This is a genomic window from Bacillus sp. ATD, from assembly GCF_050585765.1.
GTDB lineage: Bacteria > Bacillota > Bacilli > Bacillales > Bacillaceae > Bacillus > Bacillus stercoris.
The window spans coordinates 1-115,343 of sequence record NZ_JBOBQH010000007.1; the positions used below are offsets into that span (position 1 = coordinate 1).

General features: G+C 46.3%; 88 protein-coding genes and 9 pseudogenes (1 of these 97 running past the window's edge). 27 read left to right on the forward strand and 70 right to left on the reverse strand.

Features of this window, described 5'->3' with window-relative positions:
* The 4 genes from ACQXR1_RS15585 to ACQXR1_RS15600 all read right to left on the reverse strand — a co-directional run.
* The coding region (locus ACQXR1_RS15585) for an NTTRR-F1 domain (RefSeq protein WP_430772448.1) at nucleotides 1–1,218 on the reverse strand (1,218 nt) is incomplete at its 3' end.
* Between the two features lie 386 nt (nucleotides 1,219–1,604).
* Nucleotides 1,605–3,041 carry an anion permease gene (locus ACQXR1_RS15590; RefSeq protein WP_040083848.1) on the reverse strand — a complete coding sequence of 479 codons (1,437 nt, stop codon included), beginning with the start codon at nucleotides 3,039–3,041 and terminating at the stop codon, nucleotides 1,605–1,607.
* Between the two features lie 126 nt (nucleotides 3,042–3,167).
* A complete protein-coding gene (locus ACQXR1_RS15595; protein WP_095432195.1) occupies nucleotides 3,168–4,430 on the reverse strand; it encodes a pectate lyase in 1,263 nt (420 codons plus the stop codon).
* 195 nt (nucleotides 4,431–4,625) lie between these two features.
* Nucleotides 4,626–4,973: a general stress protein gene (locus ACQXR1_RS15600; RefSeq protein ID WP_014663177.1), complete on the reverse strand. Its 348-nt coding sequence runs from the start codon at nucleotides 4,971–4,973 to the stop codon at nucleotides 4,626–4,628.
* A 243-nt stretch (nucleotides 4,974–5,216) separates the two neighbouring features.
* Between ACQXR1_RS15600 and ACQXR1_RS15605 the strand changes: the two genes are divergently transcribed.
* The 6 genes from ACQXR1_RS15605 (at nucleotide 5,217) to ACQXR1_RS15630 (ending at nucleotide 10,650) form a co-directional block, all read left to right on the forward strand.
* Nucleotides 5,217–5,585 carry a DUF3212 family protein gene (locus ACQXR1_RS15605; protein ID WP_071578267.1) on the forward strand — a complete coding sequence of 123 codons (369 nt, stop codon included), beginning with the start codon at nucleotides 5,217–5,219 and terminating at the stop codon, nucleotides 5,583–5,585.
* Nucleotides 5,586–5,693: 108 nt separating this feature from the next.
* Nucleotides 5,694–6,641 (forward strand): Fe(3+)-citrate ABC transporter substrate-binding protein YfmC, encoded by a 948-nt coding sequence (yfmC, locus tag ACQXR1_RS15610; protein WP_430772449.1) that lies wholly within the window; start codon nucleotides 5,694–5,696, stop codon nucleotides 6,639–6,641.
* A 72-nt stretch (nucleotides 6,642–6,713) separates the two neighbouring features.
* Complete coding sequence (gene fecD / locus ACQXR1_RS15615; protein WP_040083854.1) at nucleotides 6,714–7,715, forward strand: Fe(3+) dicitrate ABC transporter permease FecD; 1,002 nt, start codon at nucleotides 6,714–6,716, stop codon at nucleotides 7,713–7,715.
* A complete protein-coding gene (gene yfmE / locus ACQXR1_RS15620; protein WP_040083856.1) occupies nucleotides 7,712–8,713 on the forward strand; it encodes a Fe(3+)-citrate ABC transporter permease YfmE in 1,002 nt (333 codons plus the stop codon). Before fecD ends, yfmE begins: the two co-directional genes overlap by 4 nt.
* A 12-nt stretch (nucleotides 8,714–8,725) precedes the next feature.
* Nucleotides 8,726–9,526 (forward strand): Fe(3+)-citrate ABC transporter ATP-binding protein YfmF, encoded by an 801-nt coding sequence (yfmF, locus tag ACQXR1_RS15625; protein ID WP_069839993.1) that lies wholly within the window; start codon nucleotides 8,726–8,728, stop codon nucleotides 9,524–9,526.
* A gap of 104 nt (nucleotides 9,527–9,630) precedes the next feature.
* Nucleotides 9,631–10,650 (forward strand): NADP-dependent oxidoreductase, encoded by a 1,020-nt coding sequence (locus tag ACQXR1_RS15630; RefSeq protein WP_430772450.1) that lies wholly within the window; start codon nucleotides 9,631–9,633, stop codon nucleotides 10,648–10,650.
* 47 nt (nucleotides 10,651–10,697) lie between these two features.
* Here ACQXR1_RS15630 and ACQXR1_RS15635 read toward each other — a convergent pair whose 3' ends face one another.
* Both ACQXR1_RS15635 and ACQXR1_RS15640 read right to left on the reverse strand, forming a co-directional pair.
* Nucleotides 10,698–11,144 (reverse strand): GNAT family N-acetyltransferase, encoded by a 447-nt coding sequence (locus ACQXR1_RS15635; protein WP_430772451.1) that lies wholly within the window; start codon nucleotides 11,142–11,144, stop codon nucleotides 10,698–10,700.
* Between the two features lie 69 nt (nucleotides 11,145–11,213).
* Nucleotides 11,214–12,344, reverse strand: a complete 1,131-nt coding sequence (locus tag ACQXR1_RS15640; protein ID WP_430772452.1) for a DEAD/DEAH box helicase — start codon at nucleotides 12,342–12,344, stop codon at nucleotides 11,214–11,216.
* Nucleotides 12,345–12,518: 174 nt separating this feature from the next.
* Between ACQXR1_RS15640 and ACQXR1_RS15645 the strand changes: the two genes are divergently transcribed.
* Nucleotides 12,519–14,075 (forward strand): ABC-F family ATP-binding cassette domain-containing protein, encoded by a 1,557-nt coding sequence (locus tag ACQXR1_RS15645; RefSeq protein ID WP_014663168.1) that lies wholly within the window; start codon nucleotides 12,519–12,521, stop codon nucleotides 14,073–14,075.
* A 119-nt stretch (nucleotides 14,076–14,194) separates the two neighbouring features.
* Here ACQXR1_RS15645 and ACQXR1_RS15650 read toward each other — a convergent pair.
* The 7 genes and pseudogenes from ACQXR1_RS15650 to yfmT all read right to left on the reverse strand — a co-directional run bounded on the left by ACQXR1_RS15650 (nucleotide 14,195) and on the right by yfmT (nucleotide 21,362).
* Nucleotides 14,195–14,345: pseudogene (locus ACQXR1_RS15650) on the reverse strand (hypothetical protein).
* A 289-nt stretch (nucleotides 14,346–14,634) separates the two neighbouring features.
* Nucleotides 14,635–15,825, reverse strand: coding sequence for an MFS transporter (locus ACQXR1_RS15655; protein WP_430772453.1), 1,191 nt, complete (start codon nucleotides 15,823–15,825; stop codon nucleotides 14,635–14,637).
* 65 nt (nucleotides 15,826–15,890) lie between these two features.
* Nucleotides 15,891–16,313 carry a MerR family transcriptional regulator gene (locus ACQXR1_RS15660; RefSeq protein ID WP_040083865.1) on the reverse strand — a complete coding sequence of 141 codons (423 nt, stop codon included), beginning with the start codon at nucleotides 16,311–16,313 and terminating at the stop codon, nucleotides 15,891–15,893.
* A 124-nt stretch (nucleotides 16,314–16,437) separates the two neighbouring features.
* Nucleotides 16,438–16,884 (reverse strand): YfmQ family protein, encoded by a 447-nt coding sequence (locus tag ACQXR1_RS15665; protein WP_040083867.1) that lies wholly within the window; start codon nucleotides 16,882–16,884, stop codon nucleotides 16,438–16,440.
* 122 nt (nucleotides 16,885–17,006) lie between these two features.
* Nucleotides 17,007–18,896 carry an ABC-F family ATP-binding cassette domain-containing protein gene (locus ACQXR1_RS15670; protein ID WP_430772454.1) on the reverse strand — a complete coding sequence of 630 codons (1,890 nt, stop codon included), beginning with the start codon at nucleotides 18,894–18,896 and terminating at the stop codon, nucleotides 17,007–17,009.
* A 134-nt stretch (nucleotides 18,897–19,030) separates the two neighbouring features.
* Nucleotides 19,031–19,396, reverse strand: a pseudogene (locus ACQXR1_RS15675) (methyl-accepting chemotaxis protein); the annotation flags it as partial.
* 508 nt (nucleotides 19,397–19,904) lie between these two features.
* Complete coding sequence (yfmT, locus tag ACQXR1_RS15680; protein ID WP_014663161.1) at nucleotides 19,905–21,362, reverse strand: benzaldehyde dehydrogenase; 1,458 nt, start codon at nucleotides 21,360–21,362, stop codon at nucleotides 19,905–19,907.
* Nucleotides 21,363–21,611: 249 nt separating this feature from the next.
* Here yfmT and ACQXR1_RS15685 point away from each other — a divergent pair, with 249 nt between their 5' ends.
* The 3 genes from ACQXR1_RS15685 (at nucleotide 21,612) to ACQXR1_RS15695 (ending at nucleotide 25,141) form a co-directional block, all read left to right on the forward strand.
* Nucleotides 21,612–22,997, forward strand: coding sequence for an amino acid permease (locus tag ACQXR1_RS15685; RefSeq protein ID WP_014663160.1), 1,386 nt, complete (start codon nucleotides 21,612–21,614; stop codon nucleotides 22,995–22,997).
* 96 nt (nucleotides 22,998–23,093) lie between these two features.
* The gene (locus tag ACQXR1_RS15690; RefSeq protein ID WP_430772455.1) at nucleotides 23,094–23,801 is read left to right on the forward strand and encodes a YjjG family noncanonical pyrimidine nucleotidase; all 708 of its coding nucleotides are present in this window, start codon (nucleotides 23,094–23,096) and stop codon (nucleotides 23,799–23,801) included.
* A 110-nt stretch (nucleotides 23,802–23,911) separates the two neighbouring features.
* Nucleotides 23,912–25,141 carry an MFS transporter gene (locus ACQXR1_RS15695; protein ID WP_069149148.1) on the forward strand — a complete coding sequence of 410 codons (1,230 nt, stop codon included), beginning with the start codon at nucleotides 23,912–23,914 and terminating at the stop codon, nucleotides 25,139–25,141.
* Nucleotides 25,142–25,168: 27 nt separating this feature from the next.
* On the opposite strand, the gene ACQXR1_RS15700 is transcribed toward ACQXR1_RS15695, so the two are convergent.
* The 7 genes from ACQXR1_RS15700 to cypD all read right to left on the reverse strand — a co-directional run bounded on the left by ACQXR1_RS15700 (nucleotide 25,169) and on the right by cypD (nucleotide 35,773).
* Entirely contained in the window at nucleotides 25,169–26,104 is a 936-nt protein-coding gene (locus ACQXR1_RS15700) for a hypothetical protein (protein ID WP_430772456.1), read from the reverse strand.
* Nucleotides 26,105–27,283 (reverse strand): glycosyltransferase family 2 protein, encoded by a 1,179-nt coding sequence (locus ACQXR1_RS15705; RefSeq protein WP_430772457.1) that lies wholly within the window; start codon nucleotides 27,281–27,283, stop codon nucleotides 26,105–26,107.
* Between the two features lie 28 nt (nucleotides 27,284–27,311).
* Nucleotides 27,312–28,223, reverse strand: a complete 912-nt coding sequence (locus ACQXR1_RS15710; RefSeq protein ID WP_326246711.1) for a putative nucleotide-diphospho-sugar transferase — start codon at nucleotides 28,221–28,223, stop codon at nucleotides 27,312–27,314.
* 23 nt (nucleotides 28,224–28,246) lie between these two features.
* Nucleotides 28,247–29,215, reverse strand: coding sequence for a GDP-mannose 4,6-dehydratase (locus ACQXR1_RS15715; RefSeq protein ID WP_014663153.1), 969 nt, complete (start codon nucleotides 29,213–29,215; stop codon nucleotides 28,247–28,249).
* 6 nt (nucleotides 29,216–29,221) lie between these two features.
* Nucleotides 29,222–29,986 carry a glucose-1-phosphate cytidylyltransferase gene (locus ACQXR1_RS15720; RefSeq protein ID WP_014663152.1) on the reverse strand — a complete coding sequence of 255 codons (765 nt, stop codon included), beginning with the start codon at nucleotides 29,984–29,986 and terminating at the stop codon, nucleotides 29,222–29,224.
* A gap of 236 nt (nucleotides 29,987–30,222) precedes the next feature.
* Nucleotides 30,223–32,142 (reverse strand): lipoteichoic acid synthase LtaS1, encoded by a 1,920-nt coding sequence (ltaS1, locus tag ACQXR1_RS15725; RefSeq protein WP_429767461.1) that lies wholly within the window; start codon nucleotides 32,140–32,142, stop codon nucleotides 30,223–30,225.
* A 445-nt stretch (nucleotides 32,143–32,587) separates the two neighbouring features.
* Complete coding sequence (cypD, locus tag ACQXR1_RS15730) at nucleotides 32,588–35,773, reverse strand: bifunctional P-450/NADPH--P450 reductase (RefSeq protein ID WP_430772458.1); 3,186 nt, start codon at nucleotides 35,771–35,773, stop codon at nucleotides 32,588–32,590.
* Nucleotides 35,774–35,922: 149 nt separating this feature from the next.
* Between cypD and ACQXR1_RS15735 the strand changes: the two genes are divergently transcribed.
* Nucleotides 35,923–36,996, forward strand: a complete 1,074-nt coding sequence (locus ACQXR1_RS15735; RefSeq protein WP_430772459.1) for a DUF3900 domain-containing protein — start codon at nucleotides 35,923–35,925, stop codon at nucleotides 36,994–36,996.
* 70 nt (nucleotides 36,997–37,066) lie between these two features.
* Here ACQXR1_RS15735 and ACQXR1_RS15740 read toward each other — a convergent pair whose 3' ends face one another.
* Nucleotides 37,067–38,536, reverse strand: coding sequence for an excalibur calcium-binding domain-containing protein (locus ACQXR1_RS15740; RefSeq protein ID WP_227099717.1), 1,470 nt, complete (start codon nucleotides 38,534–38,536; stop codon nucleotides 37,067–37,069).
* A gap of 203 nt (nucleotides 38,537–38,739) precedes the next feature.
* Nucleotides 38,740–38,928: pseudogene (locus ACQXR1_RS15745) on the reverse strand (oxidoreductase); the annotation flags it as partial.
* Here ACQXR1_RS15745 and ACQXR1_RS15750 point away from each other — a divergent pair.
* A pseudogene (locus ACQXR1_RS15750) lies at nucleotides 38,926–39,237 on the forward strand (MarR family transcriptional regulator); the annotation flags it as partial. The pseudogenes ACQXR1_RS15745 and ACQXR1_RS15750 sit on opposite strands and share 3 nt — an antisense overlap.
* A gap of 23 nt (nucleotides 39,238–39,260) precedes the next feature.
* On the opposite strand, the gene ACQXR1_RS15755 reads toward ACQXR1_RS15750, so the two are convergent.
* The 4 genes from ACQXR1_RS15755 to ACQXR1_RS15770 all read right to left on the reverse strand — a co-directional run bounded on the left by ACQXR1_RS15755 (nucleotide 39,261) and on the right by ACQXR1_RS15770 (nucleotide 42,201).
* Nucleotides 39,261–40,220 carry a DMT family transporter gene (locus tag ACQXR1_RS15755; protein WP_371326436.1) on the reverse strand — a complete coding sequence of 320 codons (960 nt, stop codon included), beginning with the start codon at nucleotides 40,218–40,220 and terminating at the stop codon, nucleotides 39,261–39,263.
* A gap of 32 nt (nucleotides 40,221–40,252) precedes the next feature.
* Nucleotides 40,253–40,897, reverse strand: a complete 645-nt coding sequence (locus ACQXR1_RS15760) for a Bax inhibitor-1/YccA family protein (RefSeq protein WP_014663145.1) — start codon at nucleotides 40,895–40,897, stop codon at nucleotides 40,253–40,255.
* 109 nt (nucleotides 40,898–41,006) lie between these two features.
* Nucleotides 41,007–41,174, reverse strand: coding sequence for a YezD family protein (locus tag ACQXR1_RS15765; RefSeq protein ID WP_430772460.1), 168 nt, complete (start codon nucleotides 41,172–41,174; stop codon nucleotides 41,007–41,009).
* Nucleotides 41,175–41,328: 154 nt separating this feature from the next.
* The gene (locus ACQXR1_RS15770; RefSeq protein ID WP_041521264.1) at nucleotides 41,329–42,201 is read right to left on the reverse strand and encodes an STAS domain-containing protein; all 873 of its coding nucleotides are present in this window, start codon (nucleotides 42,199–42,201) and stop codon (nucleotides 41,329–41,331) included.
* Nucleotides 42,202–42,397: 196 nt separating this feature from the next.
* Between ACQXR1_RS15770 and ACQXR1_RS15775 the strand changes: the two genes are divergently transcribed.
* From ACQXR1_RS15775 to hmoA, 3 genes are all read left to right on the forward strand, one after another.
* Nucleotides 42,398–42,892 carry a hypothetical protein gene (locus tag ACQXR1_RS15775; protein ID WP_040083887.1) on the forward strand — a complete coding sequence of 165 codons (495 nt, stop codon included), beginning with the start codon at nucleotides 42,398–42,400 and terminating at the stop codon, nucleotides 42,890–42,892.
* Nucleotides 42,893–42,988: 96 nt separating this feature from the next.
* Nucleotides 42,989–43,351: a VOC family protein gene (locus ACQXR1_RS15780; protein WP_024573448.1), complete on the forward strand. Its 363-nt coding sequence runs from the start codon at nucleotides 42,989–42,991 to the stop codon at nucleotides 43,349–43,351.
* Between the two features lie 100 nt (nucleotides 43,352–43,451).
* A complete protein-coding gene (gene hmoA / locus ACQXR1_RS15785) occupies nucleotides 43,452–43,778 on the forward strand; it encodes a heme-degrading oxygenase HmoA (RefSeq protein WP_040083993.1) in 327 nt (108 codons plus the stop codon).
* Nucleotides 43,779–43,815: 37 nt separating this feature from the next.
* Here the strand turns inward: hmoA and ACQXR1_RS15790 are convergent, their stop codons facing one another.
* The 33 genes and pseudogenes from ACQXR1_RS15790 to rapH all read right to left on the reverse strand — a co-directional run bounded on the left by ACQXR1_RS15790 (nucleotide 43,816) and on the right by rapH (nucleotide 77,919).
* Nucleotides 43,816–44,511 (reverse strand): DUF421 domain-containing protein, encoded by a 696-nt coding sequence (locus ACQXR1_RS15790; protein WP_014663138.1) that lies wholly within the window; start codon nucleotides 44,509–44,511, stop codon nucleotides 43,816–43,818.
* A 98-nt stretch (nucleotides 44,512–44,609) separates the two neighbouring features.
* Nucleotides 44,610–45,936 (reverse strand): annotated as a pseudogene (lplD, locus tag ACQXR1_RS15795) (alpha-galacturonidase LplD).
* Nucleotides 45,937–45,944: 8 nt separating this feature from the next.
* Complete coding sequence (locus ACQXR1_RS15800) at nucleotides 45,945–46,832, reverse strand: carbohydrate ABC transporter permease (protein ID WP_014663136.1); 888 nt, start codon at nucleotides 46,830–46,832, stop codon at nucleotides 45,945–45,947.
* A 13-nt stretch (nucleotides 46,833–46,845) separates the two neighbouring features.
* Nucleotides 46,846–47,802 (reverse strand): ABC transporter permease, encoded by a 957-nt coding sequence (locus ACQXR1_RS15805; protein WP_430772461.1) that lies wholly within the window; start codon nucleotides 47,800–47,802, stop codon nucleotides 46,846–46,848.
* A 54-nt stretch (nucleotides 47,803–47,856) separates the two neighbouring features.
* Nucleotides 47,857–49,365, reverse strand: coding sequence for an extracellular solute-binding protein (locus ACQXR1_RS15810; RefSeq protein WP_430772462.1), 1,509 nt, complete (start codon nucleotides 49,363–49,365; stop codon nucleotides 47,857–47,859).
* A gap of 122 nt (nucleotides 49,366–49,487) precedes the next feature.
* Nucleotides 49,488–52,061, reverse strand: coding sequence for a hypothetical protein (locus tag ACQXR1_RS15815; RefSeq protein ID WP_071580781.1), 2,574 nt, complete (start codon nucleotides 52,059–52,061; stop codon nucleotides 49,488–49,490).
* Nucleotides 52,062–52,104: 43 nt separating this feature from the next.
* The gene (yesZ, locus tag ACQXR1_RS15820; RefSeq protein WP_071584114.1) at nucleotides 52,105–54,099 is read right to left on the reverse strand and encodes a beta-galactosidase YesZ; all 1,995 of its coding nucleotides are present in this window, start codon (nucleotides 54,097–54,099) and stop codon (nucleotides 52,105–52,107) included.
* Nucleotides 54,100–54,104: 5 nt separating this feature from the next.
* Entirely contained in the window at nucleotides 54,105–54,758 is a 654-nt protein-coding gene (locus ACQXR1_RS15825; RefSeq protein WP_071582180.1) for a rhamnogalacturonan acetylesterase, read from the reverse strand.
* Between the two features lie 52 nt (nucleotides 54,759–54,810).
* Entirely contained in the window at nucleotides 54,811–56,649 is a 1,839-nt protein-coding gene (rhgX, locus tag ACQXR1_RS15830) for a rhamnogalacturonan exolyase (RefSeq protein WP_430772463.1), read from the reverse strand.
* 45 nt (nucleotides 56,650–56,694) lie between these two features.
* A complete protein-coding gene (gene rhgW, locus ACQXR1_RS15835; RefSeq protein ID WP_430772510.1) occupies nucleotides 56,695–58,557 on the reverse strand; it encodes a rhamnogalacturonan lyase in 1,863 nt (620 codons plus the stop codon).
* A 120-nt stretch (nucleotides 58,558–58,677) separates the two neighbouring features.
* Nucleotides 58,678–59,304 carry a YesL family protein gene (locus tag ACQXR1_RS15840; protein ID WP_430772464.1) on the reverse strand — a complete coding sequence of 209 codons (627 nt, stop codon included), beginning with the start codon at nucleotides 59,302–59,304 and terminating at the stop codon, nucleotides 58,678–58,680.
* On the reverse strand, nucleotides 59,301–59,963 hold the full coding sequence (locus ACQXR1_RS15845) for a YesU family protein (RefSeq protein ID WP_040083901.1): 663 nt from the start codon (nucleotides 59,961–59,963) through the stop codon (nucleotides 59,301–59,303). The genes ACQXR1_RS15840 and ACQXR1_RS15845 overlap by 4 nt, the downstream gene beginning before the upstream one ends.
* Entirely contained in the window at nucleotides 59,956–60,654 is a 699-nt protein-coding gene (gene rhgT, locus ACQXR1_RS15850; RefSeq protein ID WP_304592924.1) for a rhamnogalacturonan acetylesterase, read from the reverse strand. Before rhgT ends, ACQXR1_RS15845 begins: the two co-directional genes overlap by 8 nt.
* A 13-nt stretch (nucleotides 60,655–60,667) precedes the next feature.
* The gene (locus ACQXR1_RS15855) at nucleotides 60,668–62,953 is read right to left on the reverse strand and encodes a helix-turn-helix domain-containing protein (protein ID WP_430772465.1); all 2,286 of its coding nucleotides are present in this window, start codon (nucleotides 62,951–62,953) and stop codon (nucleotides 60,668–60,670) included.
* A gap of 23 nt (nucleotides 62,954–62,976) precedes the next feature.
* Entirely contained in the window at nucleotides 62,977–64,011 is a 1,035-nt protein-coding gene (gene yesR / locus ACQXR1_RS15860; RefSeq protein ID WP_430772466.1) for a rhamnogalacturonyl hydrolase YesR, read from the reverse strand.
* 15 nt (nucleotides 64,012–64,026) lie between these two features.
* Nucleotides 64,027–64,917 (reverse strand): carbohydrate ABC transporter permease, encoded by an 891-nt coding sequence (locus tag ACQXR1_RS15865; protein WP_282374058.1) that lies wholly within the window; start codon nucleotides 64,915–64,917, stop codon nucleotides 64,027–64,029.
* Nucleotides 64,918–64,920: 3 nt separating this feature from the next.
* Entirely contained in the window at nucleotides 64,921–65,850 is a 930-nt protein-coding gene (locus tag ACQXR1_RS15870) for a carbohydrate ABC transporter permease (RefSeq protein ID WP_082033060.1), read from the reverse strand.
* Complete coding sequence (locus tag ACQXR1_RS15875) at nucleotides 65,847–67,130, reverse strand: ABC transporter substrate-binding protein (RefSeq protein ID WP_227099733.1); 1,284 nt, start codon at nucleotides 67,128–67,130, stop codon at nucleotides 65,847–65,849. Before ACQXR1_RS15875 ends, ACQXR1_RS15870 begins: the two co-directional genes overlap by 4 nt.
* 103 nt (nucleotides 67,131–67,233) lie before the next feature.
* On the reverse strand, nucleotides 67,234–68,340 hold the full coding sequence (yesN, locus tag ACQXR1_RS15880; RefSeq protein WP_430772467.1) for a two-component system response regulator YesN: 1,107 nt from the start codon (nucleotides 68,338–68,340) through the stop codon (nucleotides 67,234–67,236).
* The gene (yesM, locus tag ACQXR1_RS15885; protein WP_430772468.1) at nucleotides 68,340–70,073 is read right to left on the reverse strand and encodes a two-component system sensor histidine kinase YesM; all 1,734 of its coding nucleotides are present in this window, start codon (nucleotides 70,071–70,073) and stop codon (nucleotides 68,340–68,342) included. The genes yesN and yesM overlap by 1 nt, the downstream gene beginning before the upstream one ends.
* On the reverse strand, nucleotides 70,070–70,693 hold the full coding sequence (locus tag ACQXR1_RS15890; protein WP_069840026.1) for a YesL family protein: 624 nt from the start codon (nucleotides 70,691–70,693) through the stop codon (nucleotides 70,070–70,072). Before ACQXR1_RS15890 ends, yesM begins: the two co-directional genes overlap by 4 nt.
* 120 nt (nucleotides 70,694–70,813) lie before the next feature.
* Nucleotides 70,814–71,118 (reverse strand): annotated as a pseudogene (locus ACQXR1_RS15895) (YesK-like family protein).
* Between the two features lie 22 nt (nucleotides 71,119–71,140).
* On the reverse strand, nucleotides 71,141–71,683 hold the full coding sequence (locus ACQXR1_RS15900) for a GNAT family N-acetyltransferase (RefSeq protein WP_326274298.1): 543 nt from the start codon (nucleotides 71,681–71,683) through the stop codon (nucleotides 71,141–71,143).
* 124 nt (nucleotides 71,684–71,807) lie between these two features.
* Nucleotides 71,808–72,377 (reverse strand): spore coat protein CotJC, encoded by a 570-nt coding sequence (cotJC, locus tag ACQXR1_RS15905; protein WP_014663115.1) that lies wholly within the window; start codon nucleotides 72,375–72,377, stop codon nucleotides 71,808–71,810.
* A gap of 14 nt (nucleotides 72,378–72,391) precedes the next feature.
* Nucleotides 72,392–72,655 carry a spore coat protein CotJB gene (cotJB, locus tag ACQXR1_RS15910; protein WP_014663114.1) on the reverse strand — a complete coding sequence of 88 codons (264 nt, stop codon included), beginning with the start codon at nucleotides 72,653–72,655 and terminating at the stop codon, nucleotides 72,392–72,394.
* Entirely contained in the window at nucleotides 72,639–72,887 is a 249-nt protein-coding gene (gene cotJA, locus ACQXR1_RS15915) for a spore coat-associated protein CotJA (protein ID WP_003219489.1), read from the reverse strand. Before cotJA ends, cotJB begins: the two co-directional genes overlap by 17 nt.
* A gap of 126 nt (nucleotides 72,888–73,013) precedes the next feature.
* Nucleotides 73,014–73,882: pseudogene (locus ACQXR1_RS15920) on the reverse strand (NmrA family NAD(P)-binding protein).
* Nucleotides 73,879–74,322: pseudogene (locus ACQXR1_RS15925) on the reverse strand (nuclear transport factor 2 family protein). Before ACQXR1_RS15925 ends, ACQXR1_RS15920 begins: the two co-directional pseudogenes overlap by 4 nt.
* Nucleotides 74,323–74,401: 79 nt before the next feature.
* Nucleotides 74,402–74,986, reverse strand: coding sequence for a TetR/AcrR family transcriptional regulator (locus ACQXR1_RS15930; protein ID WP_136654991.1), 585 nt, complete (start codon nucleotides 74,984–74,986; stop codon nucleotides 74,402–74,404).
* 114 nt (nucleotides 74,987–75,100) lie between these two features.
* Nucleotides 75,101–75,610, reverse strand: a complete 510-nt coding sequence (locus ACQXR1_RS15935) for a spore coat protein (protein ID WP_095432153.1) — start codon at nucleotides 75,608–75,610, stop codon at nucleotides 75,101–75,103.
* Between the two features lie 137 nt (nucleotides 75,611–75,747).
* Nucleotides 75,748–76,467, reverse strand: coding sequence for a YebC/PmpR family DNA-binding transcriptional regulator (locus tag ACQXR1_RS15940; RefSeq protein WP_003233863.1), 720 nt, complete (start codon nucleotides 76,465–76,467; stop codon nucleotides 75,748–75,750).
* A 158-nt stretch (nucleotides 76,468–76,625) separates the two neighbouring features.
* On the reverse strand, nucleotides 76,626–76,799 hold the full coding sequence (phrH, locus tag ACQXR1_RS15945) for a phosphatase RapH inhibitor PhrH (protein WP_014663108.1): 174 nt from the start codon (nucleotides 76,797–76,799) through the stop codon (nucleotides 76,626–76,628).
* Complete coding sequence (gene rapH / locus ACQXR1_RS15950) at nucleotides 76,789–77,919, reverse strand: response regulator aspartate phosphatase RapH (RefSeq protein WP_430772469.1); 1,131 nt, start codon at nucleotides 77,917–77,919, stop codon at nucleotides 76,789–76,791. Before rapH ends, phrH begins: the two co-directional genes overlap by 11 nt.
* Nucleotides 77,920–78,113: 194 nt before the next feature.
* On the opposite strand from rapH, the gene ACQXR1_RS15955 reads away from it, so the two are divergent.
* A complete protein-coding gene (locus ACQXR1_RS15955) occupies nucleotides 78,114–78,812 on the forward strand; it encodes a YetF domain-containing protein (RefSeq protein WP_014663105.1) in 699 nt (232 codons plus the stop codon).
* A 44-nt stretch (nucleotides 78,813–78,856) separates the two neighbouring features.
* Here the strand turns inward: ACQXR1_RS15955 and ACQXR1_RS15960 are convergent, their stop codons facing one another.
* Together ACQXR1_RS15960 and ACQXR1_RS15965 are read right to left on the reverse strand one after the other, a co-directional pair.
* Nucleotides 78,857–80,017, reverse strand: coding sequence for a lysozyme inhibitor LprI family protein (locus ACQXR1_RS15960; RefSeq protein WP_430772470.1), 1,161 nt, complete (start codon nucleotides 80,015–80,017; stop codon nucleotides 78,857–78,859).
* 108 nt (nucleotides 80,018–80,125) lie between these two features.
* The gene (locus ACQXR1_RS15965) at nucleotides 80,126–81,133 is read right to left on the reverse strand and encodes a hypothetical protein (RefSeq protein WP_430772471.1); all 1,008 of its coding nucleotides are present in this window, start codon (nucleotides 81,131–81,133) and stop codon (nucleotides 80,126–80,128) included.
* Between the two features lie 211 nt (nucleotides 81,134–81,344).
* Between ACQXR1_RS15965 and yeeF the strand changes: the two genes are divergently transcribed.
* The 7 genes from yeeF to ACQXR1_RS16000 all read left to right on the forward strand — a co-directional run bounded on the left by yeeF (nucleotide 81,345) and on the right by ACQXR1_RS16000 (nucleotide 86,883).
* Nucleotides 81,345–83,354: an LXG family T7SS effector deoxyribonuclease toxin YeeF gene (gene yeeF / locus ACQXR1_RS15970; protein WP_430772472.1), complete on the forward strand. Its 2,010-nt coding sequence runs from the start codon at nucleotides 81,345–81,347 to the stop codon at nucleotides 83,352–83,354.
* Between the two features lie 5 nt (nucleotides 83,355–83,359).
* On the forward strand, nucleotides 83,360–83,833 hold the full coding sequence (locus ACQXR1_RS15975; protein WP_032871739.1) for an antitoxin YezG family protein: 474 nt from the start codon (nucleotides 83,360–83,362) through the stop codon (nucleotides 83,831–83,833).
* The gene (locus ACQXR1_RS15980; RefSeq protein WP_430772473.1) at nucleotides 83,823–84,293 is read left to right on the forward strand and encodes an immunity protein YezG family protein; all 471 of its coding nucleotides are present in this window, start codon (nucleotides 83,823–83,825) and stop codon (nucleotides 84,291–84,293) included. Before ACQXR1_RS15975 ends, ACQXR1_RS15980 begins: the two co-directional genes overlap by 11 nt.
* A 78-nt stretch (nucleotides 84,294–84,371) precedes the next feature.
* On the forward strand, nucleotides 84,372–84,842 hold the full coding sequence (locus ACQXR1_RS15985) for an antitoxin YezG family protein (protein ID WP_430772474.1): 471 nt from the start codon (nucleotides 84,372–84,374) through the stop codon (nucleotides 84,840–84,842).
* A gap of 231 nt (nucleotides 84,843–85,073) precedes the next feature.
* A complete protein-coding gene (locus ACQXR1_RS15990) occupies nucleotides 85,074–85,379 on the forward strand; it encodes a hypothetical protein (RefSeq protein WP_430772475.1) in 306 nt (101 codons plus the stop codon).
* Between the two features lie 189 nt (nucleotides 85,380–85,568).
* Nucleotides 85,569–86,696, forward strand: a complete 1,128-nt coding sequence (locus ACQXR1_RS15995; protein WP_212130598.1) for a Rap family tetratricopeptide repeat protein — start codon at nucleotides 85,569–85,571, stop codon at nucleotides 86,694–86,696.
* Nucleotides 86,686–86,883 carry a hypothetical protein gene (locus ACQXR1_RS16000; RefSeq protein ID WP_003240078.1) on the forward strand — a complete coding sequence of 66 codons (198 nt, stop codon included), beginning with the start codon at nucleotides 86,686–86,688 and terminating at the stop codon, nucleotides 86,881–86,883. Before ACQXR1_RS15995 ends, ACQXR1_RS16000 begins: the two co-directional genes overlap by 11 nt.
* A gap of 465 nt (nucleotides 86,884–87,348) precedes the next feature.
* Here ACQXR1_RS16000 and rlmD read toward each other — a convergent pair whose 3' ends face one another.
* The 3 genes from rlmD to srfP form a co-directional block, all read right to left on the reverse strand.
* Nucleotides 87,349–88,734, reverse strand: a complete 1,386-nt coding sequence (rlmD, locus tag ACQXR1_RS16005; protein WP_326274312.1) for a 23S rRNA (uracil(1939)-C(5))-methyltransferase RlmD — start codon at nucleotides 88,732–88,734, stop codon at nucleotides 87,349–87,351.
* A 56-nt stretch (nucleotides 88,735–88,790) separates the two neighbouring features.
* The gene (locus tag ACQXR1_RS16010; protein WP_003233894.1) at nucleotides 88,791–89,702 is read right to left on the reverse strand and encodes a diacylglycerol kinase; all 912 of its coding nucleotides are present in this window, start codon (nucleotides 89,700–89,702) and stop codon (nucleotides 88,791–88,793) included.
* Between the two features lie 151 nt (nucleotides 89,703–89,853).
* Nucleotides 89,854–93,012, reverse strand: coding sequence for a surfactin resistance protein SrfP (gene srfP / locus ACQXR1_RS16015; RefSeq protein WP_172641200.1), 3,159 nt, complete (start codon nucleotides 93,010–93,012; stop codon nucleotides 89,854–89,856).
* Nucleotides 93,013–93,143: 131 nt separating this feature from the next.
* Between srfP and ACQXR1_RS16020 the strand changes: the two are divergent.
* Nucleotides 93,144–94,041, forward strand: a pseudogene (locus ACQXR1_RS16020) (TetR/AcrR family transcriptional regulator).
* Here the strand turns inward: ACQXR1_RS16020 and gatB are convergent.
* The 3 genes from gatB to gatC are packed head-to-tail and all read right to left on the reverse strand — an operon-like array spanning nucleotide 94,028 to nucleotide 97,235.
* Nucleotides 94,028–95,458: an Asp-tRNA(Asn)/Glu-tRNA(Gln) amidotransferase subunit GatB gene (gene gatB / locus ACQXR1_RS16025; RefSeq protein WP_003219444.1), complete on the reverse strand. Its 1,431-nt coding sequence runs from the start codon at nucleotides 95,456–95,458 to the stop codon at nucleotides 94,028–94,030. The pseudogene ACQXR1_RS16020 and the gene gatB overlap by 14 nt on opposite strands.
* Before the next feature lie 13 nt (nucleotides 95,459–95,471).
* Nucleotides 95,472–96,929, reverse strand: a complete 1,458-nt coding sequence (gene gatA / locus ACQXR1_RS16030; protein ID WP_003242878.1) for an Asp-tRNA(Asn)/Glu-tRNA(Gln) amidotransferase subunit GatA — start codon at nucleotides 96,927–96,929, stop codon at nucleotides 95,472–95,474.
* Between the two features lie 15 nt (nucleotides 96,930–96,944).
* A complete protein-coding gene (gene gatC, locus ACQXR1_RS16035) occupies nucleotides 96,945–97,235 on the reverse strand; it encodes an Asp-tRNA(Asn)/Glu-tRNA(Gln) amidotransferase subunit GatC (protein ID WP_003219442.1) in 291 nt (96 codons plus the stop codon).
* A 413-nt stretch (nucleotides 97,236–97,648) separates the two neighbouring features.
* On the opposite strand from gatC, the gene putP reads away from it, so the two are divergent.
* From putP to ACQXR1_RS16050, 3 genes are all read left to right on the forward strand, one after another.
* Nucleotides 97,649–99,127: a sodium/proline symporter PutP gene (gene putP, locus ACQXR1_RS16040; protein ID WP_014663094.1), complete on the forward strand. Its 1,479-nt coding sequence runs from the start codon at nucleotides 97,649–97,651 to the stop codon at nucleotides 99,125–99,127.
* Between the two features lie 106 nt (nucleotides 99,128–99,233).
* Nucleotides 99,234–99,932 carry an MgtC/SapB family protein gene (locus ACQXR1_RS16045; protein ID WP_082033062.1) on the forward strand — a complete coding sequence of 233 codons (699 nt, stop codon included), beginning with the start codon at nucleotides 99,234–99,236 and terminating at the stop codon, nucleotides 99,930–99,932.
* Nucleotides 99,933–100,043: 111 nt separating this feature from the next.
* Nucleotides 100,044–101,423: an alkaline phosphatase gene (locus tag ACQXR1_RS16050; protein ID WP_430772476.1), complete on the forward strand. Its 1,380-nt coding sequence runs from the start codon at nucleotides 100,044–100,046 to the stop codon at nucleotides 101,421–101,423.
* 70 nt (nucleotides 101,424–101,493) lie between these two features.
* Here ACQXR1_RS16050 and ACQXR1_RS16055 read toward each other — a convergent pair whose 3' ends face one another.
* The 3 genes in view from ACQXR1_RS16055 to ACQXR1_RS16065 are tightly spaced (at most 1 nt apart) and all read right to left on the reverse strand, a layout consistent with a single transcriptional unit that may run on beyond the window.
* Nucleotides 101,494–102,495 carry a phosphotransferase enzyme family protein gene (locus tag ACQXR1_RS16055; RefSeq protein ID WP_430772477.1) on the reverse strand — a complete coding sequence of 334 codons (1,002 nt, stop codon included), beginning with the start codon at nucleotides 102,493–102,495 and terminating at the stop codon, nucleotides 101,494–101,496.
* Nucleotides 102,488–108,916 carry an HAD-IIIC family phosphatase gene (locus ACQXR1_RS16060; RefSeq protein ID WP_430772478.1) on the reverse strand — a complete coding sequence of 2,143 codons (6,429 nt, stop codon included), beginning with the start codon at nucleotides 108,914–108,916 and terminating at the stop codon, nucleotides 102,488–102,490. The genes ACQXR1_RS16055 and ACQXR1_RS16060 overlap by 8 nt, the downstream gene beginning before the upstream one ends.
* Before the next feature lies 1 nt (nucleotide 108,917).
* Nucleotides 108,918–115,343, reverse strand: partial view of a beta-ketoacyl synthase N-terminal-like domain-containing protein gene (locus ACQXR1_RS16065; protein WP_430772479.1) — the 3' portion only. 1,128 nt of this gene lie beyond the right edge of the window; 6,426 of the gene's 7,554 nt are visible here — the last part of the coding sequence; its start codon lies off the right edge, out of view — the gene reads right to left on this strand; its stop codon occupies nucleotides 108,918–108,920.

Consider the following 115,343-nt stretch of genomic DNA (forward strand, 5'->3'; position numbering starts at 1 on the left):
CGTTGCTCCTGTTGATCCCGTTGCTCCGGTTGGTCCGGTGGCTCCGGTTGATCCCGTCGCACCTGTAGAACCCGTTGATCCGGTCGCTCCGGTTGGACCTGTTGGTCCCGTCGCTCCCGTTGATCCTGTCGCTCCTGTCGCTCCTGTCGCTCCTGTTGCTCCGGTTGATCCGGTTGGTCCCGTCGCTCCAGTGGCTCCTGTTGATCCGGTTTCTCCAGTTGGACCTGTCACTCCAGTGACTCCAGCTGATCCTGTCGCTCCTGTTTCTCCTGTTGGACCTGTCTCTCCCGTTGCTCCTGTTGGTCCTGTTGCTCCGGTTGGACCTGTTGCCCCAGTCGTTCCGGTTGGTCCCGTTTCTCCAGTCGTTCCGGTTGGTCCCGTTGATCCTGTCGCTCCGGTTGTTCCGGTTGATCCTGTTGCTCCTGTTGCTCCTGTTGCTCCCGTTGATCCTGTTGCTCCCGTTGATCCTGTTGATCCTGTTAATCCCGTTGCTCCGGTCGCTCCGGTTGGACCTGTTGGTCCGGTTTCTCCGGTTGATCCTGTTGGTCCTGTTGCTCCCGTCACTCCAGTTGCTCCCGTCACTCCGGTTTCTCCTGTTGGTCCGGTTGATCCCGTCGTTCCGGTTGGTCCCGTCGCTCCTGTTGGACCCGTTGCTCCTGTTGATCCCGTCGCTCCAGTCGTTCCGGTGGCCCCCGTTGATCCTGTCGCTCCTGTTACTCCCGTTTCTCCAGTTGGACCCATCGGGCCTGTTGGTCCAATCCCACCAACAGAATCTATTAAAGAAATATCATCAATCAATACAGATCCAAACGAAGCCTTACTAATAACAACTACAGCACTTACTGCCTCTACAGGTGTTTGTATTGTTCTATAGATTTCATTCCATGTATTTAAAGTGAGATTTGGCAAATTCCCGGCTGTAATAATAATCTCCTGTCCGCCTTCAATCTCTTCTCCTTCTCTGTTAACAAATAAAATTTGTATCGTTACTTGGGGACTTGGGTTATTCCCCATTCTTCCAAGTGAAACGATGAATGTAAGAGATTGTCCAGAAATAACAGGGATAATTTGGCCTAAAAAAGCATACGGCTGGCTGCTGATAAACTGCGCTGAATATCTTCCAGAGTGGGCAAAAGTATTGATTACAGACACATTTGCAGAGGCCCATCCCGTCAAATTGCCCGTTTCAAATCCTCCATTTACAATCACATCATTCACTCAACTTCATTCCCCGCTATCTTTAAATAGTTCCAGGTAGTATATGCAGGAAATACGCCATTCGTCTTTCACTTCGCTAAGCAAAATAAAAAAAGGTGATTGTCCTTACATCACCTTTTTTGCTTATATTATATATATTCTGTTGTGTCTAAAAACCCAGTGAGCTCCACATGCCGCTAGCCCCCAAAAGAAAGTCTGCAAAACGCCAGATATTTCTCACTGGATTATGGATTGCCCTGGTTTATCATATTTTTCAATCTATTTTCTCAGTTCGTTGCTTTTCCTTCTATCGGCTTTTCATATGCCGATTGCTATAGAAGATTCCTCCCACTATGATGTAATGTGGGGCAACACAAAAAAGGCAGACCGCGTCTGCCTTTTTCTTTCTACCATATTCCTAGTACTTTCCACCATAATCCGCCGATCACAAGCCATACGATGATATGAACAATCGACAGGATAAATCCGATGGACCACCATTTGCCTTGCGGGATGTAGCCTGCTCCGAAGAAGACCGGGGCCGCTCCAGAACCGTAGTGGGTCGTTGATCCAAACAGGTTGCTGAAGAACGCGAGACTCAACGCTGCTAAAAGCGGCGGTGCGCCCGCTGCCACGACGACAGCCAAAAATGCAGAATACATCGCACTAATGTGTGCTGTCGCACTCGCAAAGAAATAGTGTGAATAGAAATACACAACAATTAGGATTAAGAATGCTACAATCCAAGAGAATCCTGATACTGAGGATTTCATGGCGTTACTGAACCAAGACACCATGCCTAATTCATTCAGGAAGTTGGCCAGCATGACAAGCGCCGCAAACCAAGTGAGCGTATCCCAAGCGCCCTGTTCCTTTTTGATATCATCCCAAGTCAGAACCTGTGATAATAAGAGAACGGCCAAACCGATCAATGCGGTTGTGGTTGCGTCGATGTTGAAGCTGCCGCCAAAAATCCATAGCACAAGCACTAAAAGAAACACGATAACCATGGAAAGTTCTGATTTTTTGAACGGTCCCATTTCTTTCAGTTTCTCTGTTGCGATTTTCGCTGCATCCGGTGTTTCTTTGATTTCCGGCGGATACAGTTTGTAAATCACAAGCGGCGTGATGATTAAGCTTACAAGTCCCGGTACAATCGCGGCAATTGCCCAGCTTGTCCATGTTAAGTCCACCCCCGCGACATCATGGGCCAGCTTGGCAATCAGCGGGTTCGCCGCCATCGCTGTCAGGAACATAGCAGATGTGATCAGGTTCCCCTGAAAGCCGGTTTTTAATAAGAATGCACCGATTTTTCTCTCTGTTCCATTTGCCGGGCTTGATCCGAATGTTTCGGATAATGATCTGATAATAGGAAATATAATGCCTCCTGCACGCGCCGTATTACTTGGAATGGCAGGTGAAAGTATTAAATCACTGAACAGCAGTGAATAAGAAAGTCCAAGGGTTTTTTTCCCGAATTTCTGAACGAATACATACGAAATTCTCGCACCGAGCCCGGTTTTGATAAATCCCCGGGAAATAAAGAATGCGATCACGATAAGCCAAATGGTCTTATTCCCGAATCCGCTTAATGTATCCTCAATGGATAGTGTTCCAGTTAGTGCAGTAACCGCCAATGCAAAAATTGCAATTGCACCCATTGGCAAGGGCTTGGAGATAAAGCCGATAATTGTCGCGACAAAAATCGCAAACAAATGCCAAGCTTTAGGTTCAAGTCCGGACGGAGCGGGAATAAACCAGATGATTAGTCCCACAGCGACAGTAATAAGCAATGGAACAAGCTTTACTGCTGACTGTTTTCCTGCGTCTTTTTCTGAAGCCATAAATAGGTCTCCTCCTATATACTTGTTTTCCGATCCCCTTTTCCATTCTACTCCTTAACTAAGTTAATAAACATTTTAATTAATTAAAAAACACAAAGGTTAGCATCCTTTGTGTTTTTCACTTTCTTAATTTAATTTACCCGCTCCCGCTTGATTTATAACATTCGATTTCACATTAGCAGAAGCATCAATCGATCCATGCAGAGACGGCGTCCAGCCGACAGAAGAGCTCAGCCCGTTTGCAGCCGATGCGTTGATTTGTGCGCCGTTCAGCAATGTGCCTGAGTCATATAAAGCCGTTCCCCCGCTGAACACGCTGATCGTTTTAGCAGCTGACAGTCCCGGTACGTCAATGGCATTGTTTTGGGCATAGATTTTAGAAGACTTTCCGATTCCCCACGCGTAACTGAAAGGATAACTTGAAGAGCTTGTGCTTCCTTCATAATAATTGTTGTATACGTGCACTTGCCCGAAGCGGACTCTCGGCGCGCGCTGGACAATATTTTTATAGCGGTTATGATGCAGCGTAATTTTTAATTTGCCGTCATCAGAGGTTTTGCTGTCACTCGATCCGAAAATGGAGCTTTTATCATGATCGTGATAATAGTTGTAAGACATCGTGATATAGTTAGCACCGTTGGAAGCATCCGTTTGGCCGTCATGGTGCTGATATTTTCTTCCATAATACTTCGGTGATGTGCTGTCCGGACGCGAGCCGTCGTTAAACGTACAGTGATCGATCCAAATGTGCGTGCCGCCGTTTATCGTGATGTTGTCGTATTGTGAGTTCCAGTTCCCTGAGCTTCCGTCAGTCGGATCCCATTGCGGAAAATAGTCATAGGCATCCTGGAATTCAATGTTGCGGATAATGACGTTATCACTCTTGATTTGAAAATTTCCCCCCACGACTTTGGCGTTAGTCCCTGAACCGACGATCGTCGTGTTTGCAGGAATATCCACCATGACCCGTGCTTTTTGGTTTTTCTGAGAGCGTGCTCTCGCTTCTTCTTGTGTGCCCGACGGCTCTTTTTTGCCCCACGTGCTAGGATCATAGGCTTTCAAATATTTGTCCAAATCGTACTCCGGATCTTTATAGTCATTTAGGCCAAGCGGCTTCAGATTGTCATCCACGTTCATATCAATCGTTCCCTTGATATAAATGATTTTTGGTGTTGTGTTGGTATCCTTCCCTAATGCCGAGACAAGCTGGTTTCTGTTGCTGACGGTATACACATTTGAGGACGATGCTTTAGATCCGCCTGTCGTACCGGTTGAGTAGGCGCCCCAGCCATCATTTGATCCTAACGTCTGGTGGCCTAAATCAGCTGCGTTCGCGCCAGCTGGAGTCAACCCTAAAAACAGAGCCGTAGCTAACATCACTTTTTTCATTCACTATGTACCCCCATTTTCTGTTTTGTGAGATTTCATTCCAATTTCTCACAAAAATATAATAGCAAATGGAGGGACATCCAGAACCGAAAATGTTCCGCTATCTTATTGCGGCATTCTGCAGAAGATCCGCCGCAAAGACCGCAAAAAAAAACCAAAAGGCCGTCAATTGGCCCTTTGGTTTTTTCCCCTGCTTTATGCCCAAGCTTTCACTTTTTCGTTATCTGTCACAAAGAGAAGCACTTTTCCTTCATCTAAGCGTTTTTCAAATTGAGCGGCTTCATCTTCAGAAAAACCGATTTCGTGAATTTTATTGCGGAGCTCGTCTCCTTTTTTATTGAAGATATTTCCTACTGCGTGCTTCAAACCTGTTTCTTTGGCTCCGATCGTGTTGGCATTCGTGTTGTCTGCCAGGCGTTCCGTTCTGTCATCGTCGTGAGCTAAGACGTATACATCCTCTTTCGCCACACCCATTTGCTGTAATTCCTCTACATCCTTCATGAGCTGTTCGTCATTTGTATACTCTTTTACAACTGGTTTCATTTCGATATTCCTCCTTCTTGTTTTCTATATTTCTTTCATACCCGTTCGTCTGTACCTGAAACAGATTCCAGAACATTGAAGAGAAAAACAGGAAGAATGGTAGTAGCTATTTATTTTCCGTCCATGGTAAAGTGATAGGAACGGAGACTATTTTCAGAAAAGTCAAAATCAAAGAGAAGCCGCTGCACGGAGCACACGACCATGAATTGCTGCCTATATCCGTACGAGCAGGAGGTATGTCTAATGCAATACTTTTCACCAGAACAGCAATACAATGCTTGGATTGTAAGTGATTTAGTCAAACAGATTTTCCATAAGCGTGCCGGATGTTCACCAGGAATTCACGAGCTTGCAGTTTTTGCCGAGGAACATTTTGATATCGATATCGATTTTGTTTTCTCGATTATTATGAATATCGGCGATATTGAGTTTGCGCTTGCAGACGAAATCGAAAAGAAATTGTCCGGTTATCTCAACACTCTCCTCCCATACGTCACTGCTGATATGTTCGAAACCTCTAAAGCCAACGCCCATGCGTTTTTGTCTCGAAGACACGGTAACGCTGCATACCACTTATTTGTGTCTGATGATGCTTTCATGAGAAAGCAGTGAAAAAACGGATTTCTTTACTAAAAAAATATTGACATGGTAAGCCATGCTATTATAGTGTTACATGTGATAATGATTCTCATTACTAAATCTAATAAAAGGAAGAATGACATGCGCACCTATTCTAACAAGCTGATTGCCATCATGAGTGTTTTATTGCTCGCCTGCCTCATTGTATCCGGCTGTTCATCAAGCCAGAATAACAACGGAAGCAGCGAAAGCAAGTCTAAGGATTCCAGAGTGATCCATGACGAAGAAGGAAAAACGACAATAAGCGGCACACCTAAGCGGGTGGTTGTGCTTGAGCTTTCATTCTTGGATGCCGTTCACAATCTCGGCATGACGCCGGTGGGCATCGCCGATGACAACAAAAAAGATATGATTAAAAAGCTTGTCGGCAGCTCCATTGATTACACATCTGTAGGCACACGCAGCGAACCGAATCTTGAGGTCATCAGTTCCTTGAAGCCTGATTTAATCATCGCTGACGCTGAGCGCCATAAAAACATTTATAAACAGCTGAAACAAATCGCCCCGACGATTGAATTAAAAAGCCGTGAAGCGACATATGACGAAACAATCGACAGCTTTACAACCATTGCAAAAGCATTAAATAAAGAAGATGAAGGAAAAGAAAAGCTTGCCGAGCACAAAAAAGTCATCAACGGCCTGAAAGCGGAACTTCCAAAAGATGAAAACCGCAACATCGTTCTCGGGGTTGCAAGAGCGGATTCCTTCCAGCTTCATACATCATCATCCTATGACGGAGAAATCTTTAAAATGCTCGGCTTTACACACGCTGTGAAGTCAGATAACGCCTATCAAGAGGTCAGCCTCGAGCAATTGAGCAAAATCGATCCAGATATTTTGTTCATCTCAGCCAACGAAGGCAAGACCATTGTAGACGAATGGAAAACGAACCCGCTCTGGAAAAATCTCAAAGCAGTGAAAAATGGACAAGTCTATGATGCGGACCGTGACACTTGGACAAGATTCAGAGGCATCAAGTCTAGTGAAACAAGCGCCAAAGATGTGCTAAAAAAAGTGTATAATAAATAAGACAAATGAGAAGCGAGGGGAAATCCTTGCTTCTTCGTTTTTGCAACCAGACGCAGTAAGGAAGTGAGACTGTTGTATCATTCAGCCAAACGGCGCTCATCATCAAGACTGATGATGTTCATCATTGCACTGATCATTTTTATATTTGGGCTTGGGCTGAATCTTTCAGTAGGAGCCTCAGACATCGGCATCATAGATTCATTGAAATATCTTTTTGTATGGGACGGTTCAAAGGAACAGCTCATCATCTCTACTCTTCGCCTTCCCCGCACATTAATCGGCGTTTTTGTCGGCGCCAGCCTAGCTGTAGCAGGGGCGCTAATGCAGGCTATGACGAGAAACCCTCTGGCTTCACCCCAAATTTTCGGTGTGAATGCGGGTGCATCGCTTTTTGTCGTTGCTTCTCTCGTCATTCTGCCGGCATCGCCCTATTCTTCTGTTCTTTTCGCTTTTGCGGGTGCGGCGGCAGGCGGCGCGATTGTGTATATGATTGCCTCATCCGGCGGCATGACACCTGTCAAACTGGCGCTGTCAGGAATGGCCGTGCACTTATTCCTCTCCTCCATGACACAGGCCATCATTATTTTAAATGAGTCAGGTGAGGATGTTCTGTACTGGATGACAGGCGCAATCGACGGCAGCAACTGGCAGGACGTCTTGACCATCGCTCCGTTTTCTGTCATTGGCATCGGGCTTGCTCTCGTATTTTCCGGTTCTATTTCTGTTCTCGGTCTCGGAGACGAAACAGCAAAAGGGCTTGGACAAAATATGAACGGCATCCGGATTCTGATCAGTTTGATTATTTTAATCCTTTCCGGCGCTTCCGTAGCCGTCGCCGGGCCGATTGGCTTTGTCGGGCTGCTCGTCCCGCATATTGTCCGCAAGCTGATCGGAGAACATTATCAATACGTGCTTCCGTTTTCTGCACTGTTCGGTGCCATTTTGCTGGTGTACGCAGATGTTCTGGCCAGATGGATTGCATTTCCTTATGAATCACCGGTCGGCATTGTCACCGCGATTATCGGAACGCCGTTTTTCTTATATTTGGCAAGGAAAGGGCGACACTTGAAATGAAGAAAACAACCAGAAAACAAAAACGCCCCTTGCTGGCGATACTCATATTGGCCGTGATTTTGATCGTTCTGTCCGTCATCAGCATCGGAATCGGTGCATTATACATTTCACCTGAGGCGGTGGTGACGAATTTGCTGGGTCTGGATCATTCCTTTGAATTTATCATCCAGCAATATCGGCTTCCCCGCATTATCTTAGCGATTTTGGCCGGTGCAGGTCTTGCCGCTGCCGGAGCAATTTTACAGGGCGTGATCCGAAATCCGCTTGCTTCCCCGGACGTTGTCGGCATTTCAAAAGGGTCAGGACTTGCGGCGATGGCTGTGATTCTCATCTTTCCTGAGTCGCCGGTATACGTGCTTCCGTTCTCCGCATTTGCCGGAGCAGCCATTATTGCTGTACTATTGTTAATGATAGCCCGAAAAAAGAGCATTCAGCCCTCTTCACTGGCTTTATCAGGCATTGCCTTAGGCGCGGTCTGCCACGCCGGAATGCAATATATGATGGTCAAGTTTCCGGGCGACGTGAATGCTGCACTCATTTGGCTGACAGGCAGCCTCTGGGGAAGAAACTGGGAAGAAGTCAAGCTGCTTGCGCCATGGCTTTTGATTCTTTTTCCGATCGTCTGCATTCTCATACCGAAGCTGGATCTTATGTCACTCGGTGATGAGCTTGCGCAGGGTCTCGGAGAAAACGCAAACCGGCTGAGATTCATCCTGATTTTCACCGCGGTTGCGCTGGCGGGAAGCTGTGTAGCCGTCGTCGGCTCAATCGGTTTTATCGGCTTGCTTGCTCCGCATATTGCCAGACGGCTTGCCGGAGAAAAAGCTAAATATTTACTGCCTGCATCGGCATTGATTGGTGCTATTATATTATTAATTGCAGATACTCTAGGGCGCGGCCTCATGCCTCCGGTTGAAATACCTGCCGGAATACTGACAGCCGTGATTGGCGCGCCTTATTTCTTATATTTATTGAAATTCGAAGCGAGGAAACAGTAGGGAGAGGATACCATGGGAAAACTGGCTGCAGACCAGCTCACTCTTTCATATGACAGCACAGTGATTATTGACGGAGTCGACTTAAAGATAGAAGAAGGAAAAATCACTGCGCTCATCGGCGCCAATGGCTGCGGTAAATCAACAATCCTCAAATCGCTCGCCAGGCTAATGGCCCCGAAAAGCGGTACAGTGCTATTAGAAGGAAAAGACATCCACCGCCAGCCGTCAAAAGAAGTCGCAAAAAAACTGGCCATTCTTCCACAATCTCCTCAGGCTCCTGAAGGATTAACGGTAGAGGAATTATGCTATTTCGGCAGACATCCTCACAAAAAGCTGTTATCCAAGCATACCCAAGAGGATCACGACATGGTAGAGTGGGCGCTGAACGCAACGGGAATGATCGAGCTGAAGGAGCGGACGCTGGACGCCCTCTCAGGCGGCCAAAGACAAAGAGCTTGGATTTCCATGGCACTTGCGCAAGGAACCGATTTGCTTTTGCTTGATGAACCGACCACGTATTTAGACATCTCACATCAGATTGAAGTGCTTGAGCTGCTGAAAAAGCTGAACCGCGATCATGGCCGCACCATTGTCATGGTGCTTCATGATTTAAACCAAGCCGCTCAATATGCTGACTATCTGATCAGTGTGCTGGACGGTAAAATATATAATGCCGGAACGCCGGAAGATGTATTTACCCAGCCATTTTTCCGTGAAGTCTTCGGCTTGGAATGCTGCATCATGAGAAGCCCGATCGACCAGAAGCCAATGTGCTTGCCGACGGGACTGTGCCCGAAATTACGGGCGAAATGAAATGGAGAGGTAGATCCTCTCCTTTTTATTTTGCCAGCTTACCTTTTGTATTTCCTCTCCTGTCCATGTTACAGTGGTGTCAACCAAGTGATAGGAGGATGAAAATGACAGCATCTCAGCAGCAAATTCAATTAGCAAGACGTCCGCAAGGTGTTCCTGTTCATGAAGACTTTCGCTTTGAAACCGTTCCGGTTCCTGAACCGAAGCAAGGGGAAGTGCTTGTCAAAACGCTATATATATCGGTTGACCCCTATATGCGCGGCCGTATGCAGGATACGAAATCATATGTTGAGCCGTTCGCTTTAAATGAAGCGCTCTCTGGCGGGGTTATCGCTGAAGTTGTGTCAGACGGGAATCATCTGAAAAAAGGCAATATCGTCATCGGAAACCTCAGCTGGCAGGAATATTCCGCGGTAAGCGAGTCTGCCTTGCGAAAAATTGATACAAGCCTTGCTCCCGCTTCTGCCTATCTCGGCATTTTGGGGATGACCGGCTTAACGGCATACTTCGGATTGCTGGACATTGGGCGCCCGAAGGAAGGCGAAACTGTGGTTGTCTCCGGAGCTGCGGGAGCCGTCGGTTCAACAGTCGGGCAAATTGCCAAAATCAAAGGCGCGCGAGTTGTCGGTATCGCGGGCTCTGATGAAAAAATCGACTATTTAAAACAGAAGCTTCAGTTTGACGAAGCCATCAATTACAAAACAGCGGATGATATCCAAAAAGCGCTTCAAGGCGCTTGTCCTGACGGTGTCGATGTGTATTTTGACAATGTCGGCGGACCGATTTCAGACGCGGTCATGAATCTGCTCAATGAATTTGCCCGCATTCCGGTGTGCGGCGCCATTTCTTCCTATAACGCAGAAAGCGAAGCAGATGATATGGGCCCTCGTGTCCAATCAAAGCTGATTAAAACGAAGTCGCTGATGCAAGGCTTTATCGTCAGCGACTACTCCGATCGTTTTCCTGAGGGAGCAAAACAGCTGGCCGAATGGCTGAAGGCTGGTAAACTCCATTACGAGGAAACCATCATAGAAGGCTTCGAAAATATTCCTGACGCGTTTCTCGGCTTATTTAAGGGAGAAAATAAAGGAAAACAGCTGATCAAGGTCAGCGATCCGAGCTGAAGATGAAATCGGGAGGGCTTTTTGCCCTCCTTTTGTGTTTATTGAGGTCAGCTGCGAAAAATCAGCGTAAGAAAACCATCTTCATCTGGTTTCGTATCCTCCAAAATGAACCCTGCTGCCTGAAAGCAGGCTAAACTGATTCGATTGTCTTCTTCGATGCATGCCACCCATTCCCGCACTTTAGTAAAATCAGGTTCGGTCAGCAGCTTTTGTAATATCCGTTTTCCGTACCCTTGAAGCCGGCACAAAGGATTGACGATCAACCCAATATACGTCCGCTCCTCCCCGAACTCAATAACGGCCATTCCTGCCGGCAGCTGTCCATCATACGCCATGATGATGGTGTCGTGTTCATCTTTATTTACTCGTGCATACCACTCATCTAATGGCAGCATCCCATCCATTCTCCGTCTGGTATCCTCATTCTCGAACCAGTGTTCAAGGATTTTCAGCTCTGGCTCCTTCACTGCTTGAAACCTGTCTATTGAAACCATCTTCCCACCTCCACGTGAAATCTTTTCTATTATTTTACAACAAAAAAGAAGGGCTTTTCGCCCTTCTTTTTATTTTGTTTTCAGTTTTCCGCCTGCATACACAGCTTCACTCAGCTCAACACCAAGCTTCTTCGCCATTTTTTTCAGCTTTGATTCCTCCAATTTTGTCACAAGGCTCAGCACGTTGCCTTCTTTTCCGGCCCGGCCTGTTCGTCCTGATCTGTGGACATAGCCATCTTCATCAGGAATATCAGCATGAATCACGTATGGCAGGTTTTCTATGTCTAAGCCGCGTGCGGCAATGTCAGTCGCCAATAAAAGCGGGAACTCTCCGTCTTCGAATGCGGCAATGATTTTAGCCCGCTCCATTTTTTTCGCTTCGCTGTGCAAAACGCCGAGTTCAACGTGGTGATATGCCAGCTTTTCGGCATATACACTCAGGTTGCCGATATCTCTCACAAATACGAGCGCCTGCATGCCTTCAAGCCTTGACAGCTTTTGCAGCAGCTTTACTTTGTCACGCTGGTCGCAAATGAGATATTGATGCTTTACTTTCCCAGCTTCCGTCTTGCTTCGCTGCACCTTCAACACCTCAGGCTCTTGAGCCAATTCGCGGAGCACGTCCTCTGTTTCCTTTTTGAGCGTGGCAGAGAAACATAGAAGCTGGCGGTCTCTCAATGTTGTCTTAATGATTTGCTTAATCGTTTCGCGATGCTCCGGCAGGACGAGCTGATCCGTTTCATCAAGCACGATCGTTTTCACTTCATGCATTTTGAGTTTTTTTGCTTTAATCAGTTCAAATACCCTGCCCGGCGTGCCGACGATGATATGCGGGTGTTTTTTCAGCTTTTCAACCTGCTTCTTCACATTCGCCCCGCCGATTAAGGAAGCGGCGCGCAGCTCTGAGCCCGCTTTCCAATCCTGAATCACTTGAAAAATCTGCATGACCAGCTCACGCGAAGGCGCTAAAATGACTGCCTGCGGATGCTTCTGGTCCGGCTTGATCCGCTCCAAGACCGGCAACGCATACGCCAGCGTCTTTCCTGTGCCTGTCGGCGATTCCGCGATGACATCCTTTCCGTCCATGATCAGCTGGGCAGCCTGCTCCTGTACAGGAGTTGGCTTTTGAAAGCCGGAAGCCTGCCAATTCTCTTGTATAAATGATTGTGCATTATGTAAAAATGGCCAAGTTTGCGTCATTTTTGTTCTCCTCAATTCCTGAAATCTACTCCATAGTATCTCAAAACCTCGCCCGGAACGCAATTTTTCTTTTTCTTTCCTATACCTTTCAACATTCCGAATCCTCCTTTATAATCAAAAGGGTGAATATTACACGCCGATTGAGCGTGTTTGATAAACGATAGAGGTGTAAACATGAGTATTTTATCTGTAAAAGATTTAAGCCACGGCTTTGGTGACCGGGCCATTTTTAATAACGTTTCCTTCCGCCTGTTAAAAGGCGAGCACGTCGGGCTGATCGGCGCAAACGGTGAAGGAAAATCAACCTTCATGAATATTATTACCGGAAAGCTTGAACCTGATGAGGGAAAAGTCGAGTGGTCAAAAAATGTCCGTGTCGGCTATCTTGACCAGCATACCGTGCTTGAAAAAGGAAAATCCATTCGTGACGTCCTGAAAGACGCGTTCCATTATTTATTTGCGATGGAAGAGGAAATGAACGAGATTTACAACAAAATGGGCGAGGCTGATCCCGACGAGCTCGAGAAGCTACTTGAAGAAGTCGGCGTCATTCAAGACGCGCTGACAAACAATGATTTTTATGTTATTGATTCCAAAGTGGAAGAAATCGCTCGCGGCCTCGGCTTGAGTGATATCGGTTTAGAGCGCGATGTCACTGATCTAAGCGGCGGACAGCGCACAAAGGTTCTTCTCGCCAAGCTGCTTCTTGAAAAGCCGGAAATTCTGCTTCTCGATGAGCCGACCAACTATCTTGATGAACAGCATATTGAATGGCTGAAACGCTACCTGCAGGAATACGAGAACGCGTTCATCCTGATTTCCCACGATATTCCGTTCTTAAATAGCGTCATCAACCTGATTTATCACGTTGAAAATCAAGAGCTGACACGCTATGTCGGCGACTACCATCAGTTTATGGAAGTCTACGAGGTGAAGAAACAGCAGCTTGAAGCGGCCTACAAAAAGCAGCAGCAGGAAGTCGCAGAGCTGAAGGATTTCGTTGCCCGCAACAAAGCGCGTGTCAGCACGAGAAACATGGCGATGTCCCGCCAAAAGAAACTCGATAAGATGGATATGATCGAGCTTGCGGCAGAAAAGCCAAAGCCGGAATTCCATTTCAAGCCGGCGAGAACGTCAGGCAAGCTGATTTTCGAAACAAAGGATCTCGTGATAGGTTACGATTCCCCGCTGTCCCGTCCGCTCAACCTCCGCATGGAGCGCGGCCAAAAAATCGCCCTATACGGCGCAAACGGAATCGGAAAAACGACATTGCTGAAAAGTTTGCTTGGCGAGATCCAGCCGCTCGAAGGTTCGGTTGAACGCGGCGAGCACATCTATACCGGCTATTTCGAGCAAGAGGTCAAGGAAACAAACAACAATACGTGCATCGAAGAGGTATGGAGCGAATTCCCTTCATATACCCAGTATGAAATCCGTGCCGCACTGGCAAAATGCGGACTGACGACAAAGCATATCGAAAGCCGCGTCTCCGTATTAAGCGGAGGCGAAAAAGCCAAAGTCAGATTGTGCAAGCTGATCAATTCGGAAACAAACCTGTTAGTGCTCGATGAGCCGACAAATCACTTGGATGTCGATGCCAAGGAAGAGCTCAAGCGCGCCCTCAAAGAATACAAAGGCTCGATTCTGCTTATTTCCCACGAGCCAGAGTTTTATATGGATATCGCGACAGAAACATGGAACTGCGAGTCTTGGACGACGAAAGTGCTTTAATTTATAAAAAAACCCGCCTGCTGAAGGGCGGGTTTTTTACTGCCATTTTTTCTGAACGATTCTCAAAAGCTCTCTGTCTTTTAAAATGAGCTGCAATGGCGATGTGAATTCATCAAGTGTCAGCTCTCTTTTGGCAGACAGCTCAAAGTCTTCCTTATCAGCCCAAGCGGTAAACCATTCAACCGAAAAGCTGTTTTTCATGACGCTGTGTATGTATTGATAGAGCGTTTCTAAACATTTCTGATCATATTCGTCAGGCTTTGCCTTCATGGCAAACGTCCCCTCTACAGCATGAACCATCACTTGAAATGGCAATCGTAAATGAACGGACACATTCTCAGCTTCTACAAGATAAATCCCAGCCGCATCAATGCCTGACCGTAGCGGATGCCCTTTCCGCGAACGCCGTTCTTGCTGACCGAAAAAACCGGTTTCTAAAGGGGTTTTAGCTGTTAAGTAGTAAAATTGTGTCATAAAGACTATCCTTTCCTGCACCAATTCGATTATGATGCATTATAACGAATAAAAAGACACTGCATATGCGCAGTGTCTTTCGTTATTAATGCCCCGCCTTAATCCCGGCAAGATGTTTACGTCCCATGAGAAGGACAAGCATGCCGACAAAAACGACGATTCCGCCTACTGTATATGGTGTGCTTGCGGTGAAATGTTCTGACAGCATTCCCGCAATCCACGGAGCGAGTGCGCCGCCGATGAAGCGGACTGAGCTATAGGCTGAAGACGCGATTGAGCGTTCAACCGGCGCAGAACCCATCACAGCGGTTGTCATGATCGTATTCACCATACCGAGGACAGCACCAGCGACAACGATACATGTAATAATCAAAGTCTGATGGTCTGTCCAGATCCCCATAATGATGAGAATGACCGCAAAGGCGATAAAGAGAACGACGAGCGAACGCACTGTGCCCATCACTTTGTGCACAAGCGGCGCCGTAAAGACTGACGTAATCGCCAGCAGAAGGCCCCAGCCGAAGAAGACATATCCAAGACCATGTTCATCCAAATCCAGAACGAATGGAGAATAAGCAAGCAAAATAAAAAATCCAAAGTTGTATAAGAATGCCGATACGGCCATCGTTAAAAGGCCTTTATATTTGAGCGCCTTCATCGCATCAAACACACCGACGCGTTTCACTGGTTTCGGTAATTTTGGCAGCATGAAAGAAATTGCGATTAACGCAATAAACATCAGAACAGATACTCCGAAAAACGGTGCGCGCCATGAAATGCTTCCAAGCTCTCCGCCTGCAAGCGGCCCGACAGAAATCCCAAGACCGAGCGCAGCCTCATACAAAATAATCGCTTGGGCGCTTCCGCCGACTGACACGCCGACGATAACCGCAAGCGCTGTGGAGATAAATAAAGCATTACCTAATCCCCAGCCGCCGCGATAGCCGACTAACTGAGCAATTGAACTTGAGCTGCCGCCAAGCCCCGCAAACACAATAATAAAAATAAGTCCGAGAATTAATGTCCATTTCGCGCCGATGCGGCTGGAAATGGCTCCTGAGAAAAACATCATAAATCCGGTAACAAGCAAATAACTTGTAAACAAGAGTGATACTTCACTAGGTGAAGCATGTAATTGTGCGGCAATGGCCGGAAGAATTGGATCGACCAGCCCGATTCCCATAAAAGAAATCACACAGGCAAACGCGACAGCCCATACCGCTTTCGGCTGGCTGAGCAAGCCCGTTTTCTGATTCACTTGTTTTGTCTTATCCATTTGACCTGACCTCCATCTTTATTCCATTAAAAGAAACGCTACAAAAATAGCGTTTAACAAACTTTTCATTCGATTGATTGAATGCCACGTTCCGCTTTTTCTTTCATGCCCTGCAGATGTTCTTTAAAGCTTTGGAATGTGCGGATTTTCTCATCAATCAAACCCAGCTGGTGATTCAGGGTTTCCTGAATTTCCTCCAGTTTTTCTTTCCGTTCCTTAGGATCCAGTGACAACAAATACCCCTCTTTGTTTAACTCTAGCTGACGGCTGGTTTCCATGAAATGCTGAAGCTCCTGAAGGGAAAAACCGAGCACCTCTTTTGTGCTGATGACTTTCTCAAGCTCCTCCATATCATCCTCTGAATAAAGCCTTACACCGCCGTCTGTCCGTTTCGGCGCCGGAATCAAACCGATTTCTTCATAAAACCGGATGGTCCGCTTTGTCAGCCCGCTTCTTTTGGCCACTTGATCAATCTTCATCCATTCCAAGGTAAATCCCCCTTCGCCGTTTCTGTTACCATTATACACCTTTTGAACCTTAACGTAAACGTTAACTTTTAAAAAGCAATAAAAAAGACGAGCAGCATAAAGCACCCGTCTTTCACTTTCCTGTTTAAGCTAAACTTCCCGCCAGTGACAGAGACTCTTTTTGAAGGCTTTCTGAAAGCACTCGATACGCGATCACTTTCTTCTTGTACTGTTTTACGACGTCGATATGGTCATCGTAGCGGTATACAAACAGCCTCACATCATGTTTGCCTTTTTTCGTATCTATCACAAGCGGCGTGCCGCCGTTTTCCGGATATAAATAACGCTCTTCGTCACCTGGGTAAATATAATATTTCTCCAGGAAGACAGCTTCGTTAAATTGATCAATCACTTTCTGCTTCTCTGTACCCTCGAGACGTTTTCCGTCTAGAGAGAGGCTCGCATTTTCATCACTAAGCTTGGCGTGCACTTCAAATTTGCTGAGCAGCCATTCTATGACGCCTGTAGGAAGACAGGTTAATACGATTTTCACCAGACTCATGAGAATTAACATCACGATCGCCCATGTCATACTTCATCATCTCCGTTAGTTTTCCATGTGCCGCTGACACACAATTCCATCCTATCATAAGCAGGCCGATTCGTTTTTGTACATTATGTGAAAAAAAGCGCGGCCTGCTGCGGCCACGCTTTTTAGCTTTCCAGTTCTTCGATCATGAGGGACAATTCTGTCCAGCGGTCCATCGCAGCCTCAAGCTCTTCCGCCGTTTTCGCCTGCTCGGCCATCAGCTCTTGGATTTTGCCAAAATCACTGCCTGCTGCGGCGATGTCAGCTTCGAGCTGTTCATGTTTTTCTTCCAGCTGAGCAATTTTATCTTCGATGCCGTCCCATTCCAGCTGGTCTTTGTAAGAAAGCTTTTTCCGTTTTTTCTTTGGCTCGGCTTCAGCCGGTTTTGCTTCAGCAGCCGATTTTTCAGTTGTTTTTTTCGCTTTTGACTCTTCCATATAATCGCTGTAGGAGCCTTGGAAGCGGGTAATGACACCATTTCCTTCAAACACAATCAAACGGTCGACGACGCGGTCAAGGAAATAGCGGTCATGGGATACGGTAATGACGACGCCAGGGAATTGGTCGATGTAATCCTCAAGAACGCTTAATGTTTCAGTATCCAAATCGTTCGTCGGCTCATCGAGAAACAGGACATTCGGCTCCTGCATGAGAACCTGTAGCAAGTATAAACGGCGTTTTTCCCCGCCGGACAACTTGCGGATATACGTCTGCTGCATGGAACGCGGGAAGAGGAAACGCTCCAGCATTTGTTCAGCTGTAATGATATCGCCATCTACTGTTTTTACGACCTCCGCCGTTTCTTTTATATAGTCAATGACCTTTAACTCACCATTCATTTCACTATGATCCTGGGTATAGTAGCCGATTCTGACCGTCTGTCCGATCGTAATATCGCCTCCGTCCGGCGTGTGACGGCCGGCAAGGGTGTTTAACAGCGTTGTTTTCCCGATGCCGTTTGGCCCGATGATTCCGATCCGTTCACCCGGTATGACAAGTTCATTAAAACGGTCGACGAGCATGCGGCCGTCATAAGCGATCATGACGTTCTCCGCTTCAATGACCTGTTTGCCGAGACGGTGCGAGCCAATCGCAAAATCGAGTGAACCCGATGACTGAGGGCCTTTCTGCTCTTTAAGCGCTTCTACCCGGTCAATTCTCGCCTTTTGTTTTGTGGATCGGGCTTTCGCTCCTCGTCTGAGCCAAGCCAGTTCACGGCGCAGCAGGTTTTGCCGCTTCGTTTCCTTTTGCTCAGCCTGCGCTTCCCGTTCCGCTCGTTTTTCTAAAAACACTTCATAGTTGCCTTTATACGTGTAGAGGCTGCCTCGTTCTAGCTCATAAATGCGGTTCGTGACACGGTTTAAGAAATATCTATCGTGCGTGACCAGCATAACAGAGCCGGGATATTGGCTTAAATATCCTTCAAGCCACTCAATCGTTTCATTATCCAAATGGTTTGTCGGCTCGTCCAAAATGAGCAGATCAGCGGGCTGAATTAAGTTTTTGGCAATGGCTACCCGTTTTTTCTGGCCTCCTGAGAGCTCGTTGACCGGCTTTGTTACATCGTTGACACCCAGCTTAGTCAGTACGGTTTTTGCCAGGGTGTTTGCATCCCATGCGTTGTTCGCGTCCATTTTCGCCTGCGCTGCCAGCAGGTGTTTCTGGCGCTGTTCATTTTCGGGATCTTTCCCCAATTCATGCACCGCTTTTTCATATTCACGCAAGGTTTTCATCACAGCCGATTCACCGGAATAGATATGCTCCAGTACTGTTTGCCCCGCGGGCAGCTCAGGGTCTTGATGAAGAAATTCCACGTGCACGCTTCCGGATTTCGTAATTTCCCCTTCTTCGATAGATTCCAAGCCGGCAATCACTTTCAGCAGCGTTGATTTCCCTGTTCCATTCGGCCCGATTAATCCGATTCTCTCATTCTCTTCAATATGAAAGGAGATATGGTCGAATAATGTTTTATCTCCGTATGTTTTATAAAGATTTTCCGCTTTTAATATGCTCATGGTTCCTATCAATCCTCACGTAAGTTCATGTGTACATTTTAAATCAGCCGCTGGAATAAAACTAGTAAAACGTCAGACGAATTTCATGGAAATGCGGGATATGAAAAAGACCGGGGACGTTTGTCCCCGGTCTCTTACTCTTCCTCAAGCGCTTTTTCTGCCATTTTTGCAAGATGCTGCGCGCTTCCTGAAATCTCCTGCATCGTGGCGGAAATTTGTTCAACGGCAGCGGCTTGTCCGTCTGTATGCTGATTAATCGACTCAATGGATTCCTCCAGCCCTTTTAGCAGGCTGTGGATTTTTTTCGTAATCTGGTCAATTTGGCCGACATTTTCTTTTGAATGTGTCGCTAGCTTTCTGATCTCATCTGCGACGACAGAGAAACCTTTTCCGGACTCCCCCGCTCTTGCCGCTTCGATCGCGGCGTTCAAGCCAAGCAGATTGCTTTGGTCAGAAATGCCTTTAACAGTGACTGAAATATCGGCGATTTCACCGGCGCTTTCGCTTACTTTTTTCGCTTGAGAGGAAATGCCTGACATTTGAGTTGAAAACCCGTTAATTGAGTCAGAAATGTCGGAAATGGCCGCGGCCGTTTGTTCAACAACAGCCGATAAGCTTTCTGCCACATCATGCAGCTTTGATGACTCCTCAAGGCTCGTACCGAGGCCAACGCCTCCAATGACTCTTCCATTCTCGTCGTGGAGCGGGATGGCACGGGCGATCAACGGGAAGCCGAACAATTCTTTCGGAACCATGCTCGTTTTCTTCTGATTGCTGCGGATGGCATCTGTGATGATATCCCCTTCCTGCAGTGGATCACCGGCTTTTACGTTCAGCGAAAAGGTTTTGGCCGGTATGTTCACGAGCAGCTTTTCCGTATCATAAATGCCGATTGTAATATCATCCTGAACCAGGCTGTTTAAATAAGGGGCTACTTTGATAAATGCGTCCAGAATATCTGCCGTTTCTTTTTCCGTTTTTATGCTCAATTCCATTCACTCCTATTCATTAATAAGGGAAGCTGCGTTTTTCGTGCTGAACCGAGATCCATTTCAGCGTTGTAAATTCTTCAAGGCTCCACTCACCGTTCAAACGGCCGAGGCCTGATTGCTTTTCACCGCCAAAGGCTACATTCGGTTCATCATTAATGGTCGTGTCATTAACGTGAATCATGCCTGTTTCAATGCGTTTCGCAAAAGCTACGCCGCGCTCAAGATTTGACGTATGTACGGCACCGCTCAATCCAAACGGCGTTTCGTTTGCGATATCCACCGCTTCGTCTTCTGAATCAAACTTCATAAAGGAGACGACCGGCCCGAACAGCTCTTCCTTGGCAATGCTCATGAACGGTTTGACGTCTTTTAAGATCGTCGGTTCCACAATCGTCCCGTTAAATCCGCCAAGCTTCACCGGTACAGCGCCTTCTTCAATTGCTTGCTCAACAGACTTCATCAGCCCGTCCGTCTGTCTGCTGTTGATTAATGGCCCGATAATCGTATCAGGGTCCATTGGGTCGCCGACTTTCAGCGATTCCACTTTTGCCTGATAGAGCTCAAGGAACTTATCATAAATAGATGAATGGACAAGCACGCGATTGGCTGACATGCAAATTTGTCCTTGATGTGTAAATCGGCTGAACACCGCCGCGTTGACCGCATATTCTATATCTGCATCCTCAAGCACGATGAAGGCGCTATTCCCGCCAAGCTCAAGAAGCGGCTTTTTAAAATGCTTCATCGCAAGCTGCCCGATGTAGCTGCCGACTTTCGTAGAACCGGTAAATGAGATAATCCGCGGCACTGGATGCTCAACGAAGCTGTCTCCGATTTCAGCAATGTCTGTGACAACAACATTCAGCAGACCCTCTGGGATTCCCGCGTTCTCAAAAATTTTCGCAATCAGCGTTCCGCCGCATATTGGTGTTTCCTCATGCGGCTTTAACACAACGCCATTGCCGGCTCCGAGTGCAGGCGCCACTGATTTCATAGATAAAAAGAATGGGAAGTTAAATGGACTGATAACACCGACAACACCTGCCGGCACGCGATATAATCTGTTTTCCTTTCCGTCTATTGTGGACGGAAGAATTTTACCTTCCATGCGGACAGGGAACGTTGCCGCTTCTTTTATGATGTTTTTGACAAGACCGATTTCAAAGGCTGCTTTGAGCCTTGTTCCGCCAAGCTCTTCCATAATCAAATAAATGATGGCTTCTTCGTTTTCTTCGATATACGTGACGGCTTTTTCTAAAATGGATCTTTTTTCGAACGGATTGACCGCATCCCATTTTTTCTTCGCCAGCGCCGCTGCCCGGTACGCTTCATCTACATCGTCAGCAGTCGCTTTACGGAATGTTGTGAATGTTTTTTGAGTATAAGGATTTTTGTTTTCCAATACATTTGGGCTGCTGCCCTCCTGCCATTTCCCGCCGATATACTGTTTATTCAACTCTTCATATTGAAACATGGTCAGCATCTCCTTTATAACCGCAAATCAAAATATGGGCGAATCTATTTTTTCTATCGGTTCATCCTGCATAAAATTGAATATTAGATTAGTAAAAATTGCTATCCTATGATACGACAACGCTGTTTCGCTTCTATCGTTTAAAGCAGAAAAATATTTTATTGACTGCGTCAAATTTCGACAATATAATACAACAAGAACTGTATATAATGATTAGAATATTTTGAATATTTTCAGGAGGAACTTTTGATGAGTTCATTATTTAGAAAAAAACCGCTTGAAACATTGAGTGCGCAGAGCAAGTCAAAAAGCCTTGCCCGTACGTTAAGCGCATTTGATTTAACCTTGCTCGGTATAGGTTGTGTCATCGGTACAGGGATTTTTGTCATTACAGGAACAGTGGCAGCAACCGGTGCAGGTCCCGCCCTCATCATATCGTTTATTTTAGCAGGGCTCGCCTGTGCGCTGGCTGCATTCTGTTATGCTGAGTTTTCGTCTTCCATTCCGATTTCGGGAAGCGTGTACTCATACTCATACGTGACACTTGGAGAGCTGCTCGCCTTTTTAATCGGATGGGATCTCATGCTTGAATATGTCATTGCACTGTCGGCGGTTGCCACCGGCTGGTCTTCCTACTTTCAATCGCTGCTTGCCGGCTTTAATCTCCATCTTCCGGCTGCACTGACAGGAGCGCCGGGAAGCACGCCGGATGCCGTATTTAATCTTCCGGCTGCAGTGATCATTCTCCTCATCACTGCGATTGTCAGCAGAGGCGTCAAGGAAAGCACACGCTTTAACAACGTCATTGTACTGATGAAAATCGCGATCATTTTATTGTTCATTATTGTCGGCATCGGCTATGTGAAACCGGACAACTGGTCTCCTTTTATGCCATTTGGGATGAAAGGCGTCATTCTGAGCGCTGCCACTGTTTTCTTCGCGTACCTTGGGTTTGACGCGGTTTCTAACGCTTCAGAGGAAGTGAAAAATCCACAAAAAAACATGCCCGTCGGCATTATTTCAGCTCTAGCCGTCTGTACGGTTCTGTACATCGCGGTATCGCTTGTGCTGACAGGCATGATGCCTTATGCCAAATTGAATGTCGGAGATCCGGTGTCCTTCGCGCTGAAATTCGTCGGACAGGACGCTGTCGCCGGAATTATTTCTGTTGGTGCGATTATCGGGATTACGACGGTGATGCTCGCTTTGCTGTACGCTCAGGTCCGCTTGACATTTGCCATGAGCAGAGACGGCCTTCTGCCTGGCTTGTTCGCAAAGGTGCATCCGTCATTTAAAACGCCGTTTCGCAATACATGGCTGACAGGGATCGTTGCAGCGGGAATCGCCGGGTTTATTAACCTCGGAACGCTGGCTCATCTGGTGAACATGGGAACACTTGCCGCGTTTACGGTCATTTCCATTGCTGTCATTGTGTTAAGAAAGAAACATCCTGAAATCAAAGCGTCCTTCAGAGTGCCATTCGTTCCGGTTGTGCCGATTATCAGCGCAGGCATCTGCCTCTGGTTCATGTACAGCCTTCCCGGCGTCACATGGCTTTCATTTGTCATCTGGATCGCTGTCGGAACACTGGTTTACTTCCTATATTCGAGAAAACACAGTTTATTAAACAAATAATCTCTTTTTCAGCCGGCGCTGCCTCACTCATCCGCCGGCTTTTTCCTTTTTTTATGTGCTATACTTTGAGTACATATGAGAAGGGAAGACACACAGATGAAACAATACCGCACTTTATTATTTGATGTAGATGATACCATCCTTGATTTTAAAGCGGCAGAAGCTTTAGCCCTCCGTTTGCTGTTTGAAGATCAAAACATTCCTTTAACAAGTGACATGAAGTCGCAATATAAAGCCATCAATCAAGGTCTCTGGAGAGCCTTTGAAGAAGGAAAGATAACACGGGATGAAGTCGTGAATACGCGTTTTTCCGCTTTGCTCAAGGAGTACGGTTACGAGGCGGACGGCGCTTTGCTTGAGCAAAAATACCGCAGCTTTCTTGAAGAAGGACATCAGCTGATAGACGGTGCTTTTGCTCTCATCTCAAATTTGCAGCATCAGTTTGATTTGTACATCGTGACAAACGGCGTGTCTAACACACAATACAAGCGTCTCCGTGACTCAGGATTATTTCCGTTCTTCAAGGACATTTTCGTTTCTGAAGACACAGGCTTCCAAAAGCCGATGAAAGAATATTTCGATTACGTGTTTGAACGGATTCCCCAATTTTCAGCAGGGCACACATTAATCATTGGGGATTCATTGACTGCTGACATCAAAGGCGGCCAGCTCGCCGGGCTTGATACTTGCTGGATGAACCCTGAGATGAAGCCGAATGTTCCAGAGATCATCCCAACCTATGAGATTCGTAAGCTTGAAGAGCTATATCACATTTTGAATATCGAAAATACCGTCAGCTGCTAATCGGCTGACGGCGTTTCTTTCATAAAAGTCTTTTTTCCTCTTGATAAATTCTTCACCTTATGAATAATATGATGGTATGCTTTGGCTATATATGTAAGGAGGAGACTCAATTGGCTATCGCCGCCCCGTTAAAAGAAAAAACAGTTCAAAAACCCGGCACCACGGTGTATCCGATTTTGATTATTATCGGAATCTGCCATATGCTCAACGATTCGCTGCAAGCCGTGATTCCGGCCATGTTTCCTATTTTGGAACGCTCCATGAGCCTGACGTTTACACAGCTCGGCATCATCGCTTTCACATTAAACATGGTGTCATCCGTGATGCAGCCTGTCGTCGGCTGGTATACTGATAAACGGCCGCGGCCGTACGCGCTTCCAGTCGGTTTGACCGCCAGCATGCTTGGCATTTTGGGTCTTGCATTCGCCCCGTCATTCATCACGATCTTATGCTGTGTGTTTTTCATTGGATTAGGCTCAGCCATTTTCCATCCGGAGGGTTCTCGTGTGGCATATATGGCCGCCGGCACAAAACGCGGACTCGCCCAGTCGATTTATCAAGTGGGCGGAAACTCAGGCCAGGCGATGGCGCCGCTGATCACCGCGCTGATCCTTGTGCCGCTCGGGCAATTCGGCGCTGTTTGGTTCACGCTTGTCGCCGCGCTCGCTGTTATGTTTCTCATGTATATTGCGAAATGGTACGCCTCACGTCTTGGCAGTCTCGCCCAGAAATCAGGCAAGCAAAAGAAAACGGCTGAAAACACAGCCATCACCAAATCTGTTGTATCTGCTCTTATTATTATTATATTTCTCATTTTTGCGCGTTCCTGGTATACGAGTGCGATCGGCAACTTTTACACGTTTTACGCGATGGATACATATCACGTAAGCATTCAGCAGGCACAAAGCTATATTTTTGTCTTCTTGCTGTTTGGCGCGATCGGCACATTTCTCGGCGGCCCGCTTGCAGACCGTTTTGGAAAACGCTTCGTTATCCTCGGTTCGCTGTTATGCTCGGCGCCGCTGGCGATTTTGCTGCCATTTGCCGGCCCGGTTCTCGCCTATGGCGTGCTCGCATTGATTGGCGTGGTTCTGATGTCGAGCTTCTCCGTAACGGTTGTCTATGCACAGGAACTAGTTCCTGGAAAAATCGGCACAATGTCTGGGTTAACCGTCGGTCTTGCCTTCGGGATGGGCGCGATCGGCGCTGTGGCACTGGGCGCTCTGATTGATGCAGCGGGACTGACCCCGACGATGATCGCCATTGCCTTTCTGCCTGTTCTCGGCATCCTTGCCTTCCTATTGCCAAGTGACCAGAAGGTGAGAGAATGGCATAGCTAAAAAACCCTGCCCAGCGGCAGGGTTTTTTTAATCCAGCTGTATAAAATGAGTGTCAGGCACTGCATGCTTCGGGATAAATCCGTCCGCAAAGTCTGGAAACGCGGACTGTATTTCATCAATCCATTTTTTCAGATTTAATATATACGGCATATAAATCATCTCAATTGTCGCTTCATCTTCAATCCGGTAATACCAGCAAAGATTAAACTCTTTTTCTGTCACAAGTGTAAACCCGGAGAAATGATAAAAAATCAGCGGCGTTTCATCTATATACACGCGGCCGTCCTTTTGCCCGACCTTATAGTTTTCGATATTCCAAAGCGCTGTATTGGCTCCAATTGATTTGACAACATGCACACCCTTATACCGCGCCGGCCATTTCTCCACATATCTTTGATCGCCGTATGTCTTTCGTTCCGTATCCATTTCGACTGTGCAAAATGCAATACAGTCCTGTCTCCACTGCCATACCGCTTCATATGCTTCCTTTGTATTACCGGCACCGACAAAGCCTGTATTAAAGCGTCCGGTTCGCTCGTAGTAGGACATGAAGCGCGGCGAGTTACGATGATCAGTCAAATACAGAGACGCCGTTGGGTTTTCTGCAAAAATACGTGCCGGATCAGAAAAGAAAAATAGATCCGTATCCATATGGGCAAAGTATTCAGCGTCATCCCACTTGCTCATCACATGAAACAAAAAGGCGGGCTTTAACGTCCAGCAATATTCATGAAACGTTCTGTTGCTTTTTGCTTTCAGCAGCTCCGGGTCTTCCATTTCATGCAGCTGCACAAAGCTGACATGCTCCCATGGAACGTGCTGAAGCAATTCGTACGCTTTCTGGTCGACACACAGCACATATAAATGAAAATCATCGCAATGCTCATGGAGAGAATGAATCATGGGCATGAGCTTAAAGATATGTGTCCTTGACACTATCGTTGAAAAATGAAATGTACTCACTTATACCACATCCAATGATCTAAGATCCACGTGCAGCAAATCGTTGACAAGCGCATACAGTGCGTTGGCGAAATCGTTCACGCCTAGCTTTTTCTTCGCTTTTGGCAGAAGCTTGCGGACAGTTTGTAAATCAAAGCTTTCCGCCGTCACCCTTGGGGATTTCTTTCGCCAATCCGGATCAATATTGCGCTCTTTAACAACATGCAGAAGCTCAAGAAATAGATTCAGCAGCAGATCATATTTCTGAGATTCCAGCAGCTTTTGAATATCATCCATGATTCTGTTTGTCATGTCAGGCGGGAACGGCCCATTAAAAGCGAGATGAACGTCTAAGGAGCGGATATTGTTGTATTTATCGCACATATAGGCAATGTTTGCCCGAATATCGTCTACAGACTTACAATTGCTTGGATGCTCCTGATGAACACTGACAATATCGCGCCGAAGCCTGAAGGTCAATCCGGCCTGATGAAGCCTGATGCCGAGATCATAATCCTCAAACCCGTACCGCACAATGCCCTCATCAAATAAACCGAGATCAACGACATGCTTGCGTTTAACAGAGGAATTATTTGTGATAAAAAAGCGCCATGGCATATGATAGCCTTCCAGATCATCTCCGTACTCATCTAAAATCTGCTTGAGCACGTCAATAAAGTCGGTATTAAGGTCAAAGCTTTTATCAAGAAAGCTTCCGTTTTTAATGTCCTCTTCCTCCAGCAGCTTTTGTTTGTCTTTTTTCGGCATTTCATCTGTGAGCTTTGCGAGCTGTTCCTTATGTTCTTCTTCAAATCGTTCATAATAAAAACTGTAGATCCGCTTCCAAAACAACCCACACACGACGAGATTCTCTTCATTCTCATGGGCTTTAATATGCTTTGCCACAAGGTCCTTTGCCGCAAGCATATCGCTGTCATGAAAAATCAGGATATCTCCTCTGGCATTGCGCAGCGCCTGATTTCGACCGTACGCAATCCCCCTGTTTTCTTTAATCCGGGTAAAAATCAGCGGAAAATCCGCTTGAAATGATTCAAGCATTGAGAGCGTCCCGTCCTCAGAGCCATTGTCCGCTACAATGACTTCGAATTCTTCATCGCACTCCTGCTGGTTTAATGACAGAAGGCTGTTATAAAGACGCTCCTTTGAATTATATGCAGGAATAATAACGCTTGCTTTCACTTCATTTTCACTTCCTGTATTTACTCATTTATTTGTTGTCATCTTTTGAAGCAAAACCGTTAAATTCAGGGTCTAATGTTTTGATGTGCTCAATGATATGCGGCAGTGTCTCTTGATACAGTTCATGCACAAACGGCAGGTCTGTGCGGGTTGTTTCATGAATCTGTTTGATTTCATTGATGCCGACGATTCGGTATCCGCTGAAATGATAAAAAATCAGCGGACTGCCATCCTCCAGCACGATCCGGCCATCCTCCCACGAAAACGTATGCTGCCCATAATTCCAATGACCAATGTTCACGCCGGGTGTTGTAATATCACAAACATTCGGAAACAGCCCAGACATATAATCCAAATAGCCTTGGTCACCGAATTTTCCTTCACCCGGCGCATTTTTGCATTCCTCAAGACAGCGTTCCTTCCACCACTCCAAGCAGTCAGTGCCTGCATCATCATGCTTGAAGCTGATAAACCCGGAATTATATCTGCCTAAAAGACGCTGCAGCATGTCAATCTGATCTTTCTCAAAAGAAGGAATGACAATATCCCCCCGTGAAAGCAGCACCGAACAGTCCGGCTGGTTTTCAAAAATCGGCGATGGATCTGCGTAGAAAAAGAGATCCCCGTCAATGTATGTCACACGCTCCAGCTCGGGATTGCTGTTCAGCACAGCTTGCAGAAAGATCGGCTTCATCGTCCAGCAATACTCACTTTGATCTCTAGTTTCCTTCAGCTTTAGAAGCATTTCATTTTCAAGAGCGGCCACCGGCACAAGGTTCAGCTGCTTCATCTTCAGCTTCTGTAACACGCGGTGCGTATCTTCGTCCATGCACAGCGTAAAAATGGGACTGTCTTGGTCTACTCGCTCTAATGACTTAAATAAGGCGACTGCCTGATATAATCTTCCTTTTGATAAAACGGTGCAATACGCGCTGGCCACAGTCATGTTCACCTCGTTTCACATTACTTTTTGAAGAATTCCGTATACCACTCAATCGTTTTTTCAAGTCCTTCATCAATGGTGTAGGCCGGTGTCCAATTCAGCAGCTTTCTCGCTTTTTCCGCGGATAAATATTGATGTTTGATTTCATTGCTTCCCTGATTCAGCACCTTAGGTTTCAGATTACTGTTCATTTTCTTCAAAATTTTCTCTACCAGTTCAAGGACGGTCAGCTGGATCTCATTGCTGAAGTTAAAGGCCTCTCCGGCAAGATTGTTTTCTTCCATTTTTTCCGCAAGAAGCAAATAAGCCTGAACGGCATCTTCAATATAGAAGTAGTCCCGGACAAAGGTGCCATCGCTGCGGATTTCCGGCGCTTCCCCGTTCAGCACAAGCTGAATCGTCTGAGGAATGATGCGGTTGAAGTTTAAATCCCCGCCGCCGTATAAGTTTCCGCAGCGCGTAATACAGACCGGAAGCCCGTACGTGTGAAAATAGGTGTGGCTGATCAGATCTGCGCAGCTTTTTGAGACGTCGTACGGGTGCTTGCCCTGCAGCGGCATGTTTTCGTCGTATGGAAGGTTTTCTTGATCGCCGTAAGCTTTATCACTTGAAGCGACAATGACCCGTTTAATTAACGGATGCTTGCGGCAGGCTTCGAGAATATTCCATGTGCCGAGAATATTTGCTTCAAAGGTAGAAATCGGGTTGCGGTTTGCCACCCCGACAATCGCTTGTGCAGCGAGGTGAAAGACAGTGTCGATTTCATACTCTCCAAGCGCGCGTTCAATGACAGCCAAGTCTTCAAGAGAGCCCTGCACGATGTTCATTTTCTTGATATGGTCTCCCTGATACAGATTGGATTGGGGCACATGATCCCTGACAAGACCCGTCACGTTTGCACCCTGTTCGATCAGCTCTTTCACCAAATAGCTTCCTAAAAGACCTGTACACCCCGTAACAAATACGTTTTTATTTTTCCAGAAACTCAAATCGGTTCACCATACCTTCCATACTTGTTGTCCTTGATCCCACATCTTGTTGACTTCTAAGAGATTTTTATACGTATCGATGGCCGTCCAAAATCCATAATGGCGGTACACGGCAAGCTCTCCGTCTTTGGCAAGGTTCTTCAGCGGTTCATCTTCGAACATTGTGTTCCCGTCCTTCGGCAAATAATCGAAAACCTTGGGACTGAGAACGAAGAATCCGCCATTGATGATTCCGTCACTTGATGTCTTCTCAGAAAATGTTTTCGCCATGCCGTCCTCAACCGTCAAGGTGCCAAACTGCGAGACTTTGTCAATGCCGGTGACAGTCGCGGCAGCACCTTTTGTCTGATGATAGCTGATGAGATGGAAAAGATTGATATTGGCCAGCCCGTCCCCATAGGTGAGCAGAAATGTTTCATCACCGATATAGTCTTTCGCCTGCAAGATTCTTCCGGCTGTCAGCGTATCTTCCCCAGTCTCCAAAAACGTAATTTTCCACGTTTCAGGCTGCCCCAGCATCTGTACCTCTCCCGTAGCGCTGTCGAGTGTCAGGCTGTTGTGCTTCCATTCATAGTCGAGAAAGTATTCTTTGATTTTTTCGCCTTTATAGCCCAAAAGCAGAATAAACTCGTTTACTCCGTAGTACTGATAGATTTTCATAATATGCCATAGAATCGGTTTGCCGCCTATCATGGCGAGCGGTTTAGGAATGTCATTCGTGATTTCACTCATTCTCGTTCCTTTTCCGCCGCAGAGAATGACCGCTTTCATCTCTACCCCTCATCTCTATGAATATTGAGTTCGAAACCTAGTACATCTTTACAATCTATCAAGGCATTTCCCCGATAATTTGTCCGATTTCAATACCGGTTTCAAAATCTACTGTAATGATATGAAAGAAAGACGGCCTTGGTGACCAAATGGAATCTATTTTTTCAAGTTGGTTATATAACCAAAAAAAGAGCCTTGAGCGAAGGCAATGCGCCCGCTCAAGGCTCTTTTTCATCTTATTTGATTTCTTTTTCCTTGCCGTAATGATAGTCTGACGGATCAACGGCTGTGAAATCATTTAGTTTATGGAACCTCAGCAAGTCTTTGTACAGGACACTGTCTGAAAGGCTCAGCTGCTGGTTCACTCTTGTTTTCAGATTCTTCGTTTCTTCATTCGCTTTCAATTTTTCACCAGTCTTCGTATCGTAAATGACATTGTCGACTGATGTGTACTTCGGCGTTACGAAGTCTCCGTTTCTGAATGCCACTGTATCGTCGTGGTCTTTAGAGAATAAGTCAGTACCAAAGTTGATATATTTCTGAGAATCAATTCCTTCTAAGTGCAGAAGTGTCGGCATGACGTCAATTTCGCCGCCATACGTATGGTTCACTCCGCCTTTTTTGCCAGGAACGCGGATCATCAGCGGCACACGCTGGTTCTGTGCGTTTTGATAATCTGTAATCTCTTTTCCAAGAATCTCTTTCATCGCTCGGTTATGATTTTCTGAAATACCGTTATGGTCACCATAAATCATAATGACTGAGTTGTCATACAGGCCGGCTTCCTTCAGCTCCTTGAAGAATTGCTCAAGCGCTTCGTCAAGGTAACGCGCTGTTTGGAAGTAGCTGTCTACTGTGTTATCGCCGGTTGTCGCTTTTTTAAGAGACGCGTCTTTTTCATCCAGGTTAAACGGATAATGGTTTGTCAATGTAATCAAATGCGCGTAAAACGGCTGTTTAAGAGACTCAAGCTTTGGAATCGATTCTGTAAAGAACGGCTTATCCTTCAGTCCCATATTGATGACATTTTCATCTGACATATCATACGTACTTGCGTCGAAGAACTTGTCGTATCCGATATGTTTGTAAATCTGGTCACGGTTCCAGAACGATTTGTAATCACCATGCAGGACAGCGCTTGTATAGCCTTCCTTCTGGTCTAAAATCGCCGGAAGCGACTGGTAAGTGTTTTCGCCTTTCGTCACAAACGCGGAGCCTTCTGGAAGGCCGAAGATCGAGTTATCCATTGTCAGCTCGGCGTCAGATGTTTTTCCCTGGCCTGTCTGGTGGAAGAAGTTATCAAAATACGTCACATCTTCTCCGCCGTGCGCAAGTTTATTTAAGAAAGGCGTTACCTCTTCACCGTTCAGCTTGTAGTCAATCAGGAATGACTGGAAGCTTTCGAGGTGAATTTTAATGATGTTTTTGCCTTTTGCAGCGCCGAAGTACTCGGCGTTCGGTTTCGCATAATGAGACGTTGTGTAATTCTCGACGCTTGTTAAATCATCGCTGCTTGCATAGGCTCTTTGCGTTTCTGTTTGAGCCGTCTGTACACCGTCATAAATGGTGTAGTTGTAAAGACCTAAATATTTCACGATATAATTGCGGTCAAACGTTCTTGTCAGCAGCTGCGGACGGTCTTTTTCCGCATAGTGCAGGTTGATGAAAAACAGTGCGATCCCGGAAAGGATCACTAAAGATGCAAAGCGTTTTTTCATTTTGTATTCTTTTAATTCAGGTCTCCAGATCAATACCGCAATCAAAATGATAATATCTAAGAAATAGAAAATATCATGACCGGCCATGATACTGAAAATCCCGTCTCCCATGTTTCCAACGTTTCCGGACTGCTTAATGTTCGGGAACGTCAAGAAATCGTCAAAGAAACGATAGAATAAAATATTTGCATATAACACAAATGTCATCAAGAAATCGATAATCAGCATAATAATGGCTGATTTACGCCCTTTCGCCAGCAAAGCCAGTCCTAAAAAGAAGACGGCGCTTGAGAATGGGTTAAATATCAGGAGGATCTCCTGGGTTGTGCCTTTTACCCCAAGATTAAACTCAGTCTTGTAGGATAAATACGTTTTTGCCCAAAACAGTATAACAGCCAGCACAAAAAAGCTAAGTTTGTAAGAAAAAAGTTTCTTCATGGCAACCTCTACTTTCTTAAACACTTTAAGTTCTTCATTCATATTTACCTGCTCTTTATATCCTGCCTTCTCATTTCTTCTTTCCAAACAAAATCAAGGCATCACACAACAATAAATACACCGCGGCAAGCCGGAATATTTATGTTTCGCACCATACCATTTTTATTATAACCATTTGGAAACCAATCACTGGACGAAAGAAACCTTCATTTCGTTTCACTTTTTTCCTCAGAAATAAAAAAAGATTTCTTTTGTCATGTGTGCCTTTGAAAAAAGAAATAGATACCGAGTATAAGAATAACATAAACTAGCAAAAACGAAAAATAGGTTTTGCAGACAGCCCGCCCTTTAAGGCGGACTGAAGTTATTGTATGCACTAATGTTTAGCGTGATCACCATTTTTTCGAAAGGACAAAAAAGACTGGATGTCTCCAGTCTTCTTTATCTATATCCCTGCCCAGACATCCTTGGCGTACATACCGGTATCCTGCAGATGTCTCAGCCAGTTTTGCGCTTCTTGTTCCCCGGTTCCATGAACAGACTGATACGCTTTTTGAAGAGCCGCCTCCACATCCGGGGCCATTTTGCTGCCATCACCGCATACATAAAACCTGCCACCGCGGTCAAGGATTGATATTAATGTTTCTGCTTGGTCAGCCATGAGATGCTGGACATATGTTTTCGGCATGCCCTCTTTTCGGGAAAAGGCTGTGTGGACTGTGACTATACCGTCTTTTTCAAACCGCTCAAGCTCATCTCGGTAAATAAAATCCCGATCGTTCCTGCATCCAAAATAGAGATGAGCCTCACCGAGCGTTTTCCCCTCCCGCTTTAAAACATCGCGGGCTTGAAGGAAACCGCGAAATGGCGCGACTCCCGTGCCTGGCCCGACCATAATAATTGGAGTTTCAGGGTCTTTCGGAAGCTGAAACCGGGATTCCGGTGTGCGGATAAACATCACGACATCATCACCGGCTTGACGCTCAGCTAAATCATTTGATGCCACACCCCTGTATTCGCCACGGCCGCTCCACGCCGGGCCGCGCACAACGCCGACTGTGATTGATGCTTGCCCCGGATTCACTCTTGGAGAGCTTGAAATCGAATAATATCTCGGTTTTAACGGGCGTAATAGCTCTAAAAATCGTTCAAACGGCATGTCGCATGCTTCGTACTTTTCAAGCAGATCCAGCATGGAAATTCGTCTTTTCAATATTTGTTCCTGATAAACACCCTCTGCTGTCAGTTCTTCTAATTCGCGCTTATGCGGCGGACACACTGTAAAAGCGGCCAGTTCACGTATTTGCGCTCTTGTGGCTGCTTCCTGGACCTCAACGCTGTAGCTGAGAAGATCATGCAGGCTGACAGGACGGCCCAATGGCAGATGCCCCGCACTGCGGCCGCTTGCCGACAATGTCACTTGGTCGGTTCCCTTCAGACCGAATCTATGGAGAATCCGGCTGACATTGGTTGGACTGTTTTTTGGCAATACGCCAAGGTGGTCGCCCTCTTGATATTCAACATCCGGCGGCAATGCGATTTCGATATGGCGGGTGCTTCGATCGCTGTCCGCGGACTGAAGCTCACGATTTTCGGCGATGGATGCGTGAGCCGCTTCATACGATCGGGCAAGCGGGGACTCTCCCAGCCCTCTGACAAACTGAAGGCTCAGCGTGCTTCGTTCCTTATCGGCGTTTTCATTAAGCTCCAGTCCGAATGCTTTGATGGCGTCCGCCCACATGCTCTTTTTCCACTCATCAAGCTGCCCTTCGAAATCACCGCTGACATCACCTTCCCCGCGCGCAGAAAACCGAGTCGCGCCTTTCTCTGCAAGCTGTTCATCAATGAATCTCGGCACGTCTTGATACGTGCTCGCCCAATTGTGGTCGCCGCAGCCAAATACCGCGTAATGGACGCCCTCAAGCTCACCCGGTTTGATTTCTTGGAGCCACTGGACAAACTGTCTCGCGTTGCTTGGCGGTTTTCCGTTATAGGACGAGGTCACAATGACAACCGCTCCCTCTGTCGGCAGCTTGCCAATCTGATCGTTCAGAGGTGACACCTCGGTCCTGACGCCATGAAGACTGGCTGTATCTGCAAGCTCCCGGGCGACGCCTTCTGCGGTGCCGGTATCAGAGCCGTACAGCACGAGAAGCGGGCGGTTGTTAAGGCCGATGACCGATGCGCCCTTTGTCTCCGTTTCTTCTTTTTGCTTATCAGGCCCCGGTTTTTCTGTTGCATGGATGTCAGCATGAATGGCTTCCTGATGACGGGTTTGAACCCTGATGCGAAAATCACCGGGCTTGAGCGTTAAGGTTTGTTTGATATCAAGCTCATAATTCTCATGATCAATCAGCGTGAAATATTTTAAAATCATGCCCAGCACAAGTGTGGCTTCATGAAGGGCAAACTGCATGCCGATACAGGCCCGTTGCCCATTTCCGAACGGTTTGTACGCATGATGAGGCACTTGGTCCTGATGCTCGAACCGTTCCGGCCGGAATTCCTCGGCGTCCTTTCCCCAAGCGTCTTGATCACGATGAAGCTGCGGGATCAGCACAGAAATTCTGTCCTTCGTTGTGATCGGGAACTTTCCGCCAATGACTGTGTCTTCTTTTGGATAAAGGCTAAAAGCCGGAGCTGTCGGCCATAAGCGCAGTGATTCATTTAAAATCATCCGTATGTATTTCAGCTCCAGCACTTGTTTATAGGTCGGCGCTGCATCTGTCAGCACCCGATCTACCTCTTCATACGCCTTTTTCAGTTTGTCAGGATGCTTCAATAAAAAGTAGATCGCAAAGGACAGCAGGCCGCTCGTTGTTTCATGGCCAGCAATCAAAAACGTAATGATTTGAAAGCGGATATTCTCGTCGTCGAGCTTTTCACCCGTTTCCGGATCTTCAACATTCAGCATGCGGGCGAGCAAATCTTTTTCATCCTGGTCTCCATTCGCCCTGCGCTCTGCAATAATGCTGTCGACTAACGAAAACATCGTTTGAATATCATGGTGGAATTGCCGCTTTGTTCTGACCATAAGTTTATCTTGGAAATCAAGCCGCTGCATTTGATGCATCGCTTCATCAAGCGCCCGCACCATGCTGTTGATAAATGGGTGGGGCGTTTCTCTGTAGTAGCTGTTAAAGCGGTAGTTAAACCCGCATAGCCCAATGGTGTCCAGCGTCAGCCGGGTCATATCTCCTGGGACATCAACAGCTTCATTCGGATTGAGCCTGGCCCATTTTTGAATGAGCTGAACAGCGATATCGACCATTTTCTCATGATAGTCCTTCATGGCCCGCTGGCTGAACGTCGGCATCAGAATGTTGTGCGCTTTTCTCCAGTTAGGCTCATGCGTCCAGCTCGTAAACAATCCGTCACCGGAAAACGCGCGAACCTTCTCCAGGGCGCCTTCAATGCTTTTATCAAACCGTCCTTCATCACAAACCTCTTTCACCAATTCATGGCCGGACACCACAATCGTCGTGCCCGCGGGTGTATGGATTTGAAAAATCGGACCCTGTTCTTCCGCTAGCTTGATCAGTGAAAGCGTCGGTTTGTCTTTATCAATTAAAGGCAAATTGCCGAGCGGCCCAAACGTCTTCGGCTGAGGAATCGGGCTTGTTTCCTTCATCGAACCATTCCTTTCCGTATGAAATGCCTTCTATTTGACTACATTTCCCTTTCATGGTCATGATTATTCCGTTCTTCCAATTGACGCATGATCGCTGTTTTTTCTATACTTGAGAAGCTGTACAATACGCGAATAAGGTGAGTTCACATATGGATTTTGAAATTCGGTTTTTATCCTTTTATGTCATACAGGTGGAAGGCAAGGATGAGCAGGCGAACAAACAGTTCAAGCACTTCCAGACCCTTGATACGGGTGAATTTGAAGAAAGCGAGCTGAAGGACTTTCTCGACGGAGAACTGAAAAAAATCGTCAAACGGAAAGCAGAACGTCATCCGCAGTCTGAGCAGGTGCCGACGAAAATCGGCCATTTTATCGTCGAGCCCGGCCACGAGCTTGATTCCAACCCAAACTACAACATGTTCAACCGCGCGCGTCTGGCGGAAACAAAAGAAGACTTCAATGAGCTGAGCGAGCAGTTCGTCCGCACGTACCTCGACACAAGCGCAGTCCGCGGCGGCGTGTTTCTCGTCGCTTCAGCCGTGCCGAGAAAATACTTTGACGAGTCATTTGTCTTCATTATGAAATGTGACTTTGAGCCGAAGGTCGCCCGCATCTCTGACGCGTCTTCTCTCATTAAAAAAGTCGAAATGGCGATCACGACAAAAAACATGAAAAGCATCCAATACCCGTACATGCCCGAGGAAGGAATGGTCGAGGAAGGCGAGCTGAAAATCCACCAGGCCTCGCACGCCCGCTATTTTGAGGACTTTCTGAAATTCGTCGAGTACGGCGAATCGATGCCGGAAATCATGAAAAACCAGGTCATGAACATGGTGCAGGAGCACGTCTATGAGACATTTGAAGACAATAGCGAAGAGCTCAAGCAGTTCGAGCACGACATTGAGATTTGGGAAGCGAGCGAAAAGCGGGAGATCCAAGAGCGCCTCGACACCCATCAAGTGATCGAAGCCTCCGCCCAAATCATCGAGCACACGCCAGAGGCCCAGCTGAAAATGAAAGTCGGAGAAACAGAGATTAAGGGATTGCTAGCGGATTTTGGCGACTCCATTCATCTCGCAAAAGTGAACGGGCGCTATGTCGCGCTGATTGAAGCCGAGACAATTTCGTTTGAGAAGGGCAGTTCGCCGGTGGAGTTTTATAAGCCTGAGGGGCTGCATGAGGTGATTGAGCGGATAAAAGTGAAAAATATAAATAACGATTAAACGTTTGTTGAAAATAATAAAAGAGAGAATATTTCACTATTCTCTCTTTCTTTAAATAACCATATATGAATTAGCGATCACAAGCAATTCCATCACCATCACGGTCAAGATGTTTTGCATATCCTGGTTCACCAGCATGTATAGGTGCAACACCAGCTTGCCGAGCTGCGGTACAATTTTTGTAATAGACATTCGTCTGTCGTTCTTGTGCCTCTGCTTGTTGTATCTCTTTCTCTTGCTTACGTTTTTCTTGTGCTAGTCGCTCTTCTTCCTCTTTCTTACGTTTCTCTTCTGCTAGTCGAGCTTCTTCTGCTTTCTTACTTTTCTCTTCTGCTAGTCGAGCTTCTTCCTCTTTCTTGCGTTTTTCTTCTGCTAGTTGTGCTTCTTCCTCTTTCTTGCGTTTTTCTTCTGCTTGCTTTTTTGCTTGTTCTTCTTGCTTACTCTTATTATCTTGTTGTTCATTATCTTCATGTTTGCTTTGATTTTCTATCTGTTCTTCCCTATGTTCAGTCTTTAAAACAGCTGTCTTATCACTTGATTTTACAGAGTTGGCTTCTTTATTGTTTTCTCCAAAAAATGTGTTAAAGATTAACAGCAATAGCAGCAGGTAAACCAATGAAGCAATAGCTCTCTTCCACCACTTACCACTTCGGAACCCTATTATTTTTTGATACCATTTCCTCTTATTCTGCTTAAGGGGAATATTTGCATCATTTAAAATAGAAACAAATTCCTTGCCAAATATATTTATAATCAAACTTTTCCCTGTCTCTGTAACATTGATAACTGTTTTTATTGCAAATCGATCAATAACCGCGTAAGAAAAGTATTTAAAATCCCACTTATATAATAATTTGGCTTTTCTTTCTTTATTATTAAATTCATATAAATATACCACTTGGTTCTCGAGTACAATAAAATTACCCTTACTTTGTCTATCCTCTTGAAAAAAACCTTCCGCTATCAAGGAAGCATTTTTATGTTTTTCACGCAACAATCGTTCGCCATTTTTCGAAAGACTTAGATTGTCCCTCTTCATTACAAAAGAAGTAATTTTAACATTTCGATTTTGTAAATCAATTAATTTTTCAGCATGTAAAAAATAATCAAAATCATGTGTAACTGTCGTTATAATTTCTTTTGATTGATTAGATATCATGTACTCTAAAATCTCTATAAATTCTTGGCTATCATCATTTTTCTTAATATCATCGAATGTACGTTTTGAACGGCCTATCTTAAGGCTTAAAACACAACTATTTTTATCTTTTTTATCAGTTCTTACTTCAATATCATTAATTTGTGAATATTTATATGTCATTCGTTCATGTTTAGAAACAAAGAAAATAGATTGAGTAGTAAGTGCTAATACCCCTTTTAATTCTCTACCACTTTTTTTATCACATTCTGCTTCAATAATCTTTAGAACACTTTCTTGCGACGATAAGGTTACTATTTCTGCTTCTTGTAATAAATTTCCGTACTTTGTTACTAAGGTTTTTTGGCCTATTGTAGGGCGTTTACCTATCCACTTTTGCATAATGTCTCCCCTATTTTACATAATGAAATTCTAAATAAACTTATATTTTCTGACTCAATTTTACCAAATAACGGATTATTTCACATCATTTATTGTTATCTAACTCTAGATTAATTAGTTAAAACACTTGTGTCTTCTAAATAAAAAAGTCCAGAAATCACTTTCTGGACTTTTCCTATTTAATACCCTTCCCTCAACACCGATTAGCACTCCCCAATCAGCTCTTCCGCTCCCGGCTCTCCTTTCAGCCCGCGGGGGACGATTTCTGAGGATAGGTTCTGGACTTTGAGCGCTCTTGGGGATCTTCTTTTGTAGTAGGCCTGTAATGCTGTTTCGTGATCGGCGTGGTTTTTGGGTTCTCCGGCGAGGACGATGGCATCCTCGATCGCCAGATGTTGCTCTTTGATGCCAAGGATCATAGGTTAAGTCCGACAGAGCTTGCCAAACAGTCAAACATCACGAAAGCGACGATTACAGGTCTGCTGGACGGGCTGGCGAGAGACGGTTTTGTCAGCCGGAGGTATCACACAGAGGATAAACAAAAAATCAGCATTGAACTGACAACGGAAGGCAAAGCACTCCTTGAGCAATTTTTGCCGCAAAATCTCCGCGGTCATGGAAAACTACAACGATGAGGAAAAAGATATGTTCGTAAGATGCTTGGTGATCTTTTTGAAAGGCTGAACGTGTTTAAAGACTAAAAAACCCGTCCGATCCGGACAGGCTACAGCGTCTTTTCTTCTGCAACCGGATACGCATCCGGCTGTTTTTTCTTTATGACCGTAACAAATATGCCGCCGATGACACATGCAATGCCGATGAAATGCACAAACTCAAACGGCTCCTTCAATATTACGCCTGACAAAATAACAGCGGAGACCGGAAGAACGGATGTGAAAATGCCCGATACACCCGCAGGCACCTTCGTCACCCCGCTATACCATAAGTAAAATGCTAAAACGGTAACAAAAAGCGCGTAATACAGCACGTACGACCAATCCAAAACAGTCGGCACGCTGTAATCAAATGAAGAGGCCTCAAACAAAGCAAACGGGAGAAAAAACAGGAAGCCGAAGAGCGATACGAAGGTCGAAATCGCCAGAGCCGAAATATGCGGGGATAGCAGCTTGGCCATCAATGTAAACAACGCTTCGCCAATGACTGCAGCAATGATCAGCATGTTCCCGAATAAGGCGTGCGGCGCCCCGTCTTGGCTCCCCGCTCCAAATAGATTAATCGCCATCACGCCGCAAACCGCCAGCATAATGCCGATCAGCATCTTTTTCTCAATTTTTTCTCTCAGCAGGAAAAAGGATAAAATACCGATTACCATCGGGGTTGTGCTTGTCAAAATGCCGCTTTCCGTTCCCGTCGTATATTGAACCCCATACAGCAGGCAAATACTGAACAAAAACACACCTGTGAATGATTGCACCAGCAAGACGAGCACATCTTTTTTCGTTAAAGCCGGAAACCCTTTTTCAATGCAAAACAGCAGCGTGAGCAATACGACAGAAGCGATCAAAAAACGCAATCCTGAGGAAAGAAAGACCGGAATCCGTTCGACCATCAGCTTGCCGACAACGACAGAGCTGCCGACGATCGCCATAGCTGCTGCCAAAGATACATATGCGCCCATTTGTTTTTTCACCAATACTCCACCTGCCTTTTTGATGTATGGCAAAAAACGCCTATCTCATGACAGGCGCTTTTTTATTAATCATCACTGCTCAAAATGCCGAAGAAGCGGAGCAGGTTGATGAATAAGTTGATAAAGTCAAGGTACAGCGATAATGCCATAACGGGAATTAAGTCTTCCGTAATGTGGCGGTGCTTGATTTGGTTCAAATCATACAAAATGTAAAGGGAAAAGACGATGGTTCCAATCACGGAATACGCCATCATCGCCGCTGAGTTTAACGGGCTGAAAATGTTGAAAATCCCTACCACAACGAGGGCGAGCACCGCTACCATTAGAAATGACCACAGAAAGGATAAATCCTTCTTCATTTTTGCGCCGATTGTGCCTAAGACGGCAAAAATGACAAATGTAGAACCAAAGGCTTCAAGCACGACATAGGCGCCGGCGATGGAAGCGTAATGGCTGACGATCGGAAATAAGGTAATGCCGGAAACGAACGCGAATGTATATACAAACGCATACCCGACCGCTTTTCTTCTGCGCATCCAGAAGGCCATAATAATCATCGCCACTTCAAGAATAGAAAGCGGCAGCATCAAAGCGACAGGAACAAATTGGCCGATAAAAAGGCCGACAGTCGCGATCAGCAATGTGAAGACAAAGACTGTCAAAATGCGTTGCATGATCGATTGCTTACTCTCGTGAACCGTAGCTTGCATGTCAAAAATCCTCCTAAAAAATGATCTTAAAGGTCTATTATATAAAAATTGGATGAAATATGTATATGTTTTAAGGAGAATTTAATGAAAACAAACGCCCTTTACGTTATCATTTCGATTCTTTCCTTTTCAGCGAAAAACGATGCTTTTCTATTTTCTCAATTTGGGTAACCTGAGAATCATGAACCGTAATCTGAACGGTGCCGAAATCGAGCGTTTCCAGCGAACTGATGACTTTTTCAATCACTTCCGGATCAATCGTTAATTTTGAAACCAAAATACCTTCCCCCCTGTTGAATAGGTTTTAATTCACAGTATTCTTATAAGAATTATAATATTATGTTTTTTTTGATAAATCAATGGTGATTTCTCTTCAAATCAAAAAGGCATATGATCACCCGATGACGGACAATCATATGCCTGGGAACTTCCTATTTGTTTTCTTCCAATTCTTCAACAATACAGCGGACACCCATGTTTTCTAATGCCTGCTTCAGCGTGCCATACGTTTCATATTCACTAAAATCAAGCCCCAATTGAATCGATGTTTGGGCCACATCCGGGCGAATCCCTGAAAATACGGCTTTGACGCCTAATAAGAAAAGCGTTTTAGACAGGTTGTACAATTGCTGCGCCACCATGGTATCCACAATCGGGACACCCGAAAGATCAACGACGAGGCTTGTGATTTTTCTCTCGACACAGCGGACCGGCACTGTTTCTAAAATGATCTGTGCCCGTTTTGTATCAACTGAGCCGATAAGCGGCAATATCCCGATTCCATCAGCAATGGAAATAACCGGACAGCCAAGCTCTGAGATCAGTTCCTGCTGAGATGTAAGCCTCATTAGCATGAATTTTTGGTACTGCTCGGAGAATTCAATAATCAGCTTATCGAACGACTGATTCACAATGCGGTTCCATCGGTCTGCATCTTCATTTGTGACGATCTCCTGATTTTCTTTTATAAATGTGACGACTGCGTCCCAGAATGAGATTCTAGAATTGGATATGGCTTCTACGACCTCATGCACCTGAACATCCTGCTCTACCCTGTTTTTCGCAACGGTTTGCGCCCATTTCGCCATATTTTCTTGAAAATCGGTTTGATCCTCTAGAAATGCGCTTGCAATTGTTATATTGGTAAACGTATGCTGCTCGGTTAAAAGCGTTTTCGTTTCTGCACTTAAATGGTCGGCGGAATACAGCTCGCCTTGTAGCTGGCAGCGTAAACTGAACCATTTCTCAGTAATGTCCGCAGTGTGGTCTATGATATATTGATATAATAATTGATCGATATTCACGGTCTGTCTCCTTTTTCGTAATAGAAGCACTTTCATTATAAAATGATAAATCGAAATTGTGAATAAGACTAGGGAAAAATCAAATGAATCTGCTCTCTGAGCGCATTCCAGTTTATATCCATAGGCGAATGCACCAATAAGAGTCTGCCCGCATAAACTGCAGTGTACAGTTTACAATGAGAAAGGGCGTTATCACATGTATTATGTTGATCCTTATATGTTTGCAGGGCATTTTTATGAGCCTTGGCCTGCTTTTGAATATGAATATCGATATCCATGGCCTGGCATTGGCAGCGGCGCTGTTCCGGGATTCGGCGGCGGCTCCGGTCCTGGCATTGGCGGCGGTGCCGTTCCGGGCTTTGGCGGCGGCTCCGGCCCTGGCATCGGCAGCGGCGCCGCTCCGGGATTCGGCGGTGCGCCACAGGGACCTCCTCCTTCCCAAATACCAGCGAAACCAAAAAAACCGCAGAGTTCTCAAGGAGCCGTTTTGTTAGTTGAACCAATCACCATTCGTCCTTGCCTTTTCCGGTTTACCTATGTTTGGTTAACCAATGGCCGCTCATTTTGGTTCTACCCAATTATCCTTGGCAGAAGATCCGTCGGCGGCTTTTACTGGGATCATTCACGGCGACGCTGGGTTTATTTCGCCTTAGACACAAATCAGATCGATGTTGTGAGCTGCTCATTTTAATCAAAAATCAGCCGGTTTCCCGGCTGATTTTTTTTATGTTACTTCGGCCGTAAACAGGTTATAGTATTATTATCTTTGCAACTTGGAGGTTTCCCTATGATCAAACAAATTGGCACTGTAGCTGTATATGTTGAAGACCAGCAGAAAGCGAAACAATTTTGGACTGAGAAGGTAGGCTTTGATATTGCAGCCGACCACCCGATGGGACCTGAAGCAAGCTGGCTGGAGGTTGCGCCAAAAGGTGCTCAGACTCGTTTAGTCATTTACCCGAAGGCCATGATGAAAGGCTCTGAGCAAATGAAGGCTTCTATCGTGTTTGAATGTGAAGACATCTTCGGTACATACGAGAAAATGAAGACAAACGGCGTAGAATTTCTCGGTGAGCCCAATCAAATGGAGTGGGGCACCTTCGTTCAATTTAAGGACGAAGACGGAAATGTGTTTTTATTAAAAGAATAAACTGCGCACGGCGGTTCATTCCGCCCTGCGCTTTCTTTTGACATTGAGAATGAATTTCATTTACAATTATTCATATGCAAGAATGATTGGAGTGAGACAAATGTTTGTACAGTTGAGAAAAATGACGGTTAAAGAAGGCTTTGCAGATAAAGTCATAGAACGTTTCAGTGCTGAAGGAATCATTGAAAAACAAGAAGGTTTAATTGATGTGACAGTGCTTGAGAAAAATGTGCGCCGCGGTGATGAAGAAGTTGTTGTCATGATTCGCTGGGAATCAGAGGATCACTGGAAACAATGGGAAAAAAGCGATGCTCATATCGCCGGCCATAAAGCAAACAAAGGCAAACCAAAGCCTGACTATCTGATCAACACTGAAGTGAGCATGTACCATGTACGTGCTGTCAAACAAGGGACATATAATCAATAAAAAGCTTGCGCCTCGCTGCAAGCTTTTTTTCAAAGAGTCATGTTGATCTGCTTTGTTCGTAGGTTACGGTATACAGCGGATTATTTTTGTGCCACTCCGCAAATAACACGTCCTCCGCCTTATCAATGTTCTTCTTTTTCAATTCTTGCTTCAGCCACTGTTCATCCACACCTGCTTCCTTCAAATTATCCTGCACAATCTCTCCATCTATGATTAAAGTGATCGGCAGAGAAACAGACTTCGAAGGAATCTGCAAATCCTTATTTATCGGTTTGTCAAAGTCGGATTTGGGGAGCACGCTGACCATCCCGTTTGTTTCAAGAATCGCATATTCTACTTCTTGGATTGAAAAGCTCCCCGCTTGCCTCAAAAGGCTTTGCAGCTGGTTAATGTCCATCTTATTTTTCTTCAATACTTTATATTGAAGCTCCCCTTTGCGGATGACGATATTCGGCTCGCCCTCTAAAAACTTCCGCGATGATTTCATTTTTTGCGTGATAAATTCAATAATATAAATCAGCACGCCCCACAATAGCGAAGCAAAAATAATTTCTTTGATCTTGATTTCATGATCGTAAACGGCATTTCCGACCAATTCTCCTAAAATTAAAGCAGAAATAAAGTCAAACGGCGTAATTTGAGAAAATTGGGTTTTCCCGAGAAGCTTTAAAATGATAAATAAAATGCCTAAACCGCAGACCAGCTCCACCGCAACACTTAAATAATTTCCCATATTGATAGCACCTACTTCTTGATAATACTATCAGTATGGTCAATGCTTTCCTTTCTAAACCGCGAAAGAAGCTCACCCTGCTGAAAAAATCGGCCTGCTCAGCTTTGTATGGTGCTTTGATGCATGTCATCAAAAAGCTGCTCTGCATCATTGCGGTCAATCATGACAAGCGGGTCATTAAGGAAGGCTTGAAACGCGAGGCCTGTATCCTTTGTCAAACCAGCTTCCGCCACTGCCTCCTGATTGGATACATGCATAGCTGCCAGCATTTCCACACCTTTCGGAAGCGCTCCGGAAAAAATTGGCTTGACACTGTTCCTTGTGATGAATGCGTTCGTTTCGACAATGGCTTGTATAGGAAGGTTTGAGACCTGGCCTTGATTCGGCATATTTACATTCGTGACGAGTTCACCCAATCCGAGAAGAGCCGCTATGATATTCACGCCTTCTTCTCCCGAAGCTTCCCCAGCAACGCCCCGTTGTTGCTGAATGAACCGGTCTGTTTCTTGTCGTTTCAGCGCTCTGTCTTGTTTTCTGAATGATATAGGTGTGAGATGAAATTTCCATACCTCAGGCTGTTTAAGATATGGGCCGGGAAGAAACTCTGCCAGGTGCCTGTCACCCGCAGCAGGGATCGCGCCATACGTTTCAAATAAATCAAACGCAACACGGTGTGCCGAATGAAAGACGCTGTCCCTCCAGCTCATATCCTGATTCCCCATAGTGCGAGCTGAATTCACGGAATATAGGCAGCAGGTCAATATGGCGGTAAGAGGCTGCCGTAATCCATGTAAAATGGTTAATGCCGAGCACATTAACATGGATATCTTCTCTCCGCGGCACCTCTATTCCCAGCCTTTCCGTGACCATTTCCGCCAATAGCTTTTGCGTCCCGAACACCTCGTGGCAGCAGCCAATCGCTTTGATTCCGGGAAACACTTTATACAACGCTCTAGTACAGACGGACATCGGATTTGTATAATTAATGACCCAGGACTCAGGTGCGTAGTCTCTTATTGCCCGGGCAATTTCCGCAAATATCGGGACAGCACGCAAGCCTCTGATGATTCCGCCCGGCCCGACAGTATCACCTACAGACTGATAAATACCGCAGCGCTCTGGCAAGTGAACATCAATTTCCATATCATCCAGAGAACCCGGCAAAATGGAAATAATGACGATATCCGCGCCAGATAGCGCCTTTTTCAAAGTAGAAACGGCCTCATATCTCCATCTGCCGTTTCCACTGTAATTGCCGATCACTTCGTTTCTCTGGGCGGCCTCAAAATCAAGATCATAGAGTGCCACCATGCCTGACATCCTCTCATCAATCGCCAAATCACTCATCAGGCTTCTGGCCCAGCCTTGAGACCCCCCGCCGATATAGGCAATTTTAATCTGATGTAACGTACTCATATGAAACACTCCCTTTCTCAGCCTTTTACCGAGCCAATCAGCATACCCTTTGCAAAGTGTTTTTGTAAAAATGGATAGACCGCCAAAATCGGCAGCGTCGCAATGACAATGACGGCGAGCTTTATACCTTGCTCAGGCGGAACGGCATGTTGCAACGTATCGCCATTGGTCGCCGTTAAATCCGATAAAATCGTAACTTGGCGAAGCACCATTTGCAGCGGCCATTTTGCACTGTCATTGATATATAAGAGAGCGTGGAAGAAATCATTCCAAATCCCGACCGCATAAAACAGCGCAAAGGTCGCGATGACCGGCTTTGACAGCGGCAGGGCGATCCGCCAGAAGACGCCGATTTCGGAACACCCGTCAATTTTTGCTGACTCCTCCAGCTCGCGCGGCAGCTGCTGAAAGAAGTTTTTGATAATAATGAGGTTGAACGGATTAATTGCCATCGGCAGAATCAATGCCCAATACGTATCCAAAAGGCCGAGTGATTTTACGACAAGGTACGTTGGGATCATGCCGCCGGAAAACAGCATCGAGAAAATTACTAGATTCAACAGCAGATTCCGTCCCTTCACATGCCGCTTCGCAAGCGGATATGCCATCGTGAAGGTGAAAAACAGCTGCACAGCCGTCCCGACCACGGTGATGAAGATGGACACGCCCATGCTTCGAATGAACGTCGGTGTCGAAAACACATACTTGTAAGCATCGAGTGTAAAGGTTTTCGGAAAAATAAAGAAGCTCCGCTGGGCAAGTTCCGCTTCTGTCGCAAAGGAACCAGCGATAATGTACAAAAACGGCAAAATGGTAATCGCGCCGACACCGCCGAGAAACAGAATGTTGCAGACGTCAAACACCCGTCCGGCTTTGGTGTTATGCATCGTGTGAATTTCAGCCATACCTCTCCCTCCTCTAAAACAATCCTTCCTGGTCAAACTTTTTCGCAATGTAATTGGCGCCGAAAATCAAGATGATTCCGACAAGCGATTTAAACAACCCCACCGCCGTGCTGTAGCTGTACGCGCCTTGGGTAATCCCCATCATGTACACGTACGTGTCAAAAATATCAGCCACGCTGCGGTTGAGCGAGTTCGTCATCAAATACACCTGTTCAAAACCGAGATTCAAAAAGCTGCCGATTCTTAAAATCAACAAAACGATAATGGTGCTTCTGATTGCCGGCAGCGTAATATGCCACATTCTCCTGAACCGGCCCGCTCCGTCCATGATGGCGGCTTCATACTGCTCTTGGTCAACAGTTGCCAGTGCGGCCAAGAATAGAATCGTCCCCCAGCCTGTCTCCTTCCAAATGCTTTGCATCACAATCATCGGGCGGAACCAGTCTGCATCAGACAAGAAAGAAATCTGCTCACCTGTCAGGCTCATAATCATTTTGTTGATCACACCTGTATCGACAGTAAAGAAAACGAAGGTGATGCTGACCACAATTGTCCAGGATACAAAATGGGGCACGTAAATAAAGGTTTGGATACATCTTTTATACACGGCCTTTCTCACCTCATTCAAAAGCAATGCCAAAATGAGCGGCGCGGGAAAGGCAAACAACAGATCCATGCTCGCCAGCATGAGGGTGTTGCGCAGCAGCCGGAAAAAATCCGGATTCATAAAAAAGTCTTTGAAGTAATCAAAGCCGACCCATTCGCTTTTCCAGAAGCCGAGATATGGCGAATAGTCTTTAAATGCGATCAGGACGCCCCACATCGGCAAGTATTTGAAAATCAAAAAATAAAGCAGACCTGGAATAAGAAGAAGATAAAGCCATTTGTCCCGTTTGAGCGCAGCCATCCAACTGATGCCTTTTCCAGCAGTGAGAACAGGTGAATCTCCCTTCTTCGGCACTGTTTCCATATCTGTTCTCCTTTCGTGGTACCGGCGCGCCCGCCGAGCGGCAGGCGCATCGGTTTATTTTGACGATTGATACAATTTGTTCAAGTCCTTCATCAGGTCATTGCCGCCGCTTTTTTTCCAAAGCTCCACCGCATCCTCGAACCCGTTTACATCAATTTCTCCAATGATAAATTGTGTTCTCGCGTCGAGAATGATGTTGTCAAGCTGGGCTCCTTTTTGGGTATAGACATCGGATACAAGCGACTCAGCCGGGTTAAAGACGGCTATTTTTTCTCCTTCAGTTATGATGTCTTTGCGATGCTGAAAGAGCTTTGTTTTCTGCTCTTCGATGTAATACTCGCTTTTCGGGATCGACATGCTGAACTGCGCCAAGCCTTCATGCTCATATAGGAGGGATTTGTTGTTTTTTTCAAGTGAGGTGAATACGCCGTCCTTGAGCTCGTAATTGCGCCCCTCCACTCCGTTGTTCGTGAGAATCTGCGCTTCCTTATCATTCATTTTATCGAGGAAGGACAGCACCTCTTTCAGCTCTTTTTCGGTTTTGACGCTTGATTTTGGTATCGCGATCATGCCTGAATAACCGGATGTCGGAAAGGTGCGCTTGCCATTCGGCCCCTCAAGCGAGCCGACAATATCAATGATATCCTTGTTCGATTCATCCGCCTCCTCCATCGCGCTTTGGATCTGAGACGCTCTGGAGCCTGTATCAACGATGACACCCGCTTTTCCTTTCACAACCGGATCATTCCACTTTGCTGAATCCATGACCGCAAAATCCTTATTGATCAAACCCTCATCATAGAGCTTTTTAAAAAACTTGAGCGCCTCCATGTATTCCTTCGTTGTAAAATCAGGAATCAGCTTTCCGTTTTCAACACCGTAGCGGTTCGGGGCGCCGAACCAGATTTGCAGAACATCCCACGGGCTTCCGTTGCCGAGCCCCATCCATTTCGGCACGACCATTCCGTACGTGTCATCCTTGCCGTTCCCGTCAGGATCTTTTTCCTTAAAAGCTTTCAGCACTTCATAGAAATCATCAAGCGTTTCCGGCATATCCAGGCCGACATTTTTCAGCCAGTCGGTTCTGATGATCATACACGCCCTGATCAGGTCCCTCGTTCTGTAGACTCCGTACACCTCGCCGTTCACCGAGCTGTTCTTCAAAATCTTTTCATCTGCCTGACTTAAATTCTTGTAGTCTTTTAAATAAGGAGACAGCTCCCAAAATGCCCCTGCTTTGACAGACTTGATAAAGCCGGCTGACTTATCTTTAATGACAATCGCGTGAGGCATCTCTCCTGAAGCCATGACGATGTTGAATTTGTCGTTGTAGGATGAATCAGGCACCCATGTCACCTTAATCTCTTTGCCTGTGTATTTTTCGAGCGCTTTTAATGAAGGGCTCTTTTCACTCGGGCTTTCCGGCGATAAGAGCGGCGCCATAATGTTAATCGTGTCTTTCGAACCGCCCGCTGAACTGGATGTTTCCGAATTGCTGCATCCGGCGATCATCATGGCAGCAAGCGGCAAGGCCAGCCATTTTTTTCGCATTTTTATTTTCATGATGCGTAAGTCCCCCTTTTTTTCACTTTGCATTTCCCCTTTGCCTCTCTCAATATAAAGCGCTTACATAAATTCTTGCAATCTTCATTTTTTGCTTCGTTTCTCCTATGAAATTCCGGCTGTTATCCTTTTTTGCCCGACGTTTCTTTTTTTGCCGGAAGGGAATCTCCGATCAGTTCCAGCGCTGTTATGACGTTCAAACACCATTGGGAGACAGTATTGGTTGTCACCCACGGGAGTTCCTCCAGCTGCGTCCATGTCTCGATGCGCTCGGGTTTGATCGGAAGCGGCGTATGGCTGAGCTTATCATCGAGCAAAAGATTCCACGCTTTGGCGGCGAGATGAGGATCTTGTTTTTTTCTCGCGGCGTAGGCTGTCATACCGGCGGCGAACATCGGCCAGTGAAAATGCCCGTCATGAAGTGCGCCTCCGCTTTTTTTGCGTTTTTCCTCATCACTGAGGGTGTAAAATTCGCCGAATTCACTCAGCATTTCCTCCCATTCCCGGTCATCAAGAAGCTCAGCCAGCTCCATCCACACTTGCGGCGCGCCGAAGGCAATGATCATATGATATCCGCCCGCAATGCCGTCTCCCATGTGATGAAGCATCGAAGTCGCCGGATCATATTCAAATGTCGGGCCGGATAATAAGCGGAGCGGCAGCTGCTTTAGACAGTTGATGCCCGTTTCGATTTTTTTGAGATATTCCGGATTTTCGGTACGCTCCCATTCCGCCAGCCAGTTCGAGCAAAACGCCGCCCAGTCCGGCCCCGTTCTCACGTGAGTCGGGTGCTTGCCTTTCTCGTAAAAAGCGCGCATCGGATCGGTTTTGACAAGGGCATAATCGGCATCCTTCACTTCTGTCAAAAGATCTCCCGTCCGTTCATCACCCGTCAGATAATAATAGAATTTATAAAGTCCGGCCATGCTGATTCTCGCTTCCTTGCAGCCGCATCCCCAGTGCACAACGTTATGCCGTGAGCCAAGCCCGGCGTATTCACCGAGATGAAAGCTGTCCGTTTCACTCGTGTGGCGGGTCATGGCTTCTGCCATTCGGAAGATATCCTCTCTGCCTGAGCGGAAAAACGCCTGCCACAGCCATAGGGTCGGAACGAGCTCATTGTTTTGCCAGGCGTATCCGCCGAGATCATATCGCCACATGTGCCGAATTGGATCATACGTATGCATGACATCGCCATAATGCCAAAATCCGTACCATTTGCGCTGCTCTACTTCCTTTTTATAAAACAGAAAGGCGGCGTCAAGCTGTTCCTCCAGCTCTTTTTTGAGCGGATGGGATGTGTCAATGATGCTCCAAACCCCGAGCGCTTTTGATTCGTAATAGACGTTCGGCTCGCATACCAAGAGCGGCGGCGCCTGCCATTTGTCAGCGAGCACATTTAGGACTTCATCAGACGGCATGTGCGAAAAGCACGCCAGGCTGATTTCATTCGTGTTCGCAATGCCGGTCGGATCAGAGCGCATTTCCTCAAAGCCTTCATACGCGCTGGCCACATGGGTATGTCCTGTATAATGCCGCAAATCCATCGCTTCTCCATCCGGGGGCCAAAGCCAGACGGTCATTTTTGGGCGGCTGCCGGCAAGACCTGTGATTTCCAGAGCTGACGGATATTTCTCAAAGAAATACCGCAGGCCGAGAGCCACACCGCCATTTTCGCCGCCCGCATAGCAAAGCCCCTTCGCCCGGCTGCCATGCAGCATTCCGACCCACGCATAATCTTTTCCGGTCCGTTTTGACAGGCTGTAATGATCGCTTGAATCCTGAACAAGCTTCACATCGTCCCATACCGCATTCTGTGTTCCGTGCGCAAGCCATTCCTTATGCTCTTCATCTGGTGACAGCGTTTCGCCATTGATTTGTTTTTCATAAAGCGGATACCGTTCATTGAATTTACGTGTGCCAAACAGCTGGGCGGGTTCTTTGTACATCCCCTTCTCTCCCGCAAAACGAAAATGGCGGTTGTACGGCTCTCCCTCCAAAAAAAGGTCAAATTCGATGCCGATCCCCTTAATGAATTCTTGTTTACCGCTCCTGTCAATTAGCTGCGTGTGCACAAGGCCGATCTCAGACAGCCCGGCATAAAACGTCAAACGGATGACAAACGGCAGCCATTCTTCATTCGTTTTATGGAGCACATGAATTCCCTCGATTTTGACCACTGCTTTGACAGGACCGCTTTGCTCAATCGCCGCCTGTTTGATAAGGCTGACAGATGTTTCTTGAAAAAGAACCGTTTCCGCCGCTGACTCCTTTTTCGTTTCTCTTATGGCAACGAGCCTCCCGCCTGCGGCGATCGGCTTTCCGTTGATCTGCAGCGATTGAATGAAATCAAAGCCTGTTTTATGAATGGTACAGACGAGCGTTCCTGTATCCACTTGGATGTCATGCGCTGACTCGTGAATGCTGATCGATTTTGTCGGCTGCGGTGCATCTCCTTTTTGTACTGTAAAGCTTTGGTTCTCCTGACCGCCAAACACCGCCGCGTGCTTCGTCCACTTGATGCTCCCGTCAGGCCAATAGGCCGACGGTTCGCTTTGCACATATCGCATTTCCGCGTTTTCATTCAGAAGCGCCAGACGGTCACCCTTTTTTAATTCTCCTTTTTTCCATGGCACGCCCCACGTCACACCGCTTGTCACTTTTGGCTGTTCTGATAACCATTTGATCTTTTTCATCGGTCTCTCCCTCCATAGAAAAAAGCTGATTCGATGCAAAGAATCAGCTGTGATTGTCAAACTGAATTACACGGTATTCATGCGGTCCGACCGCCAGCCTCCCCGCCTTTTCCAAACGTTTTTTCAACAGATCCGTTCCCGCTTCCGGCAGTGTCACGCTTCCGCCTTTTCCATCCATATTCACGATGATCCACACGAGGCCGTTATCGCCTTTGCGCGGGGCAACGATCGTGCCGGGTGTCACATCCGAGCGGACAGAAATGGCTGCCTCAGCGGCGTAATGCCTGACAAGCGCCTCCAGCATCGCATCCCCGTCTTTCCCGGTTGGAAGCGAGCCCAGCATGACGATTTTCCCCTCGCCGTAATTTCGTTCCGTCAAAAAAGCATGGCCCGCTCCCGGTCCCGATTCAACCGTGCCAAGGATGTTTCCGCTCTCTGTGTCAAACACCGCGCTCCACAGTCCGAGCGGCGCAGTGATGCCAAACGCTTTTCCTGTATTCACGTTCTCGTTCATCGGAAAGGTGAACAGCGTGTTGATCCCTGACGTTTTCTCAAGTTCGCCAAGTCCGCAATCGGTATGAATCGTATGCTCGCATGTGCGCCCTCCTGTCAGCGGCCCGGCGATCCAGATGCCGCCGGCTTCAGTGAATGCCGTAGCCTTTTTGATAAATTCAGAAGACAAATGCGGCACAAATGGCGTAAACAGCAAACGATAGCCGTCCAGCGGAGCGCCTTCCGGAATGAGGTCACGGTGAATCCCCGTATTGAGAAGGCGTTCATAAAAATGCGTCACAAGCGAACGGTGCCGGAGTCCCCGGTGAGGCTCAGTTTTGATAAATGCTTTTGCTCTGTCAGAGTACGTCATCGCCGCCTCGGCTTGAACGGGTTCAGTCGATAGAATAATCGGTTCGATTTCCTTTCTTGCCCGCTCAACCGCCAGCACATTTGGGTAGCCGATGGTGGGCTCGCCCCAGGCACTGAGAACCGAACCGTGGGAAATCTCGCTGCCTGAACGCTGCTGCCGCCACAGCCAGTAGCAAAACCCCTGGCTTCCTAAGGCGTAGGACGATACGGCTTCGGCCTGCAAATACCCGTCGGCGTGCGGGTAAGCGGAGCTTTCAAGCGAGGCGGCATACGATGGACTCGTTTCCAAAATCCAAAATGGGCGCCCCTGTTTCAGATTTCTCCATAAATCACAGTTCAATAAAAAGGCAGAGACGTTTTCCTGCGAAGCGTACGTATCATAGGAGGCAAAATCGAGATTCTGAAACATTCGCTCATTGTCCACGCTGAACATGACTGATCCGTTATGCGTGATCGGCGCATCTGAATAGCAGCGGATAATTTTGGCCTGTTCATCCGCAAACGAAGCGATCATCTCCATCGAAAACAGCTGATACATGGTCCTTAAAGAGGCGTGATGCAGAAACGGGGCCGGCCCCGGCTGCGGCACTTGCTCAAACGTCTGATAGGTTTCGCTCCACACATCGGTTCCCCATGCTTCGTTTAACCGCTCAATCACGCCATAGCGGTTTCTGAGCCAGTCATGCCATAAGCGCAAGCACGTCTCACACATGCATTCTGCGACATGGCATTTAAACTCATTGTCTAGCTGCCAGCCAATCAGTCCCGGGAGCTGGCCAAGCTCCTTGGCGATGGCTGTCGTGATGATGGCGGCTCTTTTTCGGAAGTACGGGTTGTTCGTACAGGCGTGCTGACGGGAGCCATGCCCCATGATCTCTCTTTTTTCATTGACATGCATGCGTTCGGGCCGGCCGTGTGACAGCCAAATCGGCGGGGTAGGCGTCGGCGTGCACATGATCGTCTCGATGCCGCTATCATACAGCCGGGTGATGATTTCTTTGAAAAAAACGATGTCAATTTTTCCTTCTTCAGGTTCCATGACAGACCAGGCAAATTCGCCGATCCGCACAACATTCACGCCAACTTCACGCATGATGTCAATGTCCTGCTGAATCGTCTCTTCATCCCATAATTCCGGATAATAGCAAGCCCCATGATATAGTTTTCTCCTCACATTCTTCACCCTTCTTTGATGATCGATTCTGTCAATGGCAGGCCGAGCTCCTTTATGCCTCTTGCCACAAGTTTCGCCATTTCATTTGCGCCTTTTTTTGTGAAATGCGTGTAATCGTTAATCCCTTCTGAAACCATAAAATAGGTGTACACCTTTTCCTCGCCCTTCTCAGTAAAGAAAGCAAGGCTTTTCTCCATTAGATCTATGAGCTGGACATTCTCCTCAGCAGCCGTTTGCTTCATGGCAATGCAATAATCAGGAAAATCGTTCAAAAACACGCCGTTTTCGTAGTGAAATCGGGCTACGGGGGTAATGAGAAGCGGATGGGCGCCTTTTTCCCGCGCACCGGCGATGTACTGTTTTAAATATTGTTTATAGGTAGTATAAGGCTCGGTGTAGCGCTCCGGCTTATTTTTCGATGCGTCATTATGGCCCATCTGCACAAACAGCCAATCATCCGGCTCGATCACATCAAGAATCGCCTGAAGCCTGCCCTCTTCCACAAATGTTTTCGAGCTTCTTCCCCCAATCGCTCTGTTGATTACTTGGATATGCTCCGGCAGATGCGAGCCGAGAAACTGCCCCCAGCCCCCTTGATTTGTGCTGTCTCCATACGTTTGAACAGTCGAATCGCCGGCGAGATAAATATGATTTGCCATTTTTTCATTCCTCCTCGTTTTTTATACGGCTGCTTCTTATCCCTTAGTCCTCCTACAGCGGTGCCTCCGCTTTGCTGCCCGCTATGTACAGGGCGGGCCTCGGCGGTTTTTTCATCCCTGTACCGAGGAAAAAGCTCGTGTGCGGGGGCTGGTTGTAGGCGGTGTTCTGCCAGGCGATGCCGAGCCTGTAAACCGGATCGTGCATCAGCGTGTAAAAACGGTGGCGAGTGAGATGTGTCGTTGTATAGATACGGAGTGCGCTGCTGTCTTCCGTTCTCCATATCACTTCTTCCCGCCAGTCCCCGAACAGGTTGGCCTGAAGAACCGGATTTCCTTTCGTGCCGTTGTTGGACAGCACGCCGTCCGGTCGAAATATCGTCTTCAGACAGCTATTTTCAGCATCCCATTTTTCAATCTTTGGCCTGCCAATCGTTCCGTCCCAGTCATGATCAAGCAGTTCTCTGACCAAATCTCCGTCCCACCAGATGGCGAAATTGGCTGAAGCGGGCGCTCTGTCGCTGATTTTTTCTCCTTTGCTCGTAAAAAGCCCATACGACATACCATCATTGCCCGGCGGATCAATTCCCCAGACGAGCGACCCTTTGTAGCTTGGATCAATATGAGCCGCCATGCCCCGGCCAACATCAGTTCCAGCGTGGACGCCCCATAATATCTCACCGGTTCCGGCATCCCGCAGTGACAGTCCGTACGGCTTCGTGGCATCCTCATGCACCTGGAACACCTCAAGCCCTTTTCGTGACGGGTCCAGATCCCCTACATGCATCGCGTCTCCGTGTCCGAGCCCCGTTGAGTACAGGCCGGTTCCGTCATGATCGACCGCCATTGCGCCATAGATGATTTCATCCTTTCCGTCTCCGTCCACATCTGCCACGCTCAAGCTGTGGTTCCCCTGTCCTGCGTACGCTTCATGTCCCGGATGGTTGGAGTCAAATACCCAGCGTTTTTTGAGCCTTCCGTTTCTGAAATCGTATGCCACGAGCACGGCTCTCGTATAGTAGCCGCGCGCCATTACGAGGCTCGGCCGCTCCCCATCCAAGTAAGCGATTCCAGCGAGAAAACGGTCCATCCGGTTTCCATAGCCGTCTCCCCAATCCTCCAGCTTGCCGCGGGGCGGTTCATATTCCACGGTCGTGAGCGCCTCACCGGTTTCTCCTTTAAACACGGTCAAATATTCCGGACCGGACAGGATTCTGCCCTGTTCGTTCCTAAAATCGGCATGCTCATCACCGATGATATGTCCTTTCCCGTCTGTTGTGCCGTCAGCTGTTTTCATGGCGATTTCTGCTTTTCCGTCACCGTCCAAGTCATACACCATAAATTGCGTATAATGAGCGCCCGCTCTGATGTTTCTGCCGAGGTTGATGCGCCACAAAAAGGTGCCGTCCAGTTTATAGGCATCTATGAGCACCTCCCCGGTATAACCGTCATGAGCGTTGTCTTTTGAATTGGACGGATCCCACTTCAGGATTATTTCATATTCTCCATCCCCGTCTACATCTCCGACACTGGCATCATTGGCGCTGTAAGTGTACGGCTTTCCGTCCGGCGTCACACCGCCTTCCGGTTTGGCAAGCGGAACCTCAAGAACATTTTCCTGCCAAACACGTGCTTCCTTGGAAAGCTTTTCTTCCCGTCCTTTATTGACAGCCGCCACTTGATAAACAGAGTCTGCCGTTCCGTTTTGATCAAGAAAATTGGTGCTGTCAGCGATCGGATCGCGGGTGATTCGCTTTCCATCTCGATAAAGGTGAAAAGCCGTCGTCTCATGATCCGTTCCGAGAAAACGCCAGCTGACAAACACGCCCTGTTCTGTCTGTACCGCAATCAAACCTCTGGTCAAGTATTCCATTTGCCTCTTTTTCGGTTTCATTTGATGGGAACGGGCTGGGCGCAGCCCGTTCCTTCCCCCTTTCAGTTAAGGCGTATACATATTCGGTTTTGGCTGTTCCGCCATGCCGTCTCCTAAAAAGAAGCTTGTGTGCGGCGGCTGGTTATAGGCGACATTTTGCCAGGCGATGCCAAGCCGGTACACAGGATCATGCATCAGCGTATACAGCCTGTGCTCAGTCGGAATGGCCGTCGTATAAATGCGGAGCGCGCTGCTGTCCTCCGTTCTCCACACCACTTCCTCACGCCAGTCTCCAAGCAGGTCAGCCTGAAGTGACGGCGTTGCTTTTGTACCGTTGTTTGCGGCTGCGCCTGATGCGGTCAGCACATTTTTCGATGCGCCGTTTTGATAATCCCACTTATCAATTCGGTTGCTGTCCAGCTGTTCCCGCAGCAGGTCGCCGTCCCACCAGATGCCGAAGTTGGTCGAGGACGGAGCCCCGCTTCCGATTTTGGCCCCTTTCGCTGAGTAAAGGGAACCGTTGGCCCACACTTCCTGCCCCGGATAACGCGGGTCGATATCAGCAGCCATTCCGCGGCCTACATCCTTGCCGGCATAAACGCCCCAAAGGATTTTTCCGGTTGCCGCATCACGGAAGGATAAGCCGTATTTGGCGTTTTTGTCCTCATGTACCTGAAACACCTCAAGCCCCGGCCGGCTCGGATCAAGATCCCCGGCATGGAGGGCATCCCCATGGCCTAAGCCCGTTGAGTACATGCCTTTGCCGTCATGATCAACAGCCATTGAGCCGAAAATAATCTCATCTTTTCCATCCCCGTCAACGTCCGCAATGCTCAGGTTGTGATTCCCTTGTCCTGCGAACGCTTCATTTCCTGGCTTTGAGGAGTCAAGCGTCCAAAGCTTTGACAGCTTTCCGTCCCTGAAGTTATAAGCGACTAGCATGGTTTTGGCATAATACCCTCTGGTCATGATCAGACTCGGCCGCTGTCCATCAAGGTAGGCGATGCCGGCGAGAAAACGGTCAACACGGTTGCCGTAGCTGTCTCCCCAATCCGATACATTGCCGCGCGCCGGTTCAAAATTTGCGGTGACAAGTTCTTTCCCGGTTGTCCCCTGGAACACAGTAAGGTATTCCGGTCCTGACAGCACACGCCCCTGTTCATTTCTGTAATCAGCATTGGCATTTCCAATCACTTTTCCAGTGCCGTCTTTTGTCCCGTCCGCCGTTTTCATTGCCACTTCCGCTTTTCCGTCACCATCAAGGTCATACACCATAAACTGGGTGTAGTGCGCGCCCGCTCTGATATTTTTGCCGAGATTGATCCGCCATAGCTTCGTTCCGTTCAGTTTATACGCGTCAATCAGCACGTCACCTGTATAGCCATCCTGCGAGTTGTCTTTTGAGTTAGATGGGTCCCATTTCAGGATTAGCTCGTATTGCCCGTCACCATCCACATCGCCAACACTTGCGTCATTGGCGCTGTAGGTGTAAGCTTCACCTTTTGGTGTCGTGCCGCCAGCCGGTTTATCCAGCGGGACGGAATGATACGGCTGCGCCCATACGGAGGCTTTTTCAGATGCCGCCTGTTCGGTACCGTTAACGACGGTACGAACCGTATACGTTGAGCTGGTCGATCCGTTTTTATCCACATAGTTCGTGGCTTTGACAGGCGCAGCATTCAGTTTTTGCCCGTCTCTGTACACATTGAACAAAGCAGATGCGTTTTCAGTGCCAAGAAACCGCCAGCTGACAAAAATGCCTCCGTCCGTCTTGACCGCGACAAGCCCCCGGTTCAGCGCTTCCATCTGCCGCGCTGCCCCTTCAGCTTTCACAGGATATACAGAGGCTCCCATCACCAACAAGACCAGCAACGTAACAGTGGTAAACATGCGTTTCCTTCGTGTAATCATCAGACAGCTCCTTCTTATTTTTCTGTAAGCGCTTACCTAAATTGGATTTTATGCGCTGTGTGAGCTGTCTTCAATTTCATTTTTTTGCATCTGCCTATTTCGGCCACTGCACTTTTTTGCGTATGTGTCATTTTTTTGTTACCCAGCTTGGTGATGCTGGGCCTCCGTCTTTTGAAATCCCCTAAGAGCAAAAAACATCATCACAAGCCCAAATAAACAGGGGCCGTAAAATGGAATCAGGCCGGGAAGCGTATACAGCAAATAAAGGACAAATCCGCACCCGATCAGCATACAGCCAGTCGTCAGCGGCCTCATGGCGCCAAACAGCAGTGCCTGCGGAATATATTTGCGAAGCGGGAGCTGGTAATGCACATAAAGGGGAAACACATACATCAGCGCAATGATATACAAAAGCCCCGCGAGCAGCGTGCAGCTTGTTACGGCAAAGGACAGCCAATCCGTACTGGCCGAAAAATAATGATAGTTCGTGGACAATATGAGCAAAAGAGCCGAAAACGCCAATCCGATCGCATTAACTTTGAGAAACTCTTTTTTATAGGTATTGAGAAATAACGGAAATACCGGTACATCTTTTTGCCCCATCAGCCATTTTCTTATCACGGCACACATCGCGGCTGTGCTCGGCGCCCATCCGAAAAGAACGCCGCCCAAAAGGGTAAACAACAGCCACAGCCCGTTGAGCCATGCGATTTTCACCACCACTTCGCATCCTGCATAGAGCGCGTCCGTTACGGTCGTCTTCATCTTCTCACCGCTTGATGTACGGCAAAATCTCTGTAAGCGGCTTTCATGGGCGCCATCTGCCGGAACCCGATTTTTCCTTTAGTTAATATAGGCCCGTATGTGTTGCCGTCGTCCATCCACTCAAGAATGGGTAGATCATTGATTGAAAAGCGCACATAGCCTTTGTCTTTAATGAGCTTCATACGATACGGAGAATCAGCGTCGTCTGGAGAAGGCAGCGGATCGGCTCCCATTGCGGCGAGGTGGAAACCGCGGCTTTTTCTTAAATTGCAGGTGCGGAATGCTCTTTCCTCCGGGTATTTTCTGCGGAAATATGACAGGTGGAGAGTGTTGATATCCCCTGAATGATACTCGGGGTATTTTCCCGTTCTTTTCTGGAGACTTGGATCAAATAAATCCTCGCCCCCAATCCCCGCAGCGGAAAAAAACAGCATACATAGTCCCGGCTGCTCAATCGGGGAGAAATCCCATGTCACTATGATGCCGTCTGGAAAGGTTTCCGGACACCAAAAGACAAAGTGCGCTTCGTCCTGGACATGTGACAGGTGCATGCTGTGATCATCAAATGAGATCTGTCCGCCACCCTCCATCCGCCAGTTCTTCACATCGCTTTCTGACTGGAGCGGATTTCGGTACAGGCACGCGCCTTTCTTATACATGTTCTTTTCCCTCCCGGCTCACAAGATGGTCCTTCAGCGGAAGTCCAAGCTCTTCAATGCCTTCTGCCACAAGCTTTGCAACCTCCATTGCACCTTTTTCCGAAAAATGCGTATTGTCCTCAATGCCGTCCGGATAATTCGGATGTTCATTCGGCTGAAACCAAACGAACAATCGCTTTGACTCCTCAGGACCGTATGCTTCATACAGCACCTTTGTTTTCGCGAGCAGATCAATCACAGGTACATCGAGCTCCTTCGCCAGTGCTTTCATCGCATCGGGATACTCACCGAGCGTATGCTCGATCCGTCCGTTTTCGTCAAAGCGGCGGCGCTGCACCGATGTGACGAAAACAGGATGCGCGCCCTTTTCGCGTGCCGTATCTGCAAACAAGGTAAGAAACTGCTGAAATGTGGAGTACGGCTTCGTCCCCCGCGGTTTTTGGTCATTGTGGCCGAATTGAATCAACAAATAATCGCCTTGTGTCATGCGCTCGGCAATTGCTTGAAGCCTTCCTTCCTCCACAAAAGAGTTGGTGCTTGCTCCTCCTTTGGCGTGATTGTGCACCACTACCTCTTCAGAAAACAATTGCCCGAATACCTGCCCCCATCCCGCCATCGGCGCTTCATGAGGCGGGCAGTCACTCACAGTGGAATCCCCGGCCAAAAATACGTGAATCGGTTTCTCCATCACATGTTCTCTCCTTTCACGGCGTTTCCTGATACATTTGCCTGAAGACACCCGGCGGCATGCCGACCTGTTTTTTAAAAATCCGGTTGAAGTAATTGTGGCGGTAGCCGACTTCTTCTGACACATCATGAATTTTTTTATTCGTATTGACCAGCAGTTCTTTCGCCTTTTCGATTCTGATCTGGGTCACATAATCGATAAAGTTAATGCCGGTTACTTGCTTAAATGCCTTGCTTAACGTATATGAATTCATGCCAAGCGCATCGGCACAGCTTTCCAATGAAATGTCCGCCATATACTGATCGTGAATCATCGCAATCACACGTTCTACCAGCTGCTTTTGCTGTCTGTTTTTTCTGCCTTCAAGCTTGAAAAGGTAAGGCGTCACCACAATATCCATCAGCCAGGCCGCCGCTTCATTAGGTTCGCGCAATTCTGATATATCAAGAAGCAGATTCCGATGCTGAAACAGTTCGCTGGGATTAAGACCGGAATGCAAAATATCCTCCTGAATGCGTGAGAACAGCTGAATCAGGGCAGAATGCACATGCCTGTCTATGGCCGCCTTTTCCGCCAGTTCCTTCATACATCTATTTATCAGTTCCTGGGCTTCCTGTTTTCTTTCCAGCCGGATGGCCTGAACAATCTGTTTTTCCAGCTCAAAAGGGTAATAAGGGGCAGACTGCTTATCCTGCGGGAAGTCGGTCTGTAAATCAATGACCTGGTTCCGATTGGCAAACTGCCTGCGGGATTTGCCGCTTTTCACATCCTGAAATAAAGAAGGGATTTCCGTGACACGTTCCGTCCTGCTGCTCAATGTCGAGGTCAGGCATAGTCCGGTTACATCCCCAAATTGGCGTGCCAGCTCCGTTATATACATTTTGAGATCAGAGCTGTTTGTTGTCATCACAAGCACGGTGACAGAAACCCGGCCGATATCAAGTATGGAGAGCTGAAAAACGCGTTTAGCCGCCAATTCCTCAGCGATATTAGTCAGTGTAAACACAGCGAGCTGTTCATCATCACAACAGAAGATGCTGTTTTCATAGCGGAGCCCTGTCAATTGAAGGTCCAGCACATGAAACTCGTTTTCGCCGATGTTCCAGCCGGCCTCCTCCATCCGAGATCTGAGACTTTCCTCGTTGTCGTAGTAAAAATCACCCTGCAAGAGATGCTGCAAAAAACTCTTTTTCATATGGGGCGTCTGCCGCAGGAGCTGCTCTTGGAGCTTCCGGCTTTCAATGGATAGATCCTGCCATCTCTTTTCAATCCACTTGAATTCATCCTGCCCGGATGCCTGCCATACTTTCTTCTCTCCACCGGTAAACAAGCCAAGCAAGTGCTGGATGGGACGATAGATTTTTTTTGATGCATACCATGTCATGCATACCGCCAAACCGATGCAAATGACAAGCATCGCGATGATTACTTTGGATAAAAACACCATCGGCGCTGTAATGGCAGAAAGAGGCGCCGCTGACACAAAGGTCCATTGCTGATGCATTCGGTTCATTTCTCCAAAGGAAACGGAATACACCTTGCCGTCCCATTCCATCTGAAAATGGCCTTTCTCATTCGGCTGTTTTTTTACTTCATGAAGCAAAGTCTTTTCAAAATCTTTTTCCCCCTCATGAAAGAGCACCTCTTGATTTTGATCCAAAAGCAGCGCAATGCCATCAGGATAAGGGGACAAGCTTTGCAGGATCGATGCCATTTCTTTCAGATCAACAGCCAGCATGATCGCGCCGAACGGTTTCTCCGCCGCGCCCGGAATGAGTTGAATCAGCATCGCTTGATTTCCCGACCGCTTCCAATAAATGCTTTGGTCTGAGGCAAGCAGCGAGCGATACTTGCGAAGCGCCTCCCGTTCTGTCAAAGCGCTGTATTCGGGGCTCAGCACAAGAGGCCGGGGGCTGTTCAGAAAGATGGAAGCCCGCTCGATCAGCGGCTGCTGGTCCCGCAAAAGAAACAGCTTTTTCGTTAATTGATAGGAAAACGTAAAGTCTTTCTCCAAATCCCTCTCGGCCAATCCGTTCATCAGCGAAGAATCGTAGGCCATCTGGGTGAGAGCCAGCTCAAGCACGCCCAGCTTCTCATCCATTCGGCTGACCTCACGCGCCACCTGTGCTTCATGCGATCTCTGCAGCTCTTTCTCCACCTTGTCGATCGAAAGAAAATAGATTGCGCCGCCAGTCAGTAATCCGGGAATACAGGCAATCAGCAAAATGAAGAAAAAGTTTCTTTTGAAATACGTTCCCTTCCAGCGAGAAACCCGTTCCTTCTGTTGAGGCTGTTTTTTCATCCCTTTCCCCCCGCCGCTGGTCTTTACTGATACACGCGTTTTTTCGTTCTCAACACATCAGCAAGAAACGTCAGCGCAAGCCCCTGTCCCCATCCTTGTATTCGTTTGTTAGGCACCTGTTTGTATCCTTCGGCATTTTTCATGACAGCTGTCCCGGCCGATACCTTGCTGACCCGTCCGTCCTCTTCCACCGCATCCAAAATGGCGGCAAGCGATTTCTGCACATATTTTGTATAGAGCTTTCCGCTTGACAGCAGAGCAGAGGCAATGCCGGCCGATGCCGAAACCTCCAGATAAGAATCCGGATCATCCAAAATCGTATGCCACAGCCCTGATTCATCCTGAAGCCGGACAAGCGCGCTCAGCTGGTCTCTGAGCGATCCGTCAATGATCATAAAGGAAGGATGCGTCACCTCAATGAGCGGGAGCGCCTTTGCCATTGTGAGTGCCGCCCAGCCGTTCGCCCTTCCCCAATAAATCCCCGACAGATGGTTTTGCGCTTTGTTGTCCCAAGCGTGGTAGTACAAATTCGTGACAGGGTCCTGAAGCACGTCCTCATGTCCGTGAAACTGGCGCAGACCATCTTCAAAATAATCCTCACGCTCCATCACGCGCCCGATTCTCAGCATAAACAGCCCCGCCATCATCAGCGTATCTGCCCATGCCTGCTCAGGAAATACATATTCAGCCGCATTCACCGTATGCTGAAGGATGCCCTCGCCAAAGCGCGGCGCCTTATGCAGCACATATTCCGCCATCTCGCCCGCTGTTTCCAAATACACGTCATCACCCGTCACCTTGTGGAGGAACAAAAGCGTATGCCCGATAGAAACGCCATTGATCGAAAGCGGCGGCAGCCCATCCTCCAGCTGTTCATCCACCCACGTTTTTAGCAGATTGATATATTCCTCGTTTTCCGTCGCCTCGTAGGCCTCCGCCACGCCGTAAAATGCGACGCCGCCGGGCCAATCCCACGCAAAATCCATCTGAAATGTCCGTTTCACGATCCGATCAATGACGGACGACACCTTTTCTTCATCAAAGATAAGCTGTGCCATCTGCAACACTCCTTTTTATTTTAATCCGGTCGTACTGATGCCCTGAACGATATATTTCTGAAACAAAAAGAATACAAGAATCACAGGCAATAATGAAACGGCTGACATCGCAAACATCGCGCCCCAGTTCGAAGCCGATTCCGTATCGAGAAAAAGCTTCAGCGCAAGTGAAACAGGGTAAAGCTCCGGTTTATTCAAATACAAAAGCGGCTGAATCAGCTCCTCCCACTTCCAATAGAAGGAGAAAATCGCAGACGTCGCGAGCGCCGGGGCAATCAGCGGGAGAATGATCCGCCAAAAGCAGGCAAAGCGCCCGCATCCGTCGATTCGTGCGGCCTCATCCAGCTCCTCGGGAATCGTCCGGATAAACTGGATCATCAGAAAAATAAAAAACGCATGCCCGAAAAATTGCGGAACGACAATCGGTTTAAAGGAATTCAGCCAGTCTAACTTCGCAAACATAATATACTGCGGAATCATCAGCACTTCATGGGGCAGCATTAACGTCCCCATCATGCACGCGAACCAAAACTTTTTACCCTTAAACGGAATACGCGCAAATCCGTACGCAATGACAGCCGATGACAGGACGGCGCCGATTGTTGACAGCCCGACAATAATCGCCGAGTTTTTAATAAAGGTCAGAAACGGCTGCCCCGCAATGCCCTTCCATCCCTCAGCATAGTTACTGAGAATAAAAGGATCGGGAATGAGAGAATGAGAGGTTGTAAAAATGCTGGCGCTTTCCTTAAATGAGCTGACAAACAGCCAAATGACCGGATACAGCAATAACACCGCCAGCGATGCCGTAAAAACATGGAACAGTATGCGTTTGGGCCTGACGCGCCCGGTTTTTTTCCTCTCAAAAACCGGGACTTCTCTGACAGGCTGGTTGATCGGCTCCATCCGTCATTCCTCCTTTGACTCGTAATGAACCCAATATGACGATGTTTTAAACAGGATCAGCGTTATCAGCCCGACAATGATAAGCATGACCCACGCCATCGCCGATGCGTAGCCCATTTGAAAATAGTTAAACGCCCGCTGGAACAAATAGAGCGAATACAGAAGCGTCCCGTCAAGCGGTCCTCCCTCTCCCTTCGATATGATATAGGCAGGTGTAAATGTCATAAATGCTGAAATTGTCTGCATCACAAGGTTAAAGAAGATAATCGGTGTGAGGATCGGAAGCGTGATCTTAAAGAAACGCTGCGCCCGATTCGCCCCGTCCACACTTGCCGCTTCCAAATACGCAGACGGAATGTTTTTCAGCCCGGCCAGAAAAATCAGCATTGATGACCCGAACTGCCAGACGGAAAGCAGAATCAATGTCCACAACGCACTTGTCGGGTTCTGATACCAAAGAATTTTTTGATCAATCCCGACAAAAAACAGCAGCGCATTGATGACCCCGTCATTGCCAAAAATATTGCGCCACATAATCGCCACGGCCACACTCCCGCCGATGATCGAAGGCAGATAAAAGAGCGTTCTGTAAATGGCCGTTCCTTTTGCTGCATTGTTTAAGATGACAGCGATAAAAAGCGCGAAGCCGAGGCGGAGCGGAACCCCGGCAAGCACATACGTAAACGTCACCTTCAACGACTGCCAATACTTTTCGTCACCCGTAAACATTTCCTTAAAGTTGTCGAGCCCGATCCATTTCGGCGCCGTAAACAAGTCATAGCTTGTGAAGGACAGAAACAGGGACGCCCCCATCGGAATGACCGTAAAGCATAGGAACCCAATGATAAACGGAGAAATAAAAGCATATCCCGCCAGATTGTCTTTTCTCATACTCCGGCTTTGTTTCATTGCGTCAGCCCCATTTCCCGTCAATTATTCCTCTCTAATATCTCATTGGCCTTTTTCCGGAACGTTTTGGCGGCTTTTTCCGGGGATACCTTCTGATACAGAATCTGATCAGACGTGTCCTTCAGCAGCTTGATGACCTCCGCGCTTCCCACAGGCTCCGGCGGATCGGCTTTGCTGATGTTTTTTGATGCGGTTTCCACATACTTCACAATGTTGGCTTCTTCCTCATTCAGTTTCGGTTTAATCGCATCCGCCACCTTGTCGGATACTGGCACTCCCCGCTCGCCTTTGATCAGCATGTTTGCCTCTTTATTGTTCACGAAGAAATTAATAAATTTGGCGGCCTCTTTTTTATGCTCAGAGCTTTTCGGAATGGAAAACAGCATACTCGGCTTCAGTGTCAGCGCCTTTTCCTTCATTTGCTCCGGCGGCAGATAGAGAGACAGCGGCGAGTCTGTCAACCGGGCAAAGCCCAAATATTGATTGGAGTAGTTCCATGTAATCGCTGATTTGCCTTTGACGATAAAATCGTCCTCCATCCCTTTAATCTGTGCGCTTTCATCAGGTGTTGGGGACGTTTTCGCTTTCACCAGCCTCAGCTGCCGTTCAAAATAATCGACAAACAGCTGATCATCCTGATACGCGAGGCCAGTGCCGTCTTCTTTATAAAAACGCTCACCCTTCGTGCGCAAATAATAAGGAAAGAAAATATCAGGGGGATGCATTCCGTTGGAGCCGTACACGCCGGCCTTTTCCTGAAGATCATACGCCAGCTTCTCGTAATCCTCCCACGTCCAGTTTTCCTGATTGATAGACACACCGGCTTTTTTCAGCAAATCTTCATTCGCAATCACAGACAGCACGTTGACACCTAGCGTAAACCCATAGAGCTTATTGTCGATTTTTCCGCCCGACAGCATATTCTCGTCGATTGAACTGACATCAATCGTTCCATCCTTTGTATACGGCGTTAAATCTTCCAGCTGGTTCTTCTTTCCGTATTGGGCTAAGTAAGCGGTATCCATTTGGATGACATCAGGAAGCTGGCCGGCGGCAGACATGGGCGCGAGCTTTTTCCAGTAGTCATCCCAGTTCGCAAATTCCGCTTCAATATGGACGTGCGGATTCTTTTTCTCGTAAAGTTCAATTACCTTTGTTGTATAATCATGCCTTGGCTGCCCGCCCCACCACGCGATTCTGAGCGTAACGTCTTCTTTTTTTCCCGAGGCCTCTTCACCCGCTGAACATCCGCTGAAAAAAAAGACGCAGACAAGGGATAACAGAACGTAACAAATCTTCTTCAAACCAATCCCCCCTTTAATGTAAGTGCTTACATTTTATTTTAAAGCGTTCAGATAGGGCGAAACACTCAAAAAACAGTGGCGAAAGTCAAAAAAACAGAGATGGCTATCCTGCGGAAGCGCCTCCCTGTTTTCTTCTGAATTCTGACGGTGTCAGACCGGTATATTTTTTAAAAACAAGACTGAAATACTTCGGATTATCGCCAAACCCGATTTCTTCAGCAATTTCTGATACACTCGCATCCCGCCTTATTTTCATCTGCTTCATCGCATGCTCAAGACGCACTCGTGTAACATATTGGGAAAACTTCTCGCCTGTTTCCTGCTTAAATAACTTCCCGAGATAATCAGGATTCATAAACATCATATCCTTCGCCGCCCATTTTAAGGACAGATTCGGGTTTCCGAGCTCGTCGGCAATAAGCCTGATCATTTTTGAAATCACTGCGCTCCCGTGCAGGTCACCAGACGCTTCAGCTGTATCCCGAAACAGCTGCCCCGCGTGCCGAAGTTCTCCCGCCTGACTGATAGCCATCTTGCGGTCCGCAAAAACCTCCGCCGCCTTTTCAGCGGCGTTCTCCTCTACAGCGAGCACGGTCCATTCTCCGCTGCCGCAAACCGCAGTCAGCGCCGTCCCGAGTGCCTTTCTAGCCGCGGTATCAATAGATTGGTCCCCTTTTAAGATCAAGAGGCGGACCTTTTTTCCGGCAAGCGAAGGCGGCGGTGACAGCTGGGCGACACCGGCGATCAAGCCTTCCAAGTATTGATCGGCAGCAAAGGAACGGATATGATCAAGCTCGTGTATCAGGTGGTCTGTTTTCTTTTTCCACACATCTTGCCGCTTCAGCTCAGCAATGATTTCCTCCAGCGAGCTGATAATCTGCTGTTCATTGCAGGGCTTTAGCAAATAATGCTTCACCCCATATTTCATAGCTTCCTTTGCGTACTCAAACTCTCCAAACCCGGACAGGACGATAAACTGCACCGACGGGCTGACGGCTGATACCTTTTTGATTAGCTCAAGCCCGTCCATGCCAGGCATTTTGACGTCTGTGATGACGATATGCGGCTGCTTATGTACAATCTTTTCATACGCTTCATGTCCGTTCTGCGCTTTGCCGATCAGTGAAGCGCCAAGCGCCTCCCACTCAATGATTCCCGCCATTCCATCAAGGATAATCCTCTCATCATCAGCCAGCAGTATTTTATACATCACACCACCTCATTTCGGCACGGTATTGTGATCACAATCCTCGTTCCCTTTTCATGCTTACTTTGAATACGCAATCCGTATGGCTCTCCGAATGTCAGGCTGATGCGCTCACGAATATTCCACAGTCCGATTCCTCTTCCGCCCGATGATTCAAGAATCCGTTCATCCATGCCAGGGCCGTTATCTTCGACCGTCATACAGACACAGTCCTTCGCCTTTTTCGCCTGAATCCGGATGGCGCACGGCCTTGTAAAGGGTTCAAGCGCGTATTGAATCGCATTTTCCGCAAGCGGTTGGAGCGTCAGTTTTGGAATGAGACAATGCTTCACCTCATCGTCAATATCCAACGTGAAATTCAAACGCTCTTCAAATCGAAATCGCTGAATGGTCATATAGTGGAGTACGATGTCCGCCTCCTCCTGAATGGTCACGATATCCTTCTTCATATGTATGCTGTTTCGCAGAAGAAAACCGAGCGATTCGACCATTTTTGAGATTTGCTTTTGCTGATTCGCCTTTGCGAGCCAATTGATGGACTCGAGCGTGTTATATAAAAAATGCGGGTTGATCTGGGCTTGCAGTGCTTTCAATTCGGTTTCTTTAATGATGAGCTGTTTTTCCACATTTTCTTCCATCAGCTCATTAATCCGTTTCATCATGACAGTAAAATGGCGGTTCAGCATGCCGGCCTCATCTTGTGTATGCTCCGGCAGAGAAAGCGATACACCCGCCTCAATGCCGCCGTGCTGTACCGATTTCATCGCGGTCACAAGCTGTTCAATCGGCTCCGTGATGCTGTTGGCAATTTTCCTTCCGAAAAGCAAAACCACACAGAAAAAGAGAAGAAAGAATGTGCCGATCACTGTTTTCATAAAGGAAATTTTTGCGAACATCTGATCAAAGGGGATGACGTTATAGTAGCTCCAATTTTGGTAGGATGATTGAAGGTAAGAAATAAAGTAACGTTTGCCATTCTTTTTTATCAAGTCATAACCTGGGTGCTTCAGCGTATCCTTTGCTGCCTCGGGAACATGCGCTGATGCATGTGCCGTATACACCAAATTCCCGCCTTGGTCAGCAATCATGATGTCTCCGACTGAATCGCCCCAATCCTTCGGAACATCACGAATCATCTGTTTGATATTGACTTGGATCAGCACCATGCCCAAGCCGTTCAAACTCAGCTGGTGATAGGATCTGATCTGCCGTGCTGAAATCAGGACGGGATCAGATCTGCCGAGCGTCATCCAAAGATTTCTTCCATTTTTCGCTTTCGCTCGCTTAAATACCTCTTCCTGCTCCTGCTTCAAAAGATCTGAAGAACTGCTTCCGGCCGAATACTCTGCACCGCGGGCATCAATCAAATGAATGGAGTCGATGTACTTTTCATCGCTGGCATATCCCGCAAGCTGATCCCACAGCTCCTGCTTCATTTGATATTGATCATACGTATCATCCCGATTTTGCATGCTCAGGATGCGCTGAATCTGTTCGTCTGTAATGATTTCATATGACACATCCTCTATCTTCTTCAGCTCGTCTTCGATCCTTTCAGAAGACATCCGCAGCACCTCCGAGGACTTGCGGTAAATCTGCTCATCATACACATGAAAGGCATACTGCACCCCGCTGTATACAAACAGAAAGGATACGGCCATAATCAACGATAGAAACACAAACAGCTTATCCTTAATCATCATCCGCCTGTACCAGCCAGCAATTCTTTTCTTCATGCCGCCTTTTCTTTCTCCTGCCGCTGATCCATTGACCGAAACGCTTTAAAGGACAGCTTCGTTAAGATCAGGCTGAGCAAACTCCCGCTGAAAAACAGCAAAAATGTGACATGAAACAGAACGAGACAAAGCACACCGACAGCGCCCGCCGCCATCAAAAGCGTCACCGCCGGGCGGCTGAAGGCAATCAAAAAGCTAATGCTCAGCACCTCTCTGATTTTTACGTCAAAATGAGAGAACACCGGGAACACATACAGCACAACAAACGCGAAAATCAAACTGATGCTCAGGAACACGTTGACGAGCACAGGCTGATCCATCTGAGCTGCTATCCGCATATCCGCAAACAGAAACAGGGCAGCCGTCACAACGATGAGCCCGATGATCTGTGATGCCCGCCATTCCTTTTTAAACGCCCGAATAAAGACAGTAAACACCGGGGCATCCGCATTCCCCTTCGCCCATTCTCTCGCCACTGTAAACATCGCGGCAGTAGCGGGCATCAGCCCAAACACAACCAGGCCAACAAGAGAAAACAAAATCCAAAGCACATTCAAATAGGCCAGTCTCATCACCCACGTACAAAAACGATTCAGCCCATTCGTCACACTGTGTATCATCTACATCACCTTCCCGTTATGGAAAACGCTTTCATTTTAAAGTACTATGTATTTCTCCTTTCGAAAGAAAATTCCTGCCGTTCTGTGAAAAATTCGACATGATGAGAGACAGCCTCCGTCTTATCTTTTCCTGTAACGCCGGATGGCCTTATCGATCAAATATCCGGCAATGGCTCCGCAAATAACATTGAATCCAAGCACTCCGAGCGCAGCCCCTTCCCAGCCGCGTACATACACGAGGCTGTACCAGATCAGAAACACACCAAGGACGATCAGCCCGGCCAATATCCATTCCGGCCGGCTTTTGTCAGGAAACTTCATCCGCATCAAAGCAGATACGCCAGTGAACAGACAAGCCGTCACGATCCCTGTCATAAATAAAATTGGCCACAACATCGCCTGCCCTCCCTTTTAGAAAAAGACAAAAAAGCCTCCTTGAAAGGACGCTTATTCTGTCGTAATCTCTTTCTCAAACAAATGATATCCGGATGCATCAGCACCCATGAATTCATATCCCATACGCCGATAAAAGGAATGCAGGGCGTCGTTATCAGCGACACAGTCAAGCCGGATCCGCGTTTTTCCTGGAAAGTGTATGCCCGTCTCCGCCCATTGAAGGACGCGTGCTCCAAGTCCTTGTCCCGCAAACCGGCGGCTTACTGCGAGGCGGTGCAAATAAATAGACTCCTCATGCCCATCGTCTCCCCAAAGCGTCCTGTCCCACTCACTTGGTTCAGGCAGCAGCATCACGACAGCCGCAAGCTCTTCATCCTTTTTAAACACAAACACATGCCCATCTGCAATTGAACCCGTGATATCATGTGTATCGTGGCCTTCCAGCAGTCCGCTCCATTGGTTAGAACCCCGATCCCGGAGCCATTCAGCTGTTCGGACGAGCAACCCGGTAATCGATTCTGCATCCTCATAGACGGCCGGACACGCGTAAAATCCATCTGCAATCGTTTCGTTCTCAATCTTAAAAGCTGACATAAAGGCCTCCCAATCAAAAAGTAAGCTTGCACACACACCTTGATTATAATGCAGACCAAACCGCAAAAACAGACCATTTTCTCTGTATGTAAAAGGGTGTATGAAAGAGAGGCCAATCTGCCTATTAGAAAATCTTCTTTTTATCTCGTTCTTCTTTTAAAATTTCAACCGCTTCCCTGAAGCGCATGGAGTGCACAATTTCACGCTCACGCAAAAAGCGCAGGGAATCGTTTAAATCAGGATCATCCGAGATATCAATCAGCCATTGATACGTCGCCCGCGCTTTTTCCTCTGCCGCAATGTCTTCATATAAATCGGCAATCGGATCGCCCTTCGCCTGAATATAAGTCGCTGTAAACGGCGCACCCGCCGCATTGTGGTAAAATAGCGCGCTGTCATGATTGACGTAATGATCGCCAAGGCCAGCTTCACGCAGTTGCTCCGGTGTGGCGTCTTTCGTCAGCTTATAGACCATGGTCGCAATCATTTCCAAATGGGCGAATTCCTCCGTACCGATATCTGTTAAAAGGCCGATGACCTTATCAGGAATTGTATAACGCTGGTTCAAATACCGGAGAGCCGCGGCCAGCTCGCCGTCCGCTCCGCCATACTGCTCAATCAAATATTTCGCCAGCGTCGGGTTGCACGTACTGACTTTGACAGGGTATTGCAGCTTCTTTTCATACACCCACATTCAGGCATTCCTCCTTATACTTGCCACGGCCATGGCCCTTTGCCCCAATCCCAATCCTCGCCCGCGGGGCTGTTGCCGAACTGCAGAAGCGGCCCGTAAGAGGATTCGAACTGTCTTTTTAAGTGCCTTGAATAGCCGGAATATTGATTGAATTGCTTCAGCGCATCTTCATCATGAGGATGTGTATTTAAATAAAGACTCAGCTCAACAAGCACAAAATCCGCGGCCTGTATTTGCTCAAGCTGACGATAATACTCGGCGTCAACCTTTTTTGCCATGTGCGTCTCCCCCTCGATAAGGGTTTTCATAAAAATCATAGAGATCCTTCCAAAGGGTGCCTTTCCTTAAAGCCTCCATCGGCGAAAACTGCTCCATGTGCTCAGGCTGAAAGGTCATATAAAGGTTAGGGGGCGTTCTGTAATATTTCTTCCCTATGGGCGGACAGGGATCAAAACGGCTGTGAAAGGGCGTATATGATTTGACAGGCGTAAACGGCTGCATATCCTTCATTCCGGCTCCTCCTTTCTCAAAAACAATGACCTTAATAGGTATGAGGCAGGAGGCATGATTATGACTGAAACATGACTTAGCTTTTTCAATAAGAAGACCTTCGGCTCTGCCGAAGGTCTTTCTAGACTATTCAGTCCAAAATGAGGTCAGTGTTTCCAATACGCAGCATGGGCAGCCGCAAACTCTGAAAGCGAACGTGGTTCTTTTCCTGTCACACGCTTCACTGTATCCGTTACCCGATGTTCCGCACCATGGCTGATTGCTTCATCTAGCCCCGCCATAAAACTGGCATAATCAGCCGGCAAACCAGCTGCCGCCATCCGATTCTGCAGCTCGGAACGAGAAATGCTGACATGCTCCACCCGGCGTCCCGCGGCAGCACCGATGATCTCTGCCGCTTCGGCATAGCTCAGCGCCTCGGGTCCTGTCAGGATATGATGTGTTTGATGAGGGACGGCATCAGTCAAAGCACGGACAGCTGTTTCTGCGATGTCATCAGCATCAATGAACCCTAGCTTTCCCTCACCCGAAGCCGTGACGATGCGTCCCTCATTTTGAATCGACATTTGATGCTGGACGTTGATGAAATTTTGCATAAAGTATGAGGGCCGCAGCACCGTCCATTCTGGAAACTCGCGCACTGCCTGGTGAAGCGCGCCAAACACAGGGCCATTCTCGGAGATAACAGACGCACTTTGCATCACTACCCGCTTTACGCCAAGACGCTTTGCTTCCTTTAAAAAGGGAAGCACATAGGGAGCCGGATCAAGCACACCGACCGGAGCAACAAGATAGATGTCTTTTACCTGTTCTAGGGCAGGCGTATAACTGGAGGCGTCCATCCAATCAAAATACACATACTCTGCATTTGCAAGCTCGCCCTTTTTTCTGCTTGCAATACGCACCCTGTATCCCAGCTTGATTAAACGGCTGGCGATTCGGCTGCCGACTGTGCCGGTCCCGCCCGTGATTAAAATCGGATTCTGTTTCATCATTTTCCACTCTCCTCTGTTTGCAATAATGATCCTCCAAAGGCCTCTTTTACAACAAGCGGATTCCAATAATCCCTATACCGCACAATGCGGCCGTCTCTCGTTTCGATGACACTGATATAGCTTTGGCGATAAGGCAGTCCAGTCTCAATCACATGGCCGTCACATTGAAACTCCGCAATTATCGTATTCGAGTCCGCTGAACGGTACACTGTCGGAGCCGTAAATGAAGAAAGATGGATCTGCTTAGGATAATCCTTAATATAATCGTAAATAGCCGCTTTCCCTTCTATTCTTTTTGGTGATCCCTCCGGCGCATAAGGAAACTCAAATACAGCATTCTCATCCCAAAGCTCCACCTAGCTCTTCATGTCCTTCTCAAGCATATAAGCCATAAACTTTCTCAATGTTTCACATGCTTTTTCAAATTCATTCATCGACATTCATCATCACCTCTTTTTTTATTTCCAGACCATTCAGTCCAAAAAATGCACACATGGGCAAAGAATTCTTTACCACATGTTAATCAAGCACTGATAAACTCACGTCAACATGGTCCTGAAGACGATCCATATCTGCCGTCACTTTCGCAATAAATGTCAGTGACAGCCTGCTTTGATTCAGGTACCGGGCAAGCGCAGATATATCAGGATCTTCGCCATTCAATTCTCCTTGATCCTTCGCCCTTAAAAGCGCCTGATAAAAAGCGTCCTCAAGCTGCTTGGATTGTCTTTCAAAATACCGGGCAAGCTCAAGATCATGCGGGATCTGTTCAATCGCGCTGTTAATGATATAGCACGCCTTCGCCCGTTCCGGATCCCTCAGGGCATTGACACCCTCCTGAAAAATTTCACGAATGGCTTCCATTACAGATCCTGGCGCTTCAAGCCTTTCCATAACGGCAGTGTTTTTTCCTTCAAGATACGATTTCACAGCGGACAAAAACAAATCACGTTTCGTTCCATACGTATCATACAAGCTCTGGCGGGCAATGCCTAAATGAGAAAGCAGTTCCTGAAGAGACGTTCCTTCGTAGCCATACTCTCCGAAAACCTCTATCGCCCTGTGAAGAACAAGCGCCGTATCAAATTCTTTATTCCTCCCCAAAAAACGATCACCTCCTGAAACAAATGTTACCATTTTCCGGACTGAACAGTCAAGAAAAAAATAAAAAAAACACTCTTGATCTGCAAGAGTGTCCTCTTTTCACCATCATCTTTTTTATTTAAAGCCGTCTTTTCCCCAATGGCCCATATGGTGGTGATGGTGGCCATAATGACCATCATGATGATGGTGGTGATTATCCTTACCAACATGATGATGGTGGTGATGAAGATTATCTTTTCCATCATGGTGATGGTGATAATAGTGATGATGTCCATCGTTTTCATGGTGCATGCCCGGATAGCTTACAGCTCCCGGAGAGCCTCCATAACCGCCGCTTGGGTAACCGCCGCCGTACGCGCCATATCCCGGATAGCCGCCGACTCCTCCATGCATGCCATAGCCCGGATACCCCCCAGACATGCCGTAGCCCGGGTAGCCTCCAGACATCCCATAACCTGGGTAACCCCCATACATGCCGCCGTAGCCTGGGTAGCCTCCGTACATCCCATAGCCCGGATAGCCTAGTCCTCCATACATGCCAAACCCGGGACGGCCAATGCCGTAGCCTGGAAAAGCGCCAAAACCAGGTCCGCCATAGATCTGTCTTGTATCAGTATCAGTCATATTCACTCTCTCCTTCACTTAGGTTACAGTCCAGAGTATGAGAATATCTTACAGATCGTATAGGCAGCCGCCTACATACAGCTAAAACAATTTCTAGGACAAAAAAAGAAAGCAGGCTATAACAGCCTGCTCACTCCTTATTCGCCTAAATCAACGTTATGATACACCTGCTGAACGTCTTCCAAATCCTCTAAGGCATCAATCAGTTTTTCAAACTGTTCCTTCGCATCATCCGGAAGCGTGACTTCGCTTTGCGCAAGCATTGTCAGCTCCGCTACTGTAAATTCCTCAACGCCCGCGTTTTTAAACGCCTCCTGCACTGCATGGAATTGATCCGGCTCCGCATAGACGATCACACTGTCATCCTCTTCCAAAATGTCACGGACATCGACATCCGCTTCCATCAGGATTTCAAGCGCTTCGTCAGCCGTTTTGCCTTCCACACCGATTACAGCCGTTGCGTCAAACATGTAAGCAACAGATCCGCTCACACCCATGTTTCCGCCGTTTTTCCCGAACGCCGCACGCACTTCCGGCGCCGTACGGTTTACATTATTCGTCAGCGCATCAACGATAATCATTGATCCGTTCGGCCCGAAGCCCTCATAACGAAGCTCATCGTAATTCTCTTCCGCTCCGCCCTTCGCCTTCTCGATCGCCCGTTCAATGATGTTTTTCGGTACGCTGTAAGTCTTCGCGCGCTCAAGCACAACCTTCAGCGCCTGGTTAGATTCCGGATCAGGTTCGCCCTGCTTCGCCGCCACGTAAATCTCACGGCCAAACTTCGCATAAATCCGACTCGTATTCGCGTCCTTAGACGCCTTCTTCTCTTTAATATTGTTCCACTTACGGCCCATGATGTTCCACTCTCTTTCATATATATCAATCTAAATGCTGTTATTCACTTTATCCATTATACCTCAAATGGTTTGGTTGTTTCGAGTGTCTTGCGTTAGAAATAGAAGGAATGCCGCGGTGGGAAAATCGAACGTCTTCAGTAAAGCAAGAAAAAGCCCTAGCTAAGGGCTTTCTTCTGATCACTGAGTTTGTAAGGGGAATGATCAATATATGTCGTATTTCGATCTGTTGATTCCTTAACGCCGCCCGAGTTTGTCAGGAATGGAAACGACATGCTTCCGAAAACTAGAGTAACAGCCAGACACATCATTACTTTTTTCTTAATAGGCATATAAACACTCTCCTTTTAGAATATCTTCTTGAGCTTTCAGCACTTTTCGATAAAACACAGCAGCTTGTTCAAAGTGACAGCTGCTTTCAAACACAGCGGCAGCACTCCGGGCACATGCTTCAATGTACGCGTGCAGGTTCTTTTTTTCGAAATAGCTTAAAAGATCATGAATTTTGCGTTCATCAACAGTCTCCTTGTACACAGCCTCTAAGAACAGAAACAATTCTTTATAACATTTGTGAGAACGTGCTGTGATACGGTTCAGCCCTTCTTCTATGAAATGAAACGCCTTCTGTGTCTGGCCCGCTTTACATAATGTCCAGCTTAACCCAAACAAGACTTTCGGAAGCAGATCAGGCACTTTCTCTCTGCTCACTTTCGCCGCTTTTTGGAAATGTTCTACAGCCATATGATCGTCTCCTGATCTGTCATAGCTGTTCGCGATGTTCAATAGAGAAATGGCGATAAACCGATCGTTTTGAATGTCCATTGCCAATTTCAGCGCCGCTTCTAAATGCGGGAGCGCTTTGCCATAGTGTTTGAAATCATCATAATTTCCGGCGATCACAAACAAGCTTTGTATGGTTCTAATGCTGTATAAGGGATGGTTTTGATAAATGTCTAAGGCTTGAAGAATATGATGCATCGACACATGGGTTTGCTTCATGTGATAATACGCTTCCGCCACTTTAAAATGGAATTCCGCTTTCTCAATTTCATCAGACACAATCGGCAGTTCTTTCTCCGCCTCGCGATAAAACCCGATTGCTTCAACATATTCTTTTTGATCAAATTCATACATGCCGCGGAAAAACAAAGAGTAGTATTTCAAAAGGCCTGTGAGTTTTTTCTGAGGGGTCTCAATCGTTTCAAGAAGCTCTGTCACTGTAGGGCGATTCCCGTAAGGCTGTCCTGGCTCCAAATAATCCAGCATCAGCTGGTGCCGAAAACACATCAGAGAATAATAGATCAGCAAATCCTGATCCTCTTCCATCTGCTGAATGTCCTCCTCAACCTCCGCTTTCAGAACCTCAGCATCCGGAACACTGAACTGGCGAATCATTTTATACCATTCATTAATCTTAACACCAACACGCGAAGACGGTATGGCTTGACTCAACGGCTTCCCTCCTTCTCTGTGAGATATGTCATATTCTATCAATCCCAAATTTTGAAAACAATACGAAAGGAAGAATTTTCTTTTTCATCCTGGCAAAAGCATTCAAAACCCCTTTTTCAAAAGCCTTTAATGAAAATAAAAAAACAAAAGCATGGGAACACTATGAACAGATCCTATGTAAAGGAGAATGGCCGATGCCAATCACGCAACTGATCATTAGACTTTTCATCGCCTTTATCACATTGCTGGTGTTAACAAGACTGATGGGCAGAAAAGAAATCTCCCAGATGACCTTTTTTAACTTTGTTTCAGCCATATCCATTGGAACGATCGGGGCCTCACTTGCCATTGACTCAACAATCAGTATGAGAAATGGATTCATCGCCTTGTTGGTGTGGAGCGCTTTTACAATCATCATCGGGTTTCTGGATATTACATTCCCCGCTTTTCGGTATGCGGTTGTAGGACAGCCTGTCATTCTGATTAAAAAAGGGAAAATCATGGAGAAGGAGCTTAGAAAAGCCCGAATTGATATCGATACTTTGCAAACTTCGCTTCGCAAAAAAAATATATTTTCAATTGCCGAAGTGGATTATGCTATTTACGAATCGGACGGCACTGTATCTGTGTTGAAAAAGGAAACACACCAAAGCGTGACAAAAAAGGATATGAACGTACAAGGAGCAAACGCGAAAGTATCTCATTCCGCTTCAGTCATAGCTGATGGAAAAGTGAGAGAAGACAACTTAAAAAAATTGCATCTGAACAGACAATGGCTGATGGACCGGCTAAAAGAAGCAGGCGTCCAAAATCCTAAAGAAGTATTTTATGCAGAAGTTCAAACAGACGGCACGCTGTATATCGATCAAAAAGAGGATTCATTACCTGAATAAAAAAGACCTGTGCCTGCAACATTGTTGCGGCACAGGCCCTTCACTTATTTCATATACGTATTCACCAGCTCGTAACAGCGCTCTTTCGTCTGTTTAGCAAGCTCTTCCGTTTGGACGACTCGGGATAATGAACCGCCGCCCTCCTCATCATATCGTTTCTGGGCCGCAGCATCCCTATCCTTTATCCATTGGCGCTGTTCAATTTTTAAAGCCGCCATGTCTGAAGCAGAAAGCTGATTTTGCAGCACGCCGTATATCTCGTTCAGCAATCCGTCCCACATTTGATAATTATAACCGTAATCCTCAATCATCTGATAATCACTTTGATAGTCATTGTGCTTTTCTTTCTTTTCTGCCGCAGACAATTTCGCAACATAATCTGTTTTTGTGCTCCCCGTTGTCTGCCCACTGCGCTGTGTATCCACTGTATCAGGCGATGCGGTTTCCGCAGTCTTCTGAGCTGTCTCTTGCTCCGCAGCCTCAGTCTCGTTTTCATTATCACTTACCAGACTGGTATCCTTTGAGCTGATCGCCGCCTGTCTTTCCCCATTTGAACTCTTTACATTGAAAAGATAAGCTGTTCCGCCGGCAGCCTTCGATTCATAGGACTTCACAAATTCCGCCGTTTCACCGTTTCTCGACAGAATCGTTTTCGCTTCTTCTTTTGTCAGCTTGATATCATCCCCTTGGAGCGACTTGCTGTCCCATTTGTTGATCTTCCAATCGCCATCTTGCTTCACCAATTCAAACGTCCATAACGTGCCCATGTTGTTTAATTCTGTTGCCGGATCTATTGATGAAGCCTCTATCTTATTCTTGTTCTGTTCATATGTAAAACGCATATCGAAATCAGTGCCCGGTTGAAAAGGAGCATCGCACTCGCAATAGTACTCTCCAGCCAAATCCTTTAAGGCCTGATCTGCAAACGTCTCCGTTGCATAAGGCAGCACACTAGGCCGCAACTTGCTGAAATCAGCCTTATTCGCTGTGCTCCAGCCGTTTTCTGTTCCCGCTTTATCAAATGCATTGAAGATCGAATCAATATCGTTTTTCAAAGCTGATTTTACTTCCTGCTCCGTCAGCTTCGCAACGCTCGCTTTCTTCACAGCTTGCTTTTCTTGATCCTTATCAGAAGCTCCGCTATCAGAACACGCCGATAATAGGAATAAAACAGATAAAAGCAGCGCACCCAATTTATAACTCATTGTCTCTTCTCACCCTTCTGTTCTCTCATGGTAGCTTTCTTATTTTATAGGTCTTTTGCAGGTTTGTACATTTGATTTTTACATAGGAAGAAAGAGACTGAAATGAGCTTACTCAACCACGACAAAATCCTGCACCTTCACCTGTTCCTCAGGCAAATCAAACTGATAAAGCATCTTCTTAGAATGGATATCAAACACACCCACATACCCGCCGATGCCCTTTTTATGCTCTTCCTGGGCAACTATATACAATAGATTCCCCTTAAACTTCGCCTCCATATAAGGAAACTTCAAGCTGTATGTGTGAAAAGAAAAATCCTCCCCATATTCCAGCAAGTTCGCTCCACCCTCTTTGTCCTCGTACGTCACGTAAAAACTGCCGCTTTCTTTGTCATAATACACAGTATCTGCATATTCAAGATCTTCAGGATACGCAATATATGTCGTCTTCCATGTCCCTTTTTCAATCACAGTCAATTCATGCTCCGAACTCGCGACAATCAATTCCTCCGAATCTGCGAATTGATCAGCGTATGAAGCTAAACTCAGAGTCTCAATCATTTCCTCTGTTTTTCTGTCAATCACGTAAATAGCCATGCTTTGAATGATATAAATAAAGTTCTGATCACTGGCCCCCATTGTGACAAGCAAAGGCAAGGTAAGGCTATATTCCTTCTTCATTTTTTTATCATTTATGTGGATCTCATTCCCCGTCGTATCAACATTATAGGCCTTAACCGAGACACCCTTCCCCTCATGCCAAAACGCAAATGGATCTGACAGCGGATGCTCTTTGATCGCATCCTTCTCCAGCGTGTAGTAAAAAGGCTCGTGTTCCGCTAATAATACAATGTCTGTGGATTTGTACGACTTCGTTTGAATATAAGGCACATCTGCCACCTTGAATGTGCGCCTGTTAAACCGTTCGCCTGTTGAGGTTGAGAGCAGCACGCTTTCTTTTATGAAAGGATTGGAGTAAATAAAAAAGATGCGATCTTCTTCAGGGTGGATGGCGGAAGATTGGACAGGAATACTGTCATTATTGCGTAACTGAAAAAATAGTATGATGCATACCATTAACCCTGATAAACCAAATGTAATCCATTTTTTCTTCATCACCATGCTCCTAAAAAAACAATATAGAATATAAACTTCCAAAAAAATGTTTATAGACAATACATTTCGACCATGTTTCCGTCAATCCCTCCACGAATAAAGACACATGCCAAATGACTCATTTTTCCACCAAAACACGTTCTCACCCCCACCCTCATCCCGCTCCGTGGTAAAATTTTGATATTGAGCGAACAAAAGAAGGGAAATGGTCATGAAAGTATTTGAAGCGAAAACACTGCTTTCGGAAGCGACAGACCGTGCAAAAGAGTACAAAGAACTAAGAACGCAAATGGTCAACTTGAGAAAAGCGTTAAAAAGCGTCGCTGATCTCAGTGACAGCGAATTCTCAGGAAAAGGCGCCAGCAACATCAAAGCCTTCTATCACGACCACGTCGGCGTCACCGACCAATGGATCGACTACATCGATATGAAAATCGCATTTTTCAATAGCATCGCCGGAGCCGCCGAGGACAAAGGCCTCTCAGACGCATACATCGAAGAATCCTTCCTGGAGCACGAACTGGCAAATGCCCACAAAAAATCGAAATCCATCATGTCTGAACAGAAAAAAGCGATGAAAGATATCTTAAACGATATCGACGACATCCTCCCGCTCGACCTGTTTTCAACAGAAACCTTCAAAGACGAGCTGGCCGATGCCAACGACAAACGCAAAAAAACACTGGATAAATTGGACGCCTTGGACGAAGACCTGAAAACAGAATACGCCCTGTCAGAACCAAACGAACAATTCATCAAATCCGACTTCCAAAAGCTCCAAGAAGCAACAGGCAAAGGCAAAAACGCCACCCCCATCCACTACAACGCCAAGGCGTACCGTGAGAGTGACATACATAAGAAAAAAGGCGACATTGAAAAGCGGACTGAGGCTTACTTAAAGATTAAGAAAGAGGAAGCGAAGGAACGCGAGATTGAAAAACTGAAAGAAAGACTGAAAAACTATGATTATGCGGATGCCGATGAATTCTACTCAATGGCAAAGACGATAGGCTATGAAAATCTGACAGCAGAACAGCAGAGATACTTCACCCAAATTGAAAACACGCGTGAGCTTGAAGCAGGCTTCAAAGGGGTCGCCGTCGGCCTTTATGATTCCGGGAAGGACGCGGTCGTAGGCCTGTGGGATATGGTCACAGACCCGGGAGGAACCGTTGAAGCGATTACCGGAGCGATGGCTCACCCGATCAAAACGTATGAAGCCATTTCAGCGGCAATCGAAGAATCATACCAAAAAGACATGGTGAATGGTGACACCTACTCAAGAGCAAGATGGGTGTCATATGCGGTTGGCACTGTTGTCACATCAATTGTCGGCACAAAAGGCGTAGGAGCCGTCTCAAAAACAGGCACAGCCGCCAAAGTGACGACCAAAGTCAAAACAGCAGCAAGCAAATCAGCAACAGCCCAAAAAGCCATCACGGTCTCAAAACAAACCGTTGATCACATCAAACAAAAAGTAAACACAGGCATTGAAGTATCAAAAAAACACGTCAAAACCAAGTTAAATCAAATCGGAGATCTCACACTTGCGGATATTCTCCCCTATCATCCCCGTCACGATTTAGTGCCGGCAGGCGTTCCTTACAACGCAGTCAACGGGGTTACACTTAAGGAGGGACTGCAAAAATTCGCCAAGGTCATCCTTCCGAAACCATACGGAACGTCATCAAGCGGAAGACGAACTCCAGCGCCACATGTACCGCCGGTAACCGTCAAATACGGCGAGCATTTCGCAAGATGGAGCAGAAAGAAAGTACTGAAGCCGAATGTCATCTACAAAACAAAAGAAGGCTACACATACACGACTGACAACTATGGTAGAATTACAAGTGTCAAAGCAGACTTGCAGCTGGGAGAAGCAAAACGAAACCAATATGCACAGACGAATGCTGGAAAGCCCCAAGACCGAAAGCCCGACGATGACGGCGGCCATTTAATCGCCACCCAATTCAAAGGCTCAGGCCAGTTTGACAATATCGTGCCGATGAATTCTCAGATTAATAGGAGCGGCGGGAAATGGTATAAGTTAGAACAGGCATGGTCGCAAGCGCTTAAAGAAGAACCTCCAAAAAAGGTTACGGTCACAATTGAAAATGTGTATGAGGGCGATTCGTTAAGACCCACTTTATTTGATATAACATATAAAATTGGAGAAGAAAGAACAAAGAGCATAACAATTAGAAACCAAATTGGAGGCTGATGAAAATGGAAACTACAAAAATGGAACAACTATATCAAAAGATTGCTGAAAAAATAAATGATATGATTCCCTCCGAATGGATGAGGGTTACTCTATACGCCGAAATTTTAGATGACTCCAGAGAAGTTTATTTTTTCTTTAACACACATGAAGACGAAGAATATATTTATTCACACGATATTCCAGAACATTTTCAAGTAAGTAATCGAATTTACAAAAATATGCTGCTAGACCTTCAAGATTTATTTGATGAATTAAGGGATGAATTTAAAAAGCAATCCTCAGATATATGGACTAACCTCACACTAAATTTAGATAGAAACGGTGAATTCTCAATTGATTATGATTATGAAGATGTACTCGCTTCAAAATATACTGATACTGAGCGACAAGTAATTTGGGAATATAAACACTTGGGAATTACACCAATAAGCGAGAGCAGCAGAAAGTTCCTTGAACAATATCTAAATGAACAATGAAAAAATGGGTGAACTATATCAAAAGATTGCTGAACATCTAAATGAAATGATTCCATCTCAATGGAAAAAGATCGTTTTATATGCTGAAATACTTGATGACTCAGCGGATATATACTTTTATTTTACAACACCAAATAACAGTGATTATTTATTTTCTCATTATATACCTGAACACTTTGATGTGAGCGAAGAGATTTACGATCAACTGCTAATTGAACTTCAAGAGCTATTTGAAGAACTAAAAGAAGAATTTAAACTAGGCAACCAAGATATTTGGACTAATCTCACTTTAAAATTAGAAAACACCGAAAAGTTTTCAATTGATTATAATTATGATGATGTTTTATCCTCTGAACTTGATGACCTTCAAAGACGAGATATTTGGAAATATCAAAATTTAGGGGTATTGCCTAAAGATGGGGACGATAAAGAATTTGTAATAAACTACTTCGGTCTATAAATCAAAAAAATGGCTCAGCCCTTTTCTGCTGGGCTATTTTTGATAACTAAGATTTCTCGACGATTGAAGGTGAAAAGATTGGAAACTAAAAAAATGGGTGAATTATATCAAAAGATAGCTGAGCAAATAAATGAAATTATCCCCTCTGAGTGGGAGAAGGTTACTCTTTATGCCGAAATTTTAAATGATTCTTCAGAAGTTTACTTCTTCTTTACTACTCCACAAAATCAGGAATATATTTATTCACACGATATTCCTGAGCACTTTAATGTTGATGAAGATATTTATGACGAACTTCTATATGAATTGCATGATTATTTCGAAGAGTTACGAAATGAATTTAAAACAAACAATGAAGACTTATGGACAAACCTCACTTTACATTTAGAAAGAAGCGGGAAATTTTCAATAGATTATGATTACACCGATGTCATTGCCTCAGACTTAAACGGTACTCTACGCCAAGTAGTATGGGAATATAAAAATTTAGGAATATTGCCTGAAGATGAGGATGATAAACAGTTTGTAATAAGCTACTTCGGTCTATAAATCAAAAATAGCTCAGCTTTTTACTGCTGGGCTATTTTATATTCTCAGGTTGGCTTTTATGGAAACCGAAAATATAAAATTTGTTAACCGATCAACTATTAAATTGATTGCTTCTGAATTGGTTAAAGTTTTCTATACGACGAGATTTTAGATGATTCTATTTTTTCTTTAATATAGAGGATATTAAGGTTTTCTATTTATCTCATATCTTTTTATAAAAGGAGCAACATTTTGACAGTAAGAAAAGAATTAATAGAACAAATCAATTTAACAATCACATCAATAAAAACAATAAATCAAAAGGATCCAACTCCAATGGTGAAAAACATATTAAAAAGGTACGAAGAGGCAAAAGAATTTATCAAACATTCAATAGAGGAACAATTCGAAGAAGACCTCTCTAAAGTTAGAAATAAACTAGTCACTCTGACAAGAGCATATCTTGAATCAGCTAACAACTACATGAATCCTATGCTCAAAGAAATGCATAAGACAGAAAAACTGCTAAAAGAGTATGACGAAACTGCTCAGTCGTAATAACCGCAATCCTAACTTTACGAATTGAGTTTCCACTAACCCTCACAAAACCAAATATAAAGCGAAACACCAAAACTCCCTTTTGCGGACTGCACCGAAAATTTTTTTTGCGGTCTCTCAACCCCTTTCTATTAAATTTCAATATTGATAAAATTTACATAATTAGTGAGAAGAGGAAGGGTGAGAAGTTTGGGCACGATTTCGTCTCCGCACGTTGGGATGAAAATTAATGAGTGGAACCGGCATATTCAAAAGTTTAATGTGACTGACGCTGAAATGCTTAAAGCTGAGATCGAGCGGGACATTGACGTCATGGAAGAAGACCAAGACCTCTTGATTTACTATCAGCTCATTGCATTTCGCCATCAGCTTATGATTGACTATGTGATTCCATCTGAAGGAAACCAAATGGAGTTATCAGAATATTTAAAGAGAATTGAAGGCAGCAACAGGAAGATGGAGAAGCTCGTTGAATACTACTATTACTTTTTTCAAGGAATGTATGAATTCAAAGAGGGCAATTTCTTAAGTGCCATTACATTCTATCAAAAAGCGGAAAATACAATTCCTTATATTTCAGATGAAATCGAGCGGGCAGAATTTTATTTTAAAATGGCTGAAGTGTTTTATCATATGAAACAAACCCATGTATCCATGCACTATTCTTCTCAGGCGTATAACATTTATAAAACGCACGACCTTTACTCAGTCCGCCGCATACAATGCCATTTTGTGATCGCAGGAAACTACGATGACCTAGAAAGTCATGAAAAGGCGCTCCCTCACCTCGAACAGGCACTAAAAGGCGCACGGCTGCTTGAAAGCAAAAACAAGCGAATTTACGGCCAAGCTTTATTCAATATCGGAAATTGTTATCTTAAAATGGGCGAATTGACGAAAGCAGCAAAATACATGGAGCAATCGATACTCCAATTCAAAAAATCAAATTTCAACAACTTGACACAAGCTTACCACGATTTAGCCTTAATTTATTTTCTTCAACATAAACAAGACCAGGCCATGGATTGTTTCAGAAAAGGCGTACGATTCGCATGTAAATTCGACGATGGCCTATTTAAAATTATGTTTGAAGGATTACAGGCGCTGTTTGTCAAAAAAGGAGAAGCGTCCATTTTATTAAATGTTTTCAACAAATTAGAGACATCCCAAGGATATCCTTATATGGAAGAGTTGGCATTATTAGCCGCAAAGTTTTATACTGAAATTGGGCAGATGGATGATTCTGTTATCTGTTTCAAAAAGATGGTTCATGCCCGCAAACAAATTCAGAGAGGGGATTGTTTGTATGAAATTTAAACTGACTTTGTGCGCTGTAATTGCTTTGATCGGTGTAAGCTTTATCAGTTCTTCCTTAGGAAATGAAGTAAATGTGGCATCCAGAAACATGACAAGCAAAGCTGCAAACGATTCAACGAACTCCCTAGCAGACAAAGCCATCTTTGACAAGGAAATGACGATTGCAGAAAACGGAACGCTTGGTTAAGGACAAGACGCAGCTTTTGGCTGCGTCTCTTTTTCTGAAGAAATGGGTGACAAGGTGATAGAATATTGATTTTAAAACACTCATATGCAGACCAAACAAAAGCCTTAAAAAACAAGATAGGCGGAAATAAGGTTTAACCAATTAAGAAAGATTGTAAACCTCTTAGGAAAAATAAATGCAACGGTCAAACAAATATACTTTCTGTTGAAGAATTCGAAGAACAACAAGACAATCTAAATGACTTGTCTACAATAATAAACGATATGGATAAACTAAGAGTAAACGCATCGATCTTAACGATGTTCAAGATGCTGATCAACTTCTGCTTGAAATCCTCAAAACGATGACCTCACTTGAGCAGCACATAGCTGAAATTAGTGATCTAACTATAAAATCATTCAAGAAAAAACATGAAGTTTAGCCTTTCTATTTAGAACAATCAAAAAAGGCAACAACCCCCAAGGGTTAGTTGCCTTCTCTTAGTTCAAGCACAGCCACACACTCCACATGATTCGTATGCGGAAACATATCCACAGGCTGCACTTCGCGCGTCTCATACCCGCCATCCTCAAGCACCCGCAAATCCCTCGCAAGCGTGCCAGGATTACAGGACACATACACCACCCGCTTCGGTTTCATCTCCACAATTGTCCGCAGGAGGGCTTCGTCGCAGCCTTTTCTTGGCGGGTCGACGACTAGTGTATCGGCTGTGATGCCTTCTTCATACCATTTTGGAATCACGGTTTCCGCTTCCCCGACCGCGAACTCTGCGTTTGTGATGCCGTTTAATTCAGCGTTGCGTTTGGCATCCTCAATTGCCTCCGGTACAATTTCTACGCCGTACACTTTTTTCGCCTGCTTTGCCAGGAAGAGAGAAATCGTTCCGATGCCGCAGTAGGCGTCGATGACGGTTTCTTCACCCTTCAGCTCCGCGTACTCCAGCGCTTTGTCGTACAGCACTTTTGTTTGCTCCGGGTTGACCTGGTAGAACGATCTGGCGGAAATGGCGAATTTGACGTCTCCGATGAGGTCGTAGATGTATTCTTCGCCCCAGATGACGTTTGTTTCGTTGCCAAAAATGACGTTTGTTTTGTTTGGGTTGATGTTTTGCACGATGGATTTGACGTGCGGGAATTGCGCTGTAATGTCTTCGATGATCTTCGCTTTATGCGGGAAATCGTTTGTTCTTGTGATGAAGACGATCATCATTTCGCCGGTAACCACGCCGTATCTGACCATGATATGGCGGAGCCAGCCTTTGTGGCGTTCTTCGTTGTAGGCTTTGACACCGTAGTTTGCGCAAATGTCTTTGACGGCTTGGACGGCTTCGTCGTTTTTGGATTGCTGGATCAGGCAGGCGCTCATGTCGATGATGTCATGGCTTCTTTGCTGATAGAATCCGGCGACGAGTCCGCCTTCCCGTTCTCCTACCGGCACCTGCGCTTTGTTTCTGTAGTTCCACGGGTCTTCCATGCCGAGTGTCGGGTGCACGGTCACGTTGGAAAGGTCCAGCTTGCCGATGCGTTCTAGGACGTCTTTGACTTGTTTCTGTTTAAACAAGAGCTGGCCTTCGTAGGTCATGTGCTGAAGCTGGCAGCCGCCGCATTGCTTGTAGATCGGGCACGGGGCATCCGTTCTGTGCGGGCTTTCTTCCTTCAGCTCAATCAAGCGTCCGAAAGCAAAACCTTTTTTGACGCGTGTCACTTTGATTTGCGCTTTTTCCTCGGGCAGGGCATTCGGCACAAAGATCGGGAATCCTTGAACCTTTGCGACGCCCGCTCCTTCGTGGGTCAAATCCTCAAATGTCACGTCGTAGTATTCGTTTTTTTCTACTGGGGGTTTCATTTTCATCTATGTTCACCTCTTGTTTTAAGCGAAAGAAAAACTTGGCTTACAAAGCCAAGTTTTTAGTCATCCAGCTGTTCCGCTTTCTCCTTCGGCATGACGACGTGAATGTGTCGGTACAGATTCACGAATTCGCCCGGCAGCATGCCGCCGTACTCGCCGTCCAGGTTCAGCTGCATCTTTTCTGATACATTGACTTTCACGCGGTTCGCTTTTGTATAAATAATATGCTGGTCGTTGATGTGTTCTCCGCGAAGCGCCATCGTGGCGACCCTGATAAATTCAGCAAGGTTTGCTTTCTTTAGTATCATCAAATCAAACATGCCGTCATTCAGGCTTGAATCCGGCGCGAGCTTTTCAAACCCGCCGACGGAGTTTGTCAGCGTGACCAAAAACAGCATGATTTCACCCTGAAACAGCTTGCCGTCATATTCAATCTCGACTTCTGTCGGACGAAGTGAAGGCAGCATTTCCATTCCCTTTAAATAATAAGCAAGCTGGCCGAGCATCGTTTTGAGTTTGCTTGGCACGTCGTACGTCAGCTCCGTCAGACGGCCTCCTCCGGCGATATTGATAAAATACTGGCCGTTGACCTGTCCGATATCAATCGGGCGGGCGACGCCGTTAATGACCGTATCTGCCGCCTTTAAAATATCCTCGCGCGGAATGCCGAGCGCTCTGGCGAAGTCGTTTGTTGTGCCGACTGGAATCACACCGAGTGTCGGACGGTTGTCTAAAGGCGCAAGCCCGTTGACGACCTCGTTGATCGTTCCGTCTCCGCCTGCCGCAATGATCAGGTCAAACTCACGCAATGCCGCTTCCTTGGCAGCGTGTGTAGCGTCTCCTGCGCATGTCGTCGCATGGGTGGAGGTTTCATAGCCGGCTTGTTCAAATTTTTGCAGGACCTGGGCAAGATGCTTTTTAAAGATCTCCCGTCCTGAAGTCGGATTGTATATTATGCGTGCACGTTTCATTATCTCATCATCCTACTTAAGAGTATCCGATCCATTTTTACACTAACAACCTTTAATTATACTATGAGTTAAAAAAATCGCAACAAAATGTACATAATCTTACAGGTGAAAACGCACAAAAGCCCCAGCAGAGCTGAGGCTTTTTGTTTTTTTACTCTTCTTCCGTTCCCGGTTTTTTCTTACGGAACTTCGCCAATACTTCATATACGATTGGCACGATCAAGAGCGTCAGAAGCGTTGAACTGATTAAACCGCCGATAACCGTGACGCCGAGTCCTTTTGAAATGACCTGGCTTCCGCCTTCGAAGCCGAGCGCTAATGGAATCAAGGCGCCGATTGTCGCAATGGCTGTCATCAGGATCGGACGGAGTCGTGTAGAGCCGGCTTCCAGGAGCGCTTCTCTCGTAGACAGACCTTCCGCTTCCTTATGAATCACGCGGTCAATTAAGACAATCGCATTCGTGACAACGATACCGATCAGCATGAGCATACCGATCATTGCGTTCAGGCTGATCGTTTCACCTGATACGTAAAGTCCAACCAGGGCACCGATGATTGTGAACGGCAATGAGAACAGGATCGCAAATGGCGCTAATGCTCCGCCGAAGGTAATCACGAGCACAAGGTAAACGATCGCTATTGCTGCCAGCATCGCTAAACCGAGCTTCGTGAAGGAATCAGCGATATCCGCGGATACACCGCCTGTGTCAATCGATACGTTATCAGGATGGTCTAGCTTATCGATTTTCTTCTGTACAGCAGCTGATACGGCTGTGACGTTGTCAGATGTAACCTCACCTGTGACATCCGCATAGACTTTTCCGTCACGTTTTGACACGGTATCTGATGTTGATCCTTCTTTCACTTTTGCCACATCGCCGATTTTGACTTCCTGGCCAGTCGCGGAAGTGATCTTTTTATTCTCTAAATCTTTCACACTCTTATACTCGTCTTTTTCTGTCTTAATGTTCACATCAAGCTCTTTGCCGTCTTTTTTCACAGTTGTGAGCGGTTCTTGTGATGTTTGTGACATTAAGGCTTGAGAAATTTGAGACGCGGTTAAACCGAGCTTGCTTAATTTTTCTTGGTCAGCGACAAATGTGTACTCATCATATGTGCTGGAAAGGCCTGAATTTACGTTTTTCAGATCCTTTTCATCTTTCATGATTTTTTCAATGTCTTTGACTGTGTCTTTAATATCGTTTTCAGAATCGCCATACACATAGTATGTTAATTCGTTGTTATTGCCTGAAGAGCTGAAATCCTGTGACTTCCATTCTCCGCGGTCAGATTGCTTTTGAATTTCCTTCAGCACGTTGTCTTTTTCTTTATCAAAGTCAGGCGTGTCGCTTTCATATTTGATATAGAATAACGCACCGTTAGAATCTCCTCCGGCAAGCGGGCTGCCAGAGCCTAATGAATACTGAACCGTATCGACATGCTTGCGGTCAAGCAGGATTTTTTCCGCTTTTTCAGCTTCTTTTTCGGCTTCTTTTTTCGTTTCACCCGGTTCTGGGCTGTATGTGAGCTGCATCGTTTTTTCTTCCTCGGACGGCAGGTAGCTGGCACCGATTAACGGTACAAGGAACAAGCTTCCAAGGAGCATCAGAACAGCGATGATAGACGTGATCCATTTATGGCTCAGCGCCCAGTTCAATACTTTTTTATAGATGTTTGCAAGTCTGCCTGGTTTGTGTTCTTTTGCTTTCATCGGCGCACCGGTTAATGATTTTTTGAACAGGCTGTGTGCGAGCATCGGCACAAGCGTGATCGAAATCAACAGTGATGCGGCAAGCGCAAAAACAATCGTTAAGGCAAATGGAATAAACAACTCACCGATTTGTCCGCCTACAAGTGCGAGCGGCAGGAATACCGCGATGGTCACGATCGTCGATGACATGATCGGCTTAAACATTTCCTTCGTCGCTTCACGAACCAAGGCTTTTCCGCGGAGCGGCTCATCCTTGAGTCTCATGCGGCGGTAAATGTTCTCGATCACAACGATGGAGTCATCGACGACACGTCCGATGGCGACGGTCATTGCGCCGAGCGTCATAATATTCAGTGTGATATCAAGCTGCTGCAGCACAAGGAGTGCGATCAGCAATGATAATGGAATTGAAACTACCGAAATTAATGTAGATTTGATATCTCTTAAGAATAAGAGAATAATCACAATCGCAAAAATAGCACCGAAGATGGCTTTGCTTAACATCGTGTCAACTGACTGTGTGATCGGCTCCGCCATGTCGAGAGTTGCGCTGTAGTTGAAGCCTTTATGGTCTTCTTTGAACTTCTTCAGCTCAGCTTTGACATTGTCGGCAACCTCTACCGTATTCGCATCGTTTGCTTTAACGATGTTGATGCCGATGCTGTCTTTGCCATTTGTGCGTGAAACGGATTCAGCTTTTTTCACATCTTTAATTGTAGCAATGTCAGAAAGCTTGACCGTCGGCACTGCTGTGCTTGCGCTTTGCTGCGCCTGTGCTGCCGCTTGCGCGCTCTGAGCTGCTTGTGCACTTTGCGCCGCCGCTTGAGATGCTGCGCTGCTGCCTGCACTTGAAGCAGATGCCGTAGGAATTCTCATATTCTTCAAATCTTTAATTGTTTCAATATCGCCGCTGACGACGACAGATTTTTCTTCATTTCCGAATGTGTACAAGCCAAGCGGAGTTGTCACATCTGAACCTTGAATCACTTTCTTCACAGTATCTTCATCAAGGCCGTATTCTTTCAGTTTGTCTTCTTTGAAAGAGAATTCAACCTCTTCCACCTGCTGGCCTGATACTTGGACGGACGCAACGCCTTCTATGCCTTCAAGCTTAGAAACGAGGCTGTCCTCCACTTTTTTCGTCAGCTCTTGCAGGTTATCTTTATCACTGGACACGCTCAGCGTCAGAATCGGGAATGAGTTCAAGCTGTAGCGTGAAATCTCCGGATCCTTCGCGTCATCAGGCAGACTGACGTTTTCTAACGCTTCAGCCGCTTCTGTTTTTGCTTTGTCCATGTCTTTCTCATAATCATATTCAATCATGACCGACGATGCGTTTTCATAGGACGTCGACGTCACAACGCTGACACCGTCCAAGTTCTGAACGGCTTGTTCAACCGGTTTGGTCACTTCATCAGCCACTTGGCTTGGTGTCGCACCCGGATATGTCGTGCTGATCGTCAAGTAAGGCATGTTCACGTCAGGAATAGACTCTTGCTTCATATTCATACCCGCATACAAGCCGGCTGCCGTTACAATAATCGTCATCAGCCATACGGCGAATTTGTTTTTCAGAACGAAATTAATAACGTGATTCATCATATCCTCCATTACATTTTTTATTGACTGACTGGTCATTCTATATAATACTAAACGTTATAACGCAACAACGTCAACTCATATACCAGAAAATTTTACTAAATTTTTCAAGGATTAAGGGGAAGCACGTCATGAATGAAAAAAAAGAGAAAATCATAAAAACCAGCATTCGTTTATTTGCGAAAAAAGGATTCGCAGCTACGACGATCCAGGAAATCGCCAGTGAATGCGGCATTTCAAAGGGCGCTTTTTATTTGCACTTCAAATCGAAAGAAGCGCTGCTGTTATCTGCCTGTGAATATTACATCGGTATGTCTATGACCAAAATGAAAGATATAGAAGAGGATCTCGCCGGAAAGCCGCCTAAGGAAGTGTTAAAAAAGCAAATTGGCGCTCAATTTGAAGATTTTCGCGATCATAAAGATTTTATTGTTCTTTTGCTTACCGAAAATATCATTCCGGAAAATCAAGAAATCAAGCAATACTTTTACAAAGTAACCATGGAGACGGATAAGCTGTACCGGAATGCCTTGCTGGTATCCTATGGCGAAGGAATTGAGCGGTACGTCGCGGATCTGTCTATCATGGCAAGAGGCATCGTGCATTCCTATATGAATGTGATGGTATTTAACAGTGAGCTTAATATCGGTGCAGAGGAAATCTCAGCCTTTATCATCGAGAGACTGGATGATCTTATACAGGGGCTGAGCCGTTCAAACCTCAATCCGATCGTACCAAAAGAAATTTTCAATCCGATGCCTGCGGGGAAGGACCAGCTGCTTGAGGACATTCAGAAAGTGAAAGAAAACAGCACGCTGCCCGAGGATATCACAGTGTCACTCGATGTGATCGAGGAAGAACTGGCTCAGGCTAAACCGCGCAAGCCGATTATAAAAGGCATGCTGTCCAATTTGACCGGAACCAATAACGAAGAAGTTGAAAAGCTTCGGGCTTCGATCTCTGTCTTTATCTCCATTTAACCATAAAAAAGCAGCCTCTAAGGGCTGCTTTTTTATTAGCGTTTTTTAATTTCTTCAAGCAGAATTTTGTTGACCATCGGCGGGTTGGCTTGTCCTTTGGACGCTTTCATAATCTGTCCGACCAGGAAGCCGATCGCACGGTCTTTTCCGTTTTTGAAGTCTTCGATTGATTGCGGATTGTTGTCAAGCGCTTCTGTTACAAGCTTCAGAAGCACGCCTTCGTCAGAAATCTGAACAAGGCCTTTCTCTTTCACAATCTTCTCAGCGTCGCCGCCTTTTTCAATCAATTCTTTAAACACTTTCTTCGCGATCTTAGAAGAAATGGTGCCTTTTTCAATCAATTTGATCATGCCGGCAAGGCCTTCAGGTGTCAGGGCAACATCGGCAAGCTCTTTTTGCTCAGCGTTTAGGTAAGCTGACACTTCACCCATCAGCCAGTTAGACGCTTGTTTGGCTTCAGCGCCTTTTTGAACGGTTTCTTCGAAGAAATCAGCCATTTCTTTTGTCAGCGTCAGAACCATCGCGTCATATGCAGGCAAGCCAAGCTCTTCGATATAACGCTTGCGGCGCTCATCCGGAAGCTCAGGAATGCTTGCTTTTACGCGTTCCTTCCATTCATCATCAATGTATAGCTCGACAAGGTCTGGCTCTGGGAAGTAACGATAGTCGTCAGATCCCTCTTTGACACGCATGAGAATGGTTTTCTTCGTTGCTTCATCATAACGGCGCGTTTCCTGCTGGATGACGCCGCCGGAAAGAAGAACCTGCTCTTGGCGTTTTTCTTCATGCTCAAGGCCTTTTTGAACAAACGCAAAGGAGTTCAAGTTTTTCAATTCTGTTTTTGTGCCGAATTCCTCTTGGCCGATCGGACGAAGAGAGATATTGGCATCACAGCGAAGTGAGCCTTCTTCCATTTTACAGTCGGAAACGCCTGTATATTGGATGATGGATTTCAGCTTTTCAAGATACGCGTACGCTTCTTCCGGCGTGCGGATATCCGGTTCAGATACGATCTCAACAAGCGGCGTTCCCTGGCGGTTAAAGTCAACAAGAGAATAGCCGTCGCCTGTATGCGTCAGTTTTCCGGCATCCTCTTCAAGGTGAAGGCGTGTGATGCCGATGCGTTTTGTTTTTCCGCCAACTTCAATTTCGATCCAGCCGTTTTCGCCGATCGGCTTATCAAATTGAGAAATCTGATACGCTTTCGGGTTGTCAGGATAGAAATAGTTTTTGCGGTCGAACTTCGTATCCGTTGCGATCTCACAGTTAAGCGCCATAGCGGCTTTCATTGCGAATTCAACGGCTTCTTTGTTCAGGACAGGCAGGACACCCGGGTATCCGAGGTCAATGACGCTTGTCTGCGTATTCGCCTCAGCGCCGAATGGCGTTGGAGAACTTGAGAAAATTTTTGATTTTGTTTTTAACTCAACGTGGACTTCAAGTCCGATTACCGTTTCAAAGTTCAATTCTTTTCACCCCTTACAGTTCAGGTTTTGCTTTATGATGGTCTGTCGCTTGTTCAAATGCATGAGCAACACGGTATACAGTGCTTTCATCAAAGTGTTTTCCGATGATTTGCAGGCCGAGCGGAAGTCCGTCTGCTAATCCGCATGGCACACTGATTCCCGGTACGCCGGCAAGGTTGACCGGAATCGTTAAGATATCGTTTGCGTACATTGTGAGCGGATCTTTCGTGTTTTCACCGATTTTAAACGCAGGTGTCGGTGTAGTCGGTCCGACAATGACATCATATTTCTCAAATACGTCTTCGAAATCTTTCTTAATCAACGTACGCACTTTTTGCGCTTTTTTGTAGTACGCATCGTAGTAGCCTGAGCTTAAAGCGAACGTTCCTAGCATAATGCGGCGTTTGACTTCATTACCGAAACCTTCAGCGCGCGTTTGCTTGTAAAGGTCGATCAGGTTATCCGCGTTGTCTGTGCGGTAGCCGTAGCGGATGCCGTCAAAGCGTGCAAGGTTCGCTGATGCCTCAGAAGATGACAGCAGGTAATATGTCGCAAGCGCGTATTTACTGTGCGGAAGAGACACTTCTTCCCATGTAGCGCCGAGGCCTTCAAGGACTTTTAGGGCTGCCAGGACAGATTCTCTCGCTTCTTTGCCGACACCTTCACCAAGGTATTCTTTCGGAACGGCGATTTTCAGTCCTTTGATGTCGCCAGTTAATGAAGAAAGAAAATCAGGCACGTCCACATTGGCACTCGTAGAGTCCATTTTGTCTACACCGGAAATCGCTTGAAGTAAAAATGCGTTATCCTCAACCGTACGGGTAATCGGACCAATTTGGTCTAATGAAGACGCAAATGCGACCAGTCCGTAACGAGATACACGTCCGTATGTAGGCTTTAATCCGACTACGCCGCAGAAAGATGCCGGCTGACGGATGGAGCCGCCTGTGTCAGATCCAAGAGAAAACGGAACTTCTCCCGCAGCAACCGCAGCCGCAGAACCGCCGCTTGAACCGCCGGGAACTGTATCCAGGTTCCAAGGATTTTTCGTCAGCTTGTAAGCTGAGTTTTCGGTAGATGACCCCATGGCGAATTCGTCCATGTTCAGTTTTCCGATTGTGACCGCTTCAGCGTCTTGAAGGCGCTGAACGACAGTAGCATCGTAAATCGGATCAAAGTTTTCGAGAATTTTGCTGGAGCATGTTGTGCGCAGCCCTTTTGTTACGATATTATCTTTTACGCCGATCGGCATACCGAATAGAAGACCATGCTCAGAACGGCCGTCAACCGCCTCATCAAGCTCCTTCGCGTATGCGCGTGCTCTTTCTTCATCTAATGCCAAGAAGGCTTGTACCTTATCATCAACCGCTTGGATGCGTTTATAAGATTCGTCAACCAGATCAGAAATCTTAATCTCTTTTTTATGTATGAGCTGTTTTAATTCTGTGATTTTATGATCAAATAATGACATTCTTGTGTCCCTCCTTTAGTCCAGAATTGATGGCACACGAATATAGCCGTCTTTATGGTCAGGCGCATTTTTCATGACATCCTCAACCGGAAGACCTTTACCCGCTTCATCTTCTCTCATGACATTTTTCATTTTCAGCACGTGAGTTGTAGGCTCCACATTGTCTGTGTTGACCTCATTCAGCTCCTCGGCAAAGGAAATGATGCTGTCGAGCTGTTCAGTGAACATCTTTGCTTCTTCTTCAGTAATCGCAAGTCGTGCAAGGTGCGCAACGTGCTTTACTTCTTCTATTGAAATTCGTGACATATGATCCACCTCCACATATTTCTCCGTTAAGTCATATAATACTGATCATATCAAAAACAAGCCCTTTAAAGCAACAAAACGCCTTAAGACAGGCCTGTGTTTTCGAAACAATACCCTATATATTTTATACTAAAATGAGACGAAGGAGAAACGAAATATTTTTCTGAATATTTTTACTTTTATTATTTTTTGAAAGCGTTTTATTCTTTATTCCCTTCTAGGTTTGCGGCGGTATTTCCCGCTCATGAGCAAGGTTTCATTGCTTGAATGGCCGGGAATACTTTGTTAGGTTAAGTTACCAAGTGCACCCCCAAAAGAATTTCTTTTGTTTCGCACTTACGCCAGGCTGCTTAACTGGCACCATCAATTTGAGAGGTGATGCAACATTATTAGAAATGAAGAGAGGGTAAATCGTGAGTATTGAAATTATTATATCTTTAGGAATTTACTTTACTGCCATGCTGTTAATCGGCTGGTACTCGTTTAAGAAAACAACTGATATCAACGATTACATGCTTGGAGGAAGAGGCCTCGGACCGTTTGTCACAGCTTTGTCTGCCGGCGCGGCGGATATGAGTGGATGGATGCTGATGGGAATTCCAGGGGCAATGTTTGCGACAGGCTTGTCGACACTATGGCTAGCACTCGGTTTGACAATCGGCGCGTATTCGAACTATCTTCTTTTGGCTCCACGTCTTAGAGCGTATACGGAAGCGGCGGATGACGCGATTACGATTCCCGATTTTTTTGATAAACGATTCCAGCATTCTTCGTCAGTGCTGAAAATTGTATCAGCTTTAATCATTATGATCTTTTTCACACTGTATACTTCTTCAGGTATGGTATCAGGCGGAAGATTATTTGAATCTGCTTTTGGAGCCGATTATACACTTGGACTCCTGCTGACTGCAGGCGTTGTCGTGTTATATACACTGTTTGGCGGTTTCCTTGCTGTCAGTCTGACTGACTTTGTACAGGGTGCGATCATGTTTGCAGCACTAGTGCTTGTGCCGATCGTTGCTTTTACCCAGCTGGGCGGCGTTTCTCCTGCTTTACATGAGATTACAGCTGTAAACCCAAAGCTATTGGATATTTTTAAAGGCGCGAGCGTCATTAGCATTATTTCTTATTTGGCTTGGGGCTTAGGCTACTATGGTCAGCCTCATATCATCGTCCGTTTTATGGCGATTAAGCATATCAAGGATTTAAAACCTGCGCGCAGAATCGGTATGAGCTGGATGATTATCTCCATTCTTGGTTCAACTGTAACGGGTTTAGTCGGTGTGGCTTACGCCCATAAATTCGGAGTTGCTGTAAGTGATCCTGAAACGATTTTCATTATTTTTTCTAAAATATTGTTCCATCCATTGATTACTGGATTTTTGCTGTCTGCTATTTTAGCAGCCATTATGAGTTCGATCTCTTCTCAGCTCTTGGTAACAGCGAGCGCAATGACAGAAGACTTATACCGGACATTTTTCAGACGTGAAGCATCAGATAAAGAATTGGTCTTGGCCGGCCGGCTGTCAGTATTGATTATCGCAGTCATTGCGATTCTGATGTCCTTGAATCCGAGCAGCACGATTCTTGATTTGGTTGGTTATGCATGGGCCGGATTCGGTTCTGCTTTTGGGCCTGCCATTCTGCTGAGCCTGTATTGGAAACGGATGACTGAATGGGGCGCCCTTTCAGCCATGGTTGTTGGGGCTGCAACAGTATTAATTTGGATTACAACTGGTTTAGCTGACTCTACAGGCATCTATGAAATGATTCCAGGATTTTTCTTGAGTATGATTGCAGGTATTATTGGAAGCTTGATCACAAAACGTCCTGCAAAAGCCTCTTACCGATTATTCGGTGTCATGGAAAAGCTGTTAAAACGCAAAAAGTAAACAATAAGCCATCAAGCGCAGCTTGGTGGCTTTTGTGCTCTTGTTTTGCTATAAATACTGTGAGAAAATCATATTTATTTAAAAACACCTTAGAAAAGGGGGAAGTTTGCTGTTGAGCTGGTATATTGATCCTGATATTTTATTAAAATTGGGCATTGCCACATTGATTGGCATGGTCATCGGGCTTGAACGCGAATTAAAAAATAAGCCGCTCGGATTAAAAACCTGTATCGTCATCGCCGTTAGCTCATGCATGCTGACGATCGTCAGTATTAATGCGGCATATCATTTCCCTAAATACTACCGCATCATGATGGATCCGCTGCGCCTGCCGGCACAAATCATCTCCGGCGTCGGATTTATCGGAGCCGGTGTCATCCTGCGAAAAAGCAATGATGTCATTTCCGGCCTGACGACATCGGCCATGATCTGGGGTGCAGCGGGACTCGGGCTGGCAACGGGAGCCGGATTTTATAAAGAAGCGTTTGCCAGTCTTCTGTTCATCCTGATCAGCGTGGAATTTCTCCCATGGGTGGTCAGAAAAATTGGTCCCGACCGCCTGCAGGAAAAAGACATCCGCATCAGAATGTCACTTTCTGATAAAGACAAAATGACAGAGATTTTAAAAGAAATGAAAAGAAAAGATATCAAAACACACTCCGTCCGGATCGACGACCTGGGCGAAAAGGATTTTCCAATTATGGAAGTGAAGGTCCGCGTCCATAAAAACAGATACACGACCGATGTCTACTATGACATTAAAGCCATTGAAGGCGTAGTCGGCGTGAAGTGTGATACATTATAAAAGCCAATGGGGCGGAATCCCATTGGCTTTTTGCTGTCATCGAAAAAAACATTGAAGTCTCTATTATTTTCAAATAAAATACATATTAGTAAATAAATATAATAAAAGGAGATGTTCGTCATTACCAAATCACGGTTTACAGTAACTGTCACCCTCATTTTGACTGCTTTCTTAAGTATTTTTGCCATAACTGAATTCATATCCCCTCCTCATTCTCAATCATCCAAGAGCAGCAGCAAGAATCCTAAAAATATTATCCTAATCATCGGAGACGGAATGGGTATGCCGATGATTAACAGCTATAGGACTTTAAAAAGCGAAAAGCTGAACACTCCCGTCCAAACAGCATGGGACTCTTATTTAACAGGCATGCAGATGACGCAACCTAACGATCCCAGAGACAATATCACTGATTCCTCGGCGGCTGCAACTGCCATGGCAACCGGAACGAAAACATATAATGACGCCATTGCTGTAGACAACAATCATCAGCGGCTCAAAAGCGTAACTGAAGCTGCAAAAGAGAAAAAGAAATCCGTCGGCATCGTCGTGACTTCGGACTTAACCGATGCCACTCCCGCTGCTTTCGGCGTACATAACGTCTCACGGAAAAACTACACTGAAATTGCTGACCAATACTATGATGAACGTATTAATGGATCTCATAAGGTTGATGTTTTACTTGGAGGCGGAGCGAAATATTTCATTCGCAATGACCGAAATCTTGCTGAAGAATTCCGAAAAGACGGCTATTATTATGTGACCACGAAGCAAGACCTAAAAAAAAATCAGCACGAAAAACTTCTCGGACTGTTTGGAGAAGTTGAATTAGATAAAGCGATTGACAGAGAGAACAGCACACCCTCTCTAAAAGACATGACGGAAGCGGCACTCACCCAGTTACAGAAGAACGAAAACGGTTTTTTTATGCTTCTGGAAGGAAGCAATATTGACAATGCAGCCCATGAAAATGACGTGGTGGGCGCTTTGAGCGAAATGGAAGATTTCGAGAAAGGCGTTCAAGCTGCTCTGGATTTTGCGAAAAAAGATCAAGAAACGCTGGTTATTATTACAGCTGATCACTCTACAGGCGGGTTCTCTTACGGCGCAGAGGGAATGACGCGCGAGACCGGCTATAAATGGGACCCTTCCCCAATCATCGCCGCTAAAAAAACGCCGGGCTATATGGCAGAAAAGATCGCTGAAGGCCAAGATGCCGAAAAGGTGCTCAGCACTTATGTTGATATGAAGCTGACGGAAAACGAGATAAATCAGGTTAAAAATGCAGCCTCACAATCGAATACAGCTGAGATCCAAAAAAGCATTCAATTGATTTTTGATAAACGGTCTTTTTCAGGCTGGACGACATTAGCCCACACCGGGGAAGACGTACCGGTTTATGCTTACGGTCCGGGAAAGGAAAAATGGAAGGGGCTTATCGACAATACGCAGCAGGCAAAAAACATTTTTGCTATTTTTGAACAAAAATAAAAAACGCCGGCTCACTGCCGGCGTTTTTTGATTAAGGAGCGCCGTCCCAAAAGGGACCGGCGCAATTTTCTTAAGCTAACTTCGAAAAGTCAAATTCGGTTATCGGCGTTTGATTTTCGATATCGTTTCTGAATCCTTTCAGCATTTCTTTTTCTTCTTCTCCTATTTGATCCAGATCAAACATTTGATGGAGCAATCCATAAATCAGCATATGGCGCAGGCGAAGGAAATCTGGAATTTTCTTGAGCCATTCGGCGTCAATTTCATTTTCCTCCCTGTACCCTTTCATAAAATGCGTCATGAATTCTTCTGTAAAGGCTGGTTTATTTTCATAAGGAATGACCGGATACCATAGTACATTGTAGAGAAGAATGCTGATATCATTCACAAACCAGTTGTATCCGATATCATCAAAATCAAATGTAGTGATCTTCCCATGATCCCAGTTAAAATTACCATGATGAAGATCTGCGTGAACAAGGCCGTAGCTGTCACGGTTTTTTGGCAGCTGGCGCAACTCATTCATTAAATCGTCTGCCTGCTGAAAAACCTTTGTCTGATCTTCAGGAACATATTTTCTGAGCTTCAACTGCTCTTCTTCATCCCACTCCTGTCTCTTAAATGTAGGATTGCTCAGTTTATAGCTTTTTGTCAGGCTGTGCATCTTCCCTGTGTATCTGCCAAGCTCGAAAAATAGGGTTTCGTTCCAATCAGATTCGTCTACTTTATGGCCCGGCGCCTTTTCATACACTCTCAATAAAAATGCTCCGCCCTTTCCGTCCGGCACTTCCTCAACATCCTTACCATTTAACGACGGGATTGGTTTGGCCACTGAAAGACCGCCTTCAGCAAGATGATGGAGCCATTCCATCTCTCCCATAATATAATCCGGCGACCGGCGAATCGTGTGGGTAATCTTTAAAATATAGGATTCATTGTCTTTAGCAAACTCATACACATAGTTTTCCGCATCCGCTAAAAACTGCACTTGATCTCTACTAAATCCATATATAACGGCAGCTTCTGCCAAAACCTTTTCTTCATCAAATATTGCTTTAATGTCTTTATGCATGCTGATTCTCCCTCTTCATATATTTAGATAATTCCCTTATCGTGTGTTTTTTCGCAAGATTCAAATCATCAACATACCAGCCTTTCTTTTCCATCTCTACTTCCATTTTGACAGCGAGCAGCGAATTTCCTCCCAAATCAAAGAAATCGTTGTCAATTCCTACAAAATCCAAGTGGAGAATTTGCTTCCAGATATCCGAGAGGATTTTTTGCTGTTCTGTCTCCGGTCCGCTATCTTCTGTTTCGGCTCCTAAATGTTCCTTTACTAACAGAGCACGCAAATGCTCCGGCTGATTGGTATCTAAGGCCATTAAATATGGAGAATGCAAGGATTTCTCAGCATGCAGCACTTCCCAATGAGCGTTTGTGTTTTCCATTAAAGCGGATTGCAATACGCCATCGGCAATCGCTTTCGCCTTTTTGCGAGGCGCTTGCTCTAACGAGGACACCCATTCGATATGGCCGCTTTGATCCTCTACCTCATTGACGGATATGTGATAAACCGTATTTAACGGGTCAGCCTCTTCCATAAAACGATGCTCAGCCAAAAACTCAGAAAAAGCCCGGTTTTTCCCTGATTTTTTATACTTCAACGACAACGTCGCAAGCTGTTTATCCCTTGCATATGAAGCAAGGCCGGATAGCACCTTATGTTCAATTCCTTTGCCTAGTGCGCGGCAGCTGAGCAGAAAAGTATCTATCTTTAATGAATCTTCTTTTTGGATTCCCATGATTGCACCGACGATGCCTTCATCACTGAATCTGTCCGCCGCTTCAACGACCCAGCCGATATGGCCGTCCGTATTGAGCCGCTGGGCAAGCTGCTCCTCACGATAGACTGACGGATTCATATTGAACTGATTAATTCTCGCGCTCATTTGAGCAACTCGCGGCAAATGCTCTTCTGTCATCTCAGTCAAGGCTATACGCAGGTGTAAACCGGAAAGAAACTCTTCAAGAGAACGGGACGTATTCAAATCTATTTTTCTTTCTTGTGCTGCCAAGTATCGTTCCGTGCGCTTTTGATCAGCTTCTGTCACCCTGAACCTGTCAAATGCCCAGACATGTTCTAAAAACAATGGAATAGAATCTGTATCAGACGGCAGAAGCAAGGTCAGAACCTCTGGCAGGCGTTCGTTCATTTCAAGGCATTGAGCCGGATCATCATCTAAGAATATGAACCGGTCCACTGAAATGTTCAGCTCGTCGGCCATTTCTTTCATATTTCTGGCTTTCTCATCCCAATTAATGCGTGACAGGACAAAGTCCTCTTTCTTTAAAATCATATCTGGATGACGTTCAAACACATTCCAGACGTCTTCTTCATTATTCCTGCTTGAAAGCACAAGGAGCAGACCCTCTTCTTGTTTTTTCTTTAAAAATTGCTGCAGCGCTCGATGGGCAGGAGTAATAATGACTCCTTCCGTCCCAGCTTCAGACACGGTACCGCTCCACAAAGTGCCGTCACAATCGATGGCGGCCGCTTTAAATGGCGGTTTGAGCCATGCCGTCAACTCACGCGCCACCCGCGTTCCCATCGCCGCGTAAAATTCTTCAGTAAACGGTATTCTTGCCGCTCTTTCACTGTGCGGGTCAAATATGGCATCAAGCTGGTATGTTTGATGCAGCTGGCGAAGATCAATCAAATGTACATCCGTTTCTTTAGCAATCTGCGCGATCCAATTCTGCTGGCATTGCACAAGAATGTCCCGGAGCTCCTGCTCTTTCACATTTTCCAGCGGCAGCAATCCAATGAAATAAGGCACTTCCTTTTTCTTCTGTTTCATGATGGCGAGCAGTTCATCTGAATTATATTGAACGTGAGCTATTCTTTCTTCCAAAGAAAGACCCGCATCCCCCGCCATATCCTCAAGGCGAATCAACAGCAGGTTGGCACCGTTTTTTTGCCTTGACAGCAAGCTTTCTTCATTAAGCAATTCTTGAAACACCTGGCCGTAAGGAGACAGCTTTATATCTAAATTGATATCAAACTGTTCGCCCCACCATTTTAGGTAAGGCACAATCGGATCAGCTGTAAAATTGGAACAAATGGTTAATGGGCACGAGATGACTCGGTTTGACTCTCTCTCCCTTTTCCGCTCGGCCTCTTCCTGCTCTTTTTGGCTCAGCACAGGAATGTCCTTAATGCATTTTTCAGGCTCTTCTGCAGCTTTTTCAGCAAGAGAGATAAAATGAGAAACAAATGCCTGCATGGATTCATGAGTGAAAAGCGACCGGTTGTATTGAAGCACACATTTAAGCTCTCCTGTCACTTCCTTCACGACGTCCATTTTCATATCAAGCTTTGAAATGCCCTTTGCGAATTCGTATGTTTCAAATGTTAATCCGCCAGCCTCTATTTTTATATTCGGGTCATACTCATTATGATAGATCAGCATGGTGTCAAAGAAAGGGTTGCGGTTCGGCTTGATCACCGGCTGCAGCGCTTCTGCCATTTGATCGTATGGATAATCCTGATGGTCATAAGCTTCAAGCAGAGTTTGTTTTGTGTGCTGAAGGTTACCGACAAACGACTCTTCAGGATTCAAATGAATTTTGATCGGCAAAAAGTTTGTAAACATACCGATCGTATTCTCAATATCCGCATGACGCCGGCCTGCCACCAATGACCCAATCATCAGCTCCTGCTGTTTTGTATAGCTGGACAAAAGCATGGCATAGAGCTGAAACAGCATAACATTGTTTGTCAGCTGCTGCGCCTCTCCGATTTTCTCAAGCTTTTCTAAAACGCGCGGCGGGATTGTAAACTTGATCGCCCTGCCTAAAAAGCTTTGTTCTTTTCGTTCGTAATCAAGAGGCATATTCAGCACAGGCACTTCACCCTCAAGCTGCTTCAGCCAATACTCTTTTTGGCGTTTAAACATATCACTATTAAAAAATGTCTGCTGCCACTCCGCATAATCTTTATACTGAATGATGTTTTCGGGGAGCTGTTCCCCTCTATATAATTGGGTGAATTCTTTTATAAAAATATTCATTGAGGCGCCGTCCGCCACAATATTATGCATATCAACAAGCAACGCATGTTTTTCTTCCTCGATTTTGACGAATTTCACCCGAATTAATGGAGAAACCTTAAGATCAAACGGCCGTATAAATGAACGGATTTCGTCATCAAGCTCATCCATTTTCGCTTCGGTTTGTTCAATCGAAAATTCAAAGTTTTGATGGATTCGCTGCACAGGTTCTCCATCCTTAATTTCAAACGTTGTACGCAGTGTTTCATGCCTTTCGATCAGCTTTTTGAATGTATCCTCGAAGCGGACGGCATCAATTTTCCCGAAGCATAAAAGAGCCATCGGCATGTTATATGTGGTGACTTGCCCGATTCTTTGATGAATCAAATACGTTCTCCGCTGTGCAGCTGACAGCCTGTATACGTCTTTTTTCTCTGAAGGCTGTATGGATGTATATTGTTGTCGGTCAGAGCGATCAATAAGCGCGGCAAGCGCACGGATTGTCGGGTGCTGGAATACGTCGCTTAACGTCAGCTCCGCTCCAAATTCCTTATGAATGCGGGAAATCAGACCAGTGGCGTTTAATGAATGCCCGCCTGTTTCAAAGAAATGGGTATCTAATGTGACATGTTTGACTCCGAGAATGTCTTTCCACATAGCAGCCAAGACCGTCTCTGTCTCATTAAATTGAATATCTGCTTCTGCATCAGCTGTCTGCCCGTCATTTGCTTGCTCAGGCACTAAAAGCTGAAAATGTTCTGCCGCCGGTGTTCCCGGCTGTTCATTTGTCCGGCCAATCCAGTATCTTTCTCTTTCAAAAGGATATGTTGGAAGCGGAATAAGCTGGCATTGGTCCTGGTCATAAAAGGCTGTCCAATCGACCGGCACCCCGTGAAGCCACATATCACCCAGCCTGCTCAGCAAATAACGGTAATCAGAAGCCGCCTCCTTTGGATGCCTCATCAGCTGGATTGCAATATGCTGCTTGCCCTCTGCCTGATACAATTTGCTGACAAACGAACGCAGCGCATTTCCAGGGCCGACCTCTATAAAAATTGGATCCAGTTCTTCTTTTAAGCGTTTTGCACAGTTCATAAATCTGACGGTTCCCCGCAAATGATCAGCCCAATATGCCGGGTCTTTAGCTTCCTCGTCAGTGATCCAGTCTCCGGTTACATTTGAGACAAACGGGATCTTTTGTTTTTTAAATTGATAGGCTGAGAGCTTATGTTTCATGCTTTCTAAAACCGGTTCCATCATATACGAATGGAAGGCATGTGATGTATGAAGCTTTCTGCAGCTGTGCCCTTCGGCGTTCAGCTTCCTTTCCAATGCATCAATCGCACTTGATTCTCCCGATACAACACATGAATCCGATGCATTCACGGCAGCGATTGAAATGGTTCCGTCTATATACGGTTTAATGTCTGCTTCGCTTAAGGAAACGCTAAGCATAGAACCGGACGGCAGATTTTGGAGAGCTGCCCCTCGATAGCTGACGATGTCAAGAGCATCTTCCAATGAGAGCACACCTGAAATGGCTGCAGCCGTATACTCACCGATGCTGTGTCCCGCCATTGCTTTCGGCTTGATTCCCCAGTGGATCAGCATTTTTGCAAGTGCATATTCGATACAGAACAAAAGGGGCTGTGTATATTCAGTTTGGTTAATCAGATTCGCGTCATGCTTTTGATTGTCAGAGAAAACCACCGTGCGCGGATCTATGTCCATATGATTTTTTAATATGTCAAAACAGGCGTCGAGCTCCTCCTTGAAAACCGGTACAGTATCGTAAAGCCCTTTAGCCATATCAACATACTGCGCCCCCTGTCCCGGAAAAAGAAAGACAACGGGCCGGCTTGCAGATTGAGAACTTCCGGTTTTAACAGATTCATAGTCATTTTCATGAATAGCCTGAAGAAACTCAGGCACATCCGCTGCCACAATCGCTTTTTTATATGGAAATGAATGGCGCCCTGCTTTGAGGGTATATGCCGCGGCTGCAAAATCGGTCTGCGGATTTTGCATAAAATAGTTTGACAGCCGTTCTGTCATGCTGTTTAAAGCGGCCGGTGTTTTGGCTGACAGCAATAAGAGTTCAGCGTCATGTCTTTCCGCTGCCTTGTGCTGCGCCGGCGCTTCCTCTAATATGACATGGGCATTTGTTCCCCCAATGCCAAATGAGCTAACGCCCGCTCTGCGCGGAAATTCACTTTCTTCCCAAGGGGTGAGTTCCGTATTGACGACAAATGGTGATTGCTCAAAATCGATTTTGGCGTTTGGCTTTTCGAAATTCAGAGTCGGCGGAATCACTTTATGCTTTAAGCTTAGAACTGCTTTCATAAATCCAGCTACACCAGACGCATCATTTAAATGACCGATGTTGGATTTGACAGAACCAATTCTGCAGTAGCCGCGACGGTCTGTTTGGTAAGCTTGTTTTAATGCTTCAATTTCTATCGGATCACCGAGTGTCGTCCCTGTTCCGTGAGCCTCGACATAGGTAATGGTTTCAGGCTCCACCTCGGCCATGTGCAGGGCTGTTTTGATCGCGGTTACCTGGCCTTTGGTGCTCGGCGCTGTATATCCAACCTTTCTGCTGCCGTCATTATTGATTGCAGTACCTTTTATGACAGCATAAATATGGTCTCCGTCTGCTTCAGCATCTTCTAGCGTTTTCAAAATGACCGCTCCCGCCCCGTCTCCAAATACTGTGCCTGCCGCCTCATCATCAAAGACGCGGCAATGTCCGTCAGGAGAATGGATCATACCTTCTTGGTAGAGATACCCGGACTTTTGCGGGAGGCGGATAGAGACTCCGCCTGCAACCGCCATATGGCAGTCCCCATTTAACAAAGCCTGAGCAGCAAGGTGAATAGAGACCATCGAGGTTGAGCAAGCGGTCTGCACCATCATGCTCGGCCCTTTCAGGTTAAGCTTATAAGAAATAAGTGTTGCCATGTAATCTCTCATATTCAAAACCGCTGTTTCCAGCGTCTTTGAGTCTTCTCCGGTCTTTGCTCCCTGAAGAGCCCTCAGCACCCATTCTGCATTGAGGCCCGCTCCGGTATAAAGGCCGATCTGCCCTTTGTAAGTGAAAGGATCGTAGCCAGCATCTTCCAAGGCGGTCCACACGCATTCATGAAAGATACGGAACTGCGGATCCATCATGGCAGCTTCCTTCGGCGTATAATCAAAGAAGCCGGCATCAAACAGATCTACATCCTCCACAATTCCTTTTGCTTTGACAAATCGCGGATCATTCAGCAGCTCTTCATTAACGCCCTCTTCTCTCAGCTCCTCATCAGTGAAAAAAGAAATCGTTTCTTTCGCATTTTTTAAATTGCTCCAAAACTCCTGCACGTTTTTTGCTCCCGGAAATCGGCCTGCCATGCCGATTACCGCAATTTCAGCTCCATGATTCGCATAATGAGAATTACTCATTCTATTCGCCGCCTCTCAATCTTTTATCTCGCTGATTACGTATCCGCGTTTTTCTCCGTCCCTTGGATACAGCCGCCATTTCTTCCTTCTCCTCTTCACTTTCCTCTTGATCTGGACTGATAAATTGCGCTAAAGCAGCTACAGATGGGTATGTGAATAAAGTCACCACAGCCTCATTGGTTCCCAATTCTTTATTTAAACGATTTGTCACTTGTACAATATCTAACGAGCTGGCTCCCAAATCAAAAAAGTTATCATGTATGCCGACTTGCTCCAGGCCCATGAAATCTTGCCAAATGCCGCATATGACCTGCTCTGTTTTGTTGCGGGGAGCGACATACGGATTATTCAATTCTGGCCTGGTGTGTAAGGCACCTGCCTTTTTCTCCTCTTTCGCTATGCTATCGGCATTCATGGATATCCATTGCTTCATTCTGTGTCCCAAATCACCCGTTGAAACTAATAAATGGCGATTGTTGATATCTGACAGCACATATTGAAATAGAGCTGCTCCTTCTTCAGGCAAAATGGCAAGTTCAGCAATAGATTCTCCGATAGTTGATTCAAGCTGGCCCCAGAAGTTCCATGCATCCCAATTCACGCAAACCCAAGGCGTCTTGCTGCGCTGATTCACCCTCGCCGCAAAAGCATCCATATAAATATTCGCTGCGGAGTACGCTGAGAAACCGAGACCTCCGAGCAAAGCACTAATCGATGAAAATAAGAAACAAAAATCTATATTCTCGTTTTCTAATAGAGATTCAAGCACTTTCAATCCTCTGACTTTAGACTGGAACTGGTCTTCTCCGCCTTCAATCGTTGCAGGTATATCTGTAATCGCCCTGAAAGACGAGCTCCCCGGAAGTCCGGCAGCGTGAAAGACACCGTTTAGCTCTCCAAACTCAGTATGAATTTTTCTCATAACAGCCTGCATATCCGACAGGCTTCCCGCATCTGCCTGAAGAGCTGTCACCTTTGCGCCTAACCGTTCCAATTCTTTTATTTTCAGGATTTTCACCGAAGTCGGATCATCGTCCTCATGCTTCTCGCACCAGCTTTCCCACTGGCTGCGCTGCGGAAGTTCACTTCTTCCTGTCAGAATCAGACGGACGTTTCCTTCTTGTGCAAGCAGCTTTGATAACACAAATCCGATTCCGCCAAGCCCACCCGTAATAAGATAAACCCCTTTCGGGCGGATCATATTCGGCAAGCCGGACGCTTTATTTAACTGAACAGGCTGATACATCTGCACCCATCGGCGGCGGTTTCGGTATGCGATTATTTGATCCTCACCCGTAGCATCAGTTTCCGTCAGAATTTGGTCAATCAACTCCTCTTCTTTCCATGTCAATGTATCCGGTAAAGGAGGAATGTCGATGTTCCAGCATTTCAAATGGTTATATTCCTGCGGGATGACTTTCAACGGCCCCAAAATGGTCGATTTTTCAGGATTGATTTGTTCTTCTCCAGTCACCTCATGAATCCCGCTTGTCAGCACAAACATGTTACATTCGTTCATTTGTTTTTGATTAGATGCCGCCTGTGCAGTAAAAATCAAACTATAATAGCCGTTTTCACTGTACGTGCTGAACGTTTTATAGGATTCCTCTTGCTCCGAAACGCTCCACAGATGCATCACACAGTTTGGAAGGAGCCCGTCTGAAGCAAGCGAAGAAAATAAACGCTCATAATGTGTGCCATCAGATGGATTAATGACATACAATCCGCTGTTTATTTTTTTGAATAGCCGGTCTCTCGTGACAATTACGGTCTCATGTCCTTGGCGTCGCATCGCTTGCACAAGCCGATCTCCAAAGGCTGTTCCTTCATGGAAAACCAGTGTTTTTCCGCTTTCAGCTGGCTGCTCTTTCTTTCGGCTGTCAGCGGACTTGATTTTCCTTTCCCATGACGGCAGATAGAACCATTGATCCATCGGTTTCTTTTTATTCCATGCATCAACTGCGGTGAAAGCAGCCGCATTGTCAGCCGCTTCTATCCAATAGCGTTTTTTCTCAAAAGGATAAGGCGGAAGCGATATCAGCCGCTTAGGCTTACCACCGCCATACTGCCCCCAGTCAATTTCACATCCGCAGACCCAAAGCTGGCCTAATTTCTTTAAGAAATAGGAATGATCATGCGCTGGTTCCTGAACATGTCTGACGAGGTTGACAATGTCATGCTGGCTAGATCTCTTCTTGTGCCTTCTGGCAAATGTGCTTAATGTGCTGCCCGGCCCGACTTCTATTAACAGAACGTTGTCATCACTCAAAATCTGTTCCAATCCTTCATGGAAGCGGACTGTGCCTCTTAAGTGCTGAGACCAATAAGCCGGGTCTGCTGCTTGTTCCGGTGTTATCCATGTTCCCGTTACATTCGAAACAAATGGAATCCGAGGGGTATTCATATCCTGTTGCTTTACAATCGCGGCAAAATCCTCAAGAATGGGCTCCATCATATCAGAATGAAAGGCGTGAGAAGTATGCAGCCGGCGGCCTGCAATGCCCTTTTCTTCAAGGAGAACCGCAAACGTCTCAATGTCTTCGCTTTTTCCGGATACTACGCATAAGTCATGAGCATTAACAGCCGCAAGTGACAAACTGTCCGTAAGCAGCGGCTCCAGCTCTTTCTCTGATAGCTGAACACTGATCATTGCCCCAGACTCCAGCTGCTGCATCAGTCTTCCCCGCTCCATTACGAGCGTTAAAGCTGCCTCTAATGAAAATAAGCCTGACAGGCATGCAGCAGTGTATTCACCAATGCTGTGCCCAATCATGTAATCCGGTGAGATGCCTGCACTTTGCAGCAGCTTTGCGAGCGCGTATTCAAAGATGAACAGCAGCGGCTGTACAACAGCGGTCTCTGTCAGCTTCGCCCCATCATTTGATTCGGGGAAGACGATCGCCTTCAAATCAATTTGATGTGACCTCTGCACGAAGGCAAAACAGCGGTCCGCTTCACTCTGAAATACCGGTTCAGCTTCATATAAATCTTTCATCATATCGATATACTGAGAGCCTTGCCCTGAGAACATAAAAGCAGTCGGACGCCCGCTGTGTTTTTGATAGGCTGTGAGCTCTGCACCGCTTTCCCATTCCGTTGATTTTGACAGCACGACCGATTTTCGATATGAAAATTGTTTTCTGCCGACTTGTAAGGTGTATGCCACATCCTCTAACGGAACGTTCGGATGCGTTCGAAGAAACTCTTTCAATCGATTTGTCATCCGCTCTAAGGCTGTGTCTGTTTTTGCTGACAGTACTAGCAAATGCCGCTGGCTCTCGTCAGCTTCTCTGCCTGACTCCTGCTCTTCTTCCAGCACAATGTGCGCATTGGTGCCGCCTATTCCGAAGGAGCTGACACCCGCCCGTCTTGGATCAGCGGATTCCTTCCAGTATGTCGCTTCGGTATTTACATAGAATGGTGTCTGGTCAAAATGAATATGCGGATTAGGAGTTGTGTAATTCAAGCTTGGCAAAATGGTTTTATGTTTTAGCGATAAAACGGCCTTAAAGAGTCCGGCAATCCCGGCAGCGCTGTTTAAATGTCCGACATTGCTTTTCACTGACCCAATTGGAATTGACATTGGCCTGTCACTTTTAAAAACCTGGCTCAGCGCTTCCATTTCGATTGGATCGCCCATTTTTGTACCGGTTCCGTGAGCTTCGATATACCCTACGGTGTTCGGATCAATCCCTGCATTCTCGTATGCATGTTTTAACACTTCGGCCTGGCCTTCTACACTCGGAGCGGTAAAACCGACTTTTCGGCTTCCGTCATTATTCATTCCGACCCCTTTTATGACCGCATAAATGGAGTGCCCTTCTTTAACGGCGTCCTCATATCTTTTTAAAACGACAATCCCCGCGCCATCGCCAAAAACGGTACCGCCTGCGTCCTCATCAAATGGACGGCAATGCCCATCAGGTGATTGAATCATGCCATCCTGATAAACATAGCCTGACCTTAAAGGGGTGCTGACAGTTACGCCTCCAGCAAGCGCCGCGTCACATGCTCCGTTTTGCAGCGCTTGACATGCCGCTCCAATGTTGACTAAAGAAGTAGAGCAGGCTGTTTGCATTGTGATGCTTGGCCCATGCAGGTTTAATTTATAAGCAAGCTGGGTACTGAAAAATTCTCTGTCATTTAACAGCATGGAGCTGAACTGTTCAGTCCCATCCAATTTCCCTGCGAAACGTGTAATCCACTCGAGGTTTGGACTTGTCCCAGTGTAGACGCCGATTTTCCCTGTTGTCCGCTCCGGGTCGCAGCCCGCATCTTCTAAGGCCTCCCAGGCACATTCATGTAAAAGCCTGAATTGCGGATCCATCAATTCCGCTTCTCTTGAGGAATATTGGAAAAAATCTGCATCAAACATATCAGAGTCCTTAATGATCCCCTTCGCTTTTACATAATCAGGATGCTTCAAGAGCTGATCATCAATGCCTGACGCTTTTAGTTCTTCATCCGTAAAGAAGCTGATAGATTCTTTGCCGTTTACGAGATTATTCCAAAACTCATCCAAATTGCCGGCTCCAGGAAAACGCCCTGCCATACCGATAATCGCGATATCAGTTCCCTGGCCGTTCGGACGGCTTTGCGACACCTTTTGATGCTGCGTCATTTCCGGCTGCCCGGCCTTCGTTTGAACCTGTTGATGAAGATGCTTCGCCAGGCTGCGAACTGCGGCAAATTGATAAAGCAGAACTGGTTCCACCTTCCAATTCAACTGATCTGTTACTTTTGCCGCTAATTGAGAGATATCAAGCGACGTAGCCCCCAGCTCAAAAAATGGTGCATCATCGTTAAGTTCATTGAATCCAAAATGCTTAATGACAATTTCTCTGACTGTCTTTTCAATAGCAGATAACGGCATTGCACGAAGCGGTTCTGCCGGCTGGTGAGGCTCATCTTTTTCAAGTTCAGCCGGTGCCAAGCTGTCAGGCAACGGGAAATGCTGCTTTGTAAAAGGGTAAGTCGGCAGAGCTAACCTTTTATTAAGCTGAGGTTCATGCAGGATACTGAAATCAACCTCAGACCCGAGACTCCACAACGCTCCGTATATATGTAACTTTAAAACGTCTGTGTGTCCTTGTGTGCCAAGTTCACCTGCCATGCCAATTGATTGGCGCTCTGTAAATACTGATGCCCCCTGATTCAAACGCAGGTCTATGCAAATAGCAGGTTCCTCCCGCAAACAAGACGAGATGTGTTCAAAAAACCGTATCGGCTTGCCGATTTGGCCGGCCCAATAACTGGTATCCGCTGCTCCGTCATCTGTTATCACTTTTCCAGTGACAGATGAAACGACTGGAATGTCTGGTGACTTCATGTCCAGCGTGCCAAGGAAGTGCATGAATTCTTGCGCTGCGTCAGCCAGCAGATCCGATTGATACGCAATATCCCCATCAAGTAACTCAGCAGCTATCCCTTCTTGTTCAAGCCGCGCCTTCAGCTGATACACATCCTCCGGCAAACCGGAGACGGCACAATACCGCTCATCAATCAGCGCAAGGGATAATGATTTCTCTAAGTATTGAACGATATCCGGCTCTGACAGGCTGACACCGAGCATTTTTCCTGCCGGCGACATGCTGATTAACTCTCCGCGTTTATATGCGGCTGCGGCCCCTTCTTCGAAGGAAAACATTCCTGCCGCACAGGCCGCCGTAAACTCCCCGAATCCCCGCCCGATAAAGCGGTCTGGTGTTATGCCGGTGTGCTGTAAGAAACGGACTGCGGCGTATTCCATGATGAACGACAACAAATGGACCAATCCCAGGTTTTCCTCTTCCTGGTACGTTTCAGGAGCAGAAATACATGCTTTAAAGAAGCTGAGTACATCCTGCTGAAACGCATTTTGCACCTTTTCAAGACAAGCATCGACTTCTTTTTTGAACAGGCTTTCCGTGCGGTACAGCTGCGTATATCGGCCAAAGCCCTCTTGAACGTCTCCCGCAAATACAAAAATGGTGCTGCTTGGAACAACCGCCGATTCTCTGATTTGTTTTTTACTCCGATGATCAGAAAGCTGATCAAGCAGATCCTTTTGATGTGAAGCTACAAAGGAGATTCTGTACTGGAATTGTTTTCTGCCAAGCTGTAGCGTACGGGCTATGGCTGGCAGCGGCGCTTCAGGGTTGCGGCGAAGAAAATCAGCCAATTGATCCATTGAACGGGTAAGCTCCTGCCTTGTTCTCGCAGAAAGAACAACAAGCTCAGGACCGCCGGCTGGCATTTCATCAGTATGAGATGGGGGCTCTTCAAGGACAACGTGAGCATTCGCGCCGCCGATTCCAAAGGCGCTCACGCCGGCTCTTCTCGGCCCTTGCTGAGATTCCCATTCAGCCAGCTCTGTATTGACAAAAAACGGCGTGTTCTCAAACTTGATACGCGGATTCGATTTTTGATAGTGAAAAGCGGGAGGCAG

What these genes read in the sequence shown, in the direction of transcription:
- ACQXR1_RS15980 (WP_430772473.1), top strand. Translation starts at nt 83,823, where the DNA reads ATGAACAATGAAAAAATGGGTGAACTATATCAAAAGATTGCTGAACAT.
- ACQXR1_RS15605 (WP_071578267.1), top strand. Translation starts at nt 5,217, where the DNA reads ATGCAATACTTTTCACCAGAACAGCAATACAATGCTTGGATTGTAAGT.
- gatA (WP_003242878.1), bottom strand. Translation starts at nt 96,929, where the DNA reads ATGTCATTATTTGATCATAAAATCACAGAATTAAAACAGCTCATACAT.
- ACQXR1_RS15845 (WP_040083901.1), bottom strand. Translation starts at nt 59,963, where the DNA reads ATGTATAAGAAAGGCGCGTGCCTGTACCGAAATCCGCTCCAGTCAGAA.
- ACQXR1_RS15685 (WP_014663160.1), top strand. Translation starts at nt 21,612, where the DNA reads ATGAGTTCATTATTTAGAAAAAAACCGCTTGAAACATTGAGTGCGCAG.
- ACQXR1_RS15735 (WP_430772459.1), top strand. Translation starts at nt 35,923, where the DNA reads ATGGATTTTGAAATTCGGTTTTTATCCTTTTATGTCATACAGGTGGAA.
- yfmC (WP_430772449.1), top strand. Translation starts at nt 5,694, where the DNA reads ATGCGCACCTATTCTAACAAGCTGATTGCCATCATGAGTGTTTTATTG.
- ACQXR1_RS15780 (WP_024573448.1), top strand. Translation starts at nt 42,989, where the DNA reads ATGATCAAACAAATTGGCACTGTAGCTGTATATGTTGAAGACCAGCAG.
- ACQXR1_RS15590 (WP_040083848.1), bottom strand. Translation starts at nt 3,041, where the DNA reads ATGGCTTCAGAAAAAGACGCAGGAAAACAGTCAGCAGTAAAGCTTGTT.
- ACQXR1_RS15775 (WP_040083887.1), top strand. Translation starts at nt 42,398, where the DNA reads ATGTATTATGTTGATCCTTATATGTTTGCAGGGCATTTTTATGAGCCT.
- ACQXR1_RS15865 (WP_282374058.1), bottom strand. Translation starts at nt 64,917, where the DNA reads ATGGAGCCGATCAACCAGCCTGTCAGAGAAGTCCCGGTTTTTGAGAGG.
- yesR (WP_430772466.1), bottom strand. Translation starts at nt 64,011, where the DNA reads ATGGCACAGCTTATCTTTGATGAAGAAAAGGTGTCGTCCGTCATTGAT.
- hmoA (WP_040083993.1), top strand. Translation starts at nt 43,452, where the DNA reads ATGTTTGTACAGTTGAGAAAAATGACGGTTAAAGAAGGCTTTGCAGAT.
- ACQXR1_RS15815 (WP_071580781.1), bottom strand. Translation starts at nt 52,061, where the DNA reads ATGAAAAAGATCAAATGGTTATCAGAACAGCCAAAAGTGACAAGCGGT.
- ACQXR1_RS15940 (WP_003233863.1), bottom strand. Translation starts at nt 76,467, where the DNA reads ATGGGCCGTAAGTGGAACAATATTAAAGAGAAGAAGGCGTCTAAGGAC.
- ACQXR1_RS15825 (WP_071582180.1), bottom strand. Translation starts at nt 54,758, where the DNA reads ATGGCAAATCATATTTATCTCGCCGGCGATTCGACTGTTCAAACGTAT.
- ACQXR1_RS15840 (WP_430772464.1), bottom strand. Translation starts at nt 59,304, where the DNA reads ATGAAGACGACCGTAACGGACGCGCTCTATGCAGGATGCGAAGTGGTG.
- ACQXR1_RS15800 (WP_014663136.1), bottom strand. Translation starts at nt 46,832, where the DNA reads ATGGCTGAAATTCACACGATGCATAACACCAAAGCCGGACGGGTGTTT.
- cotJA (WP_003219489.1), bottom strand. Translation starts at nt 72,887, where the DNA reads ATGAAGGATATGCAGCCGTTTACGCCTGTCAAATCATATACGCCCTTT.
- ACQXR1_RS15645 (WP_014663168.1), top strand. Translation starts at nt 12,519, where the DNA reads ATGAGTATTTTATCTGTAAAAGATTTAAGCCACGGCTTTGGTGACCGG.
- ACQXR1_RS15955 (WP_014663105.1), top strand. Translation starts at nt 78,114, where the DNA reads ATGCCAATCACGCAACTGATCATTAGACTTTTCATCGCCTTTATCACA.
- ACQXR1_RS15760 (WP_014663145.1), bottom strand. Translation starts at nt 40,897, where the DNA reads ATGCAAGCTACGGTTCACGAGAGTAAGCAATCGATCATGCAACGCATT.
- ACQXR1_RS15640 (WP_430772452.1), bottom strand. Translation starts at nt 12,344, where the DNA reads ATGACGCAAACTTGGCCATTTTTACATAATGCACAATCATTTATACAA.
- ltaS1 (WP_429767461.1), bottom strand. Translation starts at nt 32,142, where the DNA reads ATGAAGAAACTTTTTTCTTACAAACTTAGCTTTTTTGTGCTGGCTGTT.
- ACQXR1_RS16000 (WP_003240078.1), top strand. Translation starts at nt 86,686, where the DNA reads ATGAAATTTAAACTGACTTTGTGCGCTGTAATTGCTTTGATCGGTGTA.
- yfmF (WP_069839993.1), top strand. Translation starts at nt 8,726, where the DNA reads ATGGGAAAACTGGCTGCAGACCAGCTCACTCTTTCATATGACAGCACA.
- cypD (WP_430772458.1), bottom strand. Translation starts at nt 35,773, where the DNA reads ATGAAGGAAACAAGCCCGATTCCTCAGCCGAAGACGTTTGGGCCGCTC.
- ACQXR1_RS16050 (WP_430772476.1), top strand. Translation starts at nt 100,044, where the DNA reads ATGTTCGTCATTACCAAATCACGGTTTACAGTAACTGTCACCCTCATT.
- ACQXR1_RS15900 (WP_326274298.1), bottom strand. Translation starts at nt 71,683, where the DNA reads ATGTCAGCTTTTAAGATTGAGAACGAAACGATTGCAGATGGATTTTAC.
- ACQXR1_RS15965 (WP_430772471.1), bottom strand. Translation starts at nt 81,133, where the DNA reads ATGAAGAAAAAATGGATTACATTTGGTTTATCAGGGTTAATGGTATGC.
- ACQXR1_RS15960 (WP_430772470.1), bottom strand. Translation starts at nt 80,017, where the DNA reads ATGAGTTATAAATTGGGTGCGCTGCTTTTATCTGTTTTATTCCTATTA.
- ACQXR1_RS15805 (WP_430772461.1), bottom strand. Translation starts at nt 47,802, where the DNA reads ATGGAAACAGTGCCGAAGAAGGGAGATTCACCTGTTCTCACTGCTGGA.
- ACQXR1_RS15935 (WP_095432153.1), bottom strand. Translation starts at nt 75,610, where the DNA reads ATGACTGATACTGATACAAGACAGATCTATGGCGGACCTGGTTTTGGC.
- ACQXR1_RS15635 (WP_430772451.1), bottom strand. Translation starts at nt 11,144, where the DNA reads ATGGTTTCAATAGACAGGTTTCAAGCAGTGAAGGAGCCAGAGCTGAAA.
- ACQXR1_RS15655 (WP_430772453.1), bottom strand. Translation starts at nt 15,825, where the DNA reads ATGGATAAGACAAAACAAGTGAATCAGAAAACGGGCTTGCTCAGCCAG.
- rlmD (WP_326274312.1), bottom strand. Translation starts at nt 88,734, where the DNA reads ATGAAAATGAAACCCCCAGTAGAAAAAAACGAATACTACGACGTGACA.
- ACQXR1_RS15740 (WP_227099717.1), bottom strand. Translation starts at nt 38,536, where the DNA reads ATGCAAAAGTGGATAGGTAAACGCCCTACAATAGGCCAAAAAACCTTA.
- cotJC (WP_014663115.1), bottom strand. Translation starts at nt 72,377, where the DNA reads ATGTGGGTGTATGAAAAGAAGCTGCAATACCCTGTCAAAGTCAGTACG.
- ACQXR1_RS15665 (WP_040083867.1), bottom strand. Translation starts at nt 16,884, where the DNA reads ATGACATGGGCGATCGTGATGTTAATTCTCATGAGTCTGGTGAAAATC.
- ACQXR1_RS16060 (WP_430772478.1), bottom strand. Translation starts at nt 108,916, where the DNA reads ATGAGTAATTCTCATTATGCGAATCATGGAGCTGAAATTGCGGTAATC.
- ACQXR1_RS15690 (WP_430772455.1), top strand. Translation starts at nt 23,094, where the DNA reads ATGAAACAATACCGCACTTTATTATTTGATGTAGATGATACCATCCTT.
- ACQXR1_RS15670 (WP_430772454.1), bottom strand. Translation starts at nt 18,896, where the DNA reads ATGAGCATATTAAAAGCGGAAAATCTTTATAAAACATACGGAGATAAA.
- ACQXR1_RS16010 (WP_003233894.1), bottom strand. Translation starts at nt 89,702, where the DNA reads ATGAAACGTGCACGCATAATATACAATCCGACTTCAGGACGGGAGATC.
- ACQXR1_RS15810 (WP_430772462.1), bottom strand. Translation starts at nt 49,365, where the DNA reads ATGAAAATAAAAATGCGAAAAAAATGGCTGGCCTTGCCGCTTGCTGCC.
- phrH (WP_014663108.1), bottom strand. Translation starts at nt 76,799, where the DNA reads ATGCCTATTAAGAAAAAAGTAATGATGTGTCTGGCTGTTACTCTAGTT.
- rhgX (WP_430772463.1), bottom strand. Translation starts at nt 56,649, where the DNA reads ATGAAACCGAAAAAGAGGCAAATGGAATACTTGACCAGAGGTTTGATT.
- yfmE (WP_040083856.1), top strand. Translation starts at nt 7,712, where the DNA reads ATGAAGAAAACAACCAGAAAACAAAAACGCCCCTTGCTGGCGATACTC.
- yesN (WP_430772467.1), bottom strand. Translation starts at nt 68,340, where the DNA reads ATGTATAAAATACTGCTGGCTGATGATGAGAGGATTATCCTTGATGGA.
- cotJB (WP_014663114.1), bottom strand. Translation starts at nt 72,655, where the DNA reads ATGGCAAAAAAGGTTGACGCCGAGTATTATCGTCAGCTTGAGCAAATA.
- yfmT (WP_014663161.1), bottom strand. Translation starts at nt 21,362, where the DNA reads ATGTTTCAATATGAAGAGTTGAATAAACAGTATATCGGCGGGAAATGG.
- ACQXR1_RS15855 (WP_430772465.1), bottom strand. Translation starts at nt 62,953, where the DNA reads ATGAAAAAACAGCCTCAACAGAAGGAACGGGTTTCTCGCTGGAAGGGA.
- ACQXR1_RS15595 (WP_095432195.1), bottom strand. Translation starts at nt 4,430, where the DNA reads ATGAAAAAAGTGATGTTAGCTACGGCTCTGTTTTTAGGGTTGACTCCA.
- ACQXR1_RS15890 (WP_069840026.1), bottom strand. Translation starts at nt 70,693, where the DNA reads ATGATACACAGTGTGACGAATGGGCTGAATCGTTTTTGTACGTGGGTG.
- ACQXR1_RS15720 (WP_014663152.1), bottom strand. Translation starts at nt 29,986, where the DNA reads ATGAAAGCGGTCATTCTCTGCGGCGGAAAAGGAACGAGAATGAGTGAA.
- yeeF (WP_430772472.1), top strand. Translation starts at nt 81,345, where the DNA reads ATGAAAGTATTTGAAGCGAAAACACTGCTTTCGGAAGCGACAGACCGT.
- ACQXR1_RS16055 (WP_430772477.1), bottom strand. Translation starts at nt 102,495, where the DNA reads ATGCATAAAGACATTAAAGCAATATTTGATGAAGAAAAGGTTTTGGCA.
- gatC (WP_003219442.1), bottom strand. Translation starts at nt 97,235, where the DNA reads ATGTCACGAATTTCAATAGAAGAAGTAAAGCACGTTGCGCACCTTGCA.
- ACQXR1_RS15790 (WP_014663138.1), bottom strand. Translation starts at nt 44,511, where the DNA reads ATGGGAAATTATTTAAGTGTTGCGGTGGAGCTGGTCTGCGGTTTAGGC.
- yesM (WP_430772468.1), bottom strand. Translation starts at nt 70,073, where the DNA reads ATGAAGAAAAGAATTGCTGGCTGGTACAGGCGGATGATGATTAAGGAT.
- srfP (WP_172641200.1), bottom strand. Translation starts at nt 93,012, where the DNA reads ATGAATCACGTTATTAATTTCGTTCTGAAAAACAAATTCGCCGTATGG.
- ACQXR1_RS15975 (WP_032871739.1), top strand. Translation starts at nt 83,360, where the DNA reads ATGGAAACTACAAAAATGGAACAACTATATCAAAAGATTGCTGAAAAA.
- ACQXR1_RS15630 (WP_430772450.1), top strand. Translation starts at nt 9,631, where the DNA reads ATGACAGCATCTCAGCAGCAAATTCAATTAGCAAGACGTCCGCAAGGT.
- ACQXR1_RS15600 (WP_014663177.1), bottom strand. Translation starts at nt 4,973, where the DNA reads ATGAAACCAGTTGTAAAAGAGTATACAAATGACGAACAGCTCATGAAG.